94 protein-coding genes and 3 tRNA genes (1 of these 97 running past the window's edge) are annotated in these 115343 nt (G+C 69.7%); 57 read left to right on the forward strand and 40 right to left on the reverse strand.

The window, feature by feature from the left end:
- Positions 1-338, reverse strand: partial view of an SCO7613 C-terminal domain-containing membrane protein gene (locus tag F8O03_RS15860; protein ID WP_151424727.1) — the 5' portion only. It extends 5095 nt beyond the left edge of the window; the window shows 338 of its 5433 coding nt (coding positions 1-338); the start codon lies at positions 336-338; its stop codon lies off the left edge, out of view.
- 135 nt (positions 339-473) lie between these two features.
- Positions 474-1136, reverse strand: a complete 663-nt coding sequence (locus F8O03_RS15865) for a DUF6891 domain-containing protein (RefSeq protein WP_151424728.1) — start codon at positions 1134-1136, stop codon at positions 474-476.
- 110 nt (positions 1137-1246) lie between these two features.
- Between F8O03_RS15865 and F8O03_RS15870 the strand changes: the two genes are divergently transcribed.
- Entirely contained in the window at positions 1247-1696 is a 450-nt protein-coding gene (locus F8O03_RS15870) for a GNAT family N-acetyltransferase (protein ID WP_151424729.1), read from the forward strand.
- Between the two features lie 103 nt (positions 1697-1799).
- A complete protein-coding gene (locus F8O03_RS15875; protein ID WP_151424730.1) occupies positions 1800-3224 on the forward strand; it encodes a DUF2252 domain-containing protein in 1425 nt (474 codons plus the stop codon).
- 111 nt (positions 3225-3335) lie between these two features.
- On the opposite strand, the gene F8O03_RS15880 is transcribed toward F8O03_RS15875, so the two are convergent.
- Together F8O03_RS15880 and F8O03_RS15885 are read right to left on the reverse strand one after the other, a co-directional pair.
- Complete coding sequence (locus F8O03_RS15880) at positions 3336-4964, reverse strand: Mur ligase family protein (protein ID WP_151424731.1); 1629 nt, start codon at positions 4962-4964, stop codon at positions 3336-3338.
- 217 nt (positions 4965-5181) lie between these two features.
- Positions 5182-5258 (reverse strand) — tRNA-Pro (locus tag F8O03_RS15885).
- Between the two features lie 143 nt (positions 5259-5401).
- Here F8O03_RS15885 and F8O03_RS15890 point away from each other — a divergent pair.
- Positions 5402-5472, forward strand: a tRNA-Gly gene (locus F8O03_RS15890).
- Positions 5473-5546: 74 nt separating this feature from the next.
- Here the strand turns inward: F8O03_RS15890 and F8O03_RS15895 are convergent.
- Positions 5547-8621 carry a DEAD/DEAH box helicase gene (locus F8O03_RS15895; protein WP_151424732.1) on the reverse strand — a complete coding sequence of 1025 codons (3075 nt, stop codon included), beginning with the start codon at positions 8619-8621 and terminating at the stop codon, positions 5547-5549.
- A gap of 43 nt (positions 8622-8664) precedes the next feature.
- Complete coding sequence (locus F8O03_RS15900) at positions 8665-9786, reverse strand: winged helix DNA-binding domain-containing protein (RefSeq protein ID WP_151424733.1); 1122 nt, start codon at positions 9784-9786, stop codon at positions 8665-8667.
- A 93-nt stretch (positions 9787-9879) separates the two neighbouring features.
- Between F8O03_RS15900 and F8O03_RS15905 the strand changes: the two genes are divergently transcribed.
- Both F8O03_RS15905 and F8O03_RS15910 read left to right on the forward strand, forming a co-directional pair.
- A complete protein-coding gene (locus F8O03_RS15905) occupies positions 9880-10257 on the forward strand; it encodes an ArsR/SmtB family transcription factor (protein ID WP_151424734.1) in 378 nt (125 codons plus the stop codon).
- Between the two features lie 16 nt (positions 10258-10273).
- Positions 10274-10759 carry an SRPBCC family protein gene (locus tag F8O03_RS15910; protein WP_151424735.1) on the forward strand — a complete coding sequence of 162 codons (486 nt, stop codon included), beginning with the start codon at positions 10274-10276 and terminating at the stop codon, positions 10757-10759.
- 17 nt (positions 10760-10776) lie between these two features.
- Here F8O03_RS15910 and F8O03_RS15915 read toward each other — a convergent pair whose 3' ends face one another.
- The 4 genes from F8O03_RS15915 to F8O03_RS15930 all read right to left on the reverse strand — a co-directional run bounded on the left by F8O03_RS15915 (position 10777) and on the right by F8O03_RS15930 (position 15188).
- Positions 10777-11226 carry a hypothetical protein gene (locus F8O03_RS15915; protein WP_151424736.1) on the reverse strand — a complete coding sequence of 150 codons (450 nt, stop codon included), beginning with the start codon at positions 11224-11226 and terminating at the stop codon, positions 10777-10779.
- Between the two features lie 28 nt (positions 11227-11254).
- A complete protein-coding gene (locus F8O03_RS15920; protein ID WP_104253109.1) occupies positions 11255-12694 on the reverse strand; it encodes an MFS transporter in 1440 nt (479 codons plus the stop codon).
- 62 nt (positions 12695-12756) lie between these two features.
- Complete coding sequence (locus F8O03_RS15925; protein WP_208851886.1) at positions 12757-14001, reverse strand: M20 family metallopeptidase; 1245 nt, start codon at positions 13999-14001, stop codon at positions 12757-12759.
- Positions 13998-15188 (reverse strand): M24 family metallopeptidase, encoded by a 1191-nt coding sequence (locus tag F8O03_RS15930; RefSeq protein WP_151424737.1) that lies wholly within the window; start codon positions 15186-15188, stop codon positions 13998-14000. The genes F8O03_RS15925 and F8O03_RS15930 overlap by 4 nt, the downstream gene beginning before the upstream one ends.
- Before the next feature lie 118 nt (positions 15189-15306).
- Between F8O03_RS15930 and F8O03_RS15935 the strand changes: the two genes are divergently transcribed.
- Complete coding sequence (locus tag F8O03_RS15935) at positions 15307-16731, forward strand: hypothetical protein (protein WP_151424738.1); 1425 nt, start codon at positions 15307-15309, stop codon at positions 16729-16731.
- On the opposite strand, the gene F8O03_RS15940 is transcribed toward F8O03_RS15935, so the two are convergent.
- Positions 16732-17478, reverse strand: a complete 747-nt coding sequence (locus F8O03_RS15940) for a response regulator (RefSeq protein WP_151424739.1) — start codon at positions 17476-17478, stop codon at positions 16732-16734. It lies immediately after the preceding gene.
- Positions 17475-18830 carry a sensor histidine kinase gene (locus tag F8O03_RS15945; protein WP_151424740.1) on the reverse strand — a complete coding sequence of 452 codons (1356 nt, stop codon included), beginning with the start codon at positions 18828-18830 and terminating at the stop codon, positions 17475-17477. Before F8O03_RS15945 ends, F8O03_RS15940 begins: the two co-directional genes overlap by 4 nt.
- A 177-nt stretch (positions 18831-19007) precedes the next feature.
- Here F8O03_RS15945 and F8O03_RS15950 point away from each other — a divergent pair, with 177 nt between their 5' ends.
- The 8 genes from F8O03_RS15950 (at position 19008) to F8O03_RS15985 (ending at position 28137) form a co-directional block, all read left to right on the forward strand.
- The gene (locus F8O03_RS15950) at positions 19008-20003 is read left to right on the forward strand and encodes a Bug family tripartite tricarboxylate transporter substrate binding protein (protein WP_208851887.1); all 996 of its coding nucleotides are present in this window, start codon (positions 19008-19010) and stop codon (positions 20001-20003) included.
- Positions 20000-20680: a tripartite tricarboxylate transporter TctB family protein gene (locus F8O03_RS15955; protein WP_151424741.1), complete on the forward strand. Its 681-nt coding sequence runs from the start codon at positions 20000-20002 to the stop codon at positions 20678-20680. The genes F8O03_RS15950 and F8O03_RS15955 overlap by 4 nt, the downstream gene beginning before the upstream one ends.
- Entirely contained in the window at positions 20668-22236 is a 1569-nt protein-coding gene (locus F8O03_RS15960; protein ID WP_151424742.1) for a tripartite tricarboxylate transporter permease, read from the forward strand. Before F8O03_RS15955 ends, F8O03_RS15960 begins: the two co-directional genes overlap by 13 nt.
- 265 nt (positions 22237-22501) lie before the next feature.
- Complete coding sequence (gene tig / locus F8O03_RS15965; RefSeq protein WP_151424743.1) at positions 22502-23899, forward strand: trigger factor; 1398 nt, start codon at positions 22502-22504, stop codon at positions 23897-23899.
- Positions 23900-24298: 399 nt separating this feature from the next.
- Positions 24299-24913, forward strand: a complete 615-nt coding sequence (locus F8O03_RS15970) for an ATP-dependent Clp protease proteolytic subunit (RefSeq protein WP_104240770.1) — start codon at positions 24299-24301, stop codon at positions 24911-24913.
- 14 nt (positions 24914-24927) lie between these two features.
- On the forward strand, positions 24928-25599 hold the full coding sequence (locus tag F8O03_RS15975; protein ID WP_104253101.1) for an ATP-dependent Clp protease proteolytic subunit: 672 nt from the start codon (positions 24928-24930) through the stop codon (positions 25597-25599).
- A 125-nt stretch (positions 25600-25724) separates the two neighbouring features.
- Entirely contained in the window at positions 25725-27002 is a 1278-nt protein-coding gene (gene clpX / locus F8O03_RS15980) for an ATP-dependent Clp protease ATP-binding subunit ClpX (RefSeq protein WP_104253100.1), read from the forward strand.
- A 223-nt stretch (positions 27003-27225) separates the two neighbouring features.
- Complete coding sequence (locus tag F8O03_RS15985; protein WP_151424744.1) at positions 27226-28137, forward strand: 4'-phosphopantetheinyl transferase family protein; 912 nt, start codon at positions 27226-27228, stop codon at positions 28135-28137.
- Here F8O03_RS15985 and F8O03_RS15990 read toward each other — a convergent pair.
- Positions 28106-29464: a M1 family metallopeptidase gene (locus tag F8O03_RS15990; protein ID WP_151424745.1), complete on the reverse strand. Its 1359-nt coding sequence runs from the start codon at positions 29462-29464 to the stop codon at positions 28106-28108. The two genes, F8O03_RS15985 and F8O03_RS15990, sit on opposite strands and share 32 nt — an antisense overlap.
- Positions 29461-33399: a Pls/PosA family non-ribosomal peptide synthetase gene (locus F8O03_RS15995; protein ID WP_151424746.1), complete on the reverse strand. Its 3939-nt coding sequence runs from the start codon at positions 33397-33399 to the stop codon at positions 29461-29463. The genes F8O03_RS15990 and F8O03_RS15995 overlap by 4 nt, the downstream gene beginning before the upstream one ends.
- A 242-nt stretch (positions 33400-33641) precedes the next feature.
- On the opposite strand from F8O03_RS15995, the gene F8O03_RS16000 reads away from it, so the two are divergent.
- The 7 genes from F8O03_RS16000 to F8O03_RS16030 all read left to right on the forward strand — a co-directional run bounded on the left by F8O03_RS16000 (position 33642) and on the right by F8O03_RS16030 (position 43933).
- Entirely contained in the window at positions 33642-35036 is a 1395-nt protein-coding gene (locus F8O03_RS16000; RefSeq protein ID WP_151424747.1) for an HtaA domain-containing protein, read from the forward strand.
- Positions 35037-35147: 111 nt separating this feature from the next.
- Positions 35148-36584 (forward strand): WxL protein peptidoglycan domain-containing protein, encoded by a 1437-nt coding sequence (locus F8O03_RS18650; RefSeq protein WP_151424748.1) that lies wholly within the window; start codon positions 35148-35150, stop codon positions 36582-36584.
- Positions 36585-36641: 57 nt separating this feature from the next.
- Positions 36642-37898, forward strand: coding sequence for a heme/hemin ABC transporter substrate-binding protein (locus F8O03_RS16010; RefSeq protein ID WP_151424749.1), 1257 nt, complete (start codon positions 36642-36644; stop codon positions 37896-37898).
- Entirely contained in the window at positions 37895-39085 is a 1191-nt protein-coding gene (locus F8O03_RS16015) for a FecCD family ABC transporter permease (protein ID WP_151424750.1), read from the forward strand. The genes F8O03_RS16010 and F8O03_RS16015 overlap by 4 nt, the downstream gene beginning before the upstream one ends.
- Complete coding sequence (locus tag F8O03_RS16020; protein WP_151424751.1) at positions 39082-39951, forward strand: heme ABC transporter ATP-binding protein; 870 nt, start codon at positions 39082-39084, stop codon at positions 39949-39951. Before F8O03_RS16015 ends, F8O03_RS16020 begins: the two co-directional genes overlap by 4 nt.
- On the forward strand, positions 39948-41180 hold the full coding sequence (locus F8O03_RS16025) for a hypothetical protein (protein ID WP_151424752.1): 1233 nt from the start codon (positions 39948-39950) through the stop codon (positions 41178-41180). The genes F8O03_RS16020 and F8O03_RS16025 overlap by 4 nt, the downstream gene beginning before the upstream one ends.
- Entirely contained in the window at positions 41177-43933 is a 2757-nt protein-coding gene (locus F8O03_RS16030; protein WP_151424753.1) for a fibronectin type III domain-containing protein, read from the forward strand. The genes F8O03_RS16025 and F8O03_RS16030 overlap by 4 nt, the downstream gene beginning before the upstream one ends.
- Positions 43934-44322: 389 nt before the next feature.
- On the opposite strand, the gene F8O03_RS16035 is transcribed toward F8O03_RS16030, so the two are convergent.
- Complete coding sequence (locus F8O03_RS16035) at positions 44323-44970, reverse strand: biliverdin-producing heme oxygenase (protein WP_151424754.1); 648 nt, start codon at positions 44968-44970, stop codon at positions 44323-44325.
- A 539-nt stretch (positions 44971-45509) separates the two neighbouring features.
- Here F8O03_RS16035 and F8O03_RS16040 point away from each other — a divergent pair.
- Positions 45510-46016, forward strand: a complete 507-nt coding sequence (locus F8O03_RS16040; protein WP_151424755.1) for a hypothetical protein — start codon at positions 45510-45512, stop codon at positions 46014-46016.
- On the forward strand, positions 46017-46430 hold the full coding sequence (locus tag F8O03_RS16045) for a VOC family protein (RefSeq protein WP_151424756.1): 414 nt from the start codon (positions 46017-46019) through the stop codon (positions 46428-46430).
- Positions 46431-46432: 2 nt separating this feature from the next.
- Here the strand turns inward: F8O03_RS16045 and F8O03_RS16050 are convergent, their stop codons facing one another.
- From F8O03_RS16050 to F8O03_RS16060, 3 genes are all read right to left on the reverse strand, one after another.
- Positions 46433-46747 (reverse strand): hypothetical protein, encoded by a 315-nt coding sequence (locus F8O03_RS16050; protein ID WP_151424757.1) that lies wholly within the window; start codon positions 46745-46747, stop codon positions 46433-46435.
- Between the two features lie 113 nt (positions 46748-46860).
- On the reverse strand, positions 46861-47268 hold the full coding sequence (locus tag F8O03_RS16055) for a hypothetical protein (RefSeq protein WP_151424758.1): 408 nt from the start codon (positions 47266-47268) through the stop codon (positions 46861-46863).
- A gap of 50 nt (positions 47269-47318) precedes the next feature.
- On the reverse strand, positions 47319-47675 hold the full coding sequence (locus F8O03_RS16060) for a hypothetical protein (RefSeq protein ID WP_151424759.1): 357 nt from the start codon (positions 47673-47675) through the stop codon (positions 47319-47321).
- 201 nt (positions 47676-47876) lie between these two features.
- Here F8O03_RS16060 and F8O03_RS16065 point away from each other — a divergent pair, with 201 nt between their 5' ends.
- Positions 47877-48572 carry a class I SAM-dependent methyltransferase gene (locus F8O03_RS16065; protein WP_104253085.1) on the forward strand — a complete coding sequence of 232 codons (696 nt, stop codon included), beginning with the start codon at positions 47877-47879 and terminating at the stop codon, positions 48570-48572.
- Between the two features lie 33 nt (positions 48573-48605).
- Here the strand turns inward: F8O03_RS16065 and F8O03_RS16070 are convergent, their stop codons facing one another.
- The 5 genes from F8O03_RS16070 to F8O03_RS16090 all read right to left on the reverse strand — a co-directional run bounded on the left by F8O03_RS16070 (position 48606) and on the right by F8O03_RS16090 (position 56594).
- A complete protein-coding gene (locus tag F8O03_RS16070; RefSeq protein ID WP_151424760.1) occupies positions 48606-50696 on the reverse strand; it encodes a M3 family metallopeptidase in 2091 nt (696 codons plus the stop codon).
- A gap of 181 nt (positions 50697-50877) precedes the next feature.
- Complete coding sequence (locus F8O03_RS16075) at positions 50878-51228, reverse strand: hypothetical protein (RefSeq protein WP_151424761.1); 351 nt, start codon at positions 51226-51228, stop codon at positions 50878-50880.
- A 2-nt stretch (positions 51229-51230) separates the two neighbouring features.
- Positions 51231-51758 (reverse strand): hypothetical protein, encoded by a 528-nt coding sequence (locus F8O03_RS16080; protein ID WP_151424762.1) that lies wholly within the window; start codon positions 51756-51758, stop codon positions 51231-51233.
- Positions 51759-51821: 63 nt separating this feature from the next.
- Complete coding sequence (gene valS / locus F8O03_RS16085) at positions 51822-54449, reverse strand: valine--tRNA ligase (protein WP_151424763.1); 2628 nt, start codon at positions 54447-54449, stop codon at positions 51822-51824.
- Positions 54450-54713: 264 nt separating this feature from the next.
- Positions 54714-56594 carry a phosphoenolpyruvate carboxykinase (GTP) gene (locus tag F8O03_RS16090; protein ID WP_244296335.1) on the reverse strand — a complete coding sequence of 627 codons (1881 nt, stop codon included), beginning with the start codon at positions 56592-56594 and terminating at the stop codon, positions 54714-54716.
- 231 nt (positions 56595-56825) lie between these two features.
- Here F8O03_RS16090 and F8O03_RS16095 point away from each other — a divergent pair, with 231 nt between their 5' ends.
- Positions 56826-58277 carry a helix-turn-helix transcriptional regulator gene (locus F8O03_RS16095; RefSeq protein WP_244296336.1) on the forward strand — a complete coding sequence of 484 codons (1452 nt, stop codon included), beginning with the start codon at positions 56826-56828 and terminating at the stop codon, positions 58275-58277.
- A gap of 16 nt (positions 58278-58293) precedes the next feature.
- On the opposite strand, the gene F8O03_RS16100 is transcribed toward F8O03_RS16095, so the two are convergent.
- Entirely contained in the window at positions 58294-58815 is a 522-nt protein-coding gene (locus F8O03_RS16100; RefSeq protein ID WP_151424765.1) for a metallophosphoesterase family protein, read from the reverse strand.
- A gap of 112 nt (positions 58816-58927) precedes the next feature.
- Here F8O03_RS16100 and F8O03_RS16105 point away from each other — a divergent pair, with 112 nt between their 5' ends.
- Genes F8O03_RS16105 through F8O03_RS16115 form a run of 3 tightly spaced genes read left to right on the forward strand, consistent with a single transcriptional unit; the run spans position 58928 to position 61703 of the window.
- The gene (locus F8O03_RS16105) at positions 58928-60157 is read left to right on the forward strand and encodes a sensor histidine kinase (RefSeq protein WP_151424766.1); all 1230 of its coding nucleotides are present in this window, start codon (positions 58928-58930) and stop codon (positions 60155-60157) included.
- Entirely contained in the window at positions 60145-60873 is a 729-nt protein-coding gene (locus tag F8O03_RS16110) for a LuxR C-terminal-related transcriptional regulator (protein WP_151424767.1), read from the forward strand. Before F8O03_RS16105 ends, F8O03_RS16110 begins: the two co-directional genes overlap by 13 nt.
- Positions 60870-61703: a DUF4097 family beta strand repeat-containing protein gene (locus tag F8O03_RS16115; protein WP_151424768.1), complete on the forward strand. Its 834-nt coding sequence runs from the start codon at positions 60870-60872 to the stop codon at positions 61701-61703. Before F8O03_RS16110 ends, F8O03_RS16115 begins: the two co-directional genes overlap by 4 nt.
- A 42-nt stretch (positions 61704-61745) precedes the next feature.
- On the opposite strand, the gene nikE is transcribed toward F8O03_RS16115, so the two are convergent.
- Genes nikE through F8O03_RS16135 form a run of 4 tightly spaced genes read right to left on the reverse strand, consistent with a single transcriptional unit; the run spans position 61746 to position 66964 of the window.
- On the reverse strand, positions 61746-63395 hold the full coding sequence (nikE, locus tag F8O03_RS16120) for a nickel ABC transporter ATP-binding protein NikE (protein WP_244296337.1): 1650 nt from the start codon (positions 63393-63395) through the stop codon (positions 61746-61748).
- Positions 63392-64276: an ABC transporter permease gene (locus tag F8O03_RS16125; protein ID WP_151424769.1), complete on the reverse strand. Its 885-nt coding sequence runs from the start codon at positions 64274-64276 to the stop codon at positions 63392-63394. Before F8O03_RS16125 ends, nikE begins: the two co-directional genes overlap by 4 nt.
- Positions 64273-65274, reverse strand: coding sequence for an ABC transporter permease (locus F8O03_RS16130; RefSeq protein WP_167516613.1), 1002 nt, complete (start codon positions 65272-65274; stop codon positions 64273-64275). The genes F8O03_RS16125 and F8O03_RS16130 overlap by 4 nt, the downstream gene beginning before the upstream one ends.
- 40 nt (positions 65275-65314) lie before the next feature.
- On the reverse strand, positions 65315-66964 hold the full coding sequence (locus F8O03_RS16135) for an ABC transporter substrate-binding protein (protein ID WP_244296338.1): 1650 nt from the start codon (positions 66962-66964) through the stop codon (positions 65315-65317).
- A 49-nt stretch (positions 66965-67013) separates the two neighbouring features.
- Between F8O03_RS16135 and F8O03_RS16140 the strand changes: the two genes are divergently transcribed.
- Both F8O03_RS16140 and F8O03_RS16145 read left to right on the forward strand, forming a co-directional pair.
- Positions 67014-67646, forward strand: a complete 633-nt coding sequence (locus F8O03_RS16140; RefSeq protein ID WP_151424771.1) for a helix-turn-helix domain-containing protein — start codon at positions 67014-67016, stop codon at positions 67644-67646.
- 251 nt (positions 67647-67897) lie between these two features.
- Positions 67898-69445: an HNH endonuclease signature motif containing protein gene (locus tag F8O03_RS16145; RefSeq protein ID WP_151424772.1), complete on the forward strand. Its 1548-nt coding sequence runs from the start codon at positions 67898-67900 to the stop codon at positions 69443-69445.
- Positions 69446-69472: 27 nt separating this feature from the next.
- Here F8O03_RS16145 and F8O03_RS16150 read toward each other — a convergent pair whose 3' ends face one another.
- A complete protein-coding gene (locus F8O03_RS16150; protein ID WP_151424773.1) occupies positions 69473-69958 on the reverse strand; it encodes a hypothetical protein in 486 nt (161 codons plus the stop codon).
- A gap of 376 nt (positions 69959-70334) precedes the next feature.
- Here F8O03_RS16150 and ileS point away from each other — a divergent pair, with 376 nt between their 5' ends.
- The 16 genes from ileS to F8O03_RS16230 all read left to right on the forward strand — a co-directional run bounded on the left by ileS (position 70335) and on the right by F8O03_RS16230 (position 86869).
- On the forward strand, positions 70335-73640 hold the full coding sequence (gene ileS, locus F8O03_RS16155) for an isoleucine--tRNA ligase (protein ID WP_151424774.1): 3306 nt from the start codon (positions 70335-70337) through the stop codon (positions 73638-73640).
- A 230-nt stretch (positions 73641-73870) separates the two neighbouring features.
- The gene (locus tag F8O03_RS16160; RefSeq protein ID WP_244296346.1) at positions 73871-75199 is read left to right on the forward strand and encodes a bifunctional folylpolyglutamate synthase/dihydrofolate synthase; all 1329 of its coding nucleotides are present in this window, start codon (positions 73871-73873) and stop codon (positions 75197-75199) included.
- A complete protein-coding gene (locus F8O03_RS16165; protein ID WP_167516614.1) occupies positions 75196-75645 on the forward strand; it encodes a DUF4233 domain-containing protein in 450 nt (149 codons plus the stop codon). Before F8O03_RS16160 ends, F8O03_RS16165 begins: the two co-directional genes overlap by 4 nt.
- 62 nt (positions 75646-75707) lie before the next feature.
- Complete coding sequence (gene ndk / locus F8O03_RS16170) at positions 75708-76130, forward strand: nucleoside-diphosphate kinase (RefSeq protein WP_151424775.1); 423 nt, start codon at positions 75708-75710, stop codon at positions 76128-76130.
- An 89-nt stretch (positions 76131-76219) separates the two neighbouring features.
- Complete coding sequence (locus F8O03_RS16175; protein WP_151424776.1) at positions 76220-77485, forward strand: M20 metallopeptidase family protein; 1266 nt, start codon at positions 76220-76222, stop codon at positions 77483-77485.
- A gap of 242 nt (positions 77486-77727) precedes the next feature.
- Complete coding sequence (locus F8O03_RS16180) at positions 77728-80445, forward strand: Rne/Rng family ribonuclease (protein ID WP_460900065.1); 2718 nt, start codon at positions 77728-77730, stop codon at positions 80443-80445.
- 222 nt (positions 80446-80667) lie between these two features.
- Positions 80668-80976 carry a 50S ribosomal protein L21 gene (rplU, locus tag F8O03_RS16185; protein ID WP_068481311.1) on the forward strand — a complete coding sequence of 103 codons (309 nt, stop codon included), beginning with the start codon at positions 80668-80670 and terminating at the stop codon, positions 80974-80976.
- A gap of 18 nt (positions 80977-80994) precedes the next feature.
- Positions 80995-81249, forward strand: a complete 255-nt coding sequence (gene rpmA, locus F8O03_RS16190) for a 50S ribosomal protein L27 (protein WP_068481308.1) — start codon at positions 80995-80997, stop codon at positions 81247-81249.
- Between the two features lie 105 nt (positions 81250-81354).
- A complete protein-coding gene (obgE, locus tag F8O03_RS16195) occupies positions 81355-82863 on the forward strand; it encodes a GTPase ObgE (protein ID WP_104253065.1) in 1509 nt (502 codons plus the stop codon).
- A 28-nt stretch (positions 82864-82891) separates the two neighbouring features.
- Positions 82892-83146, forward strand: a complete 255-nt coding sequence (locus F8O03_RS16200) for a hypothetical protein (protein WP_146080758.1) — start codon at positions 82892-82894, stop codon at positions 83144-83146.
- 22 nt (positions 83147-83168) lie between these two features.
- Complete coding sequence (nadD, locus tag F8O03_RS16205; RefSeq protein WP_151424778.1) at positions 83169-83798, forward strand: nicotinate-nucleotide adenylyltransferase; 630 nt, start codon at positions 83169-83171, stop codon at positions 83796-83798.
- Positions 83795-84586, forward strand: coding sequence for a hypothetical protein (locus F8O03_RS16210; protein WP_151424779.1), 792 nt, complete (start codon positions 83795-83797; stop codon positions 84584-84586). The genes nadD and F8O03_RS16210 overlap by 4 nt, the downstream gene beginning before the upstream one ends.
- A 70-nt stretch (positions 84587-84656) precedes the next feature.
- Complete coding sequence (gene rsfS / locus F8O03_RS16215; RefSeq protein ID WP_151424780.1) at positions 84657-85061, forward strand: ribosome silencing factor; 405 nt, start codon at positions 84657-84659, stop codon at positions 85059-85061.
- A 5-nt stretch (positions 85062-85066) separates the two neighbouring features.
- Entirely contained in the window at positions 85067-85852 is a 786-nt protein-coding gene (locus F8O03_RS16220; protein WP_244296339.1) for a sulfite exporter TauE/SafE family protein, read from the forward strand.
- 76 nt (positions 85853-85928) lie between these two features.
- A tRNA-Ala gene (locus tag F8O03_RS16225) sits at positions 85929-86004 on the forward strand.
- Between the two features lie 106 nt (positions 86005-86110).
- On the forward strand, positions 86111-86869 hold the full coding sequence (locus tag F8O03_RS16230; RefSeq protein ID WP_167516615.1) for a DUF1345 domain-containing protein: 759 nt from the start codon (positions 86111-86113) through the stop codon (positions 86867-86869).
- Here the strand turns inward: F8O03_RS16230 and F8O03_RS16235 are convergent.
- The gene (locus tag F8O03_RS16235) at positions 86866-87819 is read right to left on the reverse strand and encodes an NAD(P)-dependent alcohol dehydrogenase (RefSeq protein ID WP_151424782.1); all 954 of its coding nucleotides are present in this window, start codon (positions 87817-87819) and stop codon (positions 86866-86868) included. The two genes, F8O03_RS16230 and F8O03_RS16235, sit on opposite strands and share 4 nt — an antisense overlap.
- Before the next feature lie 71 nt (positions 87820-87890).
- On the opposite strand from F8O03_RS16235, the gene F8O03_RS16240 reads away from it, so the two are divergent.
- A complete protein-coding gene (locus F8O03_RS16240) occupies positions 87891-88544 on the forward strand; it encodes a TetR/AcrR family transcriptional regulator (protein ID WP_151424783.1) in 654 nt (217 codons plus the stop codon).
- 6 nt (positions 88545-88550) lie between these two features.
- On the opposite strand, the gene F8O03_RS16245 is transcribed toward F8O03_RS16240, so the two are convergent.
- The 7 genes from F8O03_RS16245 to F8O03_RS16275 form a co-directional block, all read right to left on the reverse strand.
- Positions 88551-88820, reverse strand: a complete 270-nt coding sequence (locus F8O03_RS16245; RefSeq protein ID WP_208851888.1) for an acylphosphatase — start codon at positions 88818-88820, stop codon at positions 88551-88553.
- Positions 88821-88979: 159 nt separating this feature from the next.
- On the reverse strand, positions 88980-89780 hold the full coding sequence (locus F8O03_RS16250; RefSeq protein WP_167516616.1) for a 4'-phosphopantetheinyl transferase family protein: 801 nt from the start codon (positions 89778-89780) through the stop codon (positions 88980-88982).
- Positions 89777-90577, reverse strand: coding sequence for an ABC transporter permease (locus F8O03_RS16255; protein WP_104253056.1), 801 nt, complete (start codon positions 90575-90577; stop codon positions 89777-89779). Before F8O03_RS16255 ends, F8O03_RS16250 begins: the two co-directional genes overlap by 4 nt.
- Positions 90574-91557 carry an ATP-binding cassette domain-containing protein gene (locus F8O03_RS16260; RefSeq protein ID WP_151424786.1) on the reverse strand — a complete coding sequence of 328 codons (984 nt, stop codon included), beginning with the start codon at positions 91555-91557 and terminating at the stop codon, positions 90574-90576. Before F8O03_RS16260 ends, F8O03_RS16255 begins: the two co-directional genes overlap by 4 nt.
- On the reverse strand, positions 91554-91763 hold the full coding sequence (locus F8O03_RS16265; RefSeq protein ID WP_218855261.1) for an MbtH family protein: 210 nt from the start codon (positions 91761-91763) through the stop codon (positions 91554-91556). The genes F8O03_RS16260 and F8O03_RS16265 overlap by 4 nt, the downstream gene beginning before the upstream one ends.
- 81 nt (positions 91764-91844) lie before the next feature.
- Positions 91845-102344 carry a non-ribosomal peptide synthetase gene (locus F8O03_RS16270; RefSeq protein WP_244296340.1) on the reverse strand — a complete coding sequence of 3500 codons (10500 nt, stop codon included), beginning with the start codon at positions 102342-102344 and terminating at the stop codon, positions 91845-91847.
- Between the two features lie 104 nt (positions 102345-102448).
- Positions 102449-102676, reverse strand: a complete 228-nt coding sequence (locus F8O03_RS16275) for a hypothetical protein (RefSeq protein WP_104311480.1) — start codon at positions 102674-102676, stop codon at positions 102449-102451.
- Positions 102677-102795: 119 nt separating this feature from the next.
- Between F8O03_RS16275 and F8O03_RS16280 the strand changes: the two genes are divergently transcribed.
- Positions 102796-105564 (forward strand): rhomboid family intramembrane serine protease, encoded by a 2769-nt coding sequence (locus F8O03_RS16280; RefSeq protein WP_151424787.1) that lies wholly within the window; start codon positions 102796-102798, stop codon positions 105562-105564.
- Here the strand turns inward: F8O03_RS16280 and F8O03_RS16285 are convergent.
- Positions 105528-106121 carry an NAD(P)H-dependent oxidoreductase gene (locus F8O03_RS16285; protein ID WP_151424788.1) on the reverse strand — a complete coding sequence of 198 codons (594 nt, stop codon included), beginning with the start codon at positions 106119-106121 and terminating at the stop codon, positions 105528-105530. The genes F8O03_RS16280 and F8O03_RS16285 overlap by 37 nt on opposite strands.
- Positions 106122-106190: 69 nt before the next feature.
- Here F8O03_RS16285 and F8O03_RS16290 point away from each other — a divergent pair, with 69 nt between their 5' ends.
- Positions 106191-106763 carry a TetR/AcrR family transcriptional regulator gene (locus F8O03_RS16290; protein WP_151424789.1) on the forward strand — a complete coding sequence of 191 codons (573 nt, stop codon included), beginning with the start codon at positions 106191-106193 and terminating at the stop codon, positions 106761-106763.
- 35 nt (positions 106764-106798) lie between these two features.
- Here F8O03_RS16290 and F8O03_RS18165 read toward each other — a convergent pair whose 3' ends face one another.
- A complete protein-coding gene (locus tag F8O03_RS18165; RefSeq protein WP_167516617.1) occupies positions 106799-106939 on the reverse strand; it encodes a hypothetical protein in 141 nt (46 codons plus the stop codon).
- A gap of 142 nt (positions 106940-107081) precedes the next feature.
- Between F8O03_RS18165 and F8O03_RS16295 the strand changes: the two genes are divergently transcribed.
- From F8O03_RS16295 to F8O03_RS16330, 8 genes are all read left to right on the forward strand, one after another.
- Complete coding sequence (locus tag F8O03_RS16295) at positions 107082-107492, forward strand: VOC family protein (RefSeq protein ID WP_151424790.1); 411 nt, start codon at positions 107082-107084, stop codon at positions 107490-107492.
- 125 nt (positions 107493-107617) lie between these two features.
- Positions 107618-108565 carry a mevalonate kinase gene (mvk, locus tag F8O03_RS16300; RefSeq protein WP_167516618.1) on the forward strand — a complete coding sequence of 316 codons (948 nt, stop codon included), beginning with the start codon at positions 107618-107620 and terminating at the stop codon, positions 108563-108565.
- Positions 108562-109575, forward strand: coding sequence for a diphosphomevalonate decarboxylase (gene mvaD / locus F8O03_RS16305; protein WP_244296341.1), 1014 nt, complete (start codon positions 108562-108564; stop codon positions 109573-109575). Before mvk ends, mvaD begins: the two co-directional genes overlap by 4 nt.
- Entirely contained in the window at positions 109572-110660 is a 1089-nt protein-coding gene (locus F8O03_RS16310; protein WP_151424793.1) for a phosphomevalonate kinase, read from the forward strand. The genes mvaD and F8O03_RS16310 overlap by 4 nt, the downstream gene beginning before the upstream one ends.
- Positions 110653-111738, forward strand: a complete 1086-nt coding sequence (gene fni, locus F8O03_RS16315) for a type 2 isopentenyl-diphosphate Delta-isomerase (RefSeq protein WP_151424794.1) — start codon at positions 110653-110655, stop codon at positions 111736-111738. The genes F8O03_RS16310 and fni overlap by 8 nt, the downstream gene beginning before the upstream one ends.
- Positions 111735-112781 carry a hydroxymethylglutaryl-CoA reductase gene (locus F8O03_RS16320; RefSeq protein WP_104253046.1) on the forward strand — a complete coding sequence of 349 codons (1047 nt, stop codon included), beginning with the start codon at positions 111735-111737 and terminating at the stop codon, positions 112779-112781. Before fni ends, F8O03_RS16320 begins: the two co-directional genes overlap by 4 nt.
- Positions 112782-112807: 26 nt before the next feature.
- A complete protein-coding gene (locus F8O03_RS16325; protein ID WP_151424795.1) occupies positions 112808-113980 on the forward strand; it encodes a hydroxymethylglutaryl-CoA synthase in 1173 nt (390 codons plus the stop codon).
- Between the two features lie 31 nt (positions 113981-114011).
- A complete protein-coding gene (locus F8O03_RS16330) occupies positions 114012-114854 on the forward strand; it encodes a universal stress protein (protein WP_104253044.1) in 843 nt (280 codons plus the stop codon).
- Between the two features lie 102 nt (positions 114855-114956).
- Here F8O03_RS16330 and F8O03_RS16335 read toward each other — a convergent pair whose 3' ends face one another.
- Positions 114957-115301, reverse strand: coding sequence for a histone-like nucleoid-structuring protein Lsr2 (locus F8O03_RS16335; protein ID WP_104253043.1), 345 nt, complete (start codon positions 115299-115301; stop codon positions 114957-114959).
- Positions 115302-115343 lie beyond the last annotated feature (42 nt).

Below are 115343 nucleotides of genomic sequence, written 5' to 3' on the forward strand. Positions count from 1 at the left end.
CTCGCCTGAGCTCGCCCCTGCCGCTCGCTCTCGAGGCGACGCTGCTCGGCTCGTGCCTGCTGCGCGTGCGCTTCGGCCGCGGCCCTGGCCCGCGCCTGCTCGCCGGCCGCGACGATGAACTCTCCGCGCGCGAGCAGGGGCTCGCGCGCTTGCTCACCGAGGTCGAGCAGGTGGCCGATGACGGCCGGATCGCGGGTGAACCCGCAGCTCGGGCAGGAGGCGCCTGGAGCCCCGTACGTCTCGAAGCACGACGGGCACTTGCTCGGGTCGGTCAGATCGCCGAGCGTCTTCGGGAACCGTGGCCTCTGGGCTGGTCTGCCCGCTCCTGCGTCAGTCACTCTGCGTATCCCCCTGGGTTGTCTGGCCGTCAGCCTAGCGAGCGTGCCGCTGGAATGCCGGTTTCAGACAGGGGTGGGGGAGGAGGGCCCGCAGAGAGGCAGGCTCTGGTTGCCGAGAATGGAGGGGTGCGCCGGTCAGGCGCTGACGAGCGGGAGGCGCTTGCGCCAGTTGCTGATCGAGACCGAGATGCGGCTCGACGGTTCCTCGTCCCAGTCCACCGCGAGTCCGTTGCTGCGCATCGTGGTGGTGATCAGGCGACCGAGCTGACGTTCGGCGTCCGCACGCTCGTCGGCCGTCCCCGCGTCGTGCGAGGCGAAGAGACCGAATGCGAGGAGGAGCTGCGCGTCGTCGCCGGCGAGCCGCTCCGCATCCTGCTGGTGGAAGAAGACGTACCCGCTCTGGGCATCCGCGTCCTTCTCGCCTTCGATCTCGGTGCGTCCGCAGTTCTGGCAGCAGGCGAAGTTCATGCGGGCGACGACACCGGCCTGCTCCAGGTCGGCGAACGCGGCACGCAGCTTCTCGTAGTCGCCCTCGCTGGACCAGTCGCGCTGGCAGTCGGCGAGGTCATCCCAGGTCGCGGTGACGATCCGCTCGATCTCGTCGGCACGAACGGGCAGCGCTTCATCCTCAGCGAATGAGCCCGCCGTCTCGAGGGCCTCGTCAAGCGACACGAAGCCGGGACGGATGAGCTCGACGGTCTTGGCGCGGAGGGTTTCCCGAGGGTTGTGAACGCCGTGCGGCTGGTGCTCGGCCTGGGGTGTGGTCGAGGCTGGGCGGAGGTACTTGAACAGATCCACGGCGGAGACTCTACGTCTCCGGGACGGGTACGTCCAACCGTGAGCAGTTCAGGGTCCCCTTCATGCCGGTTCGACTTCCGCATGCAGCCGTTGAGGCGGAGACTTACGGCATGACTGACTGGAATGTGCGACCTGTGACGTCCGCTGACGAGCCCCAGTGGCGCGAGCTCTATCGGGGCTACCGTGAGTTCTACGGGGTGCCGCAAGACGAGTCGAAGCTGGATGTGGTCTGGTCCTGGCTCGGTGACGAGGCGCACGAGACGCATGGCTTCGTCGCCGTCGACGAGCAGGGGCGCTTGGGTGGGCTCGCACACGTGCGCCGCTTCGCGCGTCCGTTGTCTGCGACGACGGGGCTCTACCTCGATGACCTCTTCACCTCGACGGAGGTTCGCGGAGGCGGCGCCGGGAAGGCGCTGCTGCTGCACCTCGGCGACTACGCGCGCGACTCCGGCCTCAGCGTCGTGCGCTGGATCACCGCCGAGGACAACACCACCGCGCGGCGCCTCTACGACGCCGTCGCGACGCAGACGTCGTGGGTCACCTACGACATCGTCTCCTGATCATCGGGTCAGGAGCGACTGCCTCTGTCGGCTTTCACCGATTCGCGAGACACTGTGCCAGATCGGGCTCGAGCTCGACGCTTCGACGAGGAAGGCCACCCCGATGCCGACACACCTCAGCCGCCTGCAGCGTGACCGCGCGCCGCGCCCGAGCCGTGACGAGCTCTACGCGGCCGGCAAGGCGCTCCGCAAGACGCAACCGCATGTGGAGCACGCCATCTTCGTCGCGGGAGAGCGCGACCCGAGGGCGATCCTGGCCGAGCAGAACGCGGCGAGGCTGCCCGAGCTCGTGCCGCTTCGCATGGGGCGGATGCTCGACAGCGCCTTCACCTTCTATCGGGGCACGGCCGCCATCATGGCCCACGACCTCGCGCAGGGCGCCACCACGGGCATCCAGGTGGTCGCGTGCGGTGACGCCCACCTGAGCAACTTCGGGCTCTTCGCGTCGCCGCAGCGCACGCTCGTGTTCGACCTCAACGACTTCGACGAAGCGGCGTCAGCGCCGTGGGAATGGGATCTGAAGCGGCTCGTCGCGAGCGTCGTCATCGGCGCCCGCGACCTCGGGCTGACCGAGGAGAAGACGAGGAAGGCGGCGCGCAAGGCCGCCGCCGCCTACCGGGAGGGGATGCGCGAGATGGTCGGCCACTCCGCCCTCGACCGGTACTACCTGCGGCTCGACACGGATGTGGCGCACCCGTCGTTCCGCACGGAGGCGCAGGATGTTCTCGCGAAGGCGACGAAGAGCGCGAGGAAGCGCACGTCCCAGAAGTTCGTCGACAAGCTCACCGAGCGAGCGGCCGACGGAACGCGGCTCATCGTGGAGAACCCGCCCGTGATGACGCACGTCCCGCCGGAGTCGGAGGCGCGCGTCGAGGAGCTCTTCGAGCAGTACCGCGCCACGGTGAGCACCGACGTGGCGTTCCTGCTCGGCAGCTTCACGCTCACGGACGTCGCCCGCAGAGCCGTCGGCGTCGGTAGCGTCGGCACGCGGTGCTTCATCCTGATCTTGACCGGGCCCGCGGGTGAGGCGCTGGTGCTGCAGGTGAAGGAGGCGCCCGCGTCGGTGCTCGAGACCTACGGCGACGTCGACCCGCGGCGCCTCCTGCAGGCGCGGACGCGCGCCGAGTACGACGAGCTCGGCGAGGGGTACCGGGTCGTGAGCTGCCAGCGCATCCTGCAGGCCGTCTCCGACCCCTTCCTCGGCTACCTCCGCTTCGCGGGCGAGGACGGGATCGAGCGCGACTTCTACGTGCGGCAGTTCAGGGACATGAAGGGCTCGGTCGAGCTCGAGCAGCTGACCCCTTCGGAGTTCTCGAAGTATGGCGAGGCCTGCGGAACGCTGCTGGCCCGCGCGCACGCGCAGAGCCCGATCGCCCCCATGATCGCCGGCTACCTCGGCAAGAGCGGGTCGTTCGACGGCGCGATCGCGGAGTGGGCCATCGGCTACGCCGAGCAGTCCGCCCTGGACTACGCCGAGCTCCTCGCGGCCCGGGACCGTGGCGACTTCGAGGCCGTCTCCGACCGCTAGCGTCCCCCGCATGCCGTGGGCTTGCTGGCCTCGCGGACCGCAGACCTGGGCCTCTTCCATCCGCGATCTGAGATTCGGGTGGAGAAAGCCCAGGTCTGCGACGGAGCGAGGTCAGGAAGCGCGCCGCTCCCGGGTGCTGTCCATCGCATCCGGCGACCCCAACGTGGACGGTGCCTGCTCCGCGAGCCAGCCGTGCTCGCGGAGAGCGGCGACCGCCGCCTCTCGGGCCGAGTACGGCACGATGCGGCCGTCGACCTCGACATCAGCGCGGTGTCCGTGACCGCCGATGAAGATGAGGTCGCCGACCTCCGCCATCGCGACGGCGTGGCCGATGCCGGTCGCCGAGTCGGCGATCTCGTACAGTTCCCGCTCGGGGAACTCCGCGCGGATCGTCTCGACGAGCGTGCGGCGGATGCCGTCCGGGTCTTCCGTGCGCGGGTTGTAGTCCGTGACGATGACGACGTCCGATTCCTCGCTCGCGGCGCGGGCCATCTCGGGCCGCTTGCCCTTGTCGCGGTCGCCGTCCGCGCCGAAGATCATGAAGAGCCGGCCGGGGGTGAAGGGGCGGAGCGCGTGCAGCACCGCGCGGAACGACGCCGCCGTGTGGCCGTAGTCGACGTAGACGCGCAGCTCGGAGTCACCCGACACGAGGTCGAGGCGGCCGGGGACAACCGGGTGGAGGCCGTCGGTCGCGGCAAGCGCTTCGCGGATCTCGTCGAGGGAGGCGAGTCCGGCGCCGATGACGGCGACGACCGCAAGCGACAGGTCGAGCGCCGTGAAGGCACCGGGCAGGCCGATGCTGGAGGTGAGCTCCTCACCGTTCGGCCCGCGAAGGGTGAAGTCGGTGCGCTCGAGGCCCTCGGTGTCGATGTGGAGCAGCCAGTCAGCGATGTCCGCGCCCTCCGCCGTGTCCCGAGCGACCGTGACGACGGGGATCTGCGCCTCGCGGGCCGCGCGGCGACCCCACTCGTCCTCGATCGCGATGACGCCGCGCTTGGCGTGCCTGGGGGTGAAGAGCGTGAGCTTCGAGGCGAAGTAGTTCTCGAGCGTGCCATAGACGTCGAGGTGGTCCTGCGAGAGGTTCGTGAAGATCGCGCTCTCGAAGGGCAGGCCGTCGACGCGGGCACCGTCGAGCCCGTGCGAGGAGACCTCGATCGCCGCCGCCTGCACGCCGTCCTCGGTCATGCGGGCGACGAGGCCGTGCAGGTAGTCCGACTCTGGGGTCGTGAGGCGGCCGGAGAGGCGGGTCTCGAGTCGCGCATCGCCGACGATGCGCTCGACGGTTCCGGAGAGGCCCGCCTTGAGGCCGAGCGAGAGGAAGAGCGCGTGCAGCAGGTAGCTGGTCGTCGTCTTGCCGTTGGTGCCGGTCACGGCGAAGAGCGGGGGAGCCGTGATGTCGGTTCCGAAGACCGTCGCGGCGGCGATGCTCATCACCGCGCGCGGGTTCTCGACGACGATGGCCGGGAGCTCGTGCTCGGCCGCCAGCGCGGCCCCGGCAGCGTCGGACAGGACGGCGACGGCCCCGGCACGCACGACGGCGGGCAGGAACTCGGCGCCGTGTCGTTGCGCGCCCGGAATGGCGACGTAGAGGTCGCCGGGGCGGACGCGGCGGGAGTCGCTGGACACGCCGGTGACCTGGACGTGCGCGCCCGCGGCGGAGACCGACCCACCGGTCGCGTCAGCGACCGCGGCGAGCGGAACGGAATGCGGGCTGTTGGGGCGTGCCAGGTCTGACTGCAATGGTGTTCCTCTCGGAGAGCGCTGGGGCGCCGCGGATGGCCTTCACTGCAACGCCCCGGCCGCCGCCGGTGCGACGAAGCCTCATCACGCCGACGTGCAGATAACAGGAAGATAACGACGCTCCATATGCGGACCACCCGGCATACATGTGAGGCGTCTATGAACGGCGCATGAGGGAACGCGAAAAGCCCCCTCGAGAGGGGGCCAAAGCGGGGTCTGGTCGGGGTGACAGGATTCGAACCTGCGACTTCCCGCTCCCAAAGCGGGCGCTCTACCAAGCTGAGCTACACCCCGGTGCCGATCGCTCGGCGAACCGCAGGTAATGCTACCGGACGCACAGGGCGTCGGAGACCACTCTCGCGGACGGCGACGCGCGGGTCGCAGTGCGAGTTCACGGACCGCCCGAAGATGCGGTAGCATTCTCTTCGTCCCGATTCGGGGCTGTAGCTTAGTGGTAAAGCCTCTGTCTTCCAAACAGATGATGCGAGTTCGATTCTCGTCAGCCCCTCGACATGAGATCCCGGTCAGCCCGCGCAGGGCGGCCGGGATTTTCTCGTCCGTGCACGCAGCCTCCCGGGCGACTTACACCAGCAGCTCACGGATGTCGTCGGCGGAGAGCTCGGTGCTGAAGAGCTCGTCGTCGTCGATCACCGCATCGAAGAGCTTCGCCTTGCGCTCCTTGAGCGCCATGACCTTCTCCTCGATCGTGCCCTCGGCGATCATCCGGTAGACCATGACGCGTCGCTCCTGCCCGATGCGGTGCGTGCGGTCGATGGCCTGTTCCTCGCTCGCGGGGTTCCACCAGGGGTCGAGCAGGAAGACGTAGTCGGCCTCCGTCAGGTTCAGCCCGAACCCGCCCGCCTTCAGGCTGATGAGGAACACGGGGGCCGTGCCCTCCTTGAACGAGGCGATCACGTCGGCTCGCTTCGTTGTCGTGCCGTCGAGGTAGACGTACGGGATGCCCTGCGTCTCGAGGCGGGCGGCGACGAGCTTCAGGTAGGAGGTGAACTGGCTGAACACCAGCGCACGGTGCCCCTCGGCGGCGACATCGGCGAGGTGCTCGAGGAGGGCATCGAGCTTGCTCGACGGGACGTCTCCCGGCGCCATGCCGTCGAGTCCGGCGTGGATGAGCGCGGGGTCCAGGGCGAGCAGCCGCAGGAGTGTGAGCGAGCGGAACACCGTGAAGCGGTTCTTGTCGAGGTCCTCGAGCAGGCCGAAGAGCTTCTGACGCTCCCGCTGCAGGTAGAGGTCGTAAAGCTCGCGATGCTCGTCGCTCAGCTCGATGAACAGCGTCTGCTCCTGCTTCTCCGGCAGTTCGGGTGCGACGCGCTCCTTGGTGCGGCGGAGCAGGAAGGGGCGGATGCGCGCCCGAAGTCGTGCGAGCCGCTTGGCCCGCACCTCGGCGCTCGCCGGCTCGCTGAGGCCCGCGCCGACGCCCTCGCTCACCCCCTGCCGCCTGCCCTCGATCGTGCGCACGTACTCTTCGCCGAAGCGTCGCGCTGAGGGGAACAGGCCGGGGGCGGTGATGGCGAGCAGCGCATGGAGCTCGGTGAGGGAGTTCTCGAGCGGGGTGCCGGTGATCGCCAGCTTGAACGGCACCTCCAGCTCGCGCGCGCATTCGCTGACGAGGGAGTTCGCGTTCTTCACGAACTGCGCTTCGTCGAGCACGAGGCCCGACCATCCCGTTTCCTCGGCGACGGCGCGGTAGGCCTCGAAGTCGAGGCGGAAGAGGGCGTAGCTCGTGACGACGATGCTCGCCCCGCGCGCGACGTCGGCGATCCGCCTGCCAGAGGAGGCCTGCGTCGCGTCGACGACGCGCGTCACCAGCTCAGGGGTGAACCTCGCCGCTTCCGAGGCCCAGTTCGCGACGACGGACGTGGGCGCGACGACCAGGAGGGGTGCGGGCTCGCGGCCCTCCGGCGCCTCCTCGCGTGCGTGCTGTGCGAGCGCGAGCGTCTGCAGCGTCTTGCCGAGACCCATGTCGTCGGCGAGGATGCCGCCGAGCCTGTTCCGCCAGAGGAACGCGAGCCAGTCGAGGCCCTCCTGCTGGTAGGGGCGCAGCTCTGCCTGGAGTCCGCGGGGAGGGGCGATGGGTGATGGAGCATCATCCTGCAGCTCGCGGAGCAGCTCCCGCCACTCCACCGCAGGCTTCGCCTCGTCGGCGAGGTCCTCGAAGTCCGACCAGAGGCTCGCGTGCCGCCGGCTGATCTGCAGGCGGTTCGGCTCCCACTCGTTGAGCCCCTGCGCCTCGCTGATGAGCTCGCGCAAGGGTTCGAATGCCGGGTGCTTGAGGGAGAGGTAGCTGCCATCGATGAGCAGCAGCCTGGGCCTGCCGAGGGCGAGCGCCTTGAAGAGCTTCGTGAACGGGATCACCTTGCCGTCGACCGTGACGGTCACGCCGAGGTCGAACCAGTCGTGCCGTTCGGTGGGCACGGTCGTGACCGTCAGGTTGGGCGCGCCGCGGAGCTCGCGGTACTCCGGTGGTGTCCCGACGGTCTCGACGCGAACGCCGGGCAGGCGCTCGAGCAGCGGCAGCGTCTCGGCCGCGAAGCGCGCGGCATCGATCTGCGTGAGCGTCACGCGCACGGGCAGGGAGCCGGGTGCGTCGGCGTCCTCGGGCATCCAGTCGCGCGGCAGCAGGCCCTCGTCGATGACGGTCGAGAGCGCCGGCGGCGTTGCTCGCGACCGGGGGTTCGCCCACTTCCAGCGCAGCTCGAGGCTGTGCCGTGGGCCGAAGGTGGCCGTGAGGACGAGCTCGGCGGGTGCCGGGTCTGGGATGCGCACGGACGCGTCGGCGCTGCCGAGCCGCAGATGCGCCGCGAGTTCCGCCAGATGGGCATGCTCGAACTCGGCCGCGTCGTGGCTCGGAACCGTGAATCGCGCCCGCTGAGCGTTGCCCGGAGCGAGGAGCGCGAGCTGCGCTGGTGTGAGGCGCGTGTCACTCGGTGCCAGGCGGATGCGGTCGGGATTGTCGGCGTCGAAGGTGTAGATGCCGTGGTCGCCGATGGGCCGTGCCGTCTCGAACTCGACCTGTGCCTCCCCGACCATGAGGAGCGGGGCCAGGGTGAGTCCCGTGTCCGTCCGCCGGGCGTCGAGCGTGAGGCTCGAGGTGTGCTCGAGCGCGATCGTCGCGCTCTTGGCCGTGCCGACGAACGCGATGTCCTGGCTGGTGGCCTCCTCGAGCATCGTCCACATGACGGGGCTCGTCGCCTCGTCGAGGAACATCCATTCGCTGTCCTGCCCCGGCTCCGCGGGTCGTGCCGCCCGGTGCAGCGCGAAGAACTGGGCGAACCATGCCTGGTGCCGTGGGTCGAGGTCGCGGCGCCCGCGCAGGTGCTGCAGCTTCGCCCAGGTCAGGTCGCCCTTGACCCACTTGCCGCGCACGCCCTGCATGACGGGGCGCACGCCCAGGCGCAGCTCCTCGAGGGCGACGCCGGTGCCCTGTTCCCCTGTGAACGCTCGGCGCGACGTCGGCCCGTTCCAGCGGTACATCGTTCGCGGAATGAGCTCTCGCACCTCGAACTGCAGCGCGAGCGGCACCACCCGGTCCTGTGGTGCTGCCTGGGATGATGCTTCGGCGGCGTCCGGCTTCTCGAGCAGGCGAGTGAGCGCGTTCCGCCACGATGCTGGCGCGGGGGTCTCACTCGGAAGGGTCACCGGTGCAGTCTACGAACCACCACCCCCACGCGGGCATCCGCGGTCAGGTCAGCAGCGATTCGCCGACGCTGAGGGTGCCGTCCACGCCGAGGAATGCGGCGTAGCGCTCGACCTGCGCCGCCGCTTCGCGCAGCGTCGGTGCTGAGAACGTGCCGGAGATGGGGGTCGCGACCACCCGGGTGCGCTTGGCGGTCGTCGTCTTGGACCAGAGTCCGAGGCACCTCCCGCGGTGCACGACCGTCGCCCGGAACATCCCGTTGCCGCCCGGCACGATGAGGTCGGGGTGATCGGGATGCACGCTCGCCGAGCGGTCCTGGTAGCCGAGGACCCACTCGTCGAAGCCCGGAAGCAGCAGGGTCGGGGCGCTCTTCGGCGGCTCCCGCTCATCCAGCGCCTCAGCGACGACGAGGTGGCGCGCGCCGTCGAACTGCACCCCGGCCAGCGAGTCACCCAGCTCGTCGACCGCCGACCTCAGCGTGGCGAGCGGCAGCTTGCACCAGTACTGCAGGTCGGCGAGCGTCGCTGGGCCGTGACCTCGCAGGTAGCGCCGGACGAGTTCGCGCACCGCGGCGTCCTGGTCCAGCGTCACCGAGCTGGCGATCCATTCGGCGCCGAGCACCAGCTGCTGCTCGGCCCCTGCGAACGGACCGTAGACGAGGGTCGCGTCGAGCGACAGCAGCCACAGGAGGTGCGCGCCACGCTGGCCGCCGGTCGCGATGCCGTCACGTTCCCAGGCGGCGAAGAGCTCGGCGCGCGTGAGGCGTCGGTTCTCCCCTCGCGCATCCATCTCGGTGTGCAGCGAGTGTCGGGCGGCGCTCTCGGATGCCGCGTCGATTCCCAGGTCCTGGTGGCGCTTGCGCATGGATGCACGTGCGCGGTCGGCGGTCAGCAGCTGCAGCCAGCCGAGGTCGCGGGCGGGCACGACGTGCAGCGTCCCCCGCAACGGCCAGCAGCGCACGAGCTCTCCGCGGTCGAAGCTCGCCCGCACCTCGTTGATCGTCCATCCGGAGCGGAGTCCGAGCGACCAGAGCGCGCCGGGCAGGTCCTGTCCCTGCATAGCGAGCAAGCGCTCCGCAGTACCCGCGACCGTGAGGCGGTCGCCCGTGAGCAGCTGCGCTCGCTGGCGCAGGCCGAGGAGCTGCGCGCGCGTGAGTTCCGTGGTCATGACGTCAGTCTTGCGGATGCGCCCGGTGGACGAGGGAACTGCGCGGCCGGTTTGCCTTGCGATCGCCACGAGTCAGGCGTAACGTACAACCAAATGGTTATACGACAGCTCAGCGAGGACGACGTCAGCCGCATCTTCCAGGCCCTGGCCGATGCGACGAGGCGCGACATCCTCACGCGCGTGCTCCGCGAAGAGCAGTCGGTGACGAGCCTCGCGGAGGCCTACGCCATGAGCTTCGCGGCCGTGCAGAAGCACGTCGCCGTGCTCACGAGGGCGGGCCTCACGCAGAAGCGGAAGCAGGGGAGGGAGCAGCTCGTGCACGCCGACAGCGCGACGATCACCCGAGCGACCCGGCTCCTCGCGTCCTACGAGCAGCTCTGGCGCGAGCGCAGCTCCCGCATCGACGACCTGCTCGCCGACGACGACAAGACCAGCACACCGACCCCGCGCGCCGACGCCGACGAGCGGTGAACGAGAGGAAGAGATTATGCCCGTCATCTCCACGCAGAAGGACGCGGATCAGCTCACGCTGACCGTCGTCACCGAGCACGCCGCCACACCGGAACGGGTCTGGCAGCTCTGGGAGGACCCGCGCCAGCTCGAGTGCTGGTGGGGTCCGCCGACCTGGCCCTCGACGGTGGACTCGTTCGAGTTCGCGCCGGGCGGCCAGGTGGCCTCGCACATGACCGGCCCGGACGGCAGCACAGCTGGGGAGTGGTGGGAGTTCGTGACGATCGAACCGCACCGCACGCTGTCGTTCGACAACGGGTTCGCGCACGATGACGGCTCGCGGAACCACGAGCTGCCCGTCATGCGCTGCACCGTCACCATCGAAGGCCAGGGGGACGTCACCCGCATGACCACCGTGTCCGTGTTCTCGTCACCGGCCGACTTCGACAGCGTCCTCCAGATGGGGATGGCGGAGGGCATGACCGAGGCCATGGGGCAGATCGACGGGGTCCTCGCAGGCTGAGCCGTTGGCTCGGGCGCTCAGCTGCGAAGCGGGCTTCTCGCGAGCACCTGCACGTCCCAGACGTCGTCGATGTCGTAGCCCACGACGACGTGCGCCCCGGCGACGTCGAAGTTGTCCTGGTACTCGTCGGCGCGGACGGGCTCACCCAGGACGCTGCGCACCTCATCCTTGTACGCCGTGGCGAAGTCGATGCCCTCGATGAGCTGGGCCGGCCGTGCGTAGGGCTCGAAGCCCTCACCTCCGACCAAGGTGACGATGGCGGCATCGAGCTTCGCCCGCTCGACGATCACCGTCACCCCCGCCTGCCGGTACTCGAGGTACGTGCGCGCGAGTCCCGACGCGCGCTCGCGCCTCACGGGGCCGGGCAGCGAGGCGAGGAGGCTCGCGGACTCCGCGTGCGTCTCAGGATGCCCGAAGGCGGCGATGTACCTCGCGACATCGCCGCCGAGGCGGATGAGCTCTGCCATTCGTTCCTCCGAGTGCCGCGAAGCCCGGTTACCTGTTGACCTTGCCGACGAGATGCTCGCCGGCGGCGACGCGCTCGGAGTCGTCGCTGCCTGGGATGACGTTGCCGCGCAGCGAGCGACCGGCGGTCTCCTTGAAGGTCAGCACGGAGATGAGGCCGATGAGACCGGCACCCGCGAGGTAGAAGCCGGGGATGAGCACGTTGCCGGTCTGGTCGATGAGCCAGGTGTTCGCCGAAGCCGCCGTGCCGCCGAAGATCGCCGTGGAGATGTTGTAGCCGATGGCGAAGCCCGAATAGCGGACCGCGGTCGGGAACAGCGCAGGAAGCGTCGAGGAGATCGTCGAGATGATCATCACGAGGAACAGGCCGAGGATGCCGAGCCCCGCGATCTGCGCGACGAGCGACCCGGTCTGGATGAGCATGACCGCAGGCACCGAGAACACCGTGAAGCCGATGCTCGCCGCGATGAGCTGCGGCTTCCGGCCGATGCGGTCGGAGAGGGCCCCGAACGGCACGATGACGGCCATCATGAGGAGCTGGATGACCACCAGCGAGAAGGTCGACTCCGCGGTGCTCTGGTCGAGGGTCGTCGACAGGTAGGTCGGCATGTAGGTCAGCACGAGGTAGAAGGCGACGTTGATGAGGATCACGAAGCCGAAGAGCTTGAGCACCTGCATGGGGTAGTTCTTGAGCAGCGACACGAGGGCGCCGATCGCGGACTGCTTCTCGCCCGGCTGCTGCGCGTCGTCGACGAACGTCTCCGACTCGCTCAGGTGGCGGCGCATCCACAGGGCGACGAGGCCGAGGGGGAGCGTCAGCAGGAACGGCAGGCGCCACCAGCCCTCGAGCATCCCGTCGTCGCCGACGATGAAGGCCAGCGTCGTGCACAGGATGGCGGCGGCGCTGGCACCCGCGAGGGTGCCGAACTCGAGGAACGACCCGAAGAAGCCGCGCTTGTCGTCCGGAGCATGCTCCGACATGAAGATGGCCGCGCCGGCGTACTCGCCGCCCGCCGAGAATCCCTGCAGCATGCGGAGCAGGATGAGCAGGATGGGCGCGGCGAAGCCGATCGAGTCGAAGGAGGGGAGGAGGCCGATCGCGGCGGTCGAGAGGCTGATCATGATGATCGTGAAGACGAGCACCTTCTGGCGCCCGATGCGGTCACCGAGGGGGCCGAGCACGATGCCGCCGAGCGGACGCACGAGGAACGAGACCGCGAACGTCGCGAACGTGAGGATGAGCGCGAGTGCGCCACCCTGGTTCTCGCTGAAGGTGAAGAACAGCTGCGAGACGTAGATGGCGAGGTAGCCGTAGATGCCGTAGTCGAACCACTCGATGGCGTTGCCGATGGCGGAGCCTGCGACTGATCTCCGTGCCGTCTTGCGCTGGATGGGGGTGAGATCGATCTCTCGGGTCAGGGGTGGCAGGGTGGCGCTCTGGCCCCCTGTGCTGGACTGATCAGAGGACATGGGGGCTCCTTGCTGGAAGTTCCACACGGGTAATGCTCAAGTCCAGCGCGGCCACCTGGGTGTTACCGGGGCGACTCGTCGAGACGGAGCGCTATAAGCGCGTAGGCGCGCGCGGCGGTCAGGAGGTCGCCCACCTGTACGCGCTCCTCCGGCTGGTGCGCCTGCGACTTCACGTCGCCCGGGCCGAGGATGACGACCGGGATCTCGTGGTGGCGGGCGATGAACCCGCCCTCGCAGGCGGCGCTCCACCCGCCGATGCTCGAGGCGCCGCCCGCGTCGGCGACGGCACGCACGGCGGTGCCGGGAACGGCCGATTCGGGCGGAGTGAGGAATCCGGGCATAGCCATGTCGAGCTGGCCGGTGACGGTGATGCGCTCTGCGTTCAGCATGCCGCTCTGCTCGATGGCCGAGCGGATGCGCGCGAGCACGTCGTCGAGGATCTCCTGCGGCTCCTCGTCTGGAAGCACGCGGCGGTCGACGTAGAGGGTGCACTCCTCGGCGACGATGGAGGTGCCGTGGCCGCCGGCGATCATGCCGACGTTCCAGCTGCCGGTGCCGATGAGTCCGGGGACTGCCGCGGCCTGCCGGGAGATCCGTCTCGCGTCGTCCTCGATGGTCTGCACCGCGATGGCGGCGGCCGCGACGGCGCTCGCTCCATCCGCCGGATTGCCGGCGTGAGCGGCGGCTCCGCGCAGCGTGATGATGAAGTTCGTGGCGCCTCGGCAGGCGACCACGGTGTCGAGGCCGGTCGGCTCGGCGACGATGCACGCCGAGTAGGGCAGCGGGTCTCCCACGCTCCGCAGCTCCCGCGCCGTGGGCGCGTCGGCGATGTAGCGGAGCGCACCCGTCGCGGTGTCCTCCTCGTCGACGGTGCAGAGCAGCGAGAGGCGGACATCGGGCCGCTGCGCGTGCACGGCCGACATCGCCGCGATCACGGCGGCGAGCCCGCCCTTCATGTCGACGGCGCCTCGGCCGATGAGCTGACCGTCGACCAGGCGCGGCTCGAAGGGGTCGCCGAGCCAGCCCGCTCCCGCGGGCACGACATCGCTGTGTCCGAGGAAGAGAAGCGCTGGCCCGTCGCCGTCGCCGATCTGCGCGAGCAGGTTGTGCCGACCGGGCGCGACCTCGGTGAGCGTGACCTGCGCGCCAGCTCGTTCGCACAGCGTCGCGAGGACCTCCACGGTCGCCGCCTCCGTCTCACCCGGGTTCTCGCCCCTCGCGCGGATCAGGGTGGACGTATCCGCGACGATGCGCTCGAGATCGATCCGCGCGAGCACCGCCGTCTCGACCGGACTCAGCGCACTCACGCGTCGGCCTTCACGATGAGCTCGCGCGGTGCGCTGGTCAGCACCTCCACACCCGTCTCGGTGATGCGGATCGACTCGGACACCTCGAAGCCGAAGCCCGTCATCCACATGCCCGCGATGAGGTGGAAGGTCATGTTCGGGGCCAGCACCGTCTCTTCGCCCGAGCGGATGCTCACGGTGTGCTCGCCCCAGTCCGGCGGGTAGCCGATGCCGATCGAGTAGCCGAGACGCGACGCCTTCGTGAGTCCCTGCTTCGCGAGCACCGCATCCCAGGCCTCGACGGCCGCCTCGGGGGTCTGGCCGGGACGCAGCAGCTCGAGTGCGGCCTCGAAGCCGTCGAGGGTCGTCGCGGCGACCCGCTGCAGCTCGGAGCTCGGCTGCCCGAGGCTCACGGTGCGGGCGAGCGGGGCGTGGTAGCGGCGGTGAGCTCCAGCGAGCTCCAGCGAGACCGCCTCGCCGGCCACGATCTGGGCGCTCGACCACGTGAGGTGAGGCGTGTCGGCGCCCTCGCCGGCGAGCATCATGGGAACGATCGACGGGTAGTCGCCCTCGGCGTCGCCGATCCCCGCGGCCTGCGCGGCCTGGATCTCCGCGGCGATGTCGCTCTGCCTCCTGCCGCCGCGCAGCGCCTCGATACCGACCGCCATCGCGTTCGAGCTGACGGCCGCCGCGGCCCGCATCAACGAGATCTCCGCGCTCGACTTCACGAGGCGCACCCAGTTGACGAGCTCCTGGCTGTCGACGAGCTCCCACTCGGGGAGCCTGCGCTGCAGCGTCAGGAACGAGCGAACCGAGAAGAAGTGAGCTTCCGACTCGTAGCCGACCCGCATCCTCCTGGCGGCGTGACCGCGCTCGCGGAGCTCGGTTGCCGCCCAGTCCATGGGGTGCACCTCGGCTCGGTGCACGAGGCTCTCCGGGTAGCCGGCGACCTGCTCGCGCGGCAGCCAGGTCGTGTGGTGCGCGCCGTGCGCGTCCATGGCTCGCATGACGAGCAGCAGATCACCGTCGGCCGGAACGAAGAGGAACTGCGGCATGTAGAACGACCAGGCGTTGTACCCCGTCAGGTAGTGGAGGTTGGCCGGGTCGGTCACGAGCAGCGCGTCGAGGCCCGCGTCCTGCATCCTGACCCTCGTGTTCGCGAGCCTGACCTCGAACTCCTCACGGCTGAAGTCTGCGAGCTGCGACATCTGGGCCCTTTCTCTCTGACTGCGGTCCCGAGAATCTACTCGCTCGCGGGGCGGGTCGAGTGCATGTAGTTCAATGGATGCGCGATCACCGCCCCGTTCATCGCCCCGAGGAGCTCACGTGCCAGACAACTCGACGCCAGAAGACTCCGAGAAGGACGACGGAGCCGTCGACTACTCGCAGCGCGACTACCAGGCACCGACGGGATACCGGGCCCCTGATTTCGTGTCGAAGTGGGCGGCGCAGGACAGCAGGGGCGACGCGCAGCGGCTCGAGGACGAGCAGCGCGAGGCGACGCGGGATGCGCAGGACGCCGCTCAAGATCCGTACGACGCACCGCGGTCGACGACGGCGGGCGGTGACACCCCGGCTGGGCTGCCCGACCCGCCGCGGACGCTGGAGGAGCTCGACGCGATCATCCGCCGCGAGCAGGAAGCGCAGTCGCCGGGGCACGTGCTTCCCGGCGCGGGAGACGGCGAGGAGCTCACGCAGTCGGCCGACGTCCCGCTCGACCGTGAGGAACTGCTCACGCGCGTCGCAACCGACAGCAGCGCCCTCCTCGGGAAGCGTGCCAGGGAGGTGCAGAGCGCGCTGGTCGGCGGCCGGCCGGGGAGCGGCGCGGGGCAGCGGGGAGCGAGCTCCAAGACTCCGTCGAAGCAGCATCCCGCGCCGTCGGTCGCGCCGTCTCCTGCGTCGAAGACGACCGCCGCGACGGCGAAGAAGGGCGGAGGCGGGTGGTTCGGCGTCATCGCCGCCATCCTCGCCCTCACCTTCGCGATCTCGGGGATGTCGTTCGTCGGCTGGGTGCTCGTCGTCGTCTCGCTCATCGCGAGCATCGGCCTGCTGCGTGCCGGTGGTGGGCGCCGCGTCGTCGGCGTCATCACCCTCGTCATGACGGTCGTGGCGCTCGTGATCCAGCTGATCGGCTCGACCGGCGGTTCGATCCGCGGAACGGTGACGGAGCTCTCCGGTGGCACCGGAACGCTCGATCTCAACGGGACGACCACCGTCTCGGGAACAGGCAACGCGCGCTTCGACGTCACCCTGCCCGGCGGGCCGGAGGACATCGGCCTGCTGCAGGTCGAGTTCGAGGGCGAGCGGCTGCGCATCTACGACGTCGACGCCGACGGCGAGCAGATGGGCGGCTCTTCCGTTTCCGCCTACGACGAGTACTCGGGCCTCGCCGTCATCAACGAGTGGACGGACGACGAGTTCCGGGCCATCGACATCGAAGCCGAGGGGGAGTGGACCGTGACGCTCGTCTCCACGGACACGCTGCCCTCCTTCGACGGCGAGTACACCGGAACCGGCCCTGAGGTCGTGCTCTACACGGGCGCCGGCGGCGACGCGACCTTCACCTTCGAACCCGAGCAGAGCATCTCGATCGACACGTTCGGCGCCGACAGCTGGTACCAGAGCAGCAGCGAGGTCACATCCCTCACCAGGCCCTTCCCCGCCGGTCCCACGATCATCCGCGTCGAGCCGTACGAGGACACGGCCTGGAGCATCAGCTTCGACGGCGCGGCCCCAGCCCCGACCAGCTAGTCAGGACGCGCGGCGGTAGCGGAGCTCGGGGCGGCCGCGCTTGCCGTAGACCGGTTCGAGGAGCGCAAGGCCGCGCCCGCAGAGGTGGTCGAGGTACCGACGCGCGGTGACGCGGGAGAGGCCGCACGCCTCCGCGACCTCGAGCGCAGACTGCCACTCCGAGCCGAGGTGCGAGAGGACGAGCTTGATGGTCGGCTCCGAGAGGCCCTTCGGCAGGGGCCTGCCGCGCGTCGTCGGCGACGGAAGTCCCTGGGCGCCTGCCCGGTCTGCCGACGCGGCAGGACCGCCGCGTCGAGCGAGCAGCCCGTCGATGTCCTGCTGGCGGAGTGGGGCCGTCTGCGGCGCGGTGGACTCCGGCTTCGGCGCGGCCACGCGAGTATCCCGGTAGTTGACGAGCCTCGCCTCGAAGTTGGCCTTCGAGAAGGGCTTCACGAGGTAGTCCGCGATGCTTGCCGTCGCCAGCTGGGCGACGGACAGTCGATCGTTGGCCGACGAGATGATGACGGCGTCGAACGAGTCGCCGAGCAGCTGGCGCAGGCGCCGCAGCACCTCCACCCCGCTGAAGTCCGGGAGGTGCACGTCGAGCAGCACGAGGTCGATCTCCGTGCTGGCGGCCACCTCCAGTGCCTCCTGGCCCGAGCCAGCGGTGGCGACGACCTCGAAGCCGTCGACGCCCGCGAGCATGCGCTCGTGCAGGCGCCTGACGGCGGTCTCGTCATCGACGATGAGCGTGCGGATGGCGGTCACGGTGCGATCCTCCCAGCAGTCGGAGCATCCGAGGACCCACCCGCGCCGCGGCGGGCGCCAGCGGAGGACAGCGTCGCCACGAAGCGGGCACCTCCCAGCTCGCTCTCCGAGATGACGAGGTCGCCGCCGTGCTCCCGCGCGAGGCGGCGCACAAGGCCGAGGCCGACGCCGCGTGGGATCTCGAGGCCGTCCATCGTCTGCGTCTCCTTGGTCGAGAAGCCGACCTCGGTGATCTGGCCCCTGAGCTCTTCTGGCACCCCCGGGCCGCTGTCGTCGACCTGCATCCGCAAGCCTGAGGGGGCCGCCTCGACGGCGACGCGCACGATTCCGCGCGCCCCCTGTTCCTCGACGGCCTCAGTCGCATTGCCGACGAGATTGCTCAGCACGGTGGCTGCGTCGTCGTCGAAGAGGAGCTCGAGGACGGCCCGGTCGTCGCCCTCGACATCCGCGTGGAGCTGCCCGCCGTGCTCGCAGAGGCGGGCGCTCGCCGCGGCCAGGATCGCGCGGACGCGAACGGGGGCATCCGCGAGCGCCTCCTCGAGGTCCGCGTCTGCGGCGAGCGAATCCACCGGCGTCAGCGAGCGGATGTAGTCGAGGGCCTCGCCCCGCTCGTCGACCTCGATGAGCCCGAAGAGCACGTGCAGGCGGTTCGAGAACTCATGGGTCTGCTCGCGGAGTGCCGCCGACAAGCGGCGCTGCGTCTCGAGCTCCTGCGCCGCGGCCGCGAGGTGGTCGAAGCGTCGACCGAGGACGAGGGAGACCCCGGCCGCGGCCGCGAGCCCGAAGAGTCCGGCGCCGATGACCCACGGAACCACCTGCCAGACGCGGTCCTCCAGCTGTGCGGAGATCGAGGACTCGAGGATGCCGACCGACGCGGTGCCGACGACGATCCCGTCGCGCCAGACCGGCACCTTCGCGCGGAGCGTCGGGCCGACCGTGCCGACCTCGGTGCCGACGAACGTCTCGCCGCCGAGCGCGACGCTGGGGTCGGTCGACACCATCTCTCCCCGCCGCTCTGGCACCGGGTGGGTGATGCGGATGCCCTCGTCGTCGGTGATGACGACGTAGTCGACGCCAGCGGACTGCGCGACGAGGTCGGCGATCGGCTGCAGCGTGACACCGGCATCCGGTTCGCCGACGGCGTCGACCACGGCAGGCAGCTCGGCGAGGCTCAGGGCGACGGCGAGCGTGCGCTCACCGGTCTCCTCACGGATGGAGGTGTGCTGCACCTGGAGCGCGACGAGGAGGGTCGCGACCATGCAGATCAGGACGATCGAGAACTGCACGGCGACGAGCGTGAGCACACGTGGGCCGCGCAGGGCGCGGAGCTGTGCGGGCGGTTCCTTCCTCATGCCGCTCCACCACCTCCGCGTGCGCCGATCGTCGATGAACGACGGTTGTCCGGCGAACCTCCGTGTCCACAAAGACCATAAAGGCCAGAAGGCGTCGGCGCTCAATCCCGGTGCAATCGTAGAGAGCGCGCAGACCAGCGCGGCGACAGAGTCGTTGCCAACGGAAGGAATACTCCATTGAGTAGAACAAGACTCCCGAACAAGCTGCTCACCTCGCTCTTCGCCATCGTCACCGTCGCTGTCCTCGGCTTCGCGGTCGTGGACGCGAGCAGTGCGGGTGCCGGAGCATCGGCGAGGAGCAAGCTCACGATCATGGCGCCGGCGGCGCCCGGCGGAGGCTGGGATGCCTTCGCTCGCGAAGCCCAGCAGGCGCTGCGAGCCAACGGCATCGTCAACAACGCCCAGGTCGTGAACGTGCCGGGCGCGGGTGGCACGATCGGACTCAGCCAGCTGCTGCAGATGCAGGGCCGCGACGACCTGCTCATGGTCACGGGAGGCGTCATGGTCGGGGCGACCGTGCTCTCCAACACGGGGGAGTCGCTCGCCGACACGGTGCCCATCGCCCGCCTCGCCGACGACTACAACGCGCTTGTCGTGCCGGCCTCGTCGCCGTACACCACCCTCGACGAGTTCGTCGAGGGCATGAAGAAGGACCCCGGCGGCCACTCGATCGCCGGCGGCTCGCTCGGCGGCATCGACCACCTCCTGAGCGGCATGCTCGGGAAGGCTGTCGGCGTCGACCCGAAGGACGTGAACTACGTCGCCTACTCGGGCGGAGGCGAGGTCCTCTCCTCGCTGCTCTCGAGCACCACCGCGGCAGGCCTCTCCGGCTACAACGAGTTCAGGGACCAGATCGAAGCCGGCACCCTCAAGGCGCTCGCGATCTCGGCCCCGGACCCCGTCGACGGCATCGACATCCCGACCTTCAAGCAGGAGGGCGTCGACGTCGCGATGGTGAACTGGCGCGGCGTCGTGGCCCCACCCGGCATCGACGACGCCACGCGCGACGAGCTCGTCGCCATCGTCACGGAGCTCGAGAACAGCCCCGAATGGGCGGATGCGCTCGACCGGAACAACTGGACGGACAGCTTCCAGCCCGGTACCGATTTCGAAGACTTCCTCGTCGGCGAGACCGACCAGGTCACCGCACTCGTGAAGGAGCTCGGACTATGAGTCAGGTGCAGAACCAGCGTGAGGCGCAGGGCTCTCGAGATTCGAGAGGGCCGGCGACCAACAGCATCCAGACGGGGCCACGCTCCTGGTGGCACGGGCGGAGCGAACTCGGGGTCGCCGCGTTCGTCTTCCTCCTCGCCGCGGTCTTCGCGATCGGCACAGCCACCATGGACGTGCCGGCAACGGCGGGAGTTCCCGGGCCGCAGTTCTTCCCGACGATCGTCGTCATCCTCCTCTTCATCGTCTCCATCGCTCTCGCGATCACCGTCATCCGCAGGCCAGCACGCGATGACGAGGACGAAGCTGACCAGATGCTCGAGATCTCACCGGAGCTGCTGGAGGACATCGGCCAGATCGACACGACCTCCGAGATCCGCGTCGTCACGGCGGCCGCGGGGGAGGAGCGCAAGAAGCGCGACGGCACCGACTGGAAGACCCTCGGCATCGTCTTCGCCGCGCTCGCGGGGACTGCGCTGCTGCTCGAACCGCTCGGCTGGATCATCACGGCCGCCGCACTGTTCTGGGTCGTCGCCTACGCCCTCGGCAGCAAGCGCCACCTCTTCGACATCGGGGTCGCGTTCCTCTTCTCGTCACTCGTGCAGCTGTCGTTCTCGGCGGGCCTCGGCCTGACGCTGCCGTCCGGAATCCTGAGCGGAGTCCTCCCATGGATCAGCTGACCCACCTCCTCGAGGGCTTCACCGTCGCCCTCACCCCCATCAACCTCCTCTGGCTGCTCATCGGCGCCGTGCTCGGAACCGCGGTGGGCGTGCTGCCCGGCCTCGGCTCCGCCATGGCCGTCGCCCTGCTGCTCCCCGTCACCTTCAGCCTCGACCCGACCGGCGCGTTCATCATGTTCGCGAGCATCTACTTCGGCGGACTCTTCGGCGACTCGACCTCGGGCATCCTGCTCAACACTCCGGGAAACTCCTCGGCGATCGCGACGACGTTCGAGGGCCACCGGATGGCGAAGGACGGCCGAGCCGCGAAAGCGCTCGGAACCTCCGCCATCGGCGCGTTCATCGGCGGCACGATCGCGACGGCGCTTGTCGTGTTCTTCTCGCCGTTCCTCGTGCAGCTGGCGACGCAGTTCGGGCCGGCCGAGTACTTCGCACTGGCCGCGTTCGCGTTCGTCGCGATCTCCTCGGTCGTCGCCGACTCCGTCATCCGCGGCCTCATCGCGCTCGGCATCGGCCTCGCGATCGCCCTTGTGGGCGTCGACGGCCCCTCCGGCGCCTCCCGCTTCACGATGGACCTGCCGCAGTTCTTCGACGGCATCTCGATCATCGTCGTGACGGTCGGCCTCCTCGCGATCGGCGAGGTCCTGCACGTCGCCAGCCGCATCCACCGCGAAGGCGGCCTCACGAAGATCCCGGCGTCCGGCTCGCCGTACCTGAACCTGCGCGAGCTCCGACAGGCCCTCCCGGCGTGGCTTCGCGGCACCGCATACGGCGTGCCCTTCGGTGCGATCCCCGTCGGCGGCTCCGAGGTACCCACCTTCCTCGCGTACGGCACGGAGAAGCGCCTCGCCAAGCGCCGCGGCGACAGCGACTTCGGCACGCGCGGCGCCATCCAGGGCGTCGCGGCGCCAGAGGCTGCCGGCAACGCCACCGCAGGAACGGCCATGGGCGCCCTGCTCGCCCTCGGCCTCCCCACATCCGCGACCGCGGCCATGATGCTCGCCGCGTTCCAGCAATACGGGATGCAGCCGGGGCCGCTCCTCTTCGAGCGCAGCGCAGACCTCGTCTGGCCGCTGCTCGCGAGCCTCTTCGTCGGGCTCCTCATCCTCCTCATCATCAACCTGCCGTTCGCCGCGGTCTGGGCGAAGCTGCTGCTGATCCCGCGCCACTACCTGTACGCGGGCATCACGGGCTTCGCGATGCTCGGGGTCTACGCCATCGCCTCGTCGCCCGTCGACCTCTGGCTGGCCCTCGCGATCGGCGCGTTCGGCTTCGTGATGCGGCGCTACGCCATCCCGCTCGCTCCCGTGCTCATCGCCGCGATCCTCGGACCGCTCGCCGAGACCGAGCTGCGCCGCGCGCTGGCGGTCAGCGAAGGCGACCTGGGCATCCTCGTCGACTCGCCCATCACCATCGCGCTGTACGTGCTCATGGCCGGCGCCATCATCATCAGCGCCATCCAGCACCTGCGGACCCGCACCCGCGAGAAGCAGATCCAGAAGGCCAAGACGGAGGCCGTCGCCGTCCAGGCCGCCGAGCGAGAGGACGCCAGGTAGCGCCGACCAGCGGATGCCGCGAGGGCGGGTGGATGCGCACAGCGCGCCCACCCGCCTCGCGCGTTCCCCGGATCCGCCCTCGCGCCTTCGCGCCCACACGAATCCTGATTGCCGGTAGAGTGCTGTCGTTTGTGGGTGCCGTAGGCTGTTCGCAGCCGCATCAGTGCGGCGATACGCCCATCTGGGTGGTGCGCGGCGTGCAGTCGCACCCCGCTCCACGCGCGAATCCGCGCAGTCACCCCACGTATCTCAGGAGATGCCCCACGTGAAGACCTCGGTCGAACAGATCAACCCGACCCGCGTCAAGCTGACGATCAACGTAGAACCGGCTGAACTCAAGCCATACGTCGACTCCGCTTACCGCACCATCGCAGAGCAGATCCAGGTGCCCGGCTTCCGCCGCGGCAAGGTTCCGACGCCGATCATCGACCAGCGCGTCGGTCGCGCCGCCGTCCTCGACCAGGCGATCTCCGATGGCCTCGACGTGTTCTTCAACCAGGCCGTCGCAGAGTCCGACGTGCAGCCGCTCGGCCGCCCGAAGGCCGACATCGTCGAGACGCCGAACGTCGCCGACTTCGCAGGCGACCTCGTCGTCGAGGTCGAGGTCGACTCGCGTCCCTCGATCGAGCTCCCCTCCTACGACGGCATCAAGGTCGAGGTCGAGGCTGCGGCCGTCAACGCGGCTGACGTCGACGCCGAGCTCGAAGAGCTCCGCAAGCGCTTCGGCACGCTCGTCACCGCAGACCGCCCCATCGAGGACGGCGACTTCGTGACGCTCGACCTCATCGCGACGGTCGACGGCGAGAAGGTCGATGAGGCCGAGGGCATCTCGTACGAGCTCGGCTCCGGCCAGCTCCTCGAGGGCACCGACGAGGCGCTCCTCACGCTCACCGCGGGCGAGGAGACGACCTTCCGCTCCACGCTGCTCGGCGGCGAGCACGAGGGCAAGGAAGCAGAGATCACGGTCACCGTGCAGTCCGTCAAGGACCGCGAGCTGCCCGAGGTCGACGACGAGTTTGCGCAGATCGCGAGCGAGTTCGACACGATCGAGGAGCTCCGCGCCGACCTCGAGACGCAGGCCAAGAGCAAGAAGACGTTCGAGCAGGTCGACGCCGCACGCGAGAAGGTCGTCGAGCAGCTCCTCGACCTCGTCGAGATCCCGCTGCCCGAGACCCTCATCAACGATGAGGTCACGCGCCACCTCGAGCAGGAGGGCCTCCAGCCCGACGACGAGCACGGTGTCGAGGTTCGCGCCAACGCCGAGAAGTCCTTCCGCCAGCAGGTGCTCCTCGACGAGGTCATCAAGGCAGAGGGCGTCGAGGTCGAGCAGGACGAGCTCACGCAGTTCCTCATCCAGTCGGCAGCCCAGTACGGCATGGCTCCGCAGGAGTTCATCGGCGTGCTGCAGGAGAACAACCAGCTCCCCGGCATGATCGGCGAGGTCGCCCGCTCCAAGGCCATCCTGTTCGTGCTCGACAAGGCCGAGGTCGTCGACACCAACGGAGACGCCGTCGACATCTCCGAGTTCACGGTCGCCGTTCAGCGCGCCAAGGACAAGGCAGCCGCGGCTGAGGCCGAGGCATCCGCCGACGCCGTCGAGTCCGACGAGGTCGCCTCCGACGAGGTCGCCTCCGAAGAGGTCAAGGACGACGAGGCCAAGTAGTCTCCGGTTCCACTCCGCGAAGCGCCGCCGGCATCACGCCGGCGGCGCTTCGTGCATGGTGCAGCGGATGCGCGGCCGGACGCGCGGCCCCATCCTCCCTGCCCTCCCTGCCCTCCCTGTCCTCAGCGTCCACCGTGACGTGCGGGCTTTTCGCCCCCGTGATGGGTTTTTCCCCATCACCGTTCACGGAAACCCCGCACGGGCATCCGCAGAACCCATCAGCGCTGCCGAAACCCCGCACGGGCATCCGCAGAACCCATCGCCGTTGCAGCAGCCCCGCACGGAGTGACACGACTCCTTGGGACACTGCCAGGCACCGTGTGCCGTGGGCGAACAGGCCAGCGCTGGCCTCGCAGCTCTACTAGATTCGGTGACGACCGTTAGGGAAATGGAGCGACCGTGGCTGATATTCAACTGCCGAACAGCGTCTTCGACAGGCTCTTGAAAGACCGCATCATCTGGCTCGGGTCCGAGGTGCGCGATGAGAACGCAAACGAGATCTGCGCGAAGATCCTGCTGCTTGCTGCAGAGGACCCTGAGCGAGACATCTACCTCTACATCAACTCGCCGGGCGGATCGATCACCGCAGGTATGGCGATCTTCGACACGATGGAGTTCGTGCCGAACGACATCGTCACCGTGGGCATCGGCATGGCGGCCTCCATGGGCCAGCTCCTGCTGACCGCAGGTGCGCCGGGCAAGCGCTACATCACGCCGAACGCACGCGTCCTGCTGCACCAGCCGCACGGCGGCTTCGGTGGCACGGCGAGCGACATCCAGACCCAGGCGCAGCTGATCCTCGACATGAAGGCGCGCCTCGCGTCGATCACGGCGCAGCGCACGGGCAAGAGCCTCGAGCAGATCAACGAGGACGGCGACCGCGACCGCTGGTTCAACGCCGATGAGGCGCTGGCGTACGGCTTCGTCGACCACATCCGTTCGTCGGCGACCGAGGTCACGGGCGGCGGCGGCACCAAGCGCGACGCCGAGTCCACGTCCGAGTCGGCAGAGTAAGGAAGCCAGAGCATATGAACACCCCATTTCTGACCGGCGGCTCGCCGGCAGGCGTCCAGAGCCCCTCGTCGCGGTACATCCTGCCGTCGTTCGAGGAGCGCACGGCGTACGGCTACAAGCGCCAGGACCCGTACGCGAAGCTCTTCGAGGACCGCATCATCTTCCTCGGCGTGCAGGTCGACGACGCCTCGGCTGACGACATCATGGCCCAGCTCCTCGTGCTCGAGAGCCAGGACCCTGACCGCGACATCACGCTGTACATCAACTCGCCCGGTGGCTCGTTCACGGCCATGACGGCGATCTACGACACGATGCAGTACATCCGTCCAGAGGTCTCCACCGTGTGCCTCGGGCAGGCAGCCTCCGCGGCGGCCGTGCTGCTCGCCGCGGGCCAGCCAGGCAAGCGCCTCGCCCTCCCGAACGCTCGTGTCCTCATCCACCAGCCCTCGACGGGCGGCGCCGGCCAGGGGCAGGCCTCGGACATCGAGATCCAGGCGCAGGAAGTGCTGCGGATGCGCACCTGGCTCGAGGAGGCGCTCTCGCGTCACTCCGGCAAGCCCGTCGACAAGGTGAACCGCGACATCGAGCGCGACAAGATCCTGTCGGCCGCCGAGGCCCTCGAGTACGGCCTCATCGACCAGGTGCTCACGAGCCGTAAGGGCGCCGAGCCGGTCATCATCGACTAGTTCGAGTCGACCGAACAGCGACATGAAGTGCCCGGATGGCCGCGTCAGGGGAGTCCCCCTGGCGCGGCCATCCGGGCAATGTCGGTGGTTCGGGTTAGTCTTGGCAGACCGCGAAGGAGGTCCTCATGGCACGTATCGGTGAAAGCAGCGAGCTGTTGAAATGCTCGTTCTGCGCCAAGAGCCAGAAGCAGGTCAAGCAGCTCATCGCTGGTCCTGGTGTCTACATCTGCGACGAGTGCGTCGAGCTGTGCAACGAGATCATCGAAGAACGCATGGCCGACTCCGAGACCAGCGAGGTCAAGGACTTCGAGCTCCCGAAGCCGCGCGAGATCTTCGCCTTCCTCGAGGAGTACGTCATCGGGCAGGAGCCCGCGAAGAAGGCGCTCGCCGTCGCGGTCTACAACCACTACAAGCGTGTCCGCGCGCTCGGCCAGATCACCTCTGCGGAAGAGCGGGTCGATGAGGTCGAGATCTCGAAGAGCAACATCATGCTCATCGGGCCAACCGGATGCGGGAAGACCTACCTCGCGCAGTCGCTCGCGAAGCGCCTCAACGTGCCGTTCGCTGTCGCAGACGCGACGGCGCTCACGGAGGCGGGGTACGTCGGCGAAGACGTCGAGAACATCCTGCTGAAGCTGCTGCAGGCTGCCGACTTCGACGTGAAGCGTGCAGAGACCGGCATCATCTACATCGACGAGATCGACAAGATCGCGCGCAAGGCGGAGAACCCGTCCATCACGCGCGACGTCTCCGGCGAGGGCGTGCAGCAGGCGCTACTGAAGATCCTCGAGGGCACGGTCGCCTCGGTTCCGCCGCAGGGTGGCCGCAAGCATCCGCAGCAGGAGTTCATCCAGATCGACACGACGAACGTCCTGTTCATCGTGGCGGGTGCCTTCGCGGGCCTGGAAGAGATCGTCTCGCAGCGCGCCGGCAAGAAGGGCATCGGCTTCGGCGCCCCCCTGCACTCGAAGAACGATGATCGCGACCTCTACAGCGAGGTGCTCCCGGAAGACCTGCACAAGTTCGGTCTCATCCCGGAGTTCATCGGCCGCCTGCCCGTCATCACGACGGTCTCGCCGCTCGATCGGGGTGCCCTCATCGACATCCTCACGCAGCCGCGCAACGCGCTCGTGAAGCAGTACCAGAAGATGTTTGAACTCGACGGTGTCGAGCTCGTCTTCGACGAAGGCGCGCTGGAGGAGATCGCCGACCTCGCGGTGCTGCGCCAGACCGGTGCCCGCGGGCTCCGAGCCATCCTCGAGGAGACGCTCGGGCCGGTCATGTTCGATGTGCCCTCGCTCGACGACGCGAGCCGGGTCGAGATCACTCGCGACGTCGTGCTCAAGAATGCGGCGCCGACGATCATCCCGCGACCCGAGCTGCGCGCCGAGAAGTCGGCTTAGCTCACCGTCGCGTGAGCGCGTCAACGACGTCCGGAAGCCCCGCCTGCCATCCAGCAGGCGGGGCTTCTGCTCTGCGTGGGCCAGCCGCCCGCCGCCGAGGGGAAGCGGGCGGTCGCGAGGCGCAGTCGGCGGGCTCGACGTGCTCGGGGTGCTCACCGACGCGCTCGACTCGCCCTGCCGCGGCAGCGAAGCGAGTCTCTTCCGAAGACGTGAGGCAGGCCGCGTGCAGATGACGGAACGGCTCCTCGGGAGCGTGCTCATCGTCAGCGCCGACGCGCGTGCGCTCGGCGGCCGAGACCGCCTGCGGGCTCTCGAGGTGCTGTCGGAGGGCGATCGTCATCGGCTGCGCGCCATGTCCGAGGTGCGGGCGGACGACCGCGCGGACGCGTTCCTCACTGGCCGCTTGCTGGTGCAGCTCGGCCTCGAGCGCCTCTCGGCTGACCACTTCGCCTCAGACCTCCTCGCCACAGACCTCGAGATGGGTTCCACGCTTCCGGATGGCGTGCACGCCATCCGGAAGCGCGGAACCCACCTCGAAAGCGGGGAGCGCGGGCTCGCGCCGGTCGCGGCGCTCGAGGTGGTCTGCTCGAACTGCGGCTCGACGACGCACGGCAAGCCGAGCATGCCGGGTCTGCCGGTGCTCATCAGCCTCGCCTATGCGGGGACGACGGTCTTCGTGGCGTTGGCCAGCGCCGACGACGTCAGCGCCCTCGGGATCGACGTCGAGGAGCTGCGGATCGACGAGGACTCCGCCTCTGCGCGGCCCGCCGGAGCCCTCCCGATCTCAGGCGCAGGCCCAGGCGCAGACCCAGACCGAGACGCAGCGCCCCGTGCGCCATCGGGGGATGCGGTCGACCCCGCCCTCGACCTCGAGTGGTGGACCGCCGTCGAGGCGGTTCTCAAGGCGGACGGCCGCGGGCTGCGAGTCGATTCGAGCTTGGTGCGCTTCGAGCCAGGCGAGGGGCGCGCCGACGGGGACGAGCATGCTCGCGTCGCTGGCGAGGAGGCGAGCTACCGCATCCACCGCGCCGTCGCGGAGCGCTTCCTCGTGGCCGTGGCCACAAGGAAGCCGGACCGGGAAACGAGCCTGGTCAGTGAACCCGCTAACGAAGGAGCCGAGTCACCTTCGCTCTGACCGCCGAGGGCAGATCTGGGAGGGCGAGCTGGTAGAGCCAGGCGTCGAAGAGCTCCTGGAGCGGGGCGTCCGGCACGACCGCTGCGGCGTGCTCGATGAACTCCGCGGTCGAGGCCACGGAGAATCGCTTCTCCACGGTCCAGCTCGTGAGGATCTCGAAGAACGCTGAGTCGCCGACGGTCAGGCGCAGCGCGTGGAGGGTGAGTGCGCCGCGCTTGTAGACGCGGTCGTCGAACATGTCGGCGGCACCCGGGTCACCGAGCAGCAGGTCCTGCGGCAGCGCAGACAGCGAGCGCCAGTAGTGCCTGGCCAGCTGGTCAGCGCTCTCGGCACCGCTCGCCTCCGCCCAGATCCACTCGGCGTAGCAGGCGAAGCCCTCGTTCAGCCAGATGTGCTGCCAGCCGCCCACTCCGACGCTGTTGCCGAACCACTGGTGCGCGAGCTCGTGGGCCACGAGGCGCTCCTGCCCTCTGGCGCCGTCGATCTGGTTCGCGCCGAAGATCGCCATGCCCTGGGCTTCGAGGGGGATCTCGAGGTCGTCGGCCGTGACGATGACGGCGTAGGAGTCGAAGGGGTACGGGCCGAAGGTCAGCTCGAAGGTCTCCATCATGCGAGACACGTCGGCGAGGTCGGTTCCCACGCGGCGGGCGAGGGCGGTCGGGTAGTGCAGGTGCCCGTCGACTCCCGCGAGCTGCACGTCTTCGCGTCGGTAGCGTCCGATCTGCAGGGTGACGAGGTAGCTGGCGGTGGGTGCGCCCTCCTCGTACACCCAGGTCGTGAGGCCTCCGGCTGAGCGCCTCGAGCGCAGCGATCCGGTTGCGACGACGTCGTAGTTGCTGTCGACGGAGACCTGGATGCGGTAGCTGGCCTTGTCTGCGGGGTGGTCGTTGCAGGGGAACCAGGTCGGGGCGCCGGTGGGTTGCGAGGCGACGATGATGCCGTCCTCGAGCTCTTCCCAGCCGATGGTTCCCCAGCGGGAGCGGCGGGGGCGAGGGGCGCCCTCGTAGACGACCTCGAGCGTGATGGCGGCTCCGGCCTCGACTGGCTTCGACAGCGTGATCTTCAGCTTGCGGTCGCTCTGCTTGAAGCGCGCCTGCTTGTCGCCGCGCACGGCGACCTTGCTGACGCGAAGGCCGACGAGGTCGAGGGCGAAGGCGGTGAGCGGGACGGTGGCGCGGAGGCTCAGCGTCGCCGTGCCGGAGAGTCGGTTGTTCTGCATCCGGTACTTGAGGGCGAGGTCGTAGTGCTCGACGCGGATGCTCACGTCGCCGCTCTGCGGCGTGTAGGGGTTGCCGGGCAGGGGCTCGCGCGCGGCGGCGCGGTTCATGACACCTTCGACTGGTAGGCGCGGAGCTTGAGCGCGCGCCACGGGCCGATGGGGTTGCCGCTCCAGCGGCTGCCGACGGGGACCGACTCGCCGCGCATGACGAGGGAGGCTGGTCCCACGGTGGCGTGGGCGCCGATCGTGGCGGCGGGCAGGATCACGCTGTGCGGTCCGAGCGTTGCGCCTGCTTCGAGGGTGACGGTGTCCATGCTCATTATTCGATCATGGAACAGGTGGGTCTGGACGACGCATCCCCGGTTGACGGTGGCTCCGTCGCCGAGAGTGACCAGATCTGCCTCCGGGAGCCAGTAGGAGTCGCACCAGACGCCCTTGCCGATCTTCGCGCCGAGCGAGCGGAGCCAGAGCGCGAGGGCGGGCGTTCCGGCGGCGCCGCGTGCGAACCAGGGGGCTGCGACCATCTCCACGAACGTGTCTGCGACCTCGGTGCGCCACACGAAGCTCGACCAGAGGGGCTGCTCGGAGACGCGGATGCGTCCGACGATGAGCCACTTGGCGAGGGTCGAGATGATGGCGGATGCTGCTGCCGCGGCGAGGAGGACGAAGCCGGACAGGACGATGCTCCAGGCGACGCCGACGGCGGTCTCGATGGCGGCGAGCGCGAGGAGCACGCCGAGGCCGAGCCCGCAGGTGACGATGACGGGGACGATGCGGCACAGCTCCCAGAGCGCGCGGGCGATGCGGAGCGCCCGGGGCGGGTTGTAGGTGCGGGACTCGTCGCCGTCGACCGTCACGCGGCGGAGGCGCACGGGGGGCGAGCCGAGCCAGGAGGAGCCGGGTTTCGCCTTCGCGGGTGCGGCGGAGAGCACGGCGACGAGGCCGTCGCGGGGCACCGAGTGGCCCGCCGCTGCCATGCCGGAGTTTCCGAGGAAGGCTCGCGCGCCGATGCGGGCCCGCTCGATGCGCATCCACCCGTTGTGCAGTTCGTAGGAGGCGACCATGGTGTCGTCGGCGAGGAACGCGCCGTCGTCGATCTGCGTCATCGAGGGGAGGAGCAGGACGGTCGAGGCTTCGACGTCGCGGCCGACCTTGGCGCCGAGCATCCGCAGCCAGACGGGCGTGAAGAGGCTCGCGTAGAACGGGAAGAGCATGGTGCGGGCGGCGTCGAGGAGGCGTTCGATGCACCAGGCCTGCCAGGCGACGCGCGAGCGAACGGGGTGCGTGCCCTGCGTGAGGCCGATCGAGAGGAGACGCACGAAGGCCACGACGAGCCCCGCGAAGACGACTCCCGCCGCGATGACTGCGGGGACGAGCCACGCGAACGCGGCGAGGGCGGCGTCGCCCAGTGACGCTGCACCGCGCATCCCGATCGCGACGACGACTCCGCCGACCGCGAAGGAGAAGAGCGGCAGCAGCGCGAGGGCGGCGGAGGCGACGGCGTAGACGAGGGCCCACCCGAAGGGCTGCGGCGGGCGTTCGGCGGGCCAGTCGTTCGCGCGCACCTTGCCGACCCGGACGGCGGGGGAGCCGGCCCAGCTCTTGCCGGAGCGGACGCGGCCGAAGACCGCGGAGCCGGGTGCGACCTCGGCTCCCTGGCCGATCTTCGTGCCGGGAGCGAGGGTGCTTCGGGCGCCGACCGTTGCGCCGGCGCCGATGCGGATGCCGCCGATGCGCACGAGCTCGCCGTCGATCCAGTAGCCGGTCAGGTCGACCTCCGGCTCGATGGCCGCCCCGTCGCCCAGCTGCAGCATGCCTGTGACGGGCGGCAGCGAGTGCAGGTCGACGTTGTTGCCGACCTTCGCGCCGAGTGCCCGCGCGTAGTAGACGACCCAGGGTGCACCCGCGAGCCCGACGGCGTCGATCTGCGTGGCGACCTGCTCGGCGAGCCACAGGCGCATGTGGGTCGACCCGCCGCGTCGGTAGTCGCCAGGCTTCAGGCGGAACAGCAGGATGCGCGCGGCGGCAACGGAGATCGCCATCTTCCCGAACGGGGTCACGAACACCACGAGCATGACGACGATGAGCCAGAGCGGAGCGTCCGGCAGCACCTCGAACCCTGGCAGGAGCTGCAGCAGGGCGCTCGCGGTGAGCAGGTAGGTGATCCAGCGGGCGCCGGCGAGGATGTGCAGGGGGAGGCCTGCGACGATCTGCAGGATGCGTGCCGACAGCGGAGTCGGCCCGGGTGTGCTGAAGGTCGTGGGCAGCTCGTCCTCGTCGTCGAGCGCTTCGCGGATCGACTCGGTCATCGCGCCGAGGCGGGGATGGTCGTAGACGTCGGCGACCGTGAACTCGGGGACGCGGGCGCGCACCCTCGTCACGAGCTGGGCGGCCGAGAGCGAGCCGCCGCCGAGGTCGAAGAAGTCTGCGTCCTCGCTGGCGACGGGCAGTCCGAGCACGGCCTGCCACTGCTCGGCGAGCCAGGCGCTGTGGGCCTCGAGGTCGCCGGACACCTCGTCTGCACCGGGAAGCGGCCAGGGCAGCGCGTTCTTGTCGACCTTGCCGGACGTGCGGGTCGGCAGGGAGTCGACCTCGGCGATCAGCGGCACGAGGGCCTTCGGCAGCTGCTCGCCGAGTTCGGCGCGCGCGAGCTGCCGCTCGTAGTCGGGGCCCGTCACGACGTAGCCGACGAGGATGGAGGCCCCTGCCGAGGTCTTGCGGACGGCGACGGCGGATCCGGTGACGCCGGTGACGGCTTGCAGCGCCGCTTCGACTTCGCCGAGCTCGATCCGGCGGCCGCCGATCTTGACCTGGTCGTCGGCCCGTCCGAGGAACACGAGGCCCTCGGCTTCGTATTTGACGAGGTCGCCCGAGCGGTAGGCGCGCTCCCAGCCGAGGCTCTCCATGGGCGCGTACTTCTCGGCGTCCTTGGCCGGGTCGAGGTACCGGGCGAGGCCGACGCCGCCGATGATGAGCTCGCCGGATTCGCCCTCTGTGACGCGCTTGCCCTCGGCGTCGACGACGGCGAGCTCCCACCCGTCGAGCGGGAGGCCGATGCGGATGGGGGCGTTGCCGTCGAGGAGCGCGGCGCACGCGACGACGGTGGCCTCGGTCGGGCCGTACGTGTTCCAGACCTCGCGGCCGTCGCCGACGAGGCGCTGCGTGAGCTCGAGCGGGCAGGCCTCGCCGCCGAAGATGAGGAGCCTGACCTGCTCGATGGTCTCGCTCGGCCAGAGCGCGGCCAGTGTCGGGACGGTCGAGACGACCGAGATCTGGTGGCGCAGGAGCCACGGCCCGAGGTCTTCGCCGGAGCGAACCAGCGACCGGGGGGCTGGCACGAGGCACGCGCCGTAGCGCCAGGCGAGCCACATCTCTTCGCACGAGGCGTCGAAGGCGACCGACAGTCCGGCGAGGACGCGGTCGCCTGGACCGATGGGCTCGGCCTGCAGGAAGAGCTTCGCCTCGGCGTCGACGAAGGCGGCGGCGGAGCGGTGGGAGACGGCGACGCCCTTCGGCACCCCTGTCGAACCGGAGGTGAAGATGACCCAGGTGTCGTCGTCCAGGCTCGGGCCCTCGAGCTCGTCGAGGCTGCTGCTCTCCGGATGCGGGGCGCCGGCCTCGAAGAGGTCGACCGGAACCCCTGCTGGCTGCTCGCCGTCGGCCGCGAGCACGAACACGCCGTCACCCTCGATGGTGCCTCGCACCTTGGCTTCCCCGAAGACGAGCAAGGCGCGCTCGTCCGGGTCGTCGACGTCGACGGGCACGTAGGCGGCCCCGGCGGCGATGATGGAGAGGATCGCGACGTACAGCTCACGGGTGCCGGACACGAGTCGCACGCCGACCTTGTCGCCGCGACGCACTCCCGCATCCTGCAGCACCTTTGCCGTCTGGGCGACGTAGGCCGTCAGGTCCAGGTAGCTCAGGGGAGCGACGCCGTCATCGATCGCGATGGCGTCGGGATGCGCGGTCGCTGTCGCCGAGAGCACGTCGATGAGGGTGCGGGGCGTGGGCGCGGCCGCGGATCGGTCCAGAGGGGAGAGCACGTGGCAACGCTACCGGGGAAAGGTAACGCGGCGGTTGCCGAGCGTCCCGGGCTGCCCCGCGCCTCGGATCCGGCGACTCCATTGTCGAACCTGAAAATCTCCCGTAAGGTAACCCTTGCCTTACTTAGCGTCACCTAACCAGCTCCACCGGGTGGCGTCCCCACGGTGAGGCTTTCGGACACGGCACTCGCCGCGCATCTGCGCGCGTGTCGGGGAGCCGTGGCTTCTACTCAGGAGAACTCATGACAGCAGTGCAAGATCAGACGGCTCGTCGGTCGTCTGTGCTGGCCCGCGGCGGAACGACACTCGCCGCAGCCGGCCTCATCGCGGCGGGCCTCGGCCTCGGTGCGGCACCGGCCTCGGCAGCCGAATCAACCGTCGAGAACGTCTCGTTCTCATGGCAGGTCAACACGGAGTCCGGCGCAGGTGCGTACTTCGGTGGCTGCAACTACCTCGTCGCGGGTCAGGTCGGCAACGCCGGCTCCTCCCACGTCTGGGCGGAATCGGAAGGGTTCTACAAGACAGCTGACGGCAACGTCACCGTCACCAAGCCCGACGCGGCTGGCGAGCAGGCTCAGCCGACCTGGGCCACGAAGTGCCAGACCCCGGCAGGCGGCAACGTGTCGGCTCCGGCGGGCACGTCCTCCGCGAACCAGGTCAACTTCGCTGGCGGAACGGGCACGGTCGACCCGGACACGGAGTCCGGCACCATCGGCTGGGACGGGTCGTTCACGTTCGTCTTCTACGGCGGCATGACGTACTGGTCCGTCTCCGACATCCAGCTCGAGGTCGTCAACGGCGAGGGCACGCTGACCGGCACCGCTTCCGGCTACGGCGCGTCCATGGATGACGCCACGATCTGGGAGCCGCTGCCCTCGCGCACCATCGACCTCGCGACGTTCAGCGGCGTCGACCTGACGGCCACCGGTGCGGTCGTCGACGTCGACTACGCCGGCGTCGAGGTCGACACGAGCGGCACGCCCCAGTCGCGTACCGGAGCCAACTGGGGTTCGTTCCCGCAGTCGTTCGTCGAGTACAACGAGCTGACCGGCCAATCCTCCTACTGGTACTCCTCCGGCGGCGCGGCTGACGCGCGCAAGACGGCGAAGCCCTTCTCGGTGGCCTACACGCTCCCCGAGGTCGAGGTTCCCGGCACGCCAGAGGGCAACGTCGATGTCGTCATCCCTGAAGCGGAGATCGTCCCGCCCGTCGACCCAGAGACCGGGTCGTTCTCGTGGGCGTGGGCCGACGCGAACGGCGCCGACCTCGGCACCGCCGTGCAGACGGGGGACAACTTCGTTGCCACGGGCTCGATCAGCAACGTCGCCGTGACCGACACCCGCGCGGGCGGCACGGCCGCGTACGGCTGGACCGTCTCCGGACAGTCCACCGACTTCAGCAACGGCACGGACTCGTTCGGAGCAGAGGCCCTCGGCTGGTCGCCGAAGGTCCTCACGGGCAACCCGGACAACGTCACCGCCGGCACGGCCGCGACGGGTCTCGGCTCGGCGCAGAAGCTCGCCCAGTCGAACGCTGCCGCAAGCGCAACGCTGGGTGCTGACCTCACCCTGTCGGTTCCCACCACCACCAAGCAGGGCGCGTACTCCGCGACCCTCACCATCTCGGCGATCTCCTAGGCGCCGAGGAGTGCGCGGGAGCCCACGGGGCTTCCGCGCACTCGCACCTCGCCCCCCACCACCTCTCGCTCCCACGCGGCCTCACCGCGAGAGCCCCACGTTAGGGACCACATGGCTCTCCCCATCAGCCTCCGTCTCCGCATCCGCGCCACAACCTCCGTCGTTGTCGCGGCCTCGCTGATGGCGCTGCTGTCGTCGCTCGCCCCGACGGCGGCGCACGCCGACACCACGCAGCCGCCCGCGTGGAGCATCGACACGGTCGACGGTGATCGCGGATCGGGCCGCGCAAACTTCTCCTACGAGGTCGATCCCGGCGACGTCATCACCGACTCCATCAGCGTCACCAACACCGGCCAGGGTGCGCTGACCCTGACGATCTACGCCGCGGACGCCTTCACGACGGCGACCGGCGCGGTGGACATCCTCGAGAGCGGCGAAGCCTCTGTGGATGCGGGACTCTGGGTCGCTCCGGGCGCCACGTCCATCTCGCTCGAGCCGGGCGCGAGCGCTGACGTCCCCTTCACGCTCAGCGTGCCGGCCGACGCGACCCCCGGTGACCACTCCGCGGCGATCGTCGCCTCGCTGCTCCCCGCCGACTCGGACGACCAGGTGAAGGTCGAGCGTCGACTCGGACTCCGCATCGACATGCGGGTCAGCGGTGCGCTCGCGCCCACCGCCGAGATTCGGAGCCTCGACACGGGCTGGTCGGCGGCGGGCTTCAACCCCTTCGGCGGAGGCACCACCACCGTCAGCTACGAGCTCGTGAACACCGGCAATGTTCGGCTCGCCTCGATGGAGGACCTGCGCCTCAGCGGCATCGGGGGCTCATCGCCGGTCGTGCTCACCGGTGCGGACGTGCCAGAACTCCTGCCAGGATCATCGGTCACCGTCACGCGCGCACTCAGCACCGGGGCCGTTGGCCCGCTCAGTGGGACGCTCACGCTCTACCTGCAGCCGATGGATGCGTTCACCGACGTGCCGGTGGCCGTCACCGCCGAGCTGTCGGCCTTCGCACTGCCCTGGTCGCTCATCGTGCTTCTCGTCGTCCTGCTCCTCGCCGTCGCGGCCGTCATCTTCTGGGTCTGGCGGCGCCGACGCCTCGACCTCCTGATGGCGGGCTACGGCGACGACGCAGGACTCGGGGCCGAGAAGCTCGCGCCCCCGCGCGTGGGAGGCGCGGCAGGTGCCGCACTCGCGCTCGTCGCCGGCGTCGTGCTCGCGCTCGGCGTCAGCCTCTCGGGTCCGACGCCGGCGGTCGCCGAGCCCGCTCCGACCTCGCCATCCGGAGTCGTCGAGGTGACCATCCCAGCGCCGACGGCAGTGCCGACTCCCACGGCAGGCCCTGGCACGCCGCAGACCGCGGCCCCGGCACCGAGCACGGGAACGGGCGGCGGTTCCAACGCTGGCAACGGTTCCGCGAACGCCGGCGGCGGATCCGGCCTCCTCTCCACCGGCAACGAGCCGCTCGCCTTCGCGCTCGGCGTCGGCGCGCTGGCGCTCCTCGGCGGCGCCGTGCTGCTCCTTCGTCGCCGGGGACGCACCGGCTGACCAGACCACCCGACCTGCCGCGCATCCCCGACCCGACCAGACACGACCGAGGAACCCATGCCCCTGCCACGCACGCTCCGCCGCTTCCGCCGTTCGACGATCCGTCGCGCCGGCTGGGCGGCACTCGCGGTGGTGGTCGTCTCGGTGCTGTGGGCCAACGGGTTCCACAACATCGGCACGGCCAATGGCGCGGGCAACGAGCGATGCGTCTCGCAACCCGTGCAGACGGACCCGGTCGCGCCGGTTCTGCCGTCGATCACGTCGGCTGAGCTCCCTGATCCGCGGAGCATCGCGGGGCCGACAACGGCGTACACGCAGACGGCGGCCATCAACCCCATCACCGACGCGGCGACCGCGGTGCAACAGCTGCCAGCCACTCTCACGAGCTCCGATGGCGCGGAGACGACCGTGACCGACACGACGCGCATCCTCGCCATCAACCAGAACGGCGGGCTCGCGGCCGCCGTCATCGGGCTCGGCTTCGGCTGCAACCTCATCGGGCGCGACACCGCCACCGACATCACGAAGCTCATGCCGGGCAACGAGCAGCTGCCGCTCGTCACGCAGAACGGGCACGAGCTCAACGCGGAGTCGATCCTCCAGCTCGCGCCGACCGTCGTCGTCACCGATGCCTCGATCGGCCCCTACGACGTGCAGCTGCAGCTGCGCCAGGCCGGCATCCCCGTGGTCATGGTGCCCATCGCCTACGAGGACGGCATCGAGGGTGTCTCCCCGCAGATCCAGTTCGTGGCGGATGCGCTCGGCGTCCCCACCCTGGGGGAGAAGCTCTCGCAGCGAACACAGGCCGAGATCGGCACGACCATCCAGCAGATCGGCACGATGGCCCCCACCGACCCGGAGAAGAAGCCTCGCGTCGTGTTCCTGTACCTGCGCGGCAGCGTCTACTACTGGTTCGGCGCAGGATCAGGCGCCGACTCGATCATCCAGAGCATCGGCGCTCGCGACGTCGCCACCGAGGTCGGCTTCGCGGGCATGTCGCCCACCAACGCAGAAGCGCTTGTCCGCGCCGCCCCCGACGTGATCATCGTCATGACGATGGGACTCGCCTCGGTCGGCGGCATCGACGAGGCCGTCCAGCTGCCCGGCATCGGGCAGACCCCGGCCGGCGCGAACAAGCGCATCGTCGACATGAGCGACTACGAGGTCATGAGCTTCGGACCCCGGTCGGCGTCGGTGCTCGCGGCCCTTGGCACCGCGATCTACGCGCCAGAGCTCGCCTACGTCCCGGAGCGCGCCCCCGAGGCAGACCCCGCCGACGACAGAACCGACAGCACAGACGAGAGCGGCGCATGAGCAGAGACGTGAACGTGTCAACGGCAGCACCGCAGAGCGCCGCCCCGAGGCCAGAAACGGGGCAGCCGAAACGTTGGGACCTCGTCGACCGTGTCGAGGAGCGCGCCCGCCCCGAGCCGGTCGCCCAGCCGACGGATGCGCCACCCCGCTCCAAGAAGGCGCGCGCCTCGCTGCTCGCGGCAGTCCTCACGACCCTCCTCATCGCCGGCTGCCTCGTCTCCGCGATGATCGGCCAGCTCTACATCCCGCCCCTCGAGGTGCTCGGCTTCCTGCTCAACCAGCTCGGCATCACCTGGCTGCCGGGCCCGAGCCACGAGTTCGGGGCGGCCGCGCTCGCGGAGGTCCGCTTCCCGCGTCTGGTGCTCACCGTCCTCGTCGGGGCGGCGCTGGCGGTCGCGGGCGCGCTCATGCAGGGCATCTTCGGCAACCCGCTCGCCGAGCCCGGCTCCGTCGGCGTCTCCGCGGGCGCGGCCGTCGGCGCGAGCTTCTCGATCCTCTTCAGCCTCACCTTCCTCGGCCCGTTCACGACGCCCACCTTCGCGTTCGTCGCCGGCCTCATCACGACGTTCGTCGTGTACTCGCTGTCCCGCTCCGGCCGACGCACCGACGTCATCACGCTCATCCTGACCGGCGTCGCCGTCAACGCCGTCTGCGGTGCGCTCATCGCCTTCATAACCTTCAGCGCGCCGACGCAGGCGCGCGAGCAGATCGTCTTCTGGCAGATGGGCAGCATGAACGGCTCCCGCTGGGAGCAGGTCTGGCTCGTCGCCCCGCTCATCGTCGTGGGGTGCGTCCTCGCCATCGGGATCGGAAGGCAGCTCGACCTGCTGTCGCTCGGCGAGAAGGCGGCCCGCCACGTCGGCGTGAACGTCGAGCGCGTACGTCTGATCGTCATGATCTACGTGGCCCTGCTCGTCTCCGCAGCGGTCGCCTTCGCCGGCATCATCGCGTTCGTCGGCCTCGTCGTGCCGCACGTCATCCGCATGATCATCGGGCCAGCGCACCGCCCGCTCCTGCTCTGCTCGGTGCTCGGCGGAGCCCTGCTGCTCACGATCGCCGACCTCGGCGCCCGCACCCTCGTCGAGTACGCCGACCTGCCCATCGGCATGCTGACCTCCCTCATCGGCGGGCCGTTCTTCTTCTTCCTGATCCGGCGCAGCCGGGCGAAGGGCGGCGCGTGGTCATGATCGGCTCCATCCTCAGGACCCCCATCCGCAAGCCGCGCGCGACCACGCCGGGCGAGGTGGTCCTGTCCGTCCGCGACGTGAGCGTCGACTTCGGCGAGCGCACCGTGCTCGAGGGCCTCGACCTCGACATCCGCGCCGGCGAGGTGCTCGCCCTGGTCGGGCCCAACGGGGCCGGCAAGTCGACGCTCATCAACGTCATCACCGCCGACGTGGATGCGCGCAGCGGCACCGTCGAGATCGACGGCCTCCCGAGCTACGCCTGGACCAACACCGAGCTCGCGATGCGCCGAGCCGTGCTCCTGCAGCAGGTCGACATCGCGTTCCCGTTCTCGGTCGAGGAGGTCGTCGACATGGGCCGCGCGCCCTGGCAGCAGGTGAGCGAGCGCGAGCGCGACGACCTCATCACGGCCGGCGCGATGCGACGCACGGACATCGACCGCTTCGCCGACCGCCACTACCCGTCACTCTCCGGCGGCGAACGGGCCAGGGCCGCGCTCGCCCGCGTCCTCGCGCAGACCGCCTCGGTCATGCTGCTCGACGAGCCGACCGCGGCGATGGACATCAAGCATCAGGAGATGGTGCTCGACCTCGTGCGCAGCTACGCGAGCACCGGATGCGCGGTCGTCATCATCGTGCACAACCTCGACCTCGCGGCCGCCTACGCCGACCGCATCGCGCTCCTTAGCCGCGGCCGCATCGTCGCCGACGGGCCGCCAGCAGAGGTGCTCACGGCTGAGCGCATCTCGCAGGTCTACGAGCATCCAGTGCACATCCTCGCGGACCCCTTCACCGGGGCACCGATCGTCGTGCCCAAACGCGCATCCACCGGTTCCTCGACCCCCGCCGAAGAAGGGCACCACGCATGACCGCAACCACGCCTCCGCTCACCGCAGCTCGCTGGGTCGCCGCCATCCTGACGGCGCTCGGGCTCGCCCTCGGCGTCACCGCGGTGGGCCTCTCCGCTGCGCCCGCGCACGCGGCCGGCCAGGTGACCATCTCCGGACAGCCCACGGCGGACGGCCAGAGCGAGATCCAGGTGTCCGGCACCGGATTCCAGTCGGTGCAGGGCGGATTCGGGGGCATCTACGTGCTCTTCGGCTGGGTCGACGACCCGAGCGGCGGCTCGTGGAAGCCGAGTGCGGGAGGCGTGACGGGGGAGGACTACCGCTACGTGTACGACGACGAGACGAACCCCGTCGGCTATCAGCTGTTCGCGGCCTTCCCCGGCGGATCCACCTCCTACGCCGCGAACGGCGGTGAGGTCGCGGCCGACGGCACCTGGTCGGGCACGCTGCGCATCCCCGGCGCCGTGTTCCAGACCTACGACCGCGACCAGAACGCGACCTCCGTCGATTGCAACGCCGTGCAGTGCGGCATCATAACCATCGGCGCGCACGGTGTGAAGAACACGAACAACGAATCGTTCACGCCGCTCACCTTCACGGGAGCGGCGGCGGCCGCGGCGCCTCAGGCTCAGGCGACCACCCAGCAGTCCGAGGCTGCTGCCCCCGCCGCACCCGTCGAACAGGCGCCTCCCGCTGACGCGGCTCCCGTCGCGACGTCCGCCCCCGTCGGCGCGGTCACGCAGAACACGGCGTCCTCACAGGGCCTCGGCTCGGTCAGCGACGCACTCGCCTGGCTTGTCGTGCTCGCGCCGGTCCTGCTGCTCGTCGGACTCACCGTCGTCGGCCTCGCCGTCGGCATCGGCGCCTACCTCGCAGCGAAGAGCCTGCTGCTCGGCGTCAACCCGGCGGCCCTCGAGAAGGTGCGCGGGCAACGCGAACGCAAGGCACTGCGGGAGCGCGAGAAGCAGCGCAGGAAGACGGCGGCGGTGCGACTCGCACAGGAGCAACGCGAAGCTCGTGCCCGGCGCAGGCTCGGCGCGGCTGCCGCGCAGCAGGGCCTCGTGAACCTCCCCGCGTCTCCCGCGCCGCTCGAGAACGACAAGCTCGTCGACTTCTTCGCCATGGATGCTCCGATCCCGCGCCACCCGAGCCCACTCGGGGACGCAGCAGCGGAATCGGCGCCGGGTGGCCGAGACGCGCCGACGCTCATCCTCTCGAGCGCGACAGGTCGCCGGGAGGACGCACGGTGACCCTCGAATCGCACGAGACGGGCCGCCCGCGGCCACGGCGCATGCCAGCCCCGGGCATCGGCACGCGCATCCTGGCCGGACTCGGCATCACCGGGCTGCTCGCAGGCTTCGGCCTCATGGCAGCAGACCCGGCGGAGGCCGCGTCGACGCCGATCGCGGGCGTCGACCTGTCCTGGACCCTGAACGACGAGGCTGGAGGGGGTGCCTACTTCGGCGGCTGCAACTTCCTCTCGGCCGGCGCATCCGGGGACAACGGGAAGTCGGCGGTCTGGACCGACGACAGCCTGTACTCGGCGAGCGCAGGCAACGTGACCATCACGAAGCCCGACGCGGCCGGCAACCAGGTGCCCGCCACGTGGGAGTCCAGGTGCCTCGACGCGGGTGGGAGCCAGGTCGGGACTGATGCCGGGTCGACGAGCGCCAACCAGGTGAACCTGGCAGACGGCACCGGCTCCGTCGACCTCGAGGCCGGCTCGGCCAGCATCTCGTGGGATGGCGCGTTCACCGTCGTCTTCTACGGCGGGATGACGTACTGGTCGGTTGACGAGCTCACGCTCGAGCTCGAGAACGGCAAGGGAACGCTCACCGGCACTGCCGGCGGATTCGGCGCCGACATGGACAACCCCTCGACCTGGCAGCCCCTGACCGAGCGCACTGTCACGCTCGCGACGATCGACGCGACGCCGGCCGATCTCACCGCATCCGGCGCGACCCTCACCCCCGACTACCGGGGTGTGGAGGCAGGGAACGTCGGCACCCCGCAGACTCGCGAAGGCGACGACTGGGGCTCGTGGCCCCAGGACTTCGTGGCGTTCCACGAGGCGACCGGCCAGTCGAGCTACTGGTACTCCTCCGGTGGACGTGCCGATCCGAAGAAGGTCGCAGCGCCGCTCACCCTGAGCTTCGACACGTCCGCGAGCGCGACCCCGGTCTACGAGCGGTTGCCGCGCGACTTCCCGGAGGGGGCCGAGCTGCGGTTCGCCAACCTCGGGGTCGACGTCTCCGGGGAGCCCGTGCTGCGGGCAGCCGATGGTGGCGAGCTGGCGAGACTGGGCGGCACCCCCGCTCAGATCACGGCTGGGGCTGGCGTGGGCACCTGGGACGTCAGCGGCCTCGCCGAAGGAGTGCACGAGTTCACGCTCGCCGTCCGCAACGGCACCGCCGAGACACCCATCGAGCTCTCACCCGACCCTGCCATTCGCCTCGCCATCGTCGAACCGCTCGGCCCGACGGCCTCACCCGGCATCGCGGTCAGCGACGTCGACGCCAGCTCCTTCACGACCACCCTGACGTGGCCCGCCGCGGGTGGCGGCCCGCCGACCGGCTACCAGGTGCAGCTCACGCACGGCGGCGTCGCCGTCGGTGCCGCCCTCCAGGTGCCGGCGGATGCGACGGGTCAAGGCTCAACCATCGTGTCCGGGCTCACCGCCAGCACCGAGTACGCCATCACCGTCACCCCGTACCTCGCAACACAGGCGGGCACGCCAGCGACGCAGCAGGTCAGCACCGGTGCCCAACCGCAGCCCACCACGACCCCCAACCCCGAACCGCCAACGCCGACAACACCCCCGACCGCCGAGCCGACGGCCCCCACCGACGGTGGTGCATCCGCCGAGGGAGCAACCTTCTACTGGGGGTTGAACACGGAAGCCACGAGCGGCGCCTTCTTCGGGGGATGCAACTTCCTCGCAGCAGGCACGGCGGGGGACACCGGCTCGTCACGGGTCTGGAACGCCGGCGAGTACCGATCCGCCGACGGCAACGTGACCATCATCAAGCCCAACGGCAACGACTTCCAGCAGGCAAGCTGGGGCACGAAGTGCGTCGACCGCACGGGCGCCAACGTCTCGACGAGCCGCCTCGGCTCGCACACGGAGTCGCAGGTGCGCATCACCGGCGGTGAAGCGACGCGCTCCGGATCGGAGCTCACCGTGCAGTGGCGAGGCAGCTTCACGGTCGCCTTCTACGGAGGGCTCACCTACTGGACCGCGACCGACCCGATCCTCAAGGTGGGCGGGGACGGCAGAGGCACCATCACCGCGACAGCCTCCGGCTACGGCGCATCCATGACCGACGCGTCCAAATGGGTGCGGCTCAGCGAGCGCACCATCACGCTCGCGAACCTCACGGGAGTCGATGCCAGCGCCGACGTCATCACGACGACCCCCGACTACCTGGGCGTGTCCTACAGCGGAAGCGGACAGTCGCAGGGAGTGGTCGGCGGCGACGAGGGCACGGCGAGCGGGCAGGCGCCCCAGACCGCGCTGAACTCGAGCTACTGGGGCTCGTTCCCGTCGGACTTCGTCGACTTCCAGAAGGAGACCGGGCAGTTCTCGTACTGGTTCACGTCGAACGGCGCCCGGGACGCCTACAAGCCGACGATCCCGCTCACCGTGAGCCTGGCAGGGGACTACACGCCAACGGCGGGCGCGTACAACGCTCCTGCCGCGCCGACGCTCACGCAGAGCAATCCGTCGGGCGGCACGCGTGTCCCGAACCCGGTGGCACCCGCGCCGGCGCCAGCCACGACGGCCCCGGCGGTCGGCGCAGCGACGAGCAGTGGGGGAGCGACGCCGTCGGAGACCGGGCCGGTCGCCGTCGCGAACGAGGCCTCGGGCCTGCGGATCGGTGAGATCAGCGCGCCAATGGTGCTCGGCGGAGGAGCGGGCATGCTCGCGGTTGCCGGCCTGAACTGGTCGATCTCCCTGCTCGTGCGTCGAAGGCTCGGCCTCGATCCGCACCTCTTCGGCTAGGCGCGAGCCGCGGGTGCGCTGCCCCGGCCGCTGCCCCGGGCGCTGCGCCGGGCGCAGAGTTGTGGCGAGATGCTGCTGCCGGGCGATCGAACCGCTCTGCGCCACAACTCTCTGTGATGCTCGCGGGGGAGGGTGCCGCGAGCCGCGAGCCGCGAGCCGCGCGTCTGTCGGCGTGCGGCCGATGCGCGGTTGGGCGCAGGGGTGTGGCGCAGGGTTGTGGCACAGTGCTGTCGCGGCGCGGCAGCACTTCTCCACAACTTCGCGGCGACTCGCGGCGAAACGAGCACCTCGCGGCGACCCGCGGCGAGGGGAGCGGCGCGCATCCGAGTGGATGCGGGCCGTTCGCGTCGCACGTCGCACGTCGTGCGTCGCACGGTGTGCGGAGGTTCCTAGTAGCGCGCGTCGAGCTCTTCGAAGATGCGCTCGTTGCAGGTGAAGCTCGCGTTCGCCTCGTCGAGGAGGCGTGCGATGGCGTCCTCGTCGAAGGCGAGCTCGTCGAGCTGCGTGCGGTACGTCCGCTTGAACGGCACGATCGCCGGGATCTCGGTGAAGTCGAAGAACGTCGCCTCTTCCGCGGGGAGCGTGTAGGTGCGGTCGAGCATGACGCGCATGGCCTGGCCGCCCGAGAGGTCGCCGAGGTAGCGCGTGTAGTGGTGCGCGAGGTACCGGGCCGGGTCGGCGGCGGATGCGGTGATGCGGTCTGCGTATTCGCGCGTCGCAGGCAGCTCGCCGGGGAGCGGTTGCGTGAGGCGGGGTGCGAGCGCCGCGAGGTCCGCCGCGATCGACGACGCACGATCGAGCTCGACCGCGGGGATCGCGCCGAGCTGGCCGTGCTCTCGTACCGTGACTGCGGCGCTCTCGAGCGCCTCGTACATGAAGCCGTACTGCTGCAGCAGCGCGGCCCAGGCGTCGATGCCGAGCTCACCGCCGAGGAGCCGTTCGAGGAAGCGCGAACGTTCCGCGCTCTGGTGGGCCTGCGACGTGCGCTCGCGGAGGCGGGCGCTGATGGTCGTCGCGGTATCGGTGACGATGGTCATGGGGATCCCTTCGGGCGGGATCGGTGCGAGGGGGCACACCGAAGACTGGATGAGTCCAGCTTAGGTGACCCTTACTTCTGTTGGGAATCCCCGTTGTGCAGAGTTCACTCCTTCGTTACATCCAGAACCGGCCGTGTTCGGCGGCGAAGCGTCGTCCATGTGCGAACCCCTCGCGGGCTGCTTGCGGTCGCAGCGTGCGAGTCCATGGCGTTGGCGCCGAAGAGGCGGTCGAGCTCCGCACCGGGGAAGATCGTCTCGACCGTGCTCCCTGCTGCGCGCAGCTCCGCAGGCTGCGCATCCAGGTGCAAGCCCCAATCGGCCGGTGTGAGGCTCTTTCCCGAGAACGGGGCGAGGACCAGAACCCGAACCGAAACTCCCAGTCTGGGCTCGACTCTGCGGGCACCTGGTCCTCGTCGCTGAGCATGCCGCCGACGATACCGGGCGCGGCGCGACGAGCCCGGACAGTTTCGCGTCTGCGGTCCTCGCGGGTCTGCGGGCGTGCCGCTGAGGAGCGACGTACCCTCGGTCAGATGGACGCCATGCGTGAACCTCTTGAAGCTGCCCTCGACGAGCTGGCCCCCGGTGACGGCGATGCGCTCGCGCGCGTCACGGCGACGCGCGACGCAGCCAGATGGCTGGAAGAGGTTGGACTCGTGGAGGCGGTCGAGCGGGCACGCGCCGGTGGTTCGACGTGGGCGCAGATCGGTGCGGCGCTGGGGGTTACGGGAACGACGGCGACCACCCGGTTCGGGGGCACGCCCGAGGAACGCGAGGCGCGCGCGCAGCAGTCGCGGGACCGAGCCGCGCAGCGCAACCGGGTGGCTTCGGAGGCCATCGGTGCGACGCCGCGCGATGACCTGCCTGGCATCTCGGTTGCCGAGGCCGCCGAGAAGCTCGACGTTCAGCTGGGTACTTTTCGGAGGCGCGTCCAGGTCGCCCGTGAGCGGAACAGTGACGCGTTCCGTGCCGCGATCAAGCTGGTCCAGCTCTCACCCAAGCGCGAGGTCATGCGCGTCGTCGACCTTGAAGCGGCGGCACGGATCTAGATGGTTGCGGGGTTTCACCATGTCGAGGTGTGGGTCGCCGACCTGGATGCGGTGCGCGATGAGTGGGGCTGGTTGCTCTCTCAGGTCGGGTGGATGCTGACCGAGGAATGGCCGGGCGGCCAGTCGTGGAGCGCTGGGTCCGCTTATCTGACGCTCACGACTTCACCGAATATGAGAGACGCGCCGCACGACCGACGCCGGCCAGGGGTGAACCACCTCGCGTTTCGGGGTGGGTCTCCTTCGGCCGTCGACGCCTTGGTAGAGAGCGCTGGAGAGAATGGGTGGCTGCCGCTCTACGCGGAGCGCTACCCGCACGCTGGTGGTGAGGATCACTACGCTGGCTGGCTGGAGAACTCGTCGGGGTTCAAGGTCGAGGTAGTTGCTAACGAAGGCGTCGCCCGCGCTCCGAGGTAGGGTCAGCCCATGTATGCGCCGGCTTCGAACCTGGCGTGTTGGATGACGATGATGGCGCCGATCTCGAGCCCGACGATGACCGTGATGATGGCGAGCGACCACCACACGGACCTGTGCGTGCAGGCTGCTGTGATGGCCGCTGCAGCAAGGCTCACGATCCAGACCAGGAAGTGCGCGACGGCCGCGATGCCGGTCGTGGTGACGGCCTCCTCGTAGTGCCCCTTGGGGACGGTCCAGGTGTCGCTCGAGTTGGCGTAGCCGTAGTAGAGCATCTCGCCGACGCTCAGCCCGAGGAGGACACCGATCACGAGCGTCACGGCCGCCGTGACGAAGGCTATTCCCGTTGCGATGCTCCAGCCGAGGACGGGGCGCCAGACTGTGCCACGAGGTGGGCCGGAAGTGGCCCGTTGCGGGGCGGATGCAAGAGAGCTCATCGCCAGGAATGCTCGAGGATGGGCCAGGCGACCGGAACGGCGATGGCGACCACGGAGAGGAGGACGAGCATCCCGAACGTGCGGCCGAACGGACGCGGGTCGCTGCTGGCGACGCTGACGGCGGTTCCGATGTACGCGAGCCAGGTGGTACCGAGGGCGAGGATCGTGAGGTCAGCGACCGACTTCGCTTCGCCGTAGTGCAGGGCGGTGGTCGAATGCGGATCACTATCGGCCTCCATGCCGGACCCGTACCTCAGCATCTCGTCGATGCAGAGACCGAGCCCGAGCGCCAGGAATCCGAGGACGAACACTCCCAGAACCGCGAGCAGGCCGATCTTGCCCTCGCCGCTTGCCGCCTGCGCACTCACGCCCGCTCGCGGTAATTCCTCGTTGACCACTGACATGGCACGAGCATAGGTGCAGTACGGAGGTCAGGTCTGGATGCGCGAAACCGTTACTCGACGCCATTCGATGGCGGGATCTGTCTGCCCAGGGTAGGTGAAGTCGCGACAGCTTTCACGCGTCGATTGTGCGCTATCAGCACCCACAGCGTAGGTACGCAGATGACAACCGCTGCGACGACCCCGGCTAACCACGGACTGATATCGGTGCCCCGCCACAGTAGATTGATGCCGCCCATGATGGCGAAGATCATGATGAGGCGAGGGAGGAACCACCACTTCGGCAAGCGGGGCGGGTTACCGAGCCATGGGATCTTCTCGTCGGGGTTGGCTCTCGACTGGCGGACGACGTCCACGAGAGATGCCGCTCCGGCGATCGCCAGCAGAACGAGTGCCCAGAAGAGTTCCATGGGCCCCACACGAACATGCCCCTCTGGGCGCCGCCTCAGAGACTCCACTTCCTGTCTGCCGAGTTCTGGCGCCGCGCGTCACGGACAGGGCCCGCCTTGATCTGCCTCGCGTCCTTGCGCTTCGTAGCCGCTGAGCCCTTTGAGAGGTCTCTGCGGACGGGCCGGGCGCTCGCGTCCCCGTGCTCGTGCAGGATGGGACACATGGAACCCGGCCACTACGACGCGTTCGCCTCTGACTATGCGACTGACAGCGAGCGCAACCTCGTGAACAACCACTACGAGCGGCCGGCGATGCTCAAACTCCTCAGCGACGTACGCGGTGCGCACGTGCTCGATGCCGGATGCGGCGCCGGCCCGCTTGCGGCCGAACTGGCGGCCCGTGGTGCAACCGTCGCGGGCTTCGACTCGAGCTCGGAGATGATCGCGATCGCTCGGCGGCGGCTCGGCGACGCCGTCGACCTCCAGGTGAGTGATCTTGGGAGACCGCTTCCGTACCCGAACGAACGCTTCGACCTCGTCGCCGCGTCGCTTGTACTCCACTACCTCGAAGACTGGGGTCCGGCTCTGACCGAGCTTCACCGAGTGCTGAAGCCCGGTGGTCGGCTGACCATCTCCGTGCATCATCCGTTCGTGTACCGCCTGATGTTTCCGGAGCGGGACTACTTCGCCACCGAAGCGTGGACGTCGACCTCGAACTTCAACGGCACCGAGGTCGAGCTCACGTACTGGCACCGTCCCCTCCACGCGATGACCGATGCCTTTGCCGAGGCGGGCTTCAGGGTTGCAACGGTCGCCGAGCCGCCGTTCGCTGCGGACACGCCAGCGGACCTCATCCCGCCGCATCTTGTTGACCGGACAGCGTTCCTGAGCTTCATCTTCTTCGCCTTGGAGCGATAAGGGCTCAGCTCAGCCGAGCCCCGCGCGGTCGCCCTACTGCAGTCCGCGCCGCTTCAGCAGCGGCTCGATGGGGGCCGGACCGCCGAGGAGGTCGACGACGAGTGACATCGCATCCCGGGAGCCGCCGGGCTCGAGGATGCTCCGGCGGAACTTCTCGCCAGCGGCGCGCAACCCGCCGTCGAGCTCCGCCTGCTCCGCAAACCAGTCGACCGTCGCAGCGTCGAGCACCTCGCTCCAGATGTAGCCGTAGTAGCCGGCGCTGTAGCCGCCCGCGAAGATGTGCTGGAAGTAGGGGAGCGTGTAGCGCGGGGGCACGGCAGGGAGATCGAGCCCGTAGCGCTGAAGCACCTGCTGCTCGAACGCCTCGACGTCGCTGACCTCGGCGGCCTCTTCCGGCGACAGCGAGTGCCACTCGAGGTCGATCACCGACGCTGCAAGGTACTCGCTCGTGCCGAAGCCCTCGTTGAACGACGCCGAATCGAGCAGACGCTCGACGAGCTCCTCCGACAGCGGCTCACCAGTCTCGTGGTGCTTCGCGTAGGTACGCAGCACCTCCGGCCACAGCATCCACATCTCGTTGACCTGGCTGGGGTACTCGACGAAGTCGCGGGGCACGTTCGTGCCGCCGAGGCTCGGGTAGTCGACCAGTGCGAACAGGCCGTGCAGCGCGTGCCCGAACTCATGGAACAACGTCTCGACCTCGTCGAACGTGAGCAGCGTCGGCGAACCCTCGGCGGGCTTCGGCACGTTGAGCGTGTTGAGCACAACCGTCGGCTCGCCGAGCAGGCGGTTCTGCTGGATCACCGAGTTCATCCACGCGCCGCCGCGCTTGGAGTCGCGCGTGTACAGGTCGAGCGAGAACAGCCCGACCTCGGTGCCGTCCTCGTTGCTCACCTCGTACACCACCGCGTCGGCATGGTGACCTCGCAGCTCGGGCCGATGGGTGAAGGTGACGCCGAACAGCTGGTTGGCGGCGTAGAACACGCCGTTCTCGAGCACAGCATTGGCCTCGAAGAACGGCCGCATCTGCGAGGTGTCGACCGCGTAGTCGCGGGCGCGCACCTTCTCGGTGTAGAACGCCCAGTCCCACGGTTCGAGCGCGAAGCTCGGCTCGCCGATCGCGGCCTGCTCGGCGTCGATCGTGGCCTGGAGCACCTCCTGCTCGCGGCGCGCGTTCGCGGCGGCCGGAGTGGAGAGCTGTTCGAGGCGCGCGCGAATCGCGGATGCGCTGCCCGCGGTCGACTTCGCGGCCGCGGCCTCAGCATGGTTCTCGAAGCCGAGGAGTCGGGCTCGTTCGGCGCGCACGCGCACCATCTCGAGCGCCGTCGCCCGGGTGTCGTGGTCGCCTCCGCGGCTGCCCCGCGCGGACGAAGCCTCGAAGAGCTTGCGACGCGTCTCGCGGTTCGTGAGCGTCGAGAGCAGCGGGTGGCCAGTGAAGAGCACGAGCGAGATGAGGTACTTGCCCGTCAGCCCACGCGCCTCCGCGGCGGCTGATGCCGCCGAGATGGCGCTCTCGTCGAGACCCGCGAGCTCCTCGGCCGAGTCGACGACCAGGGCCAGCGCGTTGCTGTCGGCCTGCAGCTTCTGGTCGAACTGCACCTCGAGCTCCGCCAGGCGACTGTTGAGCTCACGCAGGCGAGCCGACGACGCGTCGTCGAGGCCTGCACCCGCGAGACTCGCGTTGCGGTGCAGCTTCTCGACGAGGAAACGCTGCTCATCGGTGAGCTCGGCTTCCTCGCGGGCGTCGTACACCGACTGGATGCGCGCGAACAGCGCGCGGTTGAGCGTGATCGAGTCTTCATGCGCCGTCAGGCGCGGCCCGATCTCCGCCTCGATCGCGTCGATGCCGGGGGTCGCGTCACCCGAGCTGAGCGTGAAGAAGACGGCGGCGGTGCGCTCCAGCAGTTGGCCGGAGCGCTCGAGCGCTTCGACCGTGTTCGCGAAGGTCGGCGCCTCGGTGTTCGCCGTGATCGCCTGGACCTCCGCGAGCTGCTCAGCCATGCCGGCCTCGAACGCGGGCAGGAAGTGCTCCTCGCGCACGTCTCCGAACGGCGGCAACTGGAAGGGGAGCGCGCTGGGAGTGGCGAACGGGTTCTCGGCGTCGAGCTGCACGGTCTGGGTCATGCTTCCAACCCTAGGCGCGACCACCGACGCGGCACGCGCATCCGCTGTCCGCGCTCAGCGGAAGCCGCGCGAGGAAACCGCGCCGCTCACGCGCGCTCACCCAGGACGGGGTTGTGGTCGTTCTCCGGCGATCTTGACGACCATAAGTCCGCCCTCGACACCGTGGCCAGAGCGGAAGCCGCTAGGCGCGGGGCGCTGGCTCCGGGAAGAGATCGTCGTCATCCTCGTCTTCGTCGAAGACGTCGTGTTCGTGCGAGTCACCATCGGCGATGCCCACGCCAGCGCCGACCGGCTCCTCGGCGCCGCTCACGTGGACTGAGCCGTCGCCGCGGAGGGCGGCCCGCGGCCCCCGATCGAGCTCGGCGACAGGCCGCCCCTCGAGCCAGGTGAGCGTCCACCACAGCTTCGAGACGTCGTCGACCGTCGAAGAGAGAACCCGCTCCTGGGCGGAGCACGCCTCCAGGAACTCCGGGTACTTCTCCAGCGAGCGCGGCGGGACGGAGCCCGCCCGCCACCGCTCACCGATCAGCACGTCTAGCCCTCGTTCTGCTGACGCGAGTCGACGGAGATCTCGAAGCGGACCTCGTCGCTGCGGCTGCCCATGCGGGCCGACTGCTGCAGGCCCACCTCGTCTTCGGCATCGACGAGCCACGAGATCGCGTCGAAGCCGCGCTTCGCGGCCGCCGCGAACACGGCGCCGAGCAGCTCCTCGTTGACGGCAGCGCGGTTCGAGTCGGCACCCGAGTACTTGGCTTCGATGTTCAGCACCGTGCGAGCGCCGCGGATGTCGAGCCGCTCGCGGAACAGCACGTACCCGCGCGGCTCGCCCTCGACGAACGCGATCATGCCCTCGAGGTTCCCGGTCTTGCTCGCGACGTGACGCCAGACGCCGAGCGCACGGCCGTCGTTCGAGCTCTCACCGAGCGCATCCACGTGCTGTGCGAACAGCGGCTGCCAGACGAAGTAGTCGGTTGGGCCCATGGCCCGCACCTCGATGCTGGGGCGCGCCGCGGCACGGTCCCGCGTGCGCTTGCGGGGCTTGGCGTTCTCAGGAACTGTCATGCCGGCCCTGACTCCTCTTCTGTCACTGACGTCGCTGCACTCAGACTTGGGGGAACCCCCAGCCTACGACGACGCCTCGGTCTGCGGGGCGACGAGCAACTCGATATCGCGGACCTCGAGGGTCTCGGCGACCTCGAAGTCGAGCTGCTCGATGCGGCCGACGTGGCGGAGATCCGCGGAAGCGAGGCGAAGCAGGGCCACCGACTCCTCGGGTGCCGCGATGACGGCACTCGCAACCGGAGTCTTCTGGGAGGCCTTCGCCGCGGTCTTGGCACCTCGGATGCTCGTGAGGGCCGTGCTCGTCAGTGCGAGCAGCGCCCCGTCCTGGTCGCCAGCCGCAGCGAGGTCGGCCGAAGTCGGCCAGGCCGCCGTGTGCAGCTCGGAGTCGTGCCACCACGACCACGATTCGGCGGTCGCGAACGGGATGAACGGCGCGAAGAGCCGGAGGAGCACGTCGATCGCTGAGCGCATCGCGGTGACGGCCGAGGCCTGAGCCTGGGTGTCGTCGCCTGCGCCGTACGCGCGCTCCTTGACGAGCTCGAGGTAGTCGTCGCAGAACGTCCAGAAGAACGTCTCGGTGACTTCGAGCGCGCGAGCGTGGTTGTACTCGGAGAACGCCTTCGTCGCCTCACCGACGACTCGGTTCAGCTCGGCGAGCATTGAGCGGTCGAGCGGCTCGGTGACCTCGCCCACGTGGTCGCCGTAGCCGAGCACGAGCTTCGAAGCGTTGAGGACCTTGATCGCGAGGCGTCGGCCGATCTTGATCTGCGTCGGGTTCTTCGGGTCGAACGCCGCGTCGGTGCCGAGGCGGCTGGAGGCAGCCCAGTAGCGCACGGCGTCGGAGCCGTGGGCCTCGAGCATGTCGGCGGGAGTGACGACATTGCCCTTCGACTTGGACATCTTCTTGCGGTCGGGGTCGACGATGAAGCCGGAGATCGTGGCGTTCGACCAGGGCGCGACGCCGTGCTCGAGCTGCGCACGGAGCACGGTCGAGAAGAGCCAGGTGCGGATGATGTCCTGGCCCTGCGGGCGAAGGTCGTAGGGGAAGACGAGCCTGAAGAGCTCCTCGTCCGACTCCCAGCCACCCGCGAGCTGCGGGGTGAGCGAGGAGGTCATCCACGTGTCCATGACGTCGACTTCACCGAGGAAGCCGCCGGCCTCGCCGCGCTGCGCCTCGGTGTAGCCGTTCGGCACGTCAGACGACGGGTCGACGGGCAGCTGCGCCGCATCCGGCGTGATGGGCGACTCGAACTGCACTTCGCCGTCGGCGTCGATGGGGTACCAGACGGGGATGGGCACGCCGAAGAAGCGCTGGCGCGAGATGAGCCAGTCGCCTGAGAGGCCCTCGACCCAGTTCTCGTAGCGCACGCGCATGAAGTCGGGCCAGAACGCGATCTCGCGGCCGAGCTCGATGAGGCGGGCCTTGAGGGCGGGGTCGGTCGCCCCGTTCTTCACGTACCACTGGCGCGTGGAGACGATCTCGAGGGGGCGGTCGCCCTTCTCGAAGAACTTGACGGGGTGCTGGATGGGCTTGGGGTCGCCGACCAGGTCGCCGGAGGCCTGCAGCAGCTCGACGACCGCCTTCTTGGCGCTGAACACGGTCTTGCCGGCGAGCTCGGCGTAGGCGGCCTTGCCCGCTTCACTCGTGATGGCCTCGGGGGCATCTGCGATGAGGCGGCCGTCCTTGCCGAGCACGGTGCGGTTGGGGAGCTTCAGCTCACGCCACCAGATCACGTCGGTGACGTCGCCGAAGGTGCAGATCATCGCGATGCCGCTTCCCTTGTCCTTCTGAGCGAGGGGATGCGCGAGCACGGGCACCTCGACGCCGAAGAGGGGCGTCGTGACGGTCGTGCCGAACAGCGGCTGGTAGCGCTCGTCGTCGGGATGTGCGACGAGGGCCACGCATGCGGGGAGGAGCTCTGGGCGGGTGGTCTCGATGAAGATGGGCTCGCCGCCCTCGCGCGCGAAGCCGATGCGGTGGTAGGCGCCCGGCTGGTCGCGGTCCTCGAGCTCGGCCTGTGCGACGGCGGTGCGGAACGTGATGTCCCACAGCGTCGGCGCCTGGTCCTGGTAGGCCTCGCCGCGCTCGAGGTTGCGGAGGAAGCCGAGCTGGCTCTTGCGGCGCGAGGAGTCGTCGATCGTGCGGTAGCTCTGGGTCCAGTCGACGGAGAGCCCGAGCTGGCGCCAGAGTTCCTCGAAGGCCTTCTCGTCCTCGATGGTGAGCTGCTCGCAGAGCTCGATGAAGTTGCGGCGGGAGATGGGCTGCTGGTCGGCGGCCTTGATGCTCTTGCCGTCGCCGCCCTCGTGCGGGGGAGTGAAGTCGGCGACGTAGGGCAGCGACGGGTCGCAGCGAACCCCGTAGTAGTTCTGCACGCGGCGCTCGGTGGGGAGGCCGTTGTCGTCCCAGCCCATGGGGTAGAAGACGCGCTTGCCGCTCATGCGCTGGAAGCGCGCGACGACGTCGGTGTGCGTGTACGAGAACACGTGGCCGACGTGCAGCGAGCCCGACGCGGTCGGCGGAGGGGTGTCGATCGAGTAGATGTCGCCTCGCGTCGCGCCGTCGCGGTTGAAGCGGTAGGTGCCGGAGTTCTCCCAGCGTTCACCCCACTTGACTTCGAGGCCCTCGAGGACGGGCTTGTCTGGAATGCCCTGAGTCGAGGAAGAAGGGGGAACTGAGGGCGAGCTGGACATGCACACTCCGTGTCGATGTGGGCGGCACCGAGTCTGGGGTGCCTGTTGTGAACCCATCCAGGGTAGCGGCTTCCGGGGTGGCGCGCGTTGCCGGGCGGGTCGCCTGCGAGGGCAAGGAAAAGCCCCTCAGAGGCGCATCCCTGAGGGGCTCAGCTGCGAACACCGGGGTTCGAGCTGCCAGGAGTTGTGCGCCCCTCCGCGCCACGCGCGCGCGGAGGGGCACAGCTTGCGGCGAGTGGTCGGAGTCCCGCTCGCCGCCGTCGGTCAGGCCCGGATGGGGGCCTTGGTCTGGGTCGTGGTGGAGGCGGCGGCCGCGTCCAGTGCCGCGTGCACGGCGTCGAGCTCCGTGTAGAGCGTCGCGGGAACCTTCTCGCCGATGCTGTCGAAGTACTCGCGCGTCACGCCGACCTCCACGAGCCACGAGGCGGGGTCGACGGTGAAGATCTCGTCGAGGGCTGCAGGGTCGAAGCCGTCGAGGCCCGAGATGTCGATGTCGCTGGTCACGGGCAGCTGGCCGATGGGGCTCTCGATCGAGTCGGCGCGGTTCTCGAGCCGATCGATGATCCACTTCACGGCGCGCACGTTCTCGCCGAATCCTGGCCACAGGAACGTGCCGTCCTGGTCCTTGCGGAACCAGTTGACCTGGAAGATGCGCGGGGCCTTGTCGCCGAGGTCGGCGCCGGTCTTGAGCCAGTGCCCCCAGTAGTCGGCCATGTGGTACCCGGCGAAGGGTTGCATCGCGAACGGGTCGCGGCGCAGGATGCCGACGGGTCCTTCCGCCGCGGCGGTCTGCTCGCTCGCGAGCGTCGCGCCGAGGAAGCAGCCGTGCTTCCAGTCCTTCGACTCGAAGACGAGCGGCACGTTGCTCGCTCGGCGGCCGCCGAAGAGGATCGCATCCACGGGGACGCCGTCCGGGGCCTCCCAGGCGGGGGAGAGGGTCGGGCACTGCGAGGCGCGAACCGTGAAGCGGGCGTTGGGATGCGCGGCCTTGGTCCCCGATTCGGGAGTCCAGTCGTTGCCCTGCCAGTCGATGAGGTGCGCGGGCGCCTCATCTGTCATGCCCTCCCACCACACGTCACCGTCGTCGGTGAGCGCGACGTTCGTGAAGATGGTGTTCGTCGTGATGGTCTCCATCGCGACGGGGTTGGTGTCGTAGCCGGTGCCGGGGGCGACCCCGAAGAAGCCGAACTCGGGGTTGATGGCGTTGAGGCGACCGTCGGCGGCCTTGCGCATCCACACGATGTCGTCGCCGAGCGTCTCGACCTTCCAGCCGTCGAGCTTGGGCTTCATCATCGCGAAGTTCGTCTTGCCCGTCGCCGACGGGAAGGCGCCCGTGAGCGTGTAGGTCTTGCCTTCCGGGCTCGTGACCTGGATGAGGAGCATGTGCTCGGCCATCCAGCCCTCGTCGTGTCCCATGGCCGAGGCGATGCGCAGCGCGAAGCACTTCTTGCCGAGGAGTGCGTTGCCGCCGTACCCGGAGCCGTACGAGATGATCTCGCGCGTCTCGGGGAAGTGGGTGATGTACTTCGACTCGTTGTGCGGCCAGGCCACGTCCGGGCGGCTCGCGCCGTCCTCGAACTCGAGCGGGAAGCCCACGGAGTGGAGCGCCTTGACCCAGTCGCGGCCGGGCGTCAGGTGCTCGAGGGCGCCGTCGCCGGAGCGCGTCATGAGCGCCATGGACAGCACGACGTATGGCGAGTCGGTGATCTCGACGCCGTACTGCGTGATGGCACCGCCGAGGGGGCCCATCGCGAACGGCACGACGTACATGGGGCGGCCACGCATGGACCCGTCGAAGAGGCCGCTGAGCTCGGCCTTCATCTCGGCAGGCGCGCGCCAGTTGTTCGTGGGCCCTGCATCTTCTTCCTTCTCCGAGCAGATGTAGGTGCGGCTCTCGACACGGGCGACATCGCCGGCGTCCGAGCGGGCGAGGTACGACCCAGGGCGGAGCTCTTCGTTGAGCTTGATGAGCGTGCCTGCGTCGACCATCTCAGCGGTGAGGGCGTCGATCTCGGCCTGCGATCCGTCGCACCAGACGATGCGGCTCGGCTTGGTCAGTGCCGCGATCTCCCGCACCCAGTCGTTGACTTCCGGGTTCGCTGCCCGCTGCGGGATGTCGAGGTGGTCGTGTGCGTGTTCAGTCATTTCGAAGCTGCTTTCACTGTTCTGCATGCCGGCGTTCTCCGGCCAGCATGCGTACATGGCGTCGTACCCCCAGTGTTGACCTGCTGGGGTTGCCCCGGGATGGAGATTGGCCGAGAAAAATGGCAAAATTTCACACATCAGCAATTCAGATGCCCGGAGGCACCCATGAGCGGACTCGGTCCTTTCCCCGCTGCGCAAAAATCGTCAGCAACCAAAGGGAAAGGTGGCGCCGTGGACTCCCTCCTGCTCGGGCGGCGCATCCGCTACTACCGCAAGGAGCGCTCGCTCACGCTCGAGGCCCTCGGCGAGAAGACCGGCCTGCTCGCGAGCCAGCTGTCGCTCATCGAGAACGGCAAGCGCGAGCCGAAGCTCTCCGTGCTGCAGCAGCTCGCCGACGCCTTCGACGTCGAACTCAGCGAGATGCTCGCCAACACGCCACCCGACGACCGCTCACGCCTCGAGATCGAGGTCGAGCGGGCACAGAGCTCGTCCGTCTACCGGGAACTCGGTCTGCCGCGCATCCCCTCGACGAAATCGCTCTCCGACGAGGTGCTCCGCGCGCTCGCGGGCATGCACAGCGAGATCGTTCGCCGCCAGACCGAGGCGAGCGCGACCCCGGAGGAGGCTCGCCGGGCCAACACCGAGCTGCGCCTCGCGATGCGGGCGCACGACAACTACATGCCGGACCTCGACAAGCTCGCCGACGAGCTGCTGAGCCGCGTCGACCACACCCGCGGCGCCCTCATGCACCACTCCGTGGGCAAGATGGCCGACCACCTGGGCTTCCAGCTCATCTACGTCAACGACCTCCCACGGTCGACGCGCTCCATCACCGACCTCGAGAACGGGCGCATCTACCTGCCGCCCGCCTCCATCCCAGGTGGCCACGGGCTGCGAGCCATGGCGCTGCAGGCCATGGCACACCGCGTGCTCGGGCACCGGCGTCCCGAGGACTACGCCGACTTCCTGCGCCAACGCCTCGAGATCAACTACTTCGCGGCGGCCTGCCTCATGCCGGAGGCGCGCTCCGTCGCGTTCCTCCGCGACGCGAAGGAGCGCCGCGACATGGCCGTCGAGGACTTCCGGGATGCGTTCGGCGTGACCCACGAGGCCGCAGCGCTGCGCATGACGAACCTGCTCACCTCGCACCTCGACATCAAGCTGCACTTCCTGCGCGTCGACGACAAGGGCTCCATCTCGAAGGCCTACGAGAACGATGGGCTGCCGCTGCCGCAGGACGTCACCGGTTCGGTCGAGGGCCAGTTCGTGTGCCGCAAGTTCTCGGCGGTCAGCTCCCTCGCCCGCACGAACCGCACAACGGAGACCTACCAGTACACGGACACCCCGGCCGGCACCTTCTGGTGCTCGACGCAGACCGGGCACGCCGACGCCGGCGAGTTCTCCATCACGATCGGGGTGCCGTTCGACGAAGCCCGCTGGTTCCGCGGACGCGACACGAAGCAGCGCGCATCCTCGACCTGCCCGGACGGCGCGTGCTGCCGGACGCCGAGCAGCGACCTGAGCGAGCGGTGGGCGGCGAAGGCCTGGCCGAGCGCCCGCGTGCACGCGCACGTCTTCTCGCCGCTCCCGACCGGCGACTTCCCGGGGGTCGACCAGCGCGAGGTGTTCGAGTTCCTCGAGCGCCATGACATCGACGCCGACCGGGCCACCGCAGACGCCTAGAGGCGACCCAGGTGACCTAGGCGGGCACGACCTCGCCCGTGCGCGCATCCCGCAGCTCCACCTGCGTGAGCCTGCCCGCATCCACCCTCGCGGTCAGGTAGGTCACCCGCGGCTGGCGGCGCCGGTCGGTGGGGGAGCCCGGGTTGAGCAGGCGAAGACCGTTCGGGGTGACCGTGTCCCACGGGATGTGGCTGTGGCCGAAGACCAGCACGTCAGCGTTGGGGAAGACCGTGTCCATGCGGCGCTCGCGGCCCGCCTTCTGCCCGGTCTCGTGCGTCATCGCGAACCGGACGCCGTCGAGCTCGACCTGCGCGACTTCGGGGAGGCGCTCCCTGAGGTCCCGCCCATCGTTGTTGCCCCAGACGCCGACGACCCGGGGTGCCCGGGCTTCGAGCTCGTCGAGCGTCGCGAGGTCGACCCAGTCGCCCGCGTGGAAGACGACATCCGCCCCCTCGATCGCCGTCCACAGTGCGTCGGGAAGGATCTTGGCGCGCTTCGGCAGGTGGGTGTCGGCGATGAGCACGAGGTCGAGGGGCATGAGCTCATGCTCCCAGCTGAAGCAGGACGCGCGCTTCCTGGGGGAAAACCCCCGCTGAGGTGTGAGGGATGCTCCGTGTTGCCGCGCGACGCGCGACCATAGCGTTGTGGACATGAAGAACAACGTCAAGCAGCTGAGTCTCACCTCGCTGCACCTCGCCGCCGGTGGCGTCATCGCGCCGCTCCTGCTCTCACTCCTGTTCGGCCTCCTCGGCCTCGGCGTCGGACTCCTCTTCGTGCTGGGCGTCGGCGTCATCGTTCTCGCGGGCCTCGCGTTCGCGTTCCGTGGCGTCTCGGCCTTCGAGCGTCGCCGCGTCGCCGCCCTCTACGACCGTCCGCTCGACGACTCCGGGATGCGCCGCTCGCGTCGCCGCGACGGCTGGCGGTTCGTGCTCACCCCGCTGGTCCAGTTCGCGGACGGGGCCAACTGGAAGGCCATGCTGCACCTCGTGATCGTCGCCGTCCTCGGCACGCTGACTCTCGGGTCGCTGCAGCTCGGCGTCTCGGGCGTCTTCGCGCTCTTCTCCCCGCTGCAGAACCGGGAGACGCTGAGCGTGTGGGGCATGGACTTCGCCGTCACGCCGTTCGTGGGGGTCCTCATCGGCATCGGGATGCTGCTCGTCGCCGTCGCCCTCATCGTCGCGTTCGCCTACGTGCAGCGCGCCGCATCCATCAGCCTCCTCTCCCGCGATCGGGAGCAGCAGCTGGAGGAGGAGGTGCGCGACGCCGGTCGCCGCCGCACGGTTGCTGTTCGTGGCGCCGCCACGGAGCGCGACCGCATCGAGCGCGACCTGCACGACAGCGTGCAGCCTCGCCTCGTCTCGATCGGCATGACGCTCGGCATGGCCAAGACGAAGCTCGACTCCGACCCCTCCCGCGCGGCGGAGCTCATCGACGAGGCGCACGCCTCCACGAAGGAGGCCGTGACGGAGCTGCGCCAGCTGGCCCGCGGCTTCCAGCCGGCTGTGCTCACCGACCGTGGGCTCGACGCGGCGCTCTCTGGCCTCGCAGCGCGCTCCCACATCCCGGTCGTGCTCGACGCGCAGCTGCCTGGGCGTTGCTCGAAGGATGCGGAGGCCGCCGTGTACTTCGCCGTCGCCGAATCGCTCGGCAACGCGGCGAAGCACTCGGGTGCTTCGGAGATCTCGGTGCAGGTCCGCATGCGCGGCTCGATGCTGTGGGCTCGCATCCAGGACGACGGACGGGGCGGCGCGCGGCTCATCCCCGGTGGCGGGCTCGACGGCGTGACCGACCGCATCGAGGCGGCAGGCGGCGGGATCACGATCTCCAGCCCACCGGAAGGACCGACGACGATCGAGGTGAGCGTGCCATGCGGATCCTGATCTGCGAAGACTCCGCGCTCCTGCGGGAGGGCATCGCCCGCCTGCTCGAGGACGCCGGTCACACGATGGTCGGCATCCTGGCCGACGACGGACGCCTCGATCGGCTCGTCGCCGACACGAACCCCGATCTTGTGATCCTCGATGTCCGCCTCCCGCCCGGCTTCACCGACGAGGGCATCCGCGCGGCGCTTCGGCTTCGCGCCACCGACCCAGGCCTGGCCGTCCTGGTGCTCTCGCAGTACGTCGAGGAGCGCTACGCCTCTGAGCTCATCTCGAGCTCGCGCGGCGGGCTCGGCTACCTCCTGAAGGACCGGGTCGCCGACGTCGAGCAGTTCCTCGCCGGCGTGGACAACGTCGCGGCTGGCGGCACGGTGCTCGACTCGGAGGTCGTCGCGCAGCTGCTCGCCAGAAAGACGAGGGATGCGCGCTTCGAGCGGCTCACGCCGCGCGAGTCGGAAGTGCTGGGGCTCATGGCAGAGGGCCGTTCCAATCACGCGATCGCCGAGGCGCTCCACGTGAGCGCCGGGAGCGTCGAGAAGCACATCTCGGCGGTCTTCCAGAAGCTCGAGCTCGACCAGGGCGACGGCGGGAACCGGCGCGTGCTGGCCGTCCTCGCGCACCTTGACGGGCAGGGGCACACGCCCCGTCCGACCCCACAGACACCCCTCGATGGACAGGGCCACGTGGCCCGATTCCCGAACGGAGAACTCCGATGACCACGCCAACTCTCGAACCGGACACGCGCCCAGACGCCTCGGGCGACAGCACAAAGCGCTTCGGCTGGATCACGATCACCGTCGCCATCGTGGGCGGGATGGTGGTCGCGGGCACGCTGACGAGCGCCGTCTTCGGCAACCTCCGTGATGTCATGCGCGACGAGACGACCATCACGGAATCGGTCGCGGGCGTGTCCTCGCTGCGCGTCGACGTCGACTCGGTTGGCATCGAGATCGAGTTCGGCGACGTCTCCGAGGCGCAGCTCGCGGTGGAGACGAAGGGCTTCAAGCAGGCCGGTGACTGGCAGCTCACGACCGAGGGCGGGGAGCTCGCCGTCGAGCGGGCGGGTGGCCGCAGCGGCGGCCCCTTCGGCGACGAAGAGCTCTCGCTGACGCTGCCGAGGACGTTGGCGGGGGAGGACCTGGATGCCCAGATCACCGTCAGCTCCGGTGCCGCGAGCCTCGAGGGTGACTTCGGCGACCTCGTCATCGAGACGAACTCGGGCGCGAGCAACTTCGAAGGCTCCGCCGCGAACCTCACCGTGAGCACCGGGTCCGGTGCCTCGAACATCGAGGCGGAGGTCTCCGGGGACGTGGTGCTTTCCGCCAACTCGGGTGCTCTCAACGCCGTCTTCACCGGATCCGCGCCGAAGGGCACTGACATCTCGCTCGAATCGGGCTTCGGCAGCGTCGCGCTGCCCGACGGTGCCTACACGGTCGAGTCGAACCTCAGCGAGTCGGGGGCGGCGAACGTCAACGTCCGCCAGTCAGACGATGCAGAGAGCACGCTGTCCGTCTCGGTCGGTTCCGGTTTCCTGACCGTCGAGTAGGTCTCCGCGGCGCCCCGCCACTCCCCGGGCACCCGGCTCAGCTCAGCGCACCTCGAGGCTCCTCTGGGCCTCGAGGAGGGCGCGGCTGGCCGGGTGCTTCGGCGCGGCGAAGAGCTCGGCGACGGGCGCGGTCTCGACGAGCTCGCCCTCGCTCATGACCGCGACGCGATCGGAGAGCTGCGCCACGACCGCGAGGTCGTGCGAGATGAAGAGGCAGGCGAGGCCGAGGTCGTCGACGAGCCGTTGGATGAGCGCGAGCACCTGCGCCTGCACCGTCACGTCGAGCGACGACACCGGTTCGTCGCACAGCAGCACGTCCGGTTCGGGGGCGAGAGCCCGCGCGATGGCCACTCGCTGCCGCTGCCCGCCGCTCAGGTGGAGCGGGCGAAGTCCCGCGATCGAGGCGTCGAGCCCGACCTGCTCGAGCGCGGCCTCGATGGCCGCCCGGTTCGTGCGCACCGATCTCGACCTGCCCGCGGTGATCGCATCCGCGAGGATCTCGCCCACCGTGCGCCGCGGGTCGAAGCTCGACAGCGCATCCTGCGGCACGTAGCCGAGTCGCGGCCGACGCGGCCTGCGACGGCGCTCCGGCGCCGGGTTCCAGGGCTCGCCGAGGAAGGTGACCGACCCCGAGTCCGGCTGTTCAAGGCCGAGCGCGATGCGGGCGAGCGTCGACTTGCCTGAGCCGGAGCTGCCGACGATGCCGAGCGTCTCCCCGCGGCCGAGGAAGAACGAGGCCCCGCGCACGGCGTGCACCGGCGGGGCCCCGAGGGTGCGGAAGGTTCTGGACACGGCCCGCACGTCGAGGAGCGGCCGAGCGGCCCCGGCTGCAGAGGCGGCAGACGCGTGGCCGGAGGAGTCGACGGTTGGCTTCGGCTGCGCTGCCAGGAGGGTGCGGGTGATGCGGTGCTGGGGCGCGTGGAAGAGCTGCGCGGTCGGCGCCGTCTCGACGACGAGGCCCTCGCTCATGACGGCGACCCGGTCGGCGAGGCGCTGCACGACGCCGAGGTCGTGCGTGATGAAGAGCATCGTCATGCCGTCTGCCTTGAGCGCGTTGAACAGCCCGATGAGCTGCGCCTGCACCGCCTGATCGACCGAGCTCGTCGGCTCATCGGCGATGAGCAGCGCCGGGTCTCCGGCGAGGGCGGCCGCGATCAGCACGCGCTGTCGCTGGCCGCCGGAGAGCTGCCCGCTCCGGCGTCGGGTGACCGACGCGGGCTCCTCGATGCCGACGCGGTCGAGGAGCTCGAGCACGCGCTGCCGCCGCGCCCCTCGCCCCAGGTCGGTGTGCAGCCGCAGCGCGTCGTCGACCTCCCGCCAGACCGGGCGGAGCGGGTCGAGCGCGACCAGCGCATCCTGGTGGACAAGTCCGATGCGGCCCCCGCGGATGGATCGCCACGCCCCGTCGGAAGTCCTCGCCGGCAGCTCTTCGCCGTCGAGTCGCAGGGCTCCGGCCTGCACGCGAGCGCCGTCCCCGCTCAGCCCCAGCAGGGAACGCGCCGTCACGGACTTCCCGGAGCCTGACTCGCCGACCAGCGCCAGGCACTCGCCACGCCGCACCTCGAACGAGACCCCGCGGACGGCCTCGAAGTCGCCGAACGAGACGCGCAGCTCGCTCGCCTCGACGACGAGCCCCGCATCCCGCGCACCCGCGGCGTTCACGTCGCCCTCACTGGGGTCGCGCTCGCTCACGACGCCTGCCTTGTGCGCTGCTGCATGATGCGGCCGAGCATCGTCGCCGTGACGGCGGCGCCGACGATCGCGGTGCCGGGGAAGATCGTGAGCCACCAGCTGCCCGTGGGCAGGTAGAGGCGCCCAGCCGAGAGCATCGAACCCCATTCCGGGCTGGGCGGGGGTTCGCCGAGGCCCAGGTAGCTGAGGGCCGCCGCCCAGACGATCGCCTGCCCGAGCCCGAGGGTCGCGAGTGAGAAGAGCGGCCACGCGACGTTCGGCAGAAGCGTGCGCGTGAACGTGTGCCAGCGCGAGCGGCCGAGCACGAGGTCGGCCTCGACGTAGGCGCTCGCGCGCACCCGGAGCACCTGCGAGCGGATGAGCCTCGCGTACCCGGGTGCCGTCGAGAGGCCGACGGCGATCGTCGTCGTCACCACCCCGGGGCCCGCCAGCACGATGAGCAGGAGGGCGAGGAGGATGCCGGGGAACGCGAAGAACACCTCGACGATGCGGGTCGTGCCGAAGTCGAGCCATGTTGGCCCGAGGCCGGCCGCGAGCCCGAAGACGGCTCCGAGCGCGAGGCCGATGGCGGTCGCGAGCGCGCCGATCGTCAGCGAGGATGCCGCGCCGTGCACCACCCGCGTGTAGACGCCGCGCCCCGACTCGTCGGTGCCGAACGGATGCTCGGGGCTCGGCGGCGAGAACGCGTCGGCCGGGTTCACGGCGAGCGGGTTGCCTGGCGCGAGGAGCTGGGGGAGGAGGGCGGCGATGACGTAGAGCGCCGCGAGCCCGAGCCACACCGCGAGCCACACGCCCCGCCGAGAGCCCGAGCGGGTGCGCCCGGAGCGGCGCGCGCCTGAACCGGCGCGCGCGTCCCGGACCGCAGCAGCCTCGAGACTCATGCGCTCGCCCCGATCCGCTCGCGCGCCCCGGCCCGGTCCCGCGCTCGCGGATCGATGAGCGGCTCGACGAGGTCGGTCAGCACCGTGACGAGCATGTAGGCGGCGGCCACGACGATGAGCACGCCGATGACGTACGGCACGTCGCGTGCGCCGACGGCATCCAGCAGCGAGCGCCCGAGCCCTGGCCTCGCGAAGATCGTCTCGACGACCACCGCGCCGGAGACCAGCGAGCCGAGCGCCCACCCGCTGAGTCCGACGGCGGGGATCGCGGCGTGGCGCAGCACGTGCCGCCAGAAGATCCCGCTTCGCCCTTCCCCCCGCGCACGCGCCGCGAGCACGAACGGCGACTCGAGGGCGTCGAGCATCTGCTCGCGCATGACCTGCCCGAGGTAGCCGGCGAGGGGGAGGGCCAGTGTGATGCTCGGAAGGATGAGGCCGGAGAACCCTGGGCCGGACACGGCGACCGGAAGCCCGAGCATGCCGGCGAAGATCAGCACCAGCACGGCGGCCAGCCAGAAGTGGGGAACGGCGGCGGCGACGACCTCGAGCGTCGAGGCGATGCCCCACGCGAGGCGTCCGCCGCCGGTCGACCACCAGGCGACCGTGAGCGCGATGAGCCAGGCCAATAGCAGCGAGAGGCCGGCCAGGGCGAGGGTGCCCGGCAGCTGCTCGCCGATGAGGTCCGCGACGCTCTCGCGCTGCGCGTAGCTGAAACCGAGGTCCCCCGTCGCGGTGCGCCAGAGCTGCGAGAGGTACTGGAGGAAGAGCGGTTGGTCGAGCCCATTGTCTGCCCGCGCCTGCGCGACCGCCTCCGCGCTGGCGTTCGACCCCGGCCCGCCGAGGATCGCGAGCACCGGGTCGCCCGGCACGGCGCGGACCGCGAAGAACGTGACGGTGATGACGGCCCACAGCACGAAGGCGACGCCGCCGAGACGGAGGAGGATGCGCGGAACCAGCGGCACCAGTCGTGCCGCGCGAGACCGCGCATCCGTCGTCACTCGTCGATTGTCTCGTGTGCCGCGCTCGTCTGTCGTCCCGCTACTCGACGGTGACGTTCACGAGCGACGGCACGTTGACGTTCGGCTGGAGCCGGAAGCCGTGCACGTTGTCGCCGTACGCGAACTGCACGGTCTGGTCGTAGAGCGGGATGACAGTGCCGCTGTCGATGATGAGCTGCTGGGCCTCGCCGTACAGGCGCTCGCGCTCGGCGTCGTCGGTCGTCTTGACGGCGGCCTCGAGGGCCGCGTCGAGCTCTGGCAGCGAGAGGCCCGTGTTGTTGGCGTGGTAGCCGCTCGGGGCTGGCGTGATGCTGTCGGTCGAGTAGACGATGCGCAGCACGTCCGCCGAGTTCTTCGAGTACGGCGCGACGATCGCGTCGAACTCCCACGTGCCGCTGCGCTCGTACCAGGTCGACAGGTCGAGCAGCTCGAGCTGCACGTCGAAGCCCACCTCGGCGCTGGTCGCCTTGATCTGCTCGAGCACCGAGATCTCGGCGGGGATCGACTGGTTCGTGGAGACGGGGAACGCCACCTCGAGGCGCTTGCCGTCCTTGGTGCGCACGCCGTCGGCGTCGCGTGCCGTCCAGCCTGCCTCGTCGAGGAGGGTGGATGCGCGGCCAGCGTCGAACCCGAACGCGTCGGGGTGGGAGGTGGCGAACGGCGTGGCGCTCGAGAGCACTGACGTCGAGCGCTCGAGGGTGCCGAAGTAGAGGGACTCCACGGCGGCGTCGATGTCGGCCGAGGCCGCGAACGCCTCGCGCACCTTGGGGTCGTCGAATGGCGCGCGGGTCGTGTTGAGCTCGATGCGAGCCGTCACGCCCGGTCGAGCTCCGATGAGGTTCTCCTCGGTTCCGTTCGCCTGGAACTGCGCGAGCGCATCCGGCTGCACGGAGTCGATGATGTCTGCCTGGCCGGACTGCAGGGCCGCGAGGCGGGTGGCCGCGTCTGGGATGAACTTCCACTCGATCGTGTCGACGGACGCTCCTGCCTGCCCCTCGGTCGTCACGCCGTCTTCCGGTGGTGTCGTGTGGTTCTCGTTGCGGGTCAGCACGACCTGCGATTGCTTCTCCCACGACTCGACCTTGAACGCTCCCGTACCGATGGGGGCGAGGCAGTTCTCGTCTGTGCCGCGCTCGAGGCCGGCCGGGGACTCGATGGCGAGCCACGTCTGCGCGAGCGATTCGACGAGGGCGCTGTCGGGCTCGCTGAGGTCGAAGCGCACCGTGTGCTCGTCGACGGCGACCGCCTCGGAGACCTTGCCGAGCGCCAGGATCGCCGTCGACGATGCGGTGTCCGGGTCCTTGATGTGCTCGACATTGGCGACAACCGCGTCCGCATCGAACGGCGTGCCGTCGGTGAAGGTCACACCCTCCTTGAGGGAGACGGTCCAGCTCAGCTGGTCGGCGGAAGGCTCGGCACCCGTCGCGAGCCACGGCACGATCTCGCCGGCCTCGTCCTTCGAGAAGAGCGACTCGAGGAACTGGTTCGCGAGGATCGCCTGGGGCCAGTTCCCGCCGACGTGGGGGTCGAGGCAGGTCGGTTCGGCGTCACCCGAGGCATATCGGAGGATTTCACCCTCGCCAGCGGTGCCGGTGTCGCTCGAACAGGCGGCAAGTGGCACGATGAGGGCTGCGGACAAGGCGAGGAGCGCGGCGGGCTTCGCGGAACGGCGGGTGACGGATTCTGACACTCGCAGAGTGTAACCGTGTTTATGGACACCATGCAGAAATGAGTCGGACATGACGGATCACGAGGAGCGGGCCGCGCGTCGAGGTCGGCCCTCGGCGTCGAGTCGCGAGACCCTGGAAGAGGCCGCCCTCGAGCTGTTCCTCGAGCAGGGGTACGAGCAGACGAGCGCGAGCGACATCGCCCGCCGAGCGGGGGTCGCGCGAAGCTCCTTCTTCAACTACTTCACCGCCAAGGCCGACGTGCTGTGGGTCGGCCTCGACCCGCTGCTGGCCGGCATCCCCTCGCTCCTGGATGCGGCTGCCGTCGATCTCGCCGCCGACGACGTCAGCGGATCGGGTGGCGGGCTGGCCGAGTTGCGCCGGGTGCTCCTCGCGATCGCCGAGACCGTCCGTCCTGAGCACATCCCATGGGCCGCGTCGCTTCGCGAGATGACCGGAACGGGTGAGGACCTCGCGGCGACCGGCTCCAAGCGCGCGCTCGTCCAGCAGGCGGCCCTCCGGCGGTACCTGTCGCGCACCGAACCTGCGCTCGACGAGCTGCAGCGGGCTGTCTGCGCTGGCGCGATCGTCGCAGCGGTGGTCGCCGCGGGCGACCGCTGGGTCGAGGCTGGCCCAGCTCGCGGCAGCCTGGCCGAGCTCGTCGACGAGGCGACGGCGCCGATTCTGCGCGCCTACGGTGGTTAAAGGTGTGGGTCGGCTCCGCATCTCGTACGCGCCTGTGCCGCTCACTCGGGAAGCGGCTCGGCGTGACTGTTCTGTAGTTGCTATGTTCTAAGAATGTAGAAAATGCCTGGTCTTGGCATTGAAGTGGCTCGTGCCAAGAGGTATGCTGGTGGTGATCCCGGGGGGAGGTCATCGTGGTCGCTGAAGCCCAGAGTCTCGGTGCAGAGTGCACTTCTGCGTCGCGCCGTGCGAGTGCGCAGCCGTTGACGGAGATGGCCGAGTCGCGATCGCGGGGTATGGCCGAGTCGGCGGTGGTGGATGCGCTGGTCGCGTCACCCGGCCAAGTCGCGGGCCTGCTTGCGGCGGAGATCCCGGTTGTGATCAGCGAGCTCGCGGGGCGTCGGCGCGCTGTGGATGCGGCGCTCGTGGAGGTCACCGGGGAAGCGCTACGACGTGACGAGGAGTCGTCGGCGCCGGACGCGCTCGCGCGAGCGGCCGGGTTCTCGTCGCTCGCAGAGCTGCTGCAGCATCTGCTTGGCGTGGAGATGCGAGACGCGCGAATGCTCGTCGAGCTCGCCGAAGCGACCCGCTCTGGCCGGTCGCTCACTGGAGAACCGCTGCTGCCCGCACGTCCAGCGGTTGCCGGAGCGCTGGCCACGGCGCGCGTTTCGGTTGCACAGGCGTTCATGATCGTGAAGGGGGTGAAGGCCGCTGCAGTTCGGGCTGAACCAGCGCACGTCGACGCTGCCGAGACGGAGCTTGTTGCGTCAGCGCAAGGTGCGACTCCAGTCAGCGCTGACCCTGATGGCATCGATGAGGGCGCCGACCTGCAAGCCGCGGTGCCGGCGACGCCGGAGGAACTGCGCGTGCAGGCGTCCGCGTGGGTCGCGTTCCTCGATCCGGACGGGGCGGAACCGCGCGCGGAGGCGATCGCGCGCAAGCGCGGTCTGTGGGTTCGACAGGCCGCGGACGGGACGGTGCGGGGTCGCTTTGTCGCCACTCCCGAGCAGGGCGAGCTGCTCGTGAAGACGCTCGAGACCCTCACTTCGCCCCGCCGCACGGTTGCATGCGAGCGGACCGGCACCCCAGGGCTCGGAGAGGCGACCGCCGGCGATGATCGCGGCGAGCCTGAAGAGGCTGGCGCGGGTGGTCTGGACGCTGACGATGGGCAAGATGGCGGCCTGGACGCGGCCGAGGTCGACCTCGCACATCCGGACGAGCGAATCACGGACCGGCGGACTCTGCCGCAGCAGCGCGTCGACGCTCTCGGCGAGGTCTTCGCTCGCTACGCGGAGTCCGCCCACGCGCCCCGCGCGGGCGGGGAAGCGCCCACCGTTGTGATCGTCACCACCCTGGCCGGCGCGAACGGGGAAGCGACCCGGCCTGCCGATGTGCCGCACCTTGAGCGCACCGGCACTGCAGTGCCTCCAAGCCTCGTCGCGAAGACCCTCTGCGATGGGTTTGTGCAGACGGCGATCGTCGGCGGCAACGGGGAGATCCTGAAACTGGGACGCCGACAGCGGCTGTACAGCCGCGGGCAACGCCGCGCTCTCGCCGTCCGAGACCAGGGGTGCATCACGCCCGGCTGCTGGAAACCCGTCGGCATGTGCGAAGCGCACCACACCAGCAGGTGGGTCGACGGCGGCCTCACCGACACCGACGACGGCGTCCTCCTTTGCAGCCTGCACCACCACATGGCCCACAGCGAAGAACTCGAACTCGTGAGGGACCACGGCAAGCGGTGGCGAGTCCTCCGCCCCGGCTGGCAGTACCGACTCCTCACCCGCAAGCGATACCGAGAAGTCAAGTCGAGGTGTTGAAGCTGGTCGGACGGCCGCTCGGAGCGCCTAGCTCGTCTGCAGCTCGCAGTACGCGGTCAGCGACGACAGCGCCGACTCGACCTCGCCGAGCTGGGTCAGGATGCTCGCGGCGGCAGCGAACCCGCCCTCGCCGTTCGCGAGCTCCCCGGCAGTCGCCTGCAGCTCCGTCACCTCGGTCACGAGCGTGTCCACGTGGGTCTTGAGGTCGGGGTCGGTCACGCTCTCCTGCAGCGTCGTGAGGCTCGTGCCGATGGTCGCGAGCGTCGCAACGGCCCCCGGGATGTCGCCTGGCACCTGCGTTGAGATGCTCTCGACGCTCGTCCGGATCGAATCGATCTCCGCCTGCACGTCCGCACACGTGCCGCCACCCTCCGCCGTTGTGCTCTCCGCGGACGCGGCGGCCGTCGGGGACGGGGTCGCGGCCCCTCCGCTGCCGGCCGCCGAGCATCCGGTGAGGGCGATCGCGGCGAAGGCGCAGATCGCTGCGAGCTTGGGCAGGCGGGAGGAAAGCATGGGTGGTCCGTTCGTTCTGAGGTGCTCGCTGCGAGGCGAGCATCGGCGAAGCGAGAGTACACAGCCTTCCAATGAGCGCGCCCCGCCCGTTTCACAGGTGTCGACTGGGCGCGTACCATGTTGGCAGCACGACTTTGATCCGCCCATCAGCGGGGAGTCCCCGGAAGAACGGCGAGCGAACCTCTCGAGGAGCACACGCCAAGTAGAACCGGGCGGGCGAGCCCGTCACAGCTCGGAACGAGTGGCGTGTGCCAACGGAAGCCCTTCCTCCAGCGGAAGAATGTTCCGGGGGAGCGCGCAATCGGGGTGGTACCGCGCCGCACGGCGTCCCTGAAGCAGACCAAGCACATCCACTTACTGCCAGGAGTTCCACCGCATGAGCTACCCGAAGGCCTCGTTCGGACCAGCCGCCGAGCCCGCAGGCTCGACCCCCGCCAGCTCGACGAGGGACAGCGTCGCCGCCTCCCCGTCGTTCCCGCGACTCGAAGAGCGCGTCCTCGACTTCTGGCGCGAAGACGGCACCTTCCAGGCGTCCATCGACCAGCGCGAAGGCGCTGAAGAGTGGGTGTTCTACGACGGCCCACCCTTCGCCAACGGCCTCCCGCACTACGGCCACCTCCTCACCGGCTACGCCAAGGACGTCTTCCCCCGCTACTTCACGATGCGCGGCCGCCAGGTGCACCGCCGCTTCGGCTGGGACACGCACGGGCTGCCCGCAGAGCTCGAGGCCATGCGCCAGCTCGGCATCCAGTCGAAGGCCGAGATCGAGGCCATGGGCATCGACACCTTCAACGACGCCGCCCGCGAGTCGGTGCTGAAGTACACGCAGGAATGGCAGGAGTACGTGACCCGCCAGGCCCGCTGGGTCGACTTCGAGAACGACTACAAGACGCTCGACATCTCCTACATGGAGTCGGTGCTGTGGGCGTTCAAGAAGCTCTACGACGACGGCCTCGCCTACGAGGGCTTCCGTGTGCTCCCGTACTGCTGGAACGACGAGACGCCGCTCTCCAACCACGAGCTGCGCATGGACGACGACGTCTACCAGATGCGTCAGGACCAGACGGTCACGGTCACCTTCCCCCTCGATGGTGAGCAGGCGGATGCGCTCGGCCTCGCCGGCGTGAAGGCGCTCGCGTGGACGACGACCCCGTGGACACTCCCGACCAACCTGGCCCTGGCCGTCGGCCCCGAGATCGACTACGCCGTCGTGCCCGCGGGACCGCTCGGCGCGGCCGACGGCACCGAAGCGGGCGAAGGATCCTTCCTGCTCGCCACCGCGCGCGTCGCAGCGCACGCCAAGGAGCTCGGCTACGAGGCCGCAGAAGACGCGACGGCCGCGACGGCTCGCACCCTCAAGGGCGCCGAGCTCGCAGGCCTCCGCTACCAGCGACTCTGGGACTTCTACGCCGACACCGAGACGTACGGCACCCAGAACGCGTGGCAGTTCCTGCTCGGCGACTACGTCACGACCAGCGACGGCACGGGCATCGTCCACCAGGCGCCCGCCTACGGTGAGGACGACAAGGTGCTCAGCGACGCCGCCGGCATCCCGACGATCCTCTCCGTCGACGAGGGCGGCAAGTTCCTCGCCGCCGTCGAGCCCGTCGCCGGCCTACAGGTCTTCGATGCCAACAAGCCGCTCACGCAGCTCCTCAAGGCAGACGGCCGGCTCTTCAAGCAGGCCAGCTACGAGCACTCGTACCCGCACTGCTGGCGCTGCCGCAGGCCCCTCATCTACAAGGCCGTCTCGAGCTGGTTCGTGCGCGTCACGCAGTTCCGCGACGAGCTCGTCGAGCTGAACCAGCAGATCGACTGGGTGCCGGACAACGTCAAGGACGGCCAGTTCGGCAAGTGGCTCGAGGGAGCCCGCGACTGGTCGATCAGCCGCAACCGCTACTGGGGCAGCCCCATCCCCGTGTGGAAGAGCGACGACCCCAGCCACCCGCGAGTGGATGTCTACGGCTCGCTCGACGACATCGAGCGCGACTTCGGCGTGCGCCCCACCGACCTGCACCGCCCGTTCATCGACGAGCTCACGAGGCCGAACCCGGACGACCCGACGGGCGCATCCACGATGCGGCGCATCCCCGACGTGCTCGACGTGTGGTTCGACTCGGGGTCCATGCCCTACGCGCAGGTGCACTACCCGTTCGAGAACCGCGACTGGTTCGACTCGCACTCGCCCGCCGACTTCATCGTCGAGTACATCGGGCAGACGCGCGGCTGGTTCTACGTCATGCACGTGCTGTCGACGGCGCTCTTCCACCGCCCCGCCTTCAAGCGCGTCGTGAGCCACGGCATCGTCCTCGGCAACGACGGCCGCAAGATGTCGAAGAGCCTCCGCAACTACCCGGACGTGCAGGAGGTCTTCGACCGCGACGGCTCCGACGCCATGCGCTGGTTCCTCATGGCGAGCCCCGTGCTGCGCGGCGGCAACCTCATCGTCACCGAGGAGACCATCCGCGAGGGTGTCCGCCAGTTCCTGCTTCCCCTGTGGTCGACGTACTACTTCTTCACGACCTACGCCAACACGGCGGTCGGCTCGACCGAGGCGTACGAGGCCAAGTTCCGCACCGACTCGAGCGACGTGCTCGACCAGTACATCCTCGCGAAGCTCGGCGTGCTCGTCTCCGAGGTGCAGGCCGACCTCGAGGCGCTCGACTCGACGACCGCGGCCTCGCGCCTGCGCGACTTCGGCGACGTGCTCACCAACTGGTACGTGCGGCGCTCGCGGGACCGCTTCTGGCGAGGCGTGACCGACGACGCCTCGAGCACCGAGGCGTTCGACACGCTCTACACGGTGCTCGAGACGCTCACCCGCGTCGCCGCCCCGCTGACGCCGCTCATCTCCGAGACCGTCTGGCGCGGGCTCACGGGCGGCCGCAGCGTGCACCTCACCGACTGGCCGGACGCCTCCGCCTTCCCCAGCGACCAGACGCTCGTCGACTCGATGGACGCGGTGCGCCGTGTCACGAGCTCCGCCCTGTCGCTGCGCAAGCAGGCCGGGCGCCGCGTGCGCCTGCCGCTCGCGAGCCTCACCGTCGTCGCCCCGAACACGGACGCGCTCGAGCCGTTCGCCGGCATCCTGCGCGACGAGCTCAACGTGAAGTCCGTCGAGTTCGAGCAGCTCGTCGACGAGTCTGAGGCCAAGTACGGCATCGACCGGGTCCTGCAGGTCAACGCGCGGGCCGCTGGTCCGCGCCTGGGCAAGCAGGTGCAGCTCGCGATCAAGGCGTCGAAGTCGGGAGACTGGAGCGAGGTCGACGGCGTCGTCACGGCGGGCGGCCTGCAGCTCGAGGCCGGTGAGTACGAGGTCAAGCTCGTCACCGCCGGTGAGAGCGAGGACCGCGCCATCACCCTGCTGCCGAGCGGCGGCATCCTCGTGCTCGACACGAACGTGACCCCCGAGCTCGCCGCCGAGGGCCTCGCCCGCGACGTCGTGCGTGCCGTGCAGGACGCGCGCAAGGAGGCCGGACTCGAGGTCTCCGACCGCATCCGCCTCACCCTGCGTGCCGACGACGCGTCGGTCGCGGCCATCGAAGCGCACCGTGAGCTCATCGCCGGCGAGACGCTCGCCGTCGAGTTCCAGGTGGCCGGCGGACTCGCTGTCCCCGCGGACGCCGAGGCGAGCGCCGACACGTATGGTGCACTGGAGATCGACGTGGAGGTAGTGGCGTGAGCGAACGCGATCAGCAGGATTCCGGCGACTGGGACGACCAGCCCGACGGGAATGAGGGTGTCACGAATTCCGGCGACCTGGAGCTCCGGCCCGAGGACATCGCCGAGACGTTCATGCCGGCGGTCTCCGACGATGAGGACGAGGTCCTGACCGAGCGCGAGGAGGACGAGCGCCTCCTGCTCGAAGGAACGGACTGGGCCAGCGAGGGTGAGCGGGTCTTCGACGAGCTCATGGAGCGCGTGGGGGAGGCGGCTCCCGAGCCGCGCCTGCACGCCACGCGGCGCGCGGTCGAGCTGCTCGGCGACGTGCACACGGCCTACCCCGTCATCCACCTCACGGGGACCAACGGCAAGAGCTCGACGGCACGCATCATCGAGACGGTGCTGCGCGCCCACGGCCTGCGGACAGGCCTCCTGACGAGCCCCCACCTCGAGCGCCTCAACGAGCGCATCGCCGTCGACGGCAGCCCCATCAGCGACGAGCGACTCGTCGCGAACTGGGAGGACATCACCCCGTTCCTCTCGATCGTGGATGCGGAGCTCGAGGCCGCCGGCGAGCCGCGCCTCACGTTCTTCGAGGCGCTCACCGTGCTGGCCTACGCGTGCTTCGCGGACGCGCCGGTCGACGTCGCGGTCGTCGAGGTCGGGATGGGCGGCGAGTGGGATTCCACGAACGTCGCCGACGGCGAGGTGGCGGTCTTCACGCCCATCGCGCTGGACCACACGCAGCGACTCGGCCGAACCCTCGACGAGATCGCGCGCACGAAGGCGGGCATCATCAAGCCGGCCGCACGTGTCGTCACCGCCGAGCAGCAGCCCGAGGTGCTCGCCGAGATCACGCGGGCCGCGGGCATCTCCGAGGCCCAGGTCTTCGCCGAGCCCACCGACTTCGCGGTCACCGACAACCAGCTCGCGGTCGGCGGTCGACTCATCACCGTGCGCGGCATCGTGGGCAGGTACGCGGACCTCCTCCTGCCGCTCGACGGGGAGTACCAGGCCCACAACGCGGCCGTCGCTCTCGCGGCCGTCGAAGCCTTCTTCGGCGCGAACCGGAGCCTGAACGACGAGCTCGTCGAGGCCGCGTTCGGCGAGGTGACGTCCCCCGGCCGACTCGAGCGCATCGGCGTCACGCCCCCCATGCTCATCGACGCCGCCCACAACCCGCACGGCGCGGAGGCGCTCGCGCGAGCGGTGACCGAGTCGTTCGACTTCTCGCGGGTCGTCGTGGTCCTCGGCGTGCTCGAGGACAAGGACGCCGCCGGGATCATCCGGGCGTTGCAGCCCATCGCCGAGCGTTTCGTGGTCACGCAGTCCGACTCGGTGCGTGCCATCGACGCCGAGGCGCTCGGCGACATCGTCCGCGACGTCACGGGCAGCGAACCCGAGGTGCTCGAGCGTGCTGAGGATGCCATCGAACGCGCCCGCGAGGTCGCTCTCGACCTCCTCGCAGAAGGCGCGGACGAGGGCAAGAACGCGGCGGTTCTCATCACAGGCTCCGTGACGCTCATCGGCACGGCACTCACCCTGTCGCGCGACGAAGGCTGGGCGCAGGAGTCGTGAGTCCGCGGAACCGAACCCGAGTCCCTCGCCAGCGCAGCATCCGCGAGGTCATCGGCTCCATCTTCCTGGGTTTCGAGCTCTTCGTCGTCTTCTTGGGCACACTCCTCATCTTCGGGATGCGGGTGCTCGACCCCGTCCCTGCATTCGTGCTCGGGGCGGCCTTCGCCGTGCTCATCCTCGTGACGATCAGATTCCTCCGCCACGAGTGGGGGATCTGGCTCGGATGGGCGGTGCAGGTGCTGCTCGTCGCCGCCGGCTTCCTCCACCCCGGTATGTTCGTCGTCGGGGCGCTGTTCCTCGCCTCCTGGACGTACTTCATGTGGAAGGGCGGCCAGATCGACCGACAGCGGGCCCCGATCATCGCCGAGTACAACCGTCGCCTCGCGGCTGGGGAGATCGGCATCGACGGGCAGCCCATCGACCAGACCGACACACCGAGCAGCTGACGCAGGCTCACATCCACCGACCCGGCCCTCAGGGGCAGACCACCACGACCAATGGAGGAATCATGGCAACCATCGAAGAGACGCTTGTGCTCGTCAAGCCGGACGGCGTGCAGCGCGGCCTCACGGGCGAAGTGCTCCGCCGCATCGAGACGAAGGGCTACTCGCTCGTCGACATCCGCCTCGTGCACGCCGACCGCGCCATCCTGTCCGCGCACTACGCGGAGCACGAGGGCAAGCCGTTCTACGAGGGGCTCCTCGAGTTTATGCAGTCGGGACCGACCGTCGCCATCCGCGTCGCGGGCCACCGCGTCATCGAGGGCTTCCGCTCGCTGGCAGGCACCACCGACCCCACGACGGCCGCACCCGGCACGATTCGCGGCGACCTCGGCCGCGACTGGGACGCGGGCGTCCTGCTGAACATCGTCCACGGGTCCGACTCCGTCGAGTCGGCACAGCGCGAGCTCGGCATCTGGTTCGCGGCCTGACCGACTCGGGCTGCAGGGCGGCGGAGTCGTAGGCTTCGCAGTACGCGGACCGGCAGGTCCGACACGAGTGATTCGGGGGCGAGGCACGGATGAAGGCTGGGCGAGGATCGTCGGCGACGGCACACGGTGAGCGGCTCGATGAGCTGGCCGCGGCGTGGCGCGTCGCGTTGCGCGACGAGCTGCCGGCCGCGGTGCGCCTCCGCCAGGAGCTGCACGCGAACCCCAGGCTCTCCGGTGACGAGAACGAGACCGCCGCTCGTCTCGAGAGCGAGCTCGGCGACCGGGTCGCGATGCATCGCATCGCCGACTCGGGCCGCATCGGGCGACTCGGCCCGAGCGCGGGGGGAGCGGTGGGAGTCCGGGCGGAGTTGGACGCGCTGCCCCTGACCGAGCTCACCGGAGTCCCGTTCGCCTCGGCCAACGGGGCGATGCACGCGTGCGGTCATGACGTCCATCAGGCCGCGCTGGTCGCGTTCATCCGCGCCGCCGACCACCTGGAGCTGCCCGTCGGTCTGGTGCCGATCCTCCAACCGCGGGAGGAGACCTATCCGTCCGGTGCGCATCAGATCGTCCAGGAGGGCGGTCTCGAGCGGTTCCAGGTCGAGCACGTCATCGGCGCACACGTGCACCCGGGCGTCCCGCGAGGTGCCATCGCGATCGGCGGCGGCTACATCAACGCGGCCGCTGACGAGATCGAGATCTCACTCCAGGGGCGCGGCGGCCATGGTGCGTACCCGCACCAGGCAGCCGATCCCGTCGCGGCGATCGCCCAGATCGCCCTCGGCCTGCCCGAGGTGGTCCGTCGCACCATCTCCCCGATGAACCCCGCAGTGATCAGCGTCGGCACGCTGAGCGCGGGGGAGGGGGCGGCGAACGTGCTGCCCTCGAGCGCGCGGCTGCTCGCGTCCATGCGCACCACCGCCCCCAGAGACCGCGAGCTGCTCTTCGCGGCCGTGCAGCATCTCGCGGTGCGCACGGCGGAGGCCTACGGGACGGAGGCTGTGGTCCATATGCACCAGAACATGCCGGTGCTCATCAACGACTCCCACCTGGCCTCCGATGCCGACGACTGGCTCGCGCGGCTCGGCGTCGACGGCGCCGAGCCCATGCGCTCGCTCGGCGGCGACGACTTCTCGTACTACTGCGACGAGGTGCCGTCGATCATGTGCTTCGCCGGCGTCGAGACGGCTGGGCTTCCCGGTCCGGATGGCGCCTACGCCCCGACGCTGCACCACCCGCGGTTCCTGCCGACGGAAGACGCGGTGGGGCTCGTGGCCAGTGCCTTCCTCGCCGGATACTGCGCGGCCGCCGAGCGCATCCTCGGCATCGCCCACCACAGGCGCGCCCTTCCCTGACGATCGGCCCACAGCCGAATCAGGGCCCGGGAGCGTCGGCCGTGCGATACTGGGATCGTCGACCGGGCAGAGTCCCACGGCACCCGAAGTTTTTCAGGCACGCGCCACGAGCAGAGCAACGCTCCGTCGCACGCGCCGCAGGCAGGATCGCCGCAACCGCGGCACAGCACGAACAACATTTCCGCCGAACGGGCGGAGACCATTTTCGATGAGGATGCGTGGCATCCTCATCGCCCGGAGGGGTGGGCGCACGCTTTGCGCCACGCCGGAGTAGGAGCACACCAGAAATGGTGACCACAAACGAATCAGACCAGAACACCAACACGGAGTCGGCGAGCGCCCAGGAGCAGCTCGACGCGGAACTCCGCCAGGAGTCCGCGCAGGCGGTTGCAGAGGAGACCGAGGAACAGGGTTCCGGGGAAGACGCGACGTCGCCCATCCCTGCCGTCATCTCGTCGACGACGCTGTTCTTCCTGCAGCCCGATCTGCCGCCGGTCCTGGAGCGCGCACCGCGCGAGGACCGCAGCCGGTCGCGACGCCAGGACGACGAGCCGTACGAGCGTTCGGAGCGCAGCGACCGCGCCGACCGCTACGACCGCCAGGAGTCGACCGACCGCTCCGACCGCGGAGAGCGCTCTGAGCGTGGAGACCGCTCAGACCGTGGAGACCGCTCACGCGATTCCTCCCGTGACGACCGCAGGCAGGCATCCGCCGAGCGCTCCCAGTCGACGACTCGCCGCCGTCAGCCTCGTGAGGAGCAGCAGGCCGAAGAGCCGGTGCTCATCACGGAGCCGCAGAAGATCAAGGGCTCTACTCGTCTCGAGGCGAAGCGCCAGCGACGCCGCGAGGGTCGCGAGAGCGGTCGCCGTCGCCAGGTCGTCACCGAATCCGAGTTCCTCGCCCGGCGCGAGTCCGTCGACCGCGTCATGCTCGTCCGTGCGAAGGACGACCGCGTGCAGATCGGCGTGCTCGAGGACAAGGTCCTCGTCGAGCACTACGTCGCCCGCTCGCAGGAGTCGTCCCTCATCGGGAACGTCTACCTCGGCCGCGTTCAGAACGTGCTGCCGAGCATGGAAGCCGCCTTCATCGACATCGGTCGCGGACGCAACGCCGTCCTCTACTCCGGCGAGGTCGACTGGGCCGCCGCAGAGGTCGGTGGCAAGTCGCGTCGCATCGAGAACGCCCTCAAGCCCGGCGACCGCGTGCTCGTCCAGGTCACGAAGGACCCGATCGGCCACAAGGGTGCGCGCCTCACGAGCCAGGTCTCGCTTCCCGGCCGCTACCTCGTCTACGTCCCCGGCAACTCGATGAACGGCATCTCACGCAAGCTGCCGGACACCGAGCGCGCTCGCCTCAAGAAGATCCTGAAGGAGACCCTGCCGGCAGGCGTCGGCGTCATCGTGCGCACGGCCGCCGAGGGAGCGACTCAGGACCAGCTCGAGCGCGACGTCAACCGACTCACGGCGCAGTGGGCCGACATCTCCTCCCGCATCGAGGCCGGCCCGGCTCCTGCGCTCCTGCACTCCGAGCCCGACCTGCTCATCAAGATCATCCGCGATGTCTTCAACGAGGACTTCCAGAAGATCGTGATCCAGGGCAGCGACGAGCTCGAGACCATCACGACCTACCTGCGCCAGGTGGCCCCTGACCTCGTCGATCGCGTCGAGGCATTCCAGGGCGGCGACGTCTTCGCCGAGTACCGCGCCACGGAGCACATCGAGAAGGCCCTCGACCGCAAGGTCTGGCTGCCCTCCGGTGGATCGCTGGTCATCGACCGCACTGAAGCCATGACGGTCGTCGACGTCAACACGGGGAAGTTCGTCGGGTCCGGCGGCAACCTCGAGGAGACGGTCACGAAGAACAACCTCGAGGCCGCCGAAGAGGTGGTGCGTCAGCTGCGTCTCCGTGACATCGGCGGCATCATCGTCGTCGACTTCATCGACATGGTGCTCGAATCGAACCGCGACCTCGTCATGCGTCGCCTCATCGAGTGCCTCAGCCGCGACCGGACCAAGCACCAGGTCGCCGAGGTCACGAGCCTCGGTCTGGTGCAGATGACCCGCAAGAAGCTGGGCCTCGGCCTGCTCGAGACGTTCAGCGAGCCGTGCGAGTCCTGCGCGGGTCGCGGTGTCATCGTGTTCCACGACCCGGTGCTGAAGCACCGCGGTGGCGCTCCTGACAGTGCCGCCAACAGCAAGAACGGCCGCAAGGGCCGCGGAGGCGGACAGCAGCGCGAGCAGCAGGGGCCTCGGGCGGTCGCAGCTCCGGCGGCGCCGTCGACGTCCACGCACGGCATCACGGACGAGCTCCGTGGGGCCCTCTCCAAGATCGCCGCGTCCACCATCAACGGTCAGAAGCCGGGTGAGCACGGCGAGGAGCAGGCCGCGGAATCGCAGTCGCAGCAGGGTGCCCAGGCTCCGGTGGCCGACGAGCGGGGTGACGAGCAGGCTGCCCAGCCGAGTGAGTCTCGTCGCTCGCGTCGCGGACGCAGGCGTGCCAAGACGGACGCCCAGGCGCCCGCATCGACGCACGACCAGGCGCCGGAGGCGGCAGCTGGCGACGCGGCGTCGGTCGACCGCAACGAGGCACAGCAGTCCGACAGCGACGACCGCAAGGCTCGCGCCAGTGAGAACCTCTTCGACTTCGACTCGGCCAAGAGCGCCGAGCCGGCCCAGACCACGCGCGAGGCCGACCCGGCAGCGCTGCGCGAACTCGACTCGCTGCTGGATGCGCTGGTCGCCCCCGAGGGTGAACAGCAGCAGCCCGCAGCGAGCGAAACGACCGGGGCCCCAGCCGCGGTCGAGGTGACGACACCCGCCGCCGCCCCTGAGGAGTCTCAGGACGCGTCGGTGACGTCGGCACCTGAGGCAGTCCAGCCGGTCACGGCTGAACCGCCGAAGGGTGCTTCGGGGCGTCCGCGACGCCGCCGCATCACGACGCCGCCGCTCTCCGCCGAATAGGCGGTCAGAGCAGGGCGGCCGGGCGCGAGAGCGCCCACCGGGTGGGTGCGCTTGCGCGTACCGACCCTGCCGGGTAAAGTGGTTCGCTGTTGCACGTTTGCATTCGTGCTGGCATTCCCTCGCCCGGTAGCAGGGCAGAGTCAGCTCGCCGCAGCGAGCAGGGCTTCCAGAGTTTGAACACACAGCGTCCGACCTTGTCGGGCTCGGAGAAAAGGTACTGAAGTGGTATTCGCAGTTGTGCGCGCCGGTGGACGGCAGGAGAAGGTAGAGGTGGGCACTGTGCTCACCACGAACCGTGTTGTTGCCGACAAGAAGGGCAACGTCACGCTTCCGGCTGTGCTGCTCGTCGACGGTGAGACCATCACGAGTGACGCAGAGAAGCTCGCTAAGGTCACGGTGACTGCCGAGGTCCTGAACGACCTCCGTGGCCCGAAGATCGTCATCCAGAAGTACAAGAACAAGACCGGTTACAAGAAGCGTCAGGGCCACCGTCAGGAGCTCACGCGCATCAAGATCACCGACATCAAGTAAGTCGAGGAGCAGACTTCAATGGCACACAAAAAGGGAGCGAGCTCGACTCGCAACGGCCGTGACTCGAACGCTCAGCGCCTCGGCGTGAAGCGCTTCGCGGGCCAGACCGTCAGCGCGGGCGAGATCCTCGTCCGTCAGCGCGGCACGCACTTCCACCCCGGCGCCCTCGTGGGCCGCGGTGGCGACGACACGCTGTTCGCCCTCTCGGCAGGCATCGTCGAGTTCGGTGCGAAGGGCCGCCGCAAGGTGGTCAACATCGTCGCTGGCGAATAGCAGCAAGCACAGTCCCTGAATTCAGGGCGGTGTCAGGATGAGGGGCGGGCCACGGTCCGCCCCTCATCCGTCTTTTCAGGACCAATCGTTCTACAGGAGCTCTTCATGGCCACCTTCGTCGACCAGGTGACGCTATATCTGCGCGCCGGAGAGGGTGGCAACGGCTGCGTCTCCGTCAAGCGCGAGAAGTTCAAGCCACTCGCCGGCCCCGATGGCGGTGACGGCGGCAACGGTGGAAGCATCACGTTCTTCGCCGACCCGCAGGAGACGACGCTGCTGTCGTACCACCACAAGCCCCACCGCTCGAGCGACAAGGGCGGTTTCGGCATGGGTGACTGGCGCAACGGCTACACGGGTCAGCCGCTCGACCTTCCCGTTCCCGTCGGCACGGTTGTCCGTGACGCGGATGGGGTCGAGCTCGCCGACCTGTCGGAGCCCGGCATGCGCTACGTCGCGGCAGAGGGCGGCCAGGGCGGCCTGGGGAACGCCTCACTCGCGAACACCAAGCGCAAGGCTCCCGGCTTCGCGCTGCTCGGCACGCCCGGCGAGGAGCTGCAGGTGCAGCTCGAGCTCAAGATCGTCGCCGACGTCGCGTTCGTCGGCTACCCGTCTGCCGGCAAGTCGAGCCTCATCGCGGCCATGTCCGCTGCGAAGCCGAAGATCGCCGACTACCCCTTCACGACGCTCCACCCCAACCTCGGCGTCGTGCAGGCGGCCCAGTACCGCTACACGGTCGCCGACGTGCCCGGACTCATCGAGGGCGCGAGCGAGGGCAAGGGGCTCGGCCTCGACTTCCTGAGGCACGTCGAGCGGTGCTCTGCGCTCCTGCACGTCCTCGACTGCGGAACGCTCGATCCTGGTCGCGACCCGATCAGCGACCTCGATGTCATCCTCGAGGAGCTGCGCAGCTACCCGGTGCCCGAGGGGCAGACCCCCCTGCTCGAGCGCCCCCAGCTCATCGCGCTGAACAAGATCGACCTGCCGGACGGCCGCGAACTCGCGGACTTCGTCCGTCCCGAGCTCGAGGAGCGCGGCTACCGCGTCTTCGAGATCTCCACCGTCAGCCACGAAGGGCTGAAGGAGCTCTCCTTCGCGCTCGGTGAGCTCATCGAACGCGACCGCGAGGCGAAGCTGGCCGAGCTGGCCATCAAGCCGCGCATCGTGCTTCGCCCACGCCCCGTCGACGAGAAGGACTTCGAGATCCGCGTCGAGGGCGGAACGCACGGCAACACCTACCGGATCCTGGGCGAGAAGCCGCAGCGCTGGGTCGCGCAGACCGACTTCGCCAATGACGAGGCGATCGGCTACCTCGCCGACCGTCTCAACAAGATCGGCGTCGAGGATGCCCTCTTCAAGGCGGGTGCCGTCGCAGGGTCCGCGGTGATCATCGGACCCGGCTCGCAGGGCATCGTCTTCGACTGGGAGCCCACGCTCACGAGCGCGGCCGAGCTGACCGTCTCGCCTCGTGGCACGGACAGTCGCCTCGAGGAGAACGCCCGCACGACGACTCGCGAGCGTCGCGAGGGCTACTACGAGCGGATGGATGGCAAGGCCGCGGCCCGGGCCGAGCTCGAGCGTGAGCGCGAGGGCGGCGTATGGAAGGTCGACGAGTGACCCCTCGAACATGGGTAGGATGGACGGCATGATCGAGCTGATTCCTGCCGTGCTTGCCAACGCTGTGCTAGCTGAAGAGGGGCACCACGTCGTCAACGAGCTGGCGATGCCCCCGATCATGTTCGGCGTCGTCACGCTCGTCACCTTCGTGGTCCTCATTGCCGTGACGTACGCGTTCCGCAACACGTGGCACAGCCACCCGGTCGACTCGAAGGTCGTGCCGTACGAGCCGTTCAACCACGCTGGTGTCATCGAAGCCGGTTCGGTCCACTCGAAGCACTAGCGCGAAGAGCCGCGCCGCCCCCATGCCTCATACCGTCGAGACCTCCCCTGCAGTCGCGCGCCGCCGTGTCGGCATCATGGGCGGCACCTTCGACCCCATCCACCACGGGCACCTCGTGGCGGCGAGCGAGGCGGCAGCGCACTTCGAGCTCGACGAGGTGCTCTTCGTGCCGACGGGCAAGCCGTCGCACAAGTCGCAGGTGACGCCGGTCGAGCACCGCTACCTCATGACGGTCATCGCGACGGCCTCGAACCCACGATTCAAGGTCAGTCGAGTGGACGTCGACCGCGACGGTCCCACGTACACGATCGACACGCTTCGCGACGTGCAGCGGCTCCGTCCTGATGCTGACCTCTACTTCATCACGGGCGCGGATGCCATCGCGCAGATCCTCGGCTGGAAGAACTCGCTCGAGCTCTTCGAGCTCGCGCAGTTCGTGGCGGTCTCTCGACCCGGCCACGAACTGCGAACCGACGGGATCCCGGCAGACAAGGTCGCCGTCCTCCAGATTCCCGCGCTGGCGATCTCCTCGACCGACATCAGGGAGCGCGCCTACGAGGAGAAGCCGGTCTGGTACCTGGTTCCGGATGGCGTCGTGCAGTACATGGCGAAGCACCGGCTGTACACGGCTGAAGAGATTGATGCGATATGAGTGACGCTCCACTGACCCGCCGCGAGCTGCGAGAGCTCGAACGGCGCCGCGAGAAGGGCGAGGAGACACCGCTGCCGAACCGCACGCCGACCGTCTCGGTCGAGGCGGAAGCTCCGAGCAGTGATGTCCCGACCGCGGATGTGGCGGACGCTGGAGAGACGAGCGCTGACGCCGAAGGACTGCCTTCAGCGCCTTCACCCGCATCCGGTGTCGCCCTCGAGGCTCCGCTGCAGATCGACGGGCTCTCGCCCGAGCGTCCCGCGGAGACCACCGACACGTCGGAGGCGGTGGAGCTGCCTGGCGACTCGTTCAACCGCAGCCCGGCCGCCGTCGAACAGGAGGCCCAGGAAGACGGCACGAGCGGCGACTACTTCCGTCGCCTCGTGATGGCGAGCCACTCCACGGACGAGACGCCGACGGGCATGATCGTCATGCCCGAGATGAGCTCGCCAGACATCACGGGTGCCCTCAGCGGAGCCGGTGACCTCATGGTCACGGGCAAGATGCAGGTCTCCCGTGAGCTGTCCAACTTCGGCACGCTCACCAGCGGCCTCGACTCGCCCGAGATCGACCGCGAGGACGATGGCGACGAGCCGCAGCAGGGCAGGGTCGTCGAGGAGCACACGCCGGTCGCTGCCAGTCGTGCGGTCCGCGAGCCGGGCATGCCGCTCGCGCCGCGTCGCGGACACGGCATCCGTCTCTCGATCTGGGCCGTCGTCAGCGGGATCGCCGTCGCTGTGGCTGGCGTTGTCGCCGTGATCCTGGGTATCGTTCAGGGTTGGTTCTGATCAGCTGGCGAGCGCATCGCCTCTCGGACACCACGATGAGCTCTCAAGGGCTCTCAACGAAAGGGACCGAATGACCGCGAGTACGCGAGCAATCGAACTGGCACACGTCGCAGCGAAAGCCGCCGACACGAGACTCGGCTTCGACATCGTCGCCCTCGACGTCTCGAACAACATGCCGCTCACGGATATCTTCCTGCTCGTCTCCGGCCGAAACGAGCGCATGGTGCTGTCCATCGCCGACGAGATCGAAGACGCGATGCGCGACATCGGGCAGCGCACGCTGCGCCGTGAGGGTCGCCGCGAGGGCCGTTGGGTGCTCCTCGACTTCAACGACATCGTCGTGCACGTCTTCCACGAGGAAGAGCGCATGTTCTATGGGCTGGAGCGCCTGTGGAACGACGCCCCCGTCGTGAAGCTCGACATCGGGGCCGACGACGCGGAGTCCGCGGACTCGGCTCCGGACGCGCAGAGCTGACCGGCGTGACCACCGGCAGGTCCCCGGGAGGATGGGCGTGGCTCATCCTCACCGGCTTGCTGGCGGGCTTCCTCTCCGGCCTCTTCGGCGTCGGTGGGGGCATCCTCATCGTGCCCGCCCTCATCTACCTGGTGCGACTCGACCCACGCTTGGCGGCCGGCACCTCGCTGCTCGCGATCCTGCCATCGGCGATCGTCGGCGTCGTGACGTACGCGATCGGCGGCCACGTCGATCTGCTGCTCGCGGCGCTCCTGGCTGCGGGGGCTATCGTCGGGGCGCCGATCGGGTCATGGCTCCTGCAGAAGGTCTCCAAGCGCACCCTGCAGTGGTCGTTCATCGCCTTCATCGGCGTGGTCATCGTCTCCCTGTTCCTCGTCGTGCCGTCGAGGGACGCCGCCGTCCATATCGACGTCCTCGGGGGAGTGCTGCTCGTCGTCCTCGGCCTCTGCACTGGAGTGCTCTCCGGGCTGCTCGGCATCGGCGGCGGTGTTGTCGTCGTCCCCATGCTGGTCGTGCTGTTCGGGTCCAGTGACCTGCTGGCCAAGGGCAGCTCGCTGCTCATGATGATCCCGACGGCGATCTCGGGCACGATCAGCAACTTCCGGCGCAAGAACGTCGACGTGGGCGCTGGCCTTGCCGTCGGTGGGGCGGCCTGCCTGACGACGAGCTTCGGAGGGTTGAGCGCTGCGGCCATCTCGCCATCGCTCGCGAACATCCTCTTCGCCGTGTTCCTCGCGGCGACCGCCATCCGCATGGCTGTCGACGCGTGGCCACGCCGTCGCGCGCAGTAGCGACACGCGTCGGCCGCCTCGATTTGGTACGCCTCAGGTTCTGAGCTATTATTTTCGAGTTCCCGGAAACGGGTGCGGGTCTGTGGCGCAGCTGGTAGCGCACCTGCATGGCATGCAGGGGGTCAGGGGTTCGAATCCCCTCAGATCCACCAAGAAGCCCCGGTCAGCACATGCTGACCGGGGCTTTCTCGATCGTGCGGCGGGCGTGTGCGGTCTTCACCCCGAACTTGCGACGTCGGCATGGGGCGGGATGTCCGCATGGCGAGACGCAGAACGAGCGACAACGCGCGCGCGAACTGGAGCGCGCTGATCGCGACGCCCTTCGCGGCGGCCTTCTATATCTTCGTGGCGAGCAGGCTCGGGGTCAAGATCGGCGACTCCGTGCGCTACCTGGTGAGCATCTTCATCGTCTTCTGGCCGCTGTTCGGTGCGGTCTACCTGATCTGGACGCACCTGGCGTACCGCAACGCGGACACCGTGCAGTTGCGGGTGGCGTCCAGGCAGGAGCGCATCACCAAGCGTCGATGGTGGCATCGGCTTGTCGGCTATGGGGGAGCGACCGACTGGACGACCGCCGGCGCCATGGTCGCCGTCGCTCTGACGATCGCGATCGCGCAGGAACCCGCGTTCCGGGACCAGACGATCTTCGTGGTGCTCGGGCTCGCGACGGTGGCCGCGTCGTGGGCGCTCATGGTCTACGCCTTCGCGCTCGAGTACCTGCGCCTGGACGCGACAGCAGCGACGGAGCCGGCGGTCGGTCTCGAGGGTGCACCCGCCCTCGAGCAGGAGCGGGCGTGTCGCCCGGAGATCGTGTTCCCGTTCGAGGAGGAACCGCGGTTCGGCGACTATCTGACGCTCGCCGTGCTGATGTCGACGATGGCCGCGACCGCCTCGGCAGAGATCACGTCCCGCCGAGGCTGGCGGATCGCGCGCACGAACGTCGTGCTGGCGTTCTCGTTCAACTCGGTCATCGTCGCGATGATGGTGTCGGTGCTCTTCGGTGGCCTCACGAGCTAATCGTTCGGCAGGATGACGAGGTTGCCGACCTTGCGACCGGAGTCCACGACGGCGTAGGCGTCGCGGATGCTCTCGAGGCCGCCTGAGACGCTCGTCACGGGGTCGAGGGCGCCGGTTGCGGCGAGCTCGAGCAGTTCCGTGATGTCGGCCGTCCGCTCGGGAATGGGCCCGGCGATGACATTGCCGCGCGCGGCGACCGTGTCGGCGAGGCCCGCGACGGCGAGGATGAGTCGTCCCGTGGGGGAGAGCAGGTGACGGCCCGACCGTCTGCTGAGGTTCCCGACGGTGTCGAGGACGACGTCGTATCGCGCATCGAGGTCTCCGACGGGCGTGCTGGTGTAGTCCACGTGCTCGTCGGCGCCGAGGCGCAGCGCGAAGCTCCGGTTCCGCGCGCTCGAGATTGCAGTTATGTGCGCGCCGAGGTGCTTCGCGAGCTGCACGGCGCTCGAGCCGACTGCGCCAGAGGCTCCGTTGATGAGGACGCGTTCGCCAGGTTGGACGTGGGCGCGCTCGCGCAGGAACTGGAGGGCGGTGCCGCCCCCGAACAGCAGGCCGGCCGCATCCTCGAACGACACCTGCTCGGGGAGGCGGGCGAGGCGTGCGATGGGAACCCGGGCCAGCTCTGCGTGCCCACCCAGTCCGCTGCCGATCATGGCGGCGACCCTCGTGCCCGGCGGGAAGCCGCTGCCCGTCGCGCCCGACGATTCGACGGTGCCCGCCACGGCGATCCCGAGCACCTTCTTGCGCGGCCCGCGGACCCCGATGCCAAGGCGCGCGAGCATCCCGAAGCCGGCAGGAAAACGCCCGGCGCGCATTCGCGCATCTCCGGAGGTCACGGCAGCGGCTTCGACTCGGAGGATGACCTCGCCCGTGCGGGGCGTCGGGTTCGGAATCTCGGTGATGACGACGGCCTCTGGTGGTCCGTATCTGGTGACGACTGCAGCTCTCATGAGTTCCCTTACGCCTGTAAGCCTGTTGTGCTCAGAGTAGCCTTACGCATGTAAGCCCGCAAGGAGGAGAAATGGCAGACCGTCAACCGCTGAGCAGGACGCGCATCCTCGACGCCGCCGTGCGCGTCGCTGACGGAGGCGGGCTCGCCGCAGTCAGCATGCGCAGCGTGGCGCGTGAGGTAGGCGTCGAGGCCATGTCGCTCTACCACCACGTGGCGAACAAGCAGGCTGTCCTCGATGCGCTGGCAGGGTGGGCCTTCGAGCAGATTCCTCTCCCGCCGGGCGGCGGCGACTGGCGAGCCGAGATGGGTGCAAGGGCGCGCGCAGCTCGCAAGGTGCTCGGCGCACATCCCTGGGCGCTCGGCCTCCTCGAGTCCCGTTCGAACCCGGCGGTGGCGGTGCTCGCCCACCACGACGCGACGCTCGGCTCGCTGCGCGCCGGCGGGTTCTCGGTGCTGCTGGCCTCACACGCCTACTCGCTGCTCGATGCGTACGTCTTCGGGTTCGTGCTCACCGAGCAGAACCTGCCGTTCGAGCAGGGCCAGAACGCGGAGGAGTTCGTCGCAGCGATGGAGCTGCCCGCTGACGAGTTCCCACACCTTGCGGAGCTCGTCGGCGAACGCATCATCGGTGGTGCGTACGACTTCGCTGACGAGTTCGACGTCGGCCTCGAGATGATCCTCGACCAGCTCGAGACGAGGCTGGCCCTCGAGCGGGGCGCGTGAACGGCGTCAGCGCACGACGCGGAAGCCCTGGATGCCCTTCGGGGTGCGCTCGGAGACACGCGAGGAGGTGACCTCTGCAAACTGCGGCCCCTCCGCCATCCACGCGAGCAGCGCGTCGACGTGGCTCTCCTCACCCTCGAGCTCGGCTTCGACCCGGCCGTCGTGCAGGTTGCGCACCCAGCCGCTCACACCGAGGCGCTCGGCCTCCTGCGCGGCGCTGAAGCGGTAGCCGACGCCCTGCACGTTCCCGGACACGATCACGTTGACTCTCCGCATGGGCACATTCTGCTCCGAACGCGGGGAATGGGGGAAGGCACCCGCCCGGGCCCGCCCTGAGACACAGGGTTCTCCCACCTCGGGCACCTCCGGCTGCCGCCGGCAGCGGCAGCAAGGCCGTCCCGAGGCGGGAACGACTGCAGAGGCGTGGACGCAGCTTCAGGTGAGGTGCGAGAGCTCGCCGACGTCGTAGCCGGTGTCGGGCAGACAGCCGAGTTCAGTCAGCAGCTCCGGCATCGTCCAGAGGCGCACCTCCTGCGGGCGGTTGGCCGCAACCGCGGCTCTCGCGCTGCCTCGCACCTCGAGCATCCGCACGCTGACGGGCGAGGGGGTCGGTGCGGCAGGATCGCCGGGGGTACGAGCGCCGGCGAGATCTGGGGAGGGGGCGCCGTGCACGCGGTGCCAGCCGCCGTGCTCCGGGTCCGGATGCTCGTCGACGCGCAGCGAGGCGGGCTCGGTCCGCAGGCCGGTGCCGGAGACCTTCAACGCCGCCTCCTTGGCGGTCCAGGTGCCGATGCGGGCTGCGACTGCTGCTGGCTGGCTGAGGTCGGAGGCCCGAGCGCGTTCGTCCGGGTGCAGCGCGTACGCATCGAACCCGGCCCACAGCTGTCGCGGGATGGTCTCGATGTCGACGCCGATCGCATCCGCGGGGTCCGCGATCGCGACGAGCACCCGTCCAGTGCTCGTCGAGGAGCTCAGGGCGAGGTCGGCGCTGCGCGGCTGGCCGTGCTGGCGACCGCAGTCCGGGCAGAGACGGGAGATCTCGAGCTCGCTCGCCTGCTCGAGCGGCAGACCGCGCCCCCAGGCTGCGAGCAGGCGCAGCGCGGCGCGCCCTGCGAGCGTTCGCCGACGCAGCTCCTCGCTCCGCCTGGCGCTCGCCATGACGCGGTCGTCCTCGCTCGCGCACATCGACGCGGCGTCGAGCACCTCGTCGATGCCAGCGGCGAGCACGGCGATCATCGGCGGCTGATGCGGCGGTACTGCCAGACCGCGATCGGGGCGAAGATCGCGATGATGGCGACGCTGCAGAGGAAGGCGTACAGCACGGCGTTCTCGGCAGGCCATCCGCCGGCGGCCGTGAAGCCGCTCGGGGCCGCGTTCCCGAAGAGCTCTCGCACGGCGCTTGCCACCGCGGTGACCGGGTTCCACTCGGCGAAGGCGCGAAGGGGGCCGGGAAGCATGTCGGCAGAGACGAAGGCCCCAGAGATGAAGCAGACGGGGAACAGCCAGAGGAGGCCGAGGCTCTGCGCGACCTCGACGCTCTTGGCGGTCAGCGCGATCGTCGCTCCGATCCAGGAGGTCGCGAAGGCGAACAGCAGGAGCAGCCCGAACGCGAGGAGCACCTCGAGTGGGCCGGACTCGACGCGCCAGCCGATCGCGAGTCCGCAGCTCAGGATCACGGCGATCGAGATGATGCTCGTGACGAGGTCTGAGCTGGTCCGACCCAGGATGACGCCCACGCGCGACATCGGCAGCGTGCGGAGCCGGTCGATGAGGCCCGACTGGAGGTCCTTCGCCAGGTAGACAGCCGTGAACGAGGAGTTGAAGGTGAGCGTCTGCGCGAGGATGCCGCCGATGAGGAACTGCCGGTAGTCGGCTCCGCCGAGCGCCCCGCCGAAGACGAACGCGAGGATGAGCACGAAGATGATGGGCTGGGCGATGCCGGTGACCAGCGCCCCCGGCGTACGCTGGACGTTGAGGACGTTCCGGCGGGCGACGATGCTGCCGTCGCGGAATGCTGCCGTGATGGCGCTCATGCGGTGACCGCCTCTCGCTCGTCGTGCGCGGTTGCATCCGCGATCAGTTCATCCGGCCGCTGGCCCGTGATCTGGAGGAACACCTCGTCCAGCGTGGGCTGCCGGAGGGCGGCCTCGCTCGTGGCGATGTCGGCGTCCTCGAGCGCACGCAGGACGGTGGACAGGTCGTGGCTGCCACGCGGTGCCTTGGCGGTGATACGCACACCACGGTCGTCGAGGGACGCCTCGCTGCTGATGCTTGCGACGAGGTCGAGCGCGCGGCGCCCATCGTCGGAGGAGTCGAGGACGAGGTCGATCGACGCGCCACCGGCTCGGGCCTTGAGCTGGGCGGCCGTGCCCTCCGCGACGATGCTGCCCGCGTCGATGACGGAGATGGAGTCGGCGAGCTGGTCGGCCTCTTCCAGGTACTGCGTGGTCAGCAGCACGGTCGTGCCCGCCGTGGCGAGGGTCTGGATGGCGTCCCACGTGTCGCGGCGCCCTCGTGGGTCGAGGCCGGTCGTCGGCTCGTCGAGGATCACGACGGGCGGACGGGCGACGATCGCGCCCGCCAGGTCGAGGCGCCGGCGCATGCCGCCGGAGTAGTCGCCGGCGCGCTTCTTCGCCGGCAGGTCGTCGAGTCGGAAGTCGCGAAGGAGCTCGTTGGCCCTGGCGCGGGCGTCTCGCCTGCGCATCCCGTAGAGCTGGCCGACCATCGTCAGGTTCTCGACTCCGGTGAGCTTCTCGTCGACGGCCGCGTACTGACCGGAGACCCCGATGCTGCGGCGGACGTCCTGCGCCTCGTGCTGCACCGAGTGGCCGGCCACCTCCACGTCGCCCTCATCGGGGTCGAGCAGCGTCGTGACGACGCGCACGGTGGTGGTCTTGCCAGCGCCGTTCGGCCCGAGGAGGGCGTGGACGGAGCCGGCGGGGATCTCGAGGTCGACGCCGTCGAGCGCGGTGAAGTCGCCGAATCGCTTCCGCAGGCCGCGAATCGAGATCACGAGACCGCCAGGTCGCGCTCGCGGACCGGCGTGATGTCCCGCCAGTTCTCGGTCACGTAGTCGAGGCAGGCCTGCTTGGGGGCCGGTCCGTAGACCACGACCCACCCTGCGGGGACGTCGGCGAAGTCTGGCCACAGGGAGTGCTGCTGCAGGTCGTTGACAAGAACTCGGAACTCTGCGGATGTGTCATCGAACGGATTGGTCATGATGTTCCCTTCTCTCGTCACGCGCGGGGGTCGTGGTGGAGGTGGCGCGAATGGTTCTCAAGGTCCTTCGGAGCCCGTTCGCTATCGGTTGGGGAATCGCGCGTGTGAATCCGACATGAGGCGGTCGAGCTCCGGAGCGACCTCGCGCAGGGCGGGTTCGTCGAGGAGCGCGGAGTGGCGCGCCTGCACTGGGCTCGAGGTCACCGTGCCGGTGATGTGCGGCGCCCAGGCGTCGGGGCCGGGCCTGTCGGCCGGGACATCGACGCTCGCCTCGAAGACGTGCAGGTCACCGTGGAAGGTCGGCACGGGTGTCGTGTCGAGGAGGGCGCCCACGCGCAGGAAGCCCCGCACCATCCGCTCGATGCTGGCCGAAGGAATGTCCGCGAGCGGATTGCCTGCCCCTGCGAGCAGGGCGCGGACGGCATCCGCATCCAGCTCGTCGGCTGGCGCCTCCACCTCGTTCGCATCGAGGAAGGCACGCCACATGCGGTCGCCGCCATCCACGCCCGCGACCGAGGAGTGCTCGGTCGGGTACGCGTCGAGGATCGCGAGGAGCGCGACCTCGTCGCCGCGGTGCTGCAGGTGGGTGGCGAGGTGCTGGGCGAGGCGGCCGCCGAACGACCAGCCCACGAGCCGGTAGGGGCCGTCCGGCTGCACCGTCTTCATCGCGTCCACGTACTCGTCGAGCAGCTCGGCGAGCGTCTCGTGGTCGGTCTGCTCCCCGTCGTCCGGGGCGATGCCCGGCAGCTGGAGGCCGTAGAGCGGGCGGTCGCCGTCGAGGTGCGCGAGCAGCCCGGCGAACTTCCAGGAGATCCCACTGGCCGGGTGCACGGCGAACAGCGGTTCCTGGGGAACCGGGGAGCCGTCCTCGCGGGCTGGCCGCAACGGCAGGATCGTCCGGAGACTCTCCGCGATGTCGCCGCCTCCGCTGCTGGCGAGGGCAGCGAGCCCCTCGACGGTGGGTGCCTGGAACATGGCCTGCACGGGCAGCTCGGTGCCGAGAGCCACGTTGATGGCGCGGATGGTCGGCTGCGCCACGAACGAGTGGCCGCCGAGCGCGAAGAACGAGTCGTCAGCCCGCACATCCTCGACGTCAAGCACTTCGGCGAAGGCCGCCGCGACCGCCAGCTCGGCCCGCGTGCTCGGCTCGCGACCTGCACCGCCCGTCGCCTGGAACCGCGGCAGCGCATCCCGGTCGAGCTTTCCGTTCGGGGTGAGGGGGATGCTCGGGATGAGCTCGAGGCCCACGGGATGCATGTAGTCGGGCACCGCGCCGCGCACGGCACCGAGCACTCGGCTCGCGAGCTGCGCTCGGGCCTCGCCGTCTGCGACCGGCTCGCCGTCCGCGATGCCGGGCTCGCTCGGCACGATCCACGCGCCGAGCGCGAGTTGCCCGGCCGATTCGACGGGCAGGACCACGGCGTTGGCGACGCCAGGCTGGGCGCCGATCACCCGCGCCAGCTCTTCGGGCTCCACGCGGTGGCCGCGGATCTTGAGCTGGGCGTCGCTGCGGCCGAGCGACACGACTCGGCTCGGTTCGCCGTCGAGCGCATCCCGCACGACGACGAGGTCGCCCGTGCGGTACATGCGGCTGCCGTCGCGGGCGAACGGGTCGGCGACGAAGCGCTCTGCGGTGGCCTCCGACCGGCCCGTGTAGCCGTCGGCGAGCTGGGTGCCGGCGAGCCAGAGCTCGCCGACGCTGCCCACGGGGCTGGGGCGCAGGTGTGCGTCGAGCACGTAGCCGACGACGTCACCCGTCGTCGCCCCGAGCGAGGGGGCTGCCGTCTCGCCGACCTCGGCGAGCATCGAGTCGACGCCGACCTCCGTCGGGCCGTAGAGGTTCCACGCGCCAACCGTCGCGCGTCCACGCAGCCAGGTCCACAGCTCAGCGGTGATCGCTTCGCCTCCGAGCAGCATCGTGAACCCGTCGGCGTCGGGGAGGGAGTCGAGCCAGCTCTCGAGCCGCGTCTGCGTCATGAGCGCCTCGACGTAGCTCGGGGTGGTCTCCCACGCGCCGATGCGCCGATCCGCGAACAGCTGCACGAGCGCCTCGGGGTCACGACGCACGTCGTCGGCGACGACGTGCAGCTCGTGTCCGCTCGCGAGCCACAGGATCGGGTCCATGGCGGCGTCGAAGCCGACGCCCGTGGTGTGCGCCACGCGGATTCGCCGCGTCGCCGAGTCCGGCATGAAGGTCGAGCGGTGGCTCCGCAGCAGGCTCGCGAGGGCGCGGTGGGGAACCTGCACGCCCTTCGGCACGCCGGTCGTTCCCGAGGTGAAGATCAGGTACGCGGGGTCGTCGAGCGACACGTCGGGGAATCTTGCGGTCTCGGACTCCGCGGTGCCGTCAGCCAGGAGCTCCTCGAGTCCGCCGTCGAGGACGACGGCCGGATCTGCGGCCGCGAGCATCGCGTCGACGCGCTCGCTCGGGTACTCGGGGTCGATCGGCATGGCGACGGCGCCCGCCCGCCACACGGCGAGCAGTGCGGCGGCCGTGTCGACCGAGCGCGGCAGGCGGTAGGCGACGACGTCGCCGCGGCCCGCGCCGCGTCGGCGGAGCGCGCCAGCGAGCCGGTCGATGCGAGCTGTGAGCGCGCCGAAGTCGAGCTCCGCGTCCGGGGCCACGACCGCCAGTTCCGTGGGCGTGCGCGCGGCCGAGGCGGCGAAGGCGTCGAGCACGGTGCTCGGCTCGGACCTCGTGCCGCCGTCACTCTCCGCCCGAAGGGGCCAGGCATGCAGGCGTCCTGGCGTCCCTGGCACCTGGATCGTCTCGAGGGGCGCATCCGGTGTCGCGGTGGCCGCCGCGAGGTAGCCGAGGAGCCGTTCGACGAGGCCGCTGGCCGCGGCTGCGCTGAAGAGCGCCGAGTTGTATTCGAGCACGCCCGGCACGTCGGCGCCGGCCTCCGCACCCCGCAGCGTGAAGGACAGGTCGAACTTCGCGCCGCCCGTGCTCTCCGGAGCGACCGGGGTGACGGCGACGCCCGGCAGGGCGAGGGGGAGCGCGCTGTGCTCCTCGACCGCGAGCATCGTCTGGAAGAGCGGGTGGCGTCCGAGGACACGCTCCGGGGCCATCGCCTCGACGATGCGCTCGAACGGCACCTGCTCGTGGTCGATGCCGAAGAGCGCGGCCGTGCGTGCCGCCTCGACGGCATCGGCCAGCGTCGCCTCGTCGCCGAGCCGCACCCGGAGTGGCAGCGTGTTGACGAAGAATCCGACGAGGTCGCTGAGGTCGGCGTCCTGCCGGCCGGCGGAGGGGGCCCCGATGACGAGGTCCGTGCCGGCACCGGTCCGTGCGAGGAAGCCGGCGATCGCGCCGAGCCAGCCGTGGAAGGCGCTCGCCGACCGGCCCGCTGCGACGGAGCCGAGCGCGCTCGCGACCTCTGCGGGGACGCTGAATTCGAGCTGGCCGGCCGGCTGCGCGGTCTGCGCGGTCCGCGTGCCGTCGGCGGGGAGCTGCAGCACCGACGGGGCACCTTCGAGGTGGTCGGTCCACGCCGCGACCTGGTCTGCCTCATCCGCTGGTGCCCCGCTCGCCTGGATCAGGCGGGCGTAGTCGGCGAACTGAGCGGGCAGCGGGCGCTGGAGCGGCACCGAGCCGCTGCGACGTGCCGTGTAGGCCGTGGCGAGGTCGTGCGCCAGCGGCGCGAGGGAGGCGCCGTCGGTGGAGATGTGGTGGAGGACGAGCTCGAGCAGCCACGAGTCGTCGCCGGCGGGAGTCAGGCCTGCGCGCAGGGGAAGCTGGCTCGTCAGGTCGAAGCCGGCCGATGCGTCGACCGGCTCGTGCTGGAGCACACCGGCAGCGGGTTCGTGGATGCGCTGCACCGGAGCCCCATCGACTTCGGGGTACGTGGTGCGCAGCACTTCGTGCCTCGCGACGAGGTCGTCGACGGCGCCGGACAGCGCCTCGAGGTCGAGGTCGCCGTCGAGGCGAGCGCTGAGCACGACGTTGTAGTCGCCGGATTCGGGGGCGAGCTGGTTCAGGAACCAGAGGCGCGCCTGGCCGGGTGAGAGCGGCAGGGGCTCGCCGTCGACGCGCGGGTTGGCCGCGGTCCACTCGTGGAGCGGTGGACGCGAGCTCGGCCCGTCGGCCGGTCCGGCCACCGGGTGCTCGCCCGCGCGGCCGAGCACGGCGAGGAGGCCGGCCGGCGTGGGGGCGTCGAAGATCGCGCGCAGGGGAGGGGCGGCGCCGAAGCGCTGGCGCAGCTCACCGGCGAGCGCCACGGCGAGCAGGGAGTGCCCTCCGAGCCGGAAGAAGTCGTCGTCGAGGCCGACCTCCTCGAGGCCGATGACGGCGGCGAACGCCTCGCACATGCTGCGTTCGTCGACCGTCTCGGGCGTGCGGGATCCTGCTGCCGACTCCGGCGCGGGGAGCGCGGCGACGTCGACCTTGCCGTTCGGGGTCAGCGGGAGCCGCTCGAGCACCGTGACGGTGGCAGGAACCATATAGTCGGGCAGCTCGGCGCGGGCGAGCGAGAGGACGGCGTCGGCGTCGGTTGCCCCGGCGACCCAGGCGACGAGCCTCGCGCTGTCCGGACCTGCCGGAGCGTGGATCGTCGCGACGGCGGCCTCGACGCCTGGCGTGCGCTCGAGGCTGCGCTCGACGTCGCCGAGTTCGATGCGGTAGCCGCGGAGCTTCACCTGGTCGTCGTCCCGTCGGAGGAACTCGAGTTCGCCGGAGGGGTGGCGGCGGACGATGTCGCCGGTCCGGTAGAGGCGGGTGCCGTCTCCCGAGGGGTCGGCGATGAAGGCGCTCGCCGTCTCGGCGGCGCGTCCCAGGTAGCCGTGGGCCTCGGAGGCGCCAGCAAGGTGGAGTTCACCCGGCACGCCGTCCGGCACGTCGCGAAGGTAGTCGTCGAGCACACGAGCGGTCACGTTGGCGACCGGGCGGCCGATGCGGACCCCTCCCGGCTCGGTCAGGCGGGTCACGACGGAGTCCACCGCGAACTCGCTCGGGCCGTAGAGGTTCCATGCCTCGACTCCGTCCGCGCGGAGCAGGGCGTCCCACAGGTCGGCCGAGACGGCCTCTCCGCCGAGGGCGACGAGCAGCGGAGTCTCGCGTTCGGCGCTCTGCGCGAGGAGATCGGTGCCGATGAGCTGGCGCACGTACGACGGCGTCGTCTCGAGCACGTCGATCGAGGAACCGGACACGCGCTGCACCAGTTCGTCGGCATTGCGCCGCGTGGCGTCGGACGCCATCAGGAGGCTCGACCCCGCGGCGAGCCAGAGGATCGGGTCCCAGGCGGCGTCGAAGCCGAGGCCGGCCACGTGCAGCACGCGCGGGGGGCGCCCGCCGAGGACCTCGAGGAGTGGGGAGATCATCGCGTGGAGGTGCTGCGCGAGGACGTTCGCGAGGGCGGAGTGCGGCACCTGGACGCCTTTGGGGGCACCGGTGGTGCCGGACGTGAACACGAGGTAGGCGGGCTGCTCGGGGAGCGGCGGGGCGGGCAGGTCGAGCTCCGACTCGCCGGAGCCGAGCTCGACGAGCGAGGTGGGGTCGACGGTCCGAGTCCGGGTGGAGCCGGCGAGGGAGCTGAGGCGCGCCTCGTCGGCCGCGACGAGCAGAACGGGGGTGCTGGCGTCGAGGATCTGCGTGATGCGGGCATCCGGGTAGTCGATGTCGACGGGCACCGCGATGGCGCCGCTGCGGAGCGCGGCGAGCACGAGCGTCACGGCGTCGCCGGAGCGAGGCAGGGCGATGGCTACTCGGTCTCCCGGGCGAACGCCAGAGGCGACGAGGCCACGGGCCGCGGCGTCGATGCGCTCGCCGAGCTCGGCGAAGGTGAGGCGTTCGGCGTCGTCCTCGAGGGCCAGCTCTCCTGGGAGGCGGCGGATGCTCGTGGCGAGCTCATCGAGGATGGTCCCGTCCACCGGCAGGCGTTCGCCGTGGGCCTGCGCGTCGATCCGCTGCTGGGTCTCCCGGTCGAGGGCCGGGAGGTCGGAGAGGGGGCGCTCGACGGTGTCGATCATTGCGGAGAGCATGCGGTCGACCGTGTCGCGCATCCGCCCGATCGTCGACTCGTCGAAGAGCGCGAGGTCGTAGGCGAGGGCGGCTTCGAGCGGGCCTGCGTCGCCGGCCGGGGTCGAGAAGTCGAGCATGAGGTCGGTCTTGACGCCGGCGGTCGTGACCTGGCTCGGGACGGTCACGACGACCTCGCCGAGGTCGAGCTTCGCCGACTCGGTGTTCTGGAGCGTGAGGAGCACCTGGAAGACGGGGTGGCGGTCGGCCACTCGCGGCGGCCGGAGGGCATCGACGACGGCATCGAAGGGCACGTCCTGGTGGGCGTAGGACTCGGTGTTGCCGACGCGCACACGCTCGATGAGCTCGCCGAGCGTCGGGTTGCCTTCGAGCGAGGTGCGCAGCGCGACCGTGTTGACGAAGAACCCGACGAGTCGCTCGAGCTTCGGGTCCACGCGTCCGGCCACCGGGGTGCCGACGACGATGTCCTTGCCGGCTCCGTGCTGGCCGAGCGCCGCGGCGACTGCCGCGTGCAGGACGATGAAGAGACTCGTCCGGTGCCTCGCCGCGACCTCGCGGAGGGCGAGGTGGCGCTCCGCGTCCAGCTCGAAGGCGAGGTGGCCGATGTCGCTCGGCCGTGCGCCGCGCTCGCGGTCTCGAGGCAGGGCGATCTCGTCGGGTGCGTCGGCGAGCGTGCGCCGCCAGAAGTCGAGCTGCGTGCTCATGGCGCTCGAGGGGTCGTCCTCGGAGCCGAGCGACTCCCGCTGCCACAGCGTGTAGTCGGCGTAGGAGACGGGGAGCTCTGGCAGCACCTCGTCGGGCGAGGCGCGCCTCTCGCCGGCGGCCGCCGCGACGTGGCTCGAGTAGGCCGCGGAGAGGTCGGCGGCGAAGGGGGCGAGCGACCAGCCGTCCGAGGCGATGTGGTGCATCGTCGCGACGAGCACGTGGTTCGTCGGCGAGGTGCGCAGGAGGACGGCGCGCAGCGGCACCTCGCGGGTCACGTCGAAGGGGCGCAGCGACTCCTGGCGGACGATGTCGTCCACCCGATCTTCTGGCACCTCGACGGAGGTGAAGGCGGGGGCGCCGGCGTCGATCGGGAGGATGCGCTGCCTCGGTTCACCATCGACGTAGGGGAAGACGGTGCGCAGCGGCTCGTGGCGCTCTGCGATGTCCCGGAAGGCGGCCCGGAGCGCCGCCTCGTCGAGCCTGCCTTCGAGGTGCAGCACGATGGGGATGTTGTAGGCGCTGGAGCCTGGCTCGAGGCTGTTCAGGAACCACAGGCGCCGCTGGGCGAGGGAGACCTGGAGCTCGTCGCCGTGGGGCGTCGGGGCCAGGGGGAGGGCGCGGGCGGAGTCGGTGCTGTCGTCGTCGTCGAGCGCGGCGAGACCCGCGACGGTCGGGCGCTCGAAGACGTCGCGCACCGTGATCTGACGGTCGAGGCGCTCCGTGAGCTGCGAGGCGAGCTTGGTGGCGAGCAGGGAGTGGCCGCCCGCGCCGAAGAAGTCCTCGTCGACGCCGATCGATGCGATGCCGAGCACGTCGGCGAAGGCCTCTGCGGTGACGCGCTCGGCGCGGGTGCGCGGCTGCTGCACCGGGTCGTTCGGGCGCTGCTCTGGGGCGGGCAGCGCCCGCCGGTCGAGTTTGCCGTTCGGGGTCATGGGCAGCTCGCTCAGGGCGAGCACGCTGCTCGGGACCATGTAGCCGGGCAGGTCGGCGGCGAGTGCCGCCTTCGTCTGCGCGGCGAGGTCCACCTGCTGGCGCTCGCCGGTCACGTATCCCACGATGCGTGCGGATGCGCCGTCGCCCACGACGATCGCGGCGGCGGCTGAGACTCCCGGCTGCCTGCGCAGCGCGGCCTCGACCTCCGCGAGCTCGACCCGGTAGCCGCGGATCTTCACCTGCTCGTCGATGCGGCCGAGGAAGCGGAGCGAGCCGCTGCGACGGCGACGGACGACGTCGCCCGTGCGGTACATCCTGGTGCCGTCGCCGGCGAACGGGTCGGCGAGGAAGCGCTCGGCGCTGAGGCCGGGCTGGCCGACGTAGCCGGACGCGACGTTGGCGCCGGCGAGGTAGAGCTCGCCGATGGCGCCTGCCGGCACCGGGGTGAGCGAGGCGTCGAGGAGGTAGTGGCGCGTGTTGCGCACCGAGCTGCCGATGTGCGGCTCCGAGCCCTGCACGATGGGCGCGATGAGGCTGTCGACGGTCGTCTCGGTGGGGCCGTAGAGGTTGAGGGCGGAGACGTCCGGCTGGGCCGCGAGCGCGTCCCAGAGGGCGGGCCCGACGGCTTCCCCGCCGAGCGCGATCTCGGTCGGGTACCTGTCCTGCTCGAAGAGGCCGCCCGCGATGAGCGCCTCTGCGAACGACGGGGTCGTCTCGATCGCGTCGATGTCCTGTTCGGCGAGGTACGCGGCGAGGCGCTGCGGGTCGCGGCGCACGTCGTCGTCGATGAGGTGCAGCTCGTGGCCGGCGAAGAGCCACAGCAGCGGGTCCCACGCGGCGTCGAACGAGAGGCCGGCCGTGTGGGCGACCCTCACGGGCCGACCGAGGCGCTCGGCTGCCGGGTCGAAGATCTCGGCGCGGTGGTGCTCGAAGAGGTTGCGCAGCGCGAGGCGGTCCACCCCGACGCCCTTGGGGCGTCCGGTGCTTCCCGAGGTGAAGACGACGTAGGCGAGCTCGGAGGGGGAGACGGGCGCGAGACCGCTCGGGTCGGCGGACCGCTTGCGCCAGGCGATGGAGGTGTCGGCGTCGATCGGCAGGGTCGCGACGCGCCAGGATGCGCCATCGGCGAGGTCGCGCTGCTCCTGGGCCCTGCTCGTCAGCAGGAGCGCGGGCGACGCGTCCTCGATCATGTTGCCGACGCGGTCGATGGGGTACTCGGGGTCGAGGGGGACGTAGACGCCGCCAGCCTTGAGCACGGCGAGCACGAGCATCGGGAGGTGCTTGCTGCGCTCGATGCGCACCGCCACCGTTCGCCCGGGACCGACGCCCTCGCCGACGAGGTGGTGCGCGAGGCGGGTGGAGAGCTCGTCGAGCTCCGAGAAGGTGAGCGTGCCGTCAGCTGCGACGACCGCGGGAGCCGTGTCGCGGACCGCGGCGACCTTCGAGAACGCGCGCAGCACCGACTCCTGGCCGATCGGCACGTCGTCGCCGGAGCCCTGCTCGAGGAGTCCGGCGATCTCGTCCGCTCGCACCACGTTGGCGTCCGTGACGGTGGTTGTCCTGGGCTCGTCGAGCACCTGCGAGAGCAGCTCGAGCATCCGTCCCGCGTGCTCGCCGAGGACCTCGGCCGTGTAGAGCTCGGCGTCGCCCTCGAGCTGGAGCGTTGGCGCGGCGGCCTCGCTCGTCAGCCCGGAGATGACGACCGACAGGTCGTGCACCGGACCGGTCGAGAGGATGTTGACGGTGCCGCGGGCGCGGCCGAAGACGAGTTCGTCGATGACGGGGAGCAGGTTGACGGAGGGGCCGGCGAGGGTGTGCGTCTGCGCGACCTCCTCGACCCGGAACTGCTGGTGCGCGACGGCGCCGCGCACGGCGTTGCCGGCGTTGGCGATGACCTCGGAGAGGCTCAGCCCCGGGGCGACGTCGACGCGCAGGGGCAGGATGCTCGACAGCATGGACGGGGTGGTCTTCGCGACCTTCCCGCGCCTCGCCGTGACGGGGAGGCCGAGTGAGACCCGAACCTGGCCGGTCATCTTCGACAGGTAGAGGGCGACCAGCCCGACCGCCGTCTTCGGCATGTCGCGACCGAGCGCGCGCAGGCGCCGGGCGTCGGCGTCCGGGATGCTCGTCGACACGCGCACGACGTGCCTGGCCGCCCGGCCGGTGGTTCCCTCGAGCCCGGTCACGACGCTGTCGTCGGCGAGCTGCTCCCGCCAGTAGTCGGCGTCGGCCGCGTGCTGATCGGAGACCGCGTACTCGTCGAGGTGGGCCTGCAGCTCGGGCAGTCCGGGAAGGGGAGACGCGGTGCGCGCGGCGAGGTGCGCGATCGGGCCGGCGAGCAGGGCGCCGAGCACTCCGCGAGGGGCGCTCCTCTCGAGCCGGGTGTACGCGCCGGCGAGGTAGCGGAGGCCCACGACGGCGGAGTAGCCGTCGAGGAGCACGTGGTGCACACGCTGGAAGAGCAGCCAGCGAGCGTCCGCGACCCGGTACAGGGTCGTGCCGAGCAGGTCGCGTCCCGTCATCGACCTGGGCGTCTCGAGCTCGCGGTCCATGCGCTCGAGGGCGACCTCGACGGCCGCCTCCTCGCCGTGCTCGCGCAGGTCCGTCACCGAGAGGAGGTCCGCGGTGGGCGATGGGCGTTCGATGACAGCGTACGGTCCGTCGCCGTCCTCGGCGAGCACGAGGCTCATCGCGTCCAGGTCCGCCACGGTCTTGGTGAACGCGATGCGCAGCAGGCGCTCGTCGAGCTGCCCCCGGAGGTCCAGGTACTGACCGATCTGGTAGCTCGGGTTGTCGGGATCCAGCTGCTGGGCGTACCAGATGCCGAGCTGCGCCGGGGTGAGGCGGAGGCGATCCGCCACCGCTCCGTCACCGTGCTGGCGGCTCTCGGCCCACTGGCTGCTCGGGGCCTGCTGGCCGCTCGGGGTCTGCTGACTGGTCTGCGTCTGCTGGGTGGCCTTCGTCACTGTGCGCTCCTCATAGCGGTGCCGAGGTCTCCCTCGGCACCTGGTCTCCTGCTGTGCTGCGGCTGGTCGCCGCTGCTGGCCTCCCTCAGACGGAGGCGCGGCCGCTACTGGAACTGGCCGATCTGCAGGGAGTTGAGGAGACCGCCGAGGTCGATGAGGGGGCCGTCGATGAGGGGGCCGTTGATGAGCGCGCCGCTCGCCGTCGTCGAGACGGAGCTCGCGGGTGCGAGGTCGGCTGCGCTCGCGGGGGCGGCCGTCAGGGCGACTGCGCCGAGAGAGAGGGCCGCGGCCGTGGAGAGGCTGGCGATGGTGCGCGTCGTCGTCTTCTTCATTGTCTTGCTCCTCAGTTCGCTGTGTGCCTGGTTGGTCACAGGAGTCGTTCGGAACCCATCTGGCGGCGGTTTGGCAACAATGCGGGCCCTCTCGGCCGTTTCACAGCTAGCCTGAACGCGTGTTCGACTGGCTGATAGCTATCCCCCCGCTGCTCGTTGTCCTCCTCGTGGCCGTCATCGTCACGCTCGAGAGTCTCGGCTTGCCCCTCCCTGGCGAGAGCGTGCTCATCGCCGCGGTCATCATGAGCCTCGCCAACGCGGGAATCGACCCGTGGCTGCTCGCCGCCGCTGCGGCCGCAGGCGCCATCCTGGGCGACTCGATCGGCTACTACATCGGCAAGCGCTGGGGCGCGCGCCTGCTGCGCTACCTCTCGCAGCGCTTCCCGAAGCACTTCAGCGTCGCGCGGATCAACGCCGCCGTCGGGCTCATGCAGAAATGGGGCGCGTACGCCGTCTTCTTCGGTCGCTTCATCGCGCTGCTCCGCGTCTTCGCGGGCCCCCTCGCCGGTGCCATGGCCATGCCGTACGGACGCTTCTTCGTCGCGAACGCCCTCGGCGGCGTCGCCTGGGCGGCCGGTGTCACCGCCATCACCGTCGCCCTCGGGAAGAGCGCTCTCGCGCTCATCCACGCGTTCGGCTGGGCCGCGCTCGCCGTCGCCGTCGTCGTGGTCATCGTCATCGTCGCGGTCGTCGTGTACCGAGCGCGCAACCGACCTGAGGGGGCGGATGCGAGCAGCGAGACCGAGCAGGAGCTCGACCTGCTCATCCCCGCCGCCCAGGATGCGCAGCAGACCGCCCCTGGAGGCGCCGCCGTCCGCGACGCAGTCGGGGCGGCTGTCCGCCCGCTCGTCACGTTCGCTCGTCGTGCTCCGTTCACGACCATCCTCGTCCTCGTCCTCATCGTCGGAGGCGTCGCCACCGGCGCGATGTGGCACCTGTCACGAGCGCAACCCTGGTACGGGGACGTGGCCTTCGGGCTGCCGCCGCTCCAGGCTGGCATGTGGTGGACTCCCATCACGGGGTCTCTGCTCGGCAACGGCGCCTGGCACTACGCGCTCCTCATCGTGCAGCTGCTCATCGTCGGCGGAGTCTTCGAGTTCCGCTTCGGCTGGAAGCGCACCGCTCTGGTCTTCCTCGCCGGTCAGGCGCTCGCCGTGCTCGGCACGCTCGCCATCGTCGCCGCGCTCGCCCCGACCGGGTGGGAATGGGCGACCAGACTCGCGGGCAGCCTCGACGTGGGGGCATCCGGTGGCATCGCCGCACTGACCGCGGCCCTCGTCTGGGTCCTCCGACCGCCATGGCGCCTGCGACTGGGGCTCGCGCTCGGGGCGCTCGTCTCCCTGCGCCTCCTCTACGTGGGTGACCTCGCAGACCTCGAGCACTTCCTCCCGGTCGCCGTCATCTTCACCATCTACGCCGTGCAGCGGCACCGCAAGACGGGCCTCGCAACAAGCACGCGCGAAGACCGCCTCATCGCCTTCACGGCGCTCATCGGCCTCGGTGCGGCGCAGGTCGTCGCCGCTCTCTTCACGCTCGACGGGCCGCTCGGCAAGTCGACCGCTGAGACCGAGACCTGGGTCGGCGTCGCGATCGACGTCGTCGTGATCCTCCTCGTCGCGAACGGCATCAGGAGAGGACAGCGCTTCGCGTGGATCGTCGCAGTCGCCCTCGGCATCTTCAACCTGCTCGAGCTCGCGCTCATCGTCCTCGACGTCGCGACGTCCGGCAGCCTCGACGACGGTCTGACCATGAACTTCACGGGATCGCTGCTCTGGGTGCTCGTCGTGCTCTTCCTCGTCGTCGCCCGCAGGTCCTTCGCCGTGCGCGTGCGCCCGTCGAAGAACTCGATCTCCGGAGACCGGCGAGGAACGGTCGAGGAGGCCCGCGAGATCCTCCCGAGAGTCGGGGGCAGCACGATCTCCTGGATGACGCTCTGGCCCCGAAACCATTACCTGATGAGTCCCAAGAAGGACGGCTATATCGCCTACCAGGAGTACTCGGGGGTCGCGCTCGCCCTCGGCGACCCCGTCGCGCCGGCGACGGAGCTGAGCGACCTCATCCATGACTTCGCCTCCCGCGCCGAGCTCGCCGGGCACACGCCGGCGTTCTTCTCGGCGACGCAGGCGACTGTGGACGCCGCCCCGTCGAGCTGGCAGCGCGTCCAGGTGGCGGAGGACACGATCATCGACCTCCCCGGTCTCGAGCTCAAGGGCAAGCCGTGGCAGCCCGTCCGCTCCGCCGTGAACCGGGCCGAACGTGAAGGCATCCGCTTCAAGATGACGACCCTCGCCGAGGAGCCGTGGGCTGTGCTCGCGCAGGTGCGCGCGATCTCCGAGGACTGGGTGGGCGACAAGGGGCTGCCCGAGATGGGCTTCACGCTCGGCGGCGTCGACGAGGCGCTCGACCCGGCCGTGCGGCTCGGCATCGCGATCGACGACGACGGCAGCGTGCACGGGGTCACCTCGTGGCTGCCCGTGTACGGCGGTGATGGCGAGGTCCGGGGTTGGACGCTCGACCTCATGCGTCGACGTGACGGTGGCTTCAAGCCCGTCATGGAGTTCCTGATCATCTCGTCGGCGATGGCCTTCCGGGATGAGGGCGCGGCCTTCGCCTCGCTGTCGGGAGCACCATTGGCCGGGTCGGGTGAAGCTCAGGCGACCGCGCTCGACCAGGTGCTGAGCCAGGTCTCGGAGATCCTCGAACCGCTCTACGGGTTCTCATCGCTGCACAACTTCAAGACGAAGTTCAACCCGAGGTACGAGCCCATGTACCTGCTGTACCGGGACGAGGCCGACCTGCCGCGCATCGGCATCGGCCTGACCCGCGCGTACCTCCCGACCGCGACGACCGGTCAGCTCATCAGAGCAGGACTCGGGGCCGGCAAGTAGCGTCTGGCGTCCTTCTCGCCGAGCGCGGCCGCTTCGTCGAGCCACTGCACGCGCTTCTCCGCCGTCGAGGTCTTGACGGGGGAGAAGCGCGTGACCGCGATGGGCGAGAGGCCGATGAAGCCGAGCACGTGCGTCTTGAGCTGGCGGACGGGCGTGTTGCCGGTGAGGCGAAGGTAGATGCCCGGGCTGTCCGCGGTCAGGATGATGCGCGCGCTGCGTCCCTTGAGGAGGCCCTTGGGGAGCATGCCCGAGGCGTCGTAGGCCATGCGAGGGAGCAGGAGCCTGTCGAAGAACCCCTGCAGCAGCGACGGCACGGAGCCCCACCAGACCGGGGTGACGAGCACGATCCGCGCCGCCGCCTGGATCGCGGCCCAGGCCTCCTGCAGGTCGGGCTCCAGCTCCTGCCGCCTGGTGTAGCCGAAGCGCAGGTTCTGGTCGAACGTGAGGTCTCGCACGGCGAGGACCCTGGCGTCGCCGTGCGCGTCCGCGTAGCGCTTCGCAAGTGCCGCGCTGAGGGAGTTCGGGTTGGGGTGGCCGTCGATGACGAGGGTGTGCATGCTGGCTCCAGGCCTTGAAGTGGACAGTGTCAAGATGTGACGAGAGTCAGCCTAGCTACAATGTTGCTCATGTCAAGATCGGATGCGCCCTACCACCACGGCAACCTCGGCCCCGTCCTCGAGGCAGCCGGCGTCGAGCTGCTGGCGCAGAAGCCGCACTCGTCGATCAGCCTCCGCGAGCTGGCGCGAGAGGCGGACGTCAGCCACAACGCGCCATACCACCACTTCGGCGACAAGACCGGACTCTTCAAGCGGCTCGGCGAAGTGAGCATGCAGCGGCTTGTCGACCAGTTCCTGGCCGCGGATGCGCCAGGCCTCGACGCGCAGGAGCGCGCGCTTGCGCTCGGTGCCGCCTACGTCGAGTTCGCTGTCGACAACCCGCACGCGTTCACGCTGATCTACGACCCCGAGGTCTGCGTGCCCGGTTCCCCGAGCGAGACCATGGCCCCGCTCATCAGTCAGCTCGAGGACACGCTCGGCGATGCGGCGGCGGGGCTCGACCCCGAGGCTGACGCTGGGCGAGTCGAGGCGCGTGCGACGGCCCTCTGGGCGACCATGCAGGGGCTCGCGTACCTGGTGATCGCGGGGCACCTCACCCGCGCCCAGATCAGGCCCGCGATCGCCGAGTCGCTTCGCCGCTGAAGCGCCTCGGTCATGGTCTCGATGTGAGACTCGGATCAGGCCCGCGACTCGACGACGCCGACGACCCGTCGTTCGCGCGTCGCCTCCGCCTTCGCGGACTCGAGGCTGGGCTCACGCACCGTCCTGCCCCAGGGTGGAGCGCCGTCGGCCGGGCCGCGACGTCGGCGTTCCACCACGGGGTGCTCATCGGCGCGGTGGAGGTCGTGAGGCAGGAGTTCTGCGAGATTCGCTGCTCGGATGCGTCGGATTGTCGGCGGCTTGTGCCACGATCGACCCACGCGATGACGCTCGTCGTCTGCGAGAACGAAAGGCCGGACCATGGCAGCCATCCTGAACCCGTACATCCACCTCATCGACAACGCGCGCGAGGCGCTCGAGTACTACAAGGAGGTGTTCGGGGGTGAGCTCGTCATGAGCACCTTCGGTGGCTCTGGCATGCCCATGGACGGTTCCGAGTCGGAGAAGATCATGCACGGCCAGCTCACGACCACGAGCGGTTTCACGATCATGGCCTCGGACACCCCGTCCTTCATCGAGCCCAGCCCGGGACGAACGGTCGAGATCTCCATCAGCGGTGATGCGGCGGATGAGCTGCGCGGCTACTGGGACAAGCTCGCCGATGGCGGCGAGATCGAGCAGCCCCTCGTGCAGGCGCCGTGGGGCGACACGTTCGGAATGCTCGTCGACCGCTTCGGGATCGCGTGGATGATCAACATCCTGGGAAGCTGACGAGTGCGCTGCATGCGATCAGCCTGACTGCGCCGTACACTTGACGCCGACCTACTGCGAGGTGAGTGACCCTGGTGCCATCGAGTTTCGACGTGACGTCGCTTGCTTCTCTCGACACTTCGGCGTTGCCGCGAATCGGACGAGCCGTCGGGCGCGGGAGCGCGCACGCCAAGCTCATCCTCTTCGGCGAGCACGTCGTCGTCTACGGAAAGCCCGCCGTCGCGCTTCCGCTTCGTGCCATGCGCATGCGGGCCACCGCGTGGCGGGAGGGCACGGAGCCCCGGTTCGAGTCGGATCACTACACGGGTCCGCTTGCTGCTGCTCCCGAGATCGTCGAGGCGCCACGCACGGCGATCGAGGAGACCCTCAAGGCCATCGGCGGCGAACTCGAGGGCCTGACGGTCGCCGTCCGGGGCAACATCCCGCTCGGGCGCGGCCTCGGGTCGAGCGCCGCGGCGGCCGGAGCCATCGTCGACGCTGTCTCGCGACTGCACAACGTCACGCTCTCCGGCGGCGAGCACTTCGCGCTCGTCCAGCTGGCGGAGCAGGTAGCGCACGGGAAGCCGAGCGGACTCGATGCGCTGGCGACGACCATCCCGTCGCCCATCCGGTTCCAGAACGCCAGCGCCGTGCCGGTTCCCGTCGCGCTGGACGCGTGCTTCGTGATCGCCGACACGGGCGTGCACGGCTCGACGCGACAGGCCGTCGATGACGTGCGCACCTCACTCGAGCGCGACCACGACGCGACGATGACCATCATCGACACCCTCGGAGAGCTCTCCGACCTGGCCATCACCGACCTCGAGACCAACGCGCCTCGCTCGCTCGGCGTCCGCATGTCCGACGCACACGAGCTGCTCTCGCGGCTTGGCGTGAGCCATCCGGCTCTCGACGACCTCGTGGCCGCCGCGGTGGGGGCGGGGGCGTTCGGTGCGAAGCTCACGGGCGGCGGCCTCGGTGGATGCATCGTGGCGGTCGTCGAGCGCGGCAACGCAGCGGCGGTCGCCGCCGCACTGCAGGGCGCGGGGGCCATCCAGACCTGGAGCATCACCAGCACGGGCACCCCGCTGTGAGGGCGACCGCCGTCGCCTTCCCGAACATCGCGCTCATCAAGTACTGGGGAAAGCGCGACGAGGCGCTGATCATCCCGCAGACCTCGAGCCTCTCGCTGACGCTCGCCGTCTACCCGACCACGACGACCGTCACGCTGGCGGCCGACGGCGAGCAGCACCAGGTCCTCCAGGACGGCGCCCCCATGCCGCAGGCGGCGTCCGTCAAGGTGGCCAGGTTCCTCGACCATGTCGGACAGCTGGCCGGCAGCTCCCGGGGCGCGTGCGTCGAGACGAGCAACGCCGGACCGACCGGAGCAGGCCTGGCGTCGTCGGCCTCCGGTTTCGCCGCCCTCGCTGCCGCGGCTGCGGCGGCGTACGGGCTCGACCTCTCGTCCCGCGACCTCTCGCGACTCGCCAGGCGTGGCTCCGGATCCGCCTCGCGTTCGATCTTCGGCGGCTTCGCCGTCTGGAACGCCGGCACTGACGACCTCAGCTCCTACGCGGAGCCCGTGAGCGACGCGCACGTCGACGCAGCCATGGTGCTCGGCATCGTCAACGCTGGGGCGAAGCCGATCTCCAGCAGGGACGCCATGCGCCGCACGGTCGAGACCTCGCCGTACAACGCTCCGTGGGTCGAGACGAACCCGACCGAGCTGGCCCTCATGCGCGACGCGCTGCGCCGGGGCGACTTCACGGAGGTCGGCGAGATCTCCGAGCGAAACGCCCTCCGCATGCACGCGGCGATGCTCGGCGCGGTGCCGCCCGTCCGATACCTCACCGCGGGCAGCATGGCGCTGCTCGATGCCGTGGCAGAGCTCCGTCGCGGTGGCCTCGAGGCGTACGCGACCATGGACGCGGGACCCAATGTCAAGACGCTGTGCCGCTCCGCTGATGCCCCCGCGGTCCGCGCCGCGCTCGCGGCGGCAGCTCCAGGCATCGAGTTCGTGATCGCCGAGTCAGGTCCCGGTGTGGCCGTCTCGGGTCCGGATGACGCGGACGACGCCCCCGCTGCCCGCGGAGCCACGCGGTGATCGTCGCCGAAGCCCCGGGCAAGCTCTTCATCACCGGCGAGTACGCGGTTGTCGAACCAGGCAGGCACGCCGTGATCGTGGGAGTCTCCAGGCTCATCCGCGCCCGCCTCGTCGCCGCCGGAGGCGGCGATGGCAGCACTGTCCGCTCGCGGCACTTCGGGCCGACCCCGGTGCCCGTCAGCATGGGAGGCGACTCGGTCTCGATCGACGCGCCGGGTGCCGAGCTCGTGCGGGAGTGCATCCGCGTCGTGGTCCAGCTCGCACGCGAGCGGGGGACCGAGGCCTCGCCGTTCGCGCTCGAGATCGAGAGCGAGCTCGACGACGAGCACGGCCGCAAGTTCGGACTCGGATCGAGCGGCGCGGTGGCCGTCGTCACGGTGCGCGCCGTCGCCGAGCACCTCGGTCTCGGCCTCGACGACGACGCGGTCTTCCGCCTCGCGACCCTCGCGACGATCGAGCTGCGCCCGGCCGCCTCGTGCGCTGACATCGCGACGAGCACCCTGGGGGGATGGGTGCACTACGCGTCGCCCGACCGCCTCGCCGTGCGCGAGCTGCGTCGCGCGAGCGGGGTCGAGGCGAGCCTGAACGAGACCTGGCCAGGGCTCGTGCTCGAGTCGCTGCCTGATCCGGGTTCCATGGTGCTGCACGTGGGGTGGACCTCAGCACCAGCCTCGACGGCCGAGCTCGTCGGCACGCTCCACGCGGGGGACTGGCGCTCGAGCACCGAGTACGCAACCTTCCTCAGCGAGAGCGACAGGATCACGGCGGCCCTCGTCGCGGCGGTCCGAGCCGACAGCGTCGAGCACGCCCTCCTGGCCATCCGCGACGCGGCCGACAACCTCGAGGCGCTGGACGAGCTGAGCGGCATCGGCATCCGCACCCCCGCGCTGCTGGATCTCATCGCCGCGGCACGCGGCGTCGGGATACCGGCGAAGACCTCGGGGGCAGGTGGCGGCGACTGCGGAATCGCGTTGGCGCCGGCCCGCGACGAGGCACTCGACGCCGCGTGGCGCGCCGCCGGCATCGAGGTCCTGGACCTGCACGTCATACCGCACCGTCGAGTTGGAGTTCGCGAACATGGGTAACCGCAAGGACGAGCACGTCGACCTGGCCCTCGAGCAGCGGTCGGGCATCACGCGCAACGACTTCGACGACGTGCGCTTCGTGCATCACGCCCTCGGCGGGGTCGACCGCGGGTCCGTCTCGACGGCCGTCGAGGTCGCCGGTGCCAACTGGCCTGTGCCGTTCTACCTCAACGGCATGACGGGCGGCAGCGAGCGCACCGGGGCCATCAACCGCGACCTGGCGGTTGCGGCTCGCGAGACGGGCATCGCCATGGCCGCGGGCTCGCTCTCCGCCTATCTCAAGGATGCCGCCACGGCACCCAGCTTCCGCGTCATCCGCGATGAGAACCCGGACGGGTTCGTCATGGCCAACGTCAACGCCACCGTCAGCTCCGACGATGCTCAGCACGCCGTCGATCTGCTCGAGGCGGACGCGCTGCAGATCCACATCAACTCGGTGCAGGAGACCGTGATGCCGGAGGGCGACCGGGACTTCGCTGCATGGCCGGGGGCGATCGAGGCCATCGTGCAGCGCGTCGGCGTTCCGGTCATCGTCAAAGAGGTCGGATTCGGACTCAGCTCGAAGACGCTCGCGCGTCTCGCCGAGCTCGGAGTGTCGTACGCGGACGTCAGCGGCCGGGGTGGCACGGACTTCGCCAAGATCGAGAACTCCAGACGGCGCCTGGGCGACTACGCGTCGCTGGTCGGCTGGGGACAGTCGACCCCTGAGGCGCTCATCGAGGCAGACGCCAGCACTTCGCCCACGCCCGTCCTGCTCGCCTCAGGCGGCGTGCGAACGCCACTCGACGTCTTGAGGGCGCTTGCCCTCGGCGCGCGAGCCGTGGGCGTCTCGGGCCACTTCCTCGAGGTGCTCGTCGAGGAGGGCCTCGAGACGCTCGTCGAGCACATCCGCTCCTGGCAGGATCAGCTCGCCGCGCTGCAGACCATGCTCGGGGCTCCCACCCCTGCGGCCCTGCGGCAGCAGGAGCTCATCCTCCACGGCGCGCTCCTCGAGTTCTGCGCCTCCCGCGGCATCGACCCGGCCGTCGTCTCGCGAGCCCGCGGGCGCGGCACCCTCCCATCGAAAGGACAGCGATGAGCACCGAGCTCCTCGACCACGCACCCGTTCCGCTCAAGTGGGTGGGCCCAGTCCGCGTGACCGGAAACGTCATGGAGGGTGAGCAGCTCGTGCCGCTCGCGACCTACGAGCAGCCCCTGTGGCCGTCGGTCGGCCGAGGCGCCAAGATGTCGATGCTCGTGCCGGACGGCATCAAAGCGACCCTGATCGACGAGCGCATGAGCCGCTCGGTGCTCTTCGAGGCTGACGACGCCGGAGTCGCGCTCAAGGCGCTGCACGAGATCCAGGCGCACATGCACCTGCTGCAGGAGGTGGTCGCGACGAGCAGTCGCTTCGCACGCCTCATCGACCTGCACGCGCAGATCGCAGGCAACCTGCTCTTCCTTCGGTTCGAGCTCACCACCGGCGACGCTTCCGGCCACAACATGGTGACGCTCGCCTCGGAGCGGCTCATGGACTTCATCCTGCGCCGCTGGCCTGAGCTGCGGTACGAGTCGATCTCCGGCAACTTCTGCTCAGACAAGAAGGCCACGGCCGTCAACGGCATCCTGGGACGAGGCAAGAACGTCGTGACGGAGCTCGTGCTCCCGCGGCGCACCGTCGAACGGTGGCTGCGGTCGACCCCCGAGAAGATCGCGCAGCTCAATGTGCGCAAGAACCTCATCGGCACGATGCTGGCGGGCGGGCTGCGGACCGGCAACGCGCACTACGCGAACATGCTCCTCGGCTTCTTCCTCGCCACGGGGCAGGATGCGGCGAACATCGTCGAAGGCTCGCAGGGCATCACCCATGCCGAGGTGCGCGACGGGGACCTCTACTTCTCCTGCACGCTGCCCAATCTCATCGTCGGGAGCGTCGGCAACGGCAAGGGGCTCGATTTCATCGAGGCGAACCTCGCACGCCTGGGCTGCAAGGAAGATCGTGAGCCCGGAGCGAACGCTCGGCGACTGGCCGTACTGTGTGCGGCAACCGTTCTCTGCGGCGAGCTCTCCCTCATGGCCGCCCAGACGAACCAAGGCGAGCTGATGGCCTCGCACCTCAAGCTGGAACGCGCCGCGAACTGAGCGACGCGCGGAAACGAGCGAACACTATGACAACACCAATCGGCATCCACGACCTCGCGTTCGCGACGGGGTCCCGAGTGCTCGACCTCTCGGTGATCGCCGAGCGGCTCGGCACAGAGCTCGAGAAGTACACCATCGGCATCGGCCAGGAGCGGATGAGCATCACCGCGGCCGACGAGGACGTCGTCACGATGGGTGCGGCCGCGGCGAAGCAGATCATCGACCGGCACGGATCCGAGGGGATCCGCACCGTCCTGTTCGCGACGGAAACCGGCATCGACCAGTCGAAGGCGGCCGGTGTGTACGTGCACCAGCTGCTCGGCCTGCCGGCCACCTGCCGAGTCGTCGAGCTCAAGCAGGCCTGCTACTCAGCCACCGCCGCTCTGCAGTTCGCCACGGCGCTCGTCGCACGCGATCCGAGGCAACGCGTGCTCGTCGTGGCGAGCGACGTCGCGCGCTACGAACTGGGGTCGAGCGGGGAGCCGACCCAGGGGGCCGGCGCCGTCGCCATGCTGGTGGCGGCCGACCCGGACCTGGTCGTCATCGAGCCAGGCTCAGGGGTGTTCACGAGCGACATCATGGACTTCTGGCGCCCGAATGGCCAGGTCACCGCGCTTGTGGACGGCAAGTACTCGATTCGCGCCTATCTCCAGGCCGTGGAGAACGCGTGGAACGACTACACCGCGCAGGGCGGATTCCCGATCGGCGACTTCCATCGCTTCTGCTACCACCAGCCGTTTACCAAGATGGCCTCGAAAGCGCACCGCCACCTCATCAAGACAGCCGGAGGCGACCTCGAACCGGCCATTCTCGACGCCCAGATCGCGCCAACGTTGCGCTACAACAGGGTCATCGGCAACACGTACACGGCCTCGATCTACCTCGCGCTCCTGAGCCTGCTCGACAGCGAGGAAGACCTGGAGGGCAGGCGAATCGGCTTCCTGAGCTACGGCTCCGGAAGCGTTGCTGAGTTCTTCGGCGGCACGGTTCAACCCGGATATCGAGAGCATTTGCGAACCGAAGAGAATCGAGCAACGCTCGCGAATCGTGTTTCGATCGATGCCGTGGAATACCTGAAGTGGCATGAACGTCGGGATCCGAGCGAGTTGGGCGAGTTCACGCTCCCGAACGAGACTGCGGGCCCATTCCGTCTGGCCGGGTTCAGCGACCTCAAACGCGAGTACGCCGCTACGCAGTGATTCCACTGGTGGGCGGGGTTAGCATTCGGGTATGAGCGAGAACATCACCGTCGGAGTCGCTGGTAACCATCCTGGAATCGTCGCGACGCGGTGGGCGGCAGCCCGTGCGTCACGCGGACGGAAACGCCTGCGACTCGCGCATATCGTCGATCCGAGGATCGCGGGCGCCGGCAATCCGGACCTGATGATCGAGGCGGAGGCGGCGGCGGCGCGCATCCTGCAGGAGGCGACCGAAGCCGCGCTTTCCGTCGACGCCGGCCTCGACGTGGAGACCGTCGTGCTGACGGGCGCTGTCATCGAGACCCTCGCCGAGCTCTCGAAGTCCTCCGGGCTGCTTGTCGTCGGCAGCAACCGTGGGGATGCACCGGGACGCGCGAGCGGCACGCACAGCGTTCGCGTCGCAGCTGCCAGCGAATCGCCGGTGGCGGTCGTCCCGGACACCGATCTCTCGGCCCGACGCGGCGTCGTCGTCGGGGTCGATGGGTCGGACCTGTCGGAGAACGCGCTGGCGGTCGCCGCGGAGGAAGCGAGCCGCGCGGGGGAGCCCCTCATCCCCGTGCATGCCTGGCATGCCCCGAATGTGTACGGAGGGGGCGTCATCGTCACAGGTGACTTCTTCGATGAGCTGCGTCTCGCCGCCGAGGAGACGCTCTCACTCGCCCTCGCGGGTCTGAGGGGTCGCTACCCGGACCTTGAGATCACCCCGGTTGTGGTCGAGGGCATTCCGGACATGGCCATTCTCGACGCCGCGCACTCAGCGTCGCTGGTCGTCGTCGGCAGCCGGGGGCGGGGGGCCTTCGCCCGGCTCCTGCTCGGCTCCGTGAGCCACGGAGTCCTTGCGCACCTCGAGACTCCGACGATCGTCGCCAAGTAACGGCGGGCCGCACAGCAAGAGGGCCGGGCGGCTTCCGCCGTCTGGCCCTCTTCCTGCGTGTGGTCTCGGAGGGTGGGCCAGCGAGACCTTGCGCGTCCGCGCCTACGCGGTGGCTGCTTCGTAGTCCTCGATGATGGAACCGGGAATACGACCCCGGTCGGAGATCTTGTGTCCTTCCGCGCGAGCCCAGGCGCGGATAGCGGCGAGATCACGCTTCGGGCGGTTCGAGGCGGAACCGGCGGACTTCGACTTTCGCGACTTGGCTACCGTGCGGGCGGCCGAAACGTAGTCGGCCAATGCATCGCGGAGCTTCTTGGCGTTTTCGTCGGAGAGATCGATCTCGTAGTCGGTTCCGTCGAGCGCGAATTGAACCGTCTCGCCTTCGCCTTCGGCGAGTGAACTCGAGTCGATGTCGTCGACGAGCTGGTAGATGACTTTCCGAGCCATGGGATCCCCTTCGTTAAATGCAGACCGAGGACATGCTAGATG

This window comes from Pseudoclavibacter terrae, assembly GCF_008831075.1.
Classification (GTDB): Bacteria; Actinomycetota; Actinomycetes; order Actinomycetales; family Microbacteriaceae; genus Pseudoclavibacter; species Pseudoclavibacter terrae.

Excerpts from the sequence above, each read along its gene's own strand:
- F8O03_RS15870 (WP_151424729.1), top strand. The coding sequence starts at position 1,247 with ATGACTGACTGGAATGTGCGACCTGTGACGTCCGCTGACGAGCCCCAG.
- F8O03_RS15875 (WP_151424730.1), top strand. The coding sequence starts at position 1,800 with ATGCCGACACACCTCAGCCGCCTGCAGCGTGACCGCGCGCCGCGCCCG.
- F8O03_RS15900 (WP_151424733.1), bottom strand. The coding sequence starts at position 9,786 with ATGACCACGGAACTCACGCGCGCGCAGCTCCTCGGCCTGCGCCAGCGA.
- F8O03_RS15905 (WP_151424734.1), top strand. The coding sequence starts at position 9,880 with ATGGTTATACGACAGCTCAGCGAGGACGACGTCAGCCGCATCTTCCAG.
- F8O03_RS15910 (WP_151424735.1), top strand. The coding sequence starts at position 10,274 with ATGCCCGTCATCTCCACGCAGAAGGACGCGGATCAGCTCACGCTGACC.
- F8O03_RS15915 (WP_151424736.1), bottom strand. The coding sequence starts at position 11,226 with ATGGCAGAGCTCATCCGCCTCGGCGGCGATGTCGCGAGGTACATCGCC.
- F8O03_RS15920 (WP_104253109.1), bottom strand. The coding sequence starts at position 12,694 with ATGTCCTCTGATCAGTCCAGCACAGGGGGCCAGAGCGCCACCCTGCCA.
- F8O03_RS15930 (WP_151424737.1), bottom strand. The coding sequence starts at position 15,188 with ATGTCGCAGCTCGCAGACTTCAGCCGTGAGGAGTTCGAGGTCAGGCTC.
- F8O03_RS15945 (WP_151424740.1), bottom strand. The coding sequence starts at position 18,830 with ATGAGGAAGGAACCGCCCGCACAGCTCCGCGCCCTGCGCGGCCCACGT.
- F8O03_RS15955 (WP_151424741.1), top strand. The coding sequence starts at position 20,000 with ATGAGTCAGGTGCAGAACCAGCGTGAGGCGCAGGGCTCTCGAGATTCG.
- F8O03_RS15960 (WP_151424742.1), top strand. The coding sequence starts at position 20,668 with ATGGATCAGCTGACCCACCTCCTCGAGGGCTTCACCGTCGCCCTCACC.
- F8O03_RS15975 (WP_104253101.1), top strand. The coding sequence starts at position 24,928 with ATGAACACCCCATTTCTGACCGGCGGCTCGCCGGCAGGCGTCCAGAGC.
- clpX (WP_104253100.1), top strand. The coding sequence starts at position 25,725 with ATGGCACGTATCGGTGAAAGCAGCGAGCTGTTGAAATGCTCGTTCTGC.
- F8O03_RS15990 (WP_151424745.1), bottom strand. The coding sequence starts at position 29,464 with ATGAACCGCGCCGCCGCGCGCGAGCCCCTGCCCGGCAACCCCTACACG.
- F8O03_RS16000 (WP_151424747.1), top strand. The coding sequence starts at position 33,642 with ATGACAGCAGTGCAAGATCAGACGGCTCGTCGGTCGTCTGTGCTGGCC.
- F8O03_RS18650 (WP_151424748.1), top strand. The coding sequence starts at position 35,148 with ATGGCTCTCCCCATCAGCCTCCGTCTCCGCATCCGCGCCACAACCTCC.
- F8O03_RS16010 (WP_151424749.1), top strand. The coding sequence starts at position 36,642 with ATGCCCCTGCCACGCACGCTCCGCCGCTTCCGCCGTTCGACGATCCGT.
- F8O03_RS16015 (WP_151424750.1), top strand. The coding sequence starts at position 37,895 with ATGAGCAGAGACGTGAACGTGTCAACGGCAGCACCGCAGAGCGCCGCC.
- F8O03_RS16020 (WP_151424751.1), top strand. The coding sequence starts at position 39,082 with ATGATCGGCTCCATCCTCAGGACCCCCATCCGCAAGCCGCGCGCGACC.
- F8O03_RS16025 (WP_151424752.1), top strand. The coding sequence starts at position 39,948 with ATGACCGCAACCACGCCTCCGCTCACCGCAGCTCGCTGGGTCGCCGCC.
- F8O03_RS16035 (WP_151424754.1), bottom strand. The coding sequence starts at position 44,970 with ATGACCATCGTCACCGATACCGCGACGACCATCAGCGCCCGCCTCCGC.
- F8O03_RS16040 (WP_151424755.1), top strand. The coding sequence starts at position 45,510 with ATGCGTGAACCTCTTGAAGCTGCCCTCGACGAGCTGGCCCCCGGTGAC.
- F8O03_RS16045 (WP_151424756.1), top strand. The coding sequence starts at position 46,017 with ATGGTTGCGGGGTTTCACCATGTCGAGGTGTGGGTCGCCGACCTGGAT.
- F8O03_RS16055 (WP_151424758.1), bottom strand. The coding sequence starts at position 47,268 with ATGTCAGTGGTCAACGAGGAATTACCGCGAGCGGGCGTGAGTGCGCAG.
- F8O03_RS16060 (WP_151424759.1), bottom strand. The coding sequence starts at position 47,675 with ATGGAACTCTTCTGGGCACTCGTTCTGCTGGCGATCGCCGGAGCGGCA.
- F8O03_RS16065 (WP_104253085.1), top strand. The coding sequence starts at position 47,877 with ATGGAACCCGGCCACTACGACGCGTTCGCCTCTGACTATGCGACTGAC.
- F8O03_RS16070 (WP_151424760.1), bottom strand. The coding sequence starts at position 50,696 with ATGACCCAGACCGTGCAGCTCGACGCCGAGAACCCGTTCGCCACTCCC.
- F8O03_RS16080 (WP_151424762.1), bottom strand. The coding sequence starts at position 51,758 with ATGACAGTTCCTGAGAACGCCAAGCCCCGCAAGCGCACGCGGGACCGT.
- valS (WP_151424763.1), bottom strand. The coding sequence starts at position 54,449 with ATGTCCAGCTCGCCCTCAGTTCCCCCTTCTTCCTCGACTCAGGGCATT.
- F8O03_RS16090 (WP_244296335.1), bottom strand. The coding sequence starts at position 56,594 with ATGACTGAACACGCACACGACCACCTCGACATCCCGCAGCGGGCAGCG.
- F8O03_RS16100 (WP_151424765.1), bottom strand. The coding sequence starts at position 58,815 with ATGCCCCTCGACCTCGTGCTCATCGCCGACACCCACCTGCCGAAGCGC.
- F8O03_RS16105 (WP_151424766.1), top strand. The coding sequence starts at position 58,928 with ATGAAGAACAACGTCAAGCAGCTGAGTCTCACCTCGCTGCACCTCGCC.
- F8O03_RS16110 (WP_151424767.1), top strand. The coding sequence starts at position 60,145 with ATGCGGATCCTGATCTGCGAAGACTCCGCGCTCCTGCGGGAGGGCATC.
- F8O03_RS16115 (WP_151424768.1), top strand. The coding sequence starts at position 60,870 with ATGACCACGCCAACTCTCGAACCGGACACGCGCCCAGACGCCTCGGGC.
- F8O03_RS16125 (WP_151424769.1), bottom strand. The coding sequence starts at position 64,276 with ATGAGTCTCGAGGCTGCTGCGGTCCGGGACGCGCGCGCCGGTTCAGGC.
- F8O03_RS16140 (WP_151424771.1), top strand. The coding sequence starts at position 67,014 with ATGACGGATCACGAGGAGCGGGCCGCGCGTCGAGGTCGGCCCTCGGCG.
- F8O03_RS16145 (WP_151424772.1), top strand. The coding sequence starts at position 67,898 with ATGGCCGAGTCGCGATCGCGGGGTATGGCCGAGTCGGCGGTGGTGGAT.
- F8O03_RS16150 (WP_151424773.1), bottom strand. The coding sequence starts at position 69,958 with ATGCTTTCCTCCCGCCTGCCCAAGCTCGCAGCGATCTGCGCCTTCGCC.
- ileS (WP_151424774.1), top strand. The coding sequence starts at position 70,335 with ATGAGCTACCCGAAGGCCTCGTTCGGACCAGCCGCCGAGCCCGCAGGC.
- F8O03_RS16160 (WP_244296346.1), top strand. The coding sequence starts at position 73,871 with ATGGAGCGCGTGGGGGAGGCGGCTCCCGAGCCGCGCCTGCACGCCACG.
- ndk (WP_151424775.1), top strand. The coding sequence starts at position 75,708 with ATGGCAACCATCGAAGAGACGCTTGTGCTCGTCAAGCCGGACGGCGTG.
- F8O03_RS16175 (WP_151424776.1), top strand. The coding sequence starts at position 76,220 with ATGAAGGCTGGGCGAGGATCGTCGGCGACGGCACACGGTGAGCGGCTC.
- rpmA (WP_068481308.1), top strand. The coding sequence starts at position 80,995 with ATGGCACACAAAAAGGGAGCGAGCTCGACTCGCAACGGCCGTGACTCG.
- obgE (WP_104253065.1), top strand. The coding sequence starts at position 81,355 with ATGGCCACCTTCGTCGACCAGGTGACGCTATATCTGCGCGCCGGAGAG.
- F8O03_RS16200 (WP_146080758.1), top strand. The coding sequence starts at position 82,892 with ATGATCGAGCTGATTCCTGCCGTGCTTGCCAACGCTGTGCTAGCTGAA.
- nadD (WP_151424778.1), top strand. The coding sequence starts at position 83,169 with ATGCCTCATACCGTCGAGACCTCCCCTGCAGTCGCGCGCCGCCGTGTC.
- F8O03_RS16210 (WP_151424779.1), top strand. The coding sequence starts at position 83,795 with ATGAGTGACGCTCCACTGACCCGCCGCGAGCTGCGAGAGCTCGAACGG.
- rsfS (WP_151424780.1), top strand. The coding sequence starts at position 84,657 with ATGACCGCGAGTACGCGAGCAATCGAACTGGCACACGTCGCAGCGAAA.
- F8O03_RS16230 (WP_167516615.1), top strand. The coding sequence starts at position 86,111 with ATGGCGAGACGCAGAACGAGCGACAACGCGCGCGCGAACTGGAGCGCG.
- F8O03_RS16235 (WP_151424782.1), bottom strand. The coding sequence starts at position 87,819 with ATGAGAGCTGCAGTCGTCACCAGATACGGACCACCAGAGGCCGTCGTC.
- F8O03_RS16240 (WP_151424783.1), top strand. The coding sequence starts at position 87,891 with ATGGCAGACCGTCAACCGCTGAGCAGGACGCGCATCCTCGACGCCGCC.
- F8O03_RS16245 (WP_208851888.1), bottom strand. The coding sequence starts at position 88,820 with ATGCGGAGAGTCAACGTGATCGTGTCCGGGAACGTGCAGGGCGTCGGC.
- F8O03_RS16250 (WP_167516616.1), bottom strand. The coding sequence starts at position 89,780 with ATGATCGCCGTGCTCGCCGCTGGCATCGACGAGGTGCTCGACGCCGCG.
- F8O03_RS16255 (WP_104253056.1), bottom strand. The coding sequence starts at position 90,577 with ATGAGCGCCATCACGGCAGCATTCCGCGACGGCAGCATCGTCGCCCGC.
- F8O03_RS16265 (WP_218855261.1), bottom strand. The coding sequence starts at position 91,763 with ATGACCAATCCGTTCGATGACACATCCGCAGAGTTCCGAGTTCTTGTC.
- F8O03_RS16275 (WP_104311480.1), bottom strand. The coding sequence starts at position 102,676 with ATGAAGAAGACGACGACGCGCACCATCGCCAGCCTCTCCACGGCCGCG.
- F8O03_RS16285 (WP_151424788.1), bottom strand. The coding sequence starts at position 106,121 with ATGCACACCCTCGTCATCGACGGCCACCCCAACCCGAACTCCCTCAGC.
- F8O03_RS16290 (WP_151424789.1), top strand. The coding sequence starts at position 106,191 with ATGTCAAGATCGGATGCGCCCTACCACCACGGCAACCTCGGCCCCGTC.
- F8O03_RS16295 (WP_151424790.1), top strand. The coding sequence starts at position 107,082 with ATGGCAGCCATCCTGAACCCGTACATCCACCTCATCGACAACGCGCGC.
- fni (WP_151424794.1), top strand. The coding sequence starts at position 110,653 with ATGGGTAACCGCAAGGACGAGCACGTCGACCTGGCCCTCGAGCAGCGG.
- F8O03_RS16320 (WP_104253046.1), top strand. The coding sequence starts at position 111,735 with ATGAGCACCGAGCTCCTCGACCACGCACCCGTTCCGCTCAAGTGGGTG.
- F8O03_RS16325 (WP_151424795.1), top strand. The coding sequence starts at position 112,808 with ATGACAACACCAATCGGCATCCACGACCTCGCGTTCGCGACGGGGTCC.
- F8O03_RS16330 (WP_104253044.1), top strand. The coding sequence starts at position 114,012 with ATGAGCGAGAACATCACCGTCGGAGTCGCTGGTAACCATCCTGGAATC.
- F8O03_RS16335 (WP_104253043.1), bottom strand. The coding sequence starts at position 115,301 with ATGGCTCGGAAAGTCATCTACCAGCTCGTCGACGACATCGACTCGAGT.